Origin of the sequence: Leptothrix sp. (in: b-proteobacteria) (assembly GCF_965250675.1) — a bacterium.
Lineage (GTDB): Bacteria > Pseudomonadota > Gammaproteobacteria > Burkholderiales > Burkholderiaceae_C > Sphaerotilus.
Map to the genome: position 1 here is coordinate 1 of NZ_CBDFPH010000009.1, position 113,611 is coordinate 113,611.

Genomic DNA, 113,611 nt, shown 5'->3' on the forward strand with positions numbered 1-113,611 from the left:
AAGCCGCCCTGAAAGGGTGCCGCCGATCATGTCCTGCGGTTTGATGAGGGCATGGCTGCGGCTGCGGCCTGTTCGGTGACGCCAAAACCGGTCAGCGCTGAGCGCCGCCAGTCTTCGGCCCAGGCCAGGAAGCGCTCGGCGGGCATGGGCCGCGCAATGCCGTAGCCCTGGCCGAAGCGGCAGCCCAGTTCGCGCAGGCGCGCCACGTGCTCCAGGGTTTCGACGCCTTCGGCGATCACCTGCCGGTTGAAGGCGCTGGCCAGGCGGATGACACCTTCGACGATGCCCAGATCGTCCGGGTCGGTGAGCATGTCGCGCACGAAGCTCTGGTCGATCTTGAGGGTGTCGACCGGCAGCTTGCGCAGGTAGGTCAGCGACGAGTAGCCGGTGCCGAAGTCATCAAGCGCAAACCGCACCCCGAGCCGGCGGCAGCGCTGCAGCACGGCCACGGCCTGCGCCATGTCGGCGATGGCGGCGGTTTCCAGCACCTCCAGCTCGAACCGGGCGGCCGGCACCGCCGGGTGGCGGGCCAGTGCGCGCTCCAGGCGTGCATGGAAATCGGGCTTGAGCAGGTGGTTGGCGCTGATGTTGGCGCTGACCGTGAGGCCCAGGCCGGCGTGGTGCCAGGACTCGGTCTGCGCCAGCGCGGTGGCGATGACCCATTCGCCCAGCGGCTGCTCCAGATCGCTGCCGTCGATGTGCGGCAGGAACTCGGCGGGCGACAGCAGTCCCTTGTTCGGGTGCTGCCAGCGGATCAGGGCCTCGGCGCCGATGATCTCGCCGCTGGTCAGGTCGACCTTGGGTTGGTAGTACAGGACGAATTCGTCGGCCTCCAGCGCGTGACGCAATTCAGCCAGCGCGCGACGGTGCACCTGCGCCTTGCGGTCGGTCTCGGAGTCGAACAGCTGATAGCGGTTCTTGCCGGCGTCCTTGGCGCGGTACATCGCCTGGTCGGCGTGGCGCAGCAGGGTGTCGGCGTCGACGTTGTCGTCCGGGAACAGGCTCACGCCCAGGCTGGCGGAGATGATGAGGCACAGGTTGTCGATCTGGACCGGCACGCTGACTGCCGCCAGCACGCGGTCGAGGATGGCGGTGCATTCTTCCGCCGAGGCCAGGTCCGACAGCAGCAAGACGAACTCGTCGCCACCCATGCGCGCCAGCGTGTCGTCGGCGCGCAGCACCTGGGTCAGGTTGGCCGTGACGCCCACCAGCAGCCGGTCGCCGACCGAATGGCCGTGCAGGTCGTTGATTGTCTTGAAGCCGTCGAGGTCCAGAAAGCACACGCCCATCGACTTGCCGCTGCGGCCTGCCCGGATGATGGCCTGACCGAGCCGGTCGGCCAGCAGGCGCCGGTTGGGCAGGTCGGTGAGCGGGTCGTAGTTGGCGATGCGGTCGAGTTCGGCCTCGTGCGCCTTGATCTGGCTGATGTCGGAGAACACGCCGACGTAATGCTGAAGCAGCCCCGAGGCGTCGCGCACCACCGAAATCGACAGCAGCTCGACGTAGATCTCGCCGTTCTTGCGCTGGTTCCAGATCTCGCCACGCCAGAAGTCATTCCTGGCCAGCGAGTCCCACATCTCGGCATAAAACGCCGGTTCATGGCGGCCCGACGAGAGGATCTTGGGTGTCTGGCCGATGACTTCTGCAGCGCTGTAGCCGGTGATGCGCGTGAAGGCCGGGTTGATCTTGGTGAGCTTTCGATCCGGGCTCACCACCATGATGCCTTCGTAGCTGCTCTCGAAGACGGTCGTGGCCTCGCGCTGCGCCAGTTCGTGGTTCTTGCGCTCGGTGATGTCGGTGTGGGTGCCCGACATGCGCAGGGGCTGGCCGTGGGCGTCCCACTCGACGATGCGGCCGCGCGTCAGGATCCAGCGCCAGGCGCCGGACTTCATGCGGCAGCGCATTTCCAGCTCGTGGCTGGCCGACAGGCCGCTCAGATGCCGCTCGATCGACACCTGCGCGCGCGCCAGGTCGTCGGGATGAACGTGGTTGGCCCAGTGCGCCACGGTGACGTCCATCTCACCCGGCTCGTAGCCCAGCATCGTTTCCCAGCGCGGGCTGACGTGCAGGGCCTGGGTCTGCAGGTTCCAGTCCCAGTAGCCCAGGTCGGAGCCGTCCAGCACGCGGGCGAGTTGCTGTTCGCGGTCGCGCAGCGTGGCCTCGGCCAGTTTCTTTTCAGTGACGTCGCGCGAGATGCCGAACAGGCCCTGAATCTGGCCGTGCGCATTGAAGACCGGTCCCTTGGTGACCAGAAACACGCGTGACGTGCCGTCGTTCGTGGTCAGGTGCTCCTCATGGGTCTGGGTCTGCCCGCGGCTGAGGATTTCCCGGTCGCGCTCCATCACCACCTGGGCCGAGGCATAGGGGAACATCTTCCGGTCATCCTGGCCGATGATGGCCGACGCCGGCTGGCCGATGAATCCGGCGGCCGCCTGGTTGACCAGCACGTAGCGGCCCTGCAGGTCCTTGACGAAGATGGCATCCGGCGTGCCCGAGATGACCACGTCCAGCAGGCGGCGCTTGGTCTCCAGCCGGCTCAGCGAGCGCCGCAGCAACTCGCTGAGCACGCTCACCGCCACGCCGTTGACCAGCAGGAAGGCCAGCTGCAGCCGGTCGTAGTGGGTCGCCAGCGTGCTGTCGCGCAGCGACGGCGTGATCAGGTACGCGACGCCGGCCATGGCCATCAGCGTCGACACGAGCCCCGGCCCCAGGCCGCCGAGCAGCGCGCTCAGGATCACCGGCAGCATGAAGATGATCAGCATCGGCTGATCGGCGATCGTGCCCGACATGCGCTGGCGCACGACCAGCATGACCCCGGTGATCAGCACCGCGAAGGTGTAGAGCAGCCAGCGTGGCCGCTGTCCCGGTGCCATGGCGGTGGTGAGCGAGCCGAACAGGCTGCCCTGGCCCGCCGGCGCCTCAGGCGGAACCGCCCGCAGCGACAGGAAGAACATGGCCGCCGACGCCAGCACGAAAAGCACCCCTTTGGCGGTCGACAGCCAGACCACGGCCTGCATGTCGACCAGGGCGGAGAGCAACTGATCGGAGAGAAAAATCCAGGTCAACGCCAGCAGCGTGTAACTCGCTGTGGCGATCAGGATGAACCGGTCTCGCGCAGACATCTTCATGAAGGTCGGGGGGCAGGTTTCGCTCGTGAGCAAGGTGGATTCATGCGTTTTCTCGGGGGGCCGCGCCCCGTGCGGCCGGGGTGGGTCCATGACAGTTTGCCGCATTCCCTGCAGGTGGATGCCGCACGCGCCGAATCGGTTGAAAACCTGCAGCGCATCAGGCGCAAGCCTGTGCCCGCTCCACCAGGTGGTCGACCAGGCGCCGCGCCGCCGGCTGCAGCGCCTCGAAGTCCTGCACGCAGACGGCAAAGCGGCGCTGGGCCCAGACGTCGGTCAGCGGAATGAGCCGCACGCCCAGCAGGGCCGCCAGCGGGCCGCCGACCTCGACCGGAATCACGCTCACGCCCAGGTTGGCGGCCACGACCCGAAACGCGGCATCGAAGTTCGACACCACCACCCGGTACGACATCGTGCGGCCGGCGCGGGCGGCGGCACGCTGCAGCATGGCGTAGACCGCCGTCGATGGTGGCAGCCCGACGTGTTCATGCGCCAGCGTCTGCTCGAAGCGCAGCGACTTGCGCTCGGCCAGCGGGTGCGCCGCGTGCACCGCCAGCGCCAGTCGATCCGTGCGGTAAGGCCGGTGCTGCAGCCCTTCCAGATCGACGCTGTCCCAGCACACGCCCACCGATGCCATGCCCTCGCGCAGCTGCCGCACCACGTCGCGCGAGATCCGCTCCTCGACGTCGACCTTGATGTTGCGGTTGGCGGGTTCGCGCATGAAGGAGGCCAGGTCGTCGAACAGCGATTCGGCAATCGCCGAGGCGGTGGCCACCAGCCGCACATGGCCCTTGACGCCGCTGCTGAAGCTCGCGGCGTCGTTCAGCATCCGGTCCATCGTGAACAGCACGGTGCGTGCGTGTTCGAGCACCATTTCCCCCGCCGCCGTCGGCAGCACGCCCCGGCGCGAGCGCAGCAGCAGCGGCGTGCCGAGGTCGGCCTCCAGCTGCGCGATGCGCTTGCTGATGGCCGAGGGTTCGATGTGCTCCTGCTCGGCGGCACGCGCCATGTTCTGGTGGTCGCACACCGCCACCAGCAGGCGCAGGGTCTTGAGATCGATGTCGCGCATGGCCGATTAAAACATTCCGGAACGGAACGGCTGAGCTTCCAAATCACCACTGGCGAGTTTTGCAGGAATCCCTAAAGTCGCGCTGTTTCGCCATCCCTTGCTGGAGACAAGCCGTGCCACGGTTCCCATCGAAAGTCGTCGTTCGCGAGGTCGGCCTGCGCGACGGCCTGCAGAGCATTGCCGCCGTGCTGCCCACCGAGCGCAAGCTCGAATGGATTGCCGAGGCCTACGCCGCCGGCCAGCGCGAGATCGAGGTCGGCTCCTTCGTGCCGCCCAGGCTGCTGCCGCAACTGGCCGATACCGCCGAGCTGGTGCGCTTCGCCAAGACGCTGCCCGGCCTGTTCGTGTCGGTGCTGGTGCCCAACCTGAAGGGCGCCGAGCGGGCGATCGAGTCCGGCGCCGACCTGCTGCTGCTGCCCTTGTCGGCCAGCCACGCCCACAGCCTGGCCAACCTGCGCAAGACGCCGGACGAGGTGGTGGCCGAGCTGGGCCGCATCCGCGCAGCGCGCGATGCGGCTGGCTCGCCGTGCCTGATCGAAGGCGGTGTCGGCACCGCCTTCGGCTGCACGCTGCAGGGCGAGGTGGCGCCGGCCGAGGTGCTGCGCTGCCTGCAGGCGCTGCTGGACGCCGGGGCCGACCGCGTCAGCCTGGCCGACACAGTCGGCTACGCCAACCCGGCGGCGGTGCGCCGCCTGTTCGAGCAGGCGCGCCACCTGGCCGGCGAGCGTTTCTGGTGCGGCCACTTCCACGACACCCGCGGCCTGGCATTGGCCAACGTCTGCGCCGCGATGGAAACCGGCGTGGCGCGCTTCGATGCCACGCTGGCCGGCATCGGCGGCTGCCCGCATGCGCCGGGCGCCAGCGGCAACGCGGCCAGCGAAGACCTGGCCTTCATGCTGGCGGGCATGGGCCTCGACACCGGCATCGACCTTGACCGCCTGCTGGCCCTGCGCGCCAGGGTCGCCGGCTGGCTGGCGGGCGAAACGCTGCACGGCACGCTGTGGCGCGCCGGCCTGCCCCGGACGATGCGCGCTGCGTCGGTTGCTGTCCCGGCAGAGGCGGCCGAGCCGCCGGCGCAGCGCGCCCCGAGCGTGCCCGCGCTGCCGCTGGCCGGCATCCGCGTCGTCGAGTTCAGCCACATGGTGATGGGCCCGGCCTGCGGCATGATCCTGGCCGATCTGGGCGCCGAGGTCATCAAGATCGAGCCGCCCGCGGGCGACAAGACCCGCAAGATGAGCGGCGTCGGCATCGGCTTCTTCCGCACCTTCAACCGCAACAAGAAGAGTGTGGTGCTGGACATCCAGACGCCCGAGGGCCTGGCCAGCGCGCAGGCGCTGATCGCGCAGAGCGACGTGCTGATCGAGAACTTCCGCCCCGGCCTGATGGCCCGGCTCGGGCTGGACCATGCCACGCTGTCCCGCACCCAGCCGGGGTTGATCTGCGTTTCGCACAAGGGTTTTCTGCCGGGCCCGTACGAGAAGCGCCTGGCGCTCGACGAGGTGGTGCAGATGATGGGCGGCCTGTCCTACATGACCGGCCCTGAAGGCCGGCCGATCCGCGCCGGTGCGTCGGTCAACGACATCATGGGCGGCATGTTCGGTGCCATCGGCGTGCTGGCGGCACTGTGGGAGCGCCAGCGCACCGGGCGCGGCCAGGAGATCCAGAGCGCGCTGTTCGAGAACTGCACCTTCCTGGTCGCCTCGCACCTGCAGCAGTTCCTGATGACGGGCGAGGCGCCCAAGCCGATGCCGTCGCGCTCGTCGCCGTGGTCGGTCTATGACGTCTTCACGCTGGCCGACGGGCAGCTGTTCATCGCCGCCGTCAGCGACAAGAACTGGAACCTGCTTTGCCAGGTGCTGGAGCGCCCGGACCTGCTGGCCGATCCAGCGCTGGCCACCAACGACCTGCGCGTGGCGATCCGCCCGCAGCTGCTGGTGCGCCTTGGCGAGATCCTCAAGACGCATACGGTGGCGGCGCTGTCGGCCAGTCTCGAAGCCGCCGGCCTGCCCTACGCCCCGATCACCCGGCCCGACCAGCTGGTCAACGATCCGCACCTGCTGCAGAGCGGCGGCCTGGTGCCTTTCCAGGCCGACGACGGCAGCATCACCCAGACCGTGCTGATGCCGCTGCTGATGGGCGGCCGCCGGCCCGGCGTGCGCAGCCCGCTGCCACGGGTGGGCGAGCACACCGACGAGATCCTCGCCCGCCTCCGTTCCTGACTCCATTCCCAAAACAGGAGACAAACCATGAAACAGCCTTCTTCCACCCGTCGCCAGCTGCTCGCGCTTTCGCTGCCGCCTGGACCCTGAGCGGCGCCAGCGTGAGCGCCCTGGCCCAGTCCCAGGCGCCGCTGCGCGTGATCCTGCCGGTGGGGCCGGGGTCGGGCGTCGACGTCATTGCCCGGGCGGCGCAGGGCGCGCTGTCCAGGGCGCTCGGCGGCCAGCCGGTCGTGATCGAGAACCTGCCTGGCGCGGGCGGCATCACCGGCACGCAGGCGATCGTCAAGGCCGCGGCCGATGGCAACACCGTCGGCATCGTCTCCAACAACCACGCCGTCAACCCGAGCGTGTTCAAGAAGATGCCGTATGACGGCATCACCGACCTGACGCCGATCTCGGTCGTCGGCGGTTCGCACTTCGTGCTGGTGGTCAACGCGGCCAAGGTGCCGGCGAAGAACGCCCGGGAGCTGCAGGCCTTCCTGAAGGCCAGGCCCGACGCCTACAACTACGGCTCGTCAGGCAACGGCACCATCATTCACCTGGCCGGCGAGATGTTCGTCGACGCCGCCGGCGTGCAGATCAAGCACATCCCCTACAAGGGCATGGGGCCGATGATTTCCGACGTCATCGGCGGGCAGATCGAGCTGGGCGTGGCCGCGGTGCAGGCGGTGCAAGGCCACCTCAAGAGTGGCAACCTGCGTGCCATCGGCGTGATGGGCAAGCAGCCTGCGGCGTCGCTGCCGGACGTGCCGACGCTGGCCGAGCAGGGCTTCCCCGACGTCGACGTGGCCGGCTGGTTTGCCGTGGTCGCGCCCAAGGGCCTGCCGCCCGCGCAGGTCAAGCGCCTGCATGACGCCGTGGTGGCCGCATTCAACGACCCCGAGGTCAAGGCGGCCATGGCCAAGCAGGACAATTTCATCAACCCGACCTCGCCCGAGGCCGCGCTGCAGTTCTTCAAGACCGAGCAGGAACGTTACGCCCGCCTGGTCAAGAAGGCCGGCATCGCGCTGGAGTGAAATCCAATTTTCTGGAGCACCGCCATGGCTGACCTGTTTGAAAACCCGATGGGCCTGATGGGCTTCGAGTTCGTCGAATTCGCCTCGCCCACGCCCAACGTCCTGGAGCCGCTGTTCGAGCAGCTCGGCTTCACCCTCGTGGCCCGGCACCGCTCGAAGGACGTGCTGCTGTACCGCCAGGGCGACATCAACTTCATCGTCAACCGCGACCCCAAGAGCCCGGCGGCCTACTTCGCCGCCGAGCACGGGCCGTGCGCCTGCGGCATGGCGTTCCGGGTGCGCGACTCGCACCACGCCTACAACCGCGCGCTCGCGCTCGGCGCCCAGCCCATCGAGATGCCCACCGGCCCGATGGAGCTGCGCCTGCCCGCGATCAAGGGCATCGGCGGCGCGCCGCTGTACCTGATCGACCGTTTCAAGGACGGCGAATCGGTCTACGACATCGACTTCGCCTTCATCGAGGGTGTCGACCGCCATCCGGCCGGCCACGGCCTCAAGCGGATCGACCACCTGACGCACAACGTCTACCGCGGCCGCATGGCGTTCTGGGGTGGGTTCTACGAGAAGTTGTTCAACTTCCGCGAGATCCGCTACTTCGACATCCAGGGCGAATACACCGGCCTGACCTCGCGCGCCATGACCGCGCCCGACGGCCTGATCCGCATCCCGCTCAACGAGGAGTCGAGCAAGGGCAGCGGCCAGATCGAAGAGTTCCTGATGAAGTTCAACGGCGAGGGCATCCAGCACGTGGCCTTGATCTGCGACGACCTGCTCGCCACCGTCGACCGGCTCGCGCTGGCCGGCGTGCCGCTGATGACGGCGCCGAGCGACAGCTACTACGAGATGCTCGATGGCCGCCTGCCCGGCCACGGCCAGCCGGTCGGCGAATTGCAGACGCGCGGCATCCTGCTCGACGGTTCGACCGAAGGCGGCAAGCCGCGACTGCTGCTGCAGATCTTCTCCGGCACGGTGCTCGGGCCGGTGTTCTTCGAGTTCATCCAGCGCCAGGGCGACGAGGGCTTCGGCGAAGGCAACTTCAAGGCGCTGTTCGAGTCGCTGGAGCGCGATCAGATCCAGCGCGGCGTGCTGGCAGCCTCGGCGTAGCGCCGGCGGCGCTGTTCGTGGTCGATCCGCAGCGCATCGGCTACTCGCTGATCGGCGCGGTGGCCCTCAACCTGACGCTGGCCGTCAACCACCGGCCGGGGCGCTACATCGTGATGTGACGGCCTGCCATCAGGCCTGGTGTGCAGCCTGGTGTCAGGCCTTTGGGACCGGCAGCGGCAGCGACAGCGTGAACCGCGAGCCCACGCCCACGGTCGACGCGACCCGCAGCGTGCCGCCCATCAGCTCGGCCAGCGCACGCGACAGGGCCAGCCCGAGGCCGGTGCCGCCGTGGTCGTGGGCGACCTGGGCGTTGGCCTGGCGGAACTGCTCGAAGATCAGCTCGTGCAGCGGCTCGGGGATGCCCGGGCCGGTGTCGCTCACCTGGATGTGCAGGTGGGTCGCGTCCCGCGTCACTTGAATGGCGACGTGGCCCTGCTGGGTGAACTTCAGCGCGTTGGACAGCAGGTTGTTGAGCACCTGGCGCAGGCGCAGTTCATCGCCGAGCAGGGTTTCGGGCACGTCGTCGGCAATCGTGCTGCGCAACTCCAGCGATTTGTCGGCGGCGCTCAGGGCGAAGAAGTCGGTCGTTCCGGCGATCAGCGGGCGGATGGCCACGTCGGTGGCGCGCACGCGCATGGCACCGGCCTCGATCTTGGCGAAGTCCAGGATCTCGGTCAGCAGGGCGTTGAGGTATTCGGCGGCGCGGCGGATCATGCCGGCCTGGTCGCGGAACTTGGGCTGGTCGAGGCGCCGCTCCATCAACTCGGCAAAGCCGCGGATGCTGGTCAGCGGCGTGCGCAGTTCATGCGAGATCGCGGCCAGGAAATCGGTCTTGGCCTGGTTGGCCGATTGCGCCCGCGCCTCGCTGGCCGCCAGGGCGGTGTTGCTGGCTTCGAGCCGGCGCACGTTGGCCAGAAACGCCCAGGTCGCGCCGGCCATCACGGCGCTCAGCAGCACGGTCAGCAGCAGCACGGTGCTGCGCATGGCGCGCCACGCGGCGAGGGCTTCTTCGGTCGACGAGGTCACCAGCACGTAGAGCGGGTAGTCGTCGATGCGCCGGAAGCCGACCACGCGCTCGATGCCATCGACCGGGCTGATGTTCACGTAGTCGCCCGAGCGTTGCCAGGCGCCCGTGACCAGCGGACTGGTCGGCGAAATCTTGGCGCCCATGCCGATGTGTTTGTCGCCGACCACGCGCGCCCGGATCACCAGATCGGTGCCGACCAGCGTCACGCCGCCTTGCCGGCCCAGCTCGACGCTGCGGTAGAGGTTCTCGAAGTACGACGGGTCCAGCGAGGCGACCACCACGCCCAGCACCTGGCCGTCGGGCCCGTCGATGCGGCGCGTCAGCTGGATCGTCCAGCGCCCGGACACCTTGCCCAGCACCGGCGGGCCGATGAACAGGCCGTGGGTCAGGCGCGCCTGGGTGGCCGCTGTGGCGGCATCCTCCCCCAGATGCACCCGGATGTGTTCACGCGCAGACAGGTCGACATGGCCGGTCTTGCGGCCGTCCGGGTCGAGGTTGCTGCCCATGAAGTGGCCATCCGGGCCGACCAGCGACAGCTGCACCAGGATGGCGGGCGCCAGGCCGGTCTCGTTGGCGAACTGGGCCAGATCGGCGAGCTCGTAGTGGCCGGCGCGCACGGCATCACGCATGCGGATGGTGGCCTGATCGACGGTGGCGATCACGCGCACGGTCTGCTCCTGCAGCGCCCGCGCCAGATTGGTGTTGTGGCGCGCCTGCGTGGCCAGCGACTGCTGGTATTGCATCCGCATCACGACCAGCACGGCCACCCAGGCCACCAGCAGCACGGTCAGCATGACCCACGTGATGCGTCGGCTGAGCGTGCCAGGTTTTTTCAGAAAGTCCGCAGCCATGTTGCCGGAGGAAGAAAGGGGTTCGTCAATGACAGGCGGCATTATCTGGACGCGCTCGGTCCCCTGGTCGCCGGACAAGATGCCCTTACGCCGGCCTTCTCGGCCCACTGCCGCCGGCCTCCCGGCTTGCGCCGCCTCAATGCGCGCCCACCGCTGCGGCCTAGGCTCAGGCCCAACGTGAGGTCCAAACGCGATGAACACCCTGACCAAACTCGCTCTCGGCCTGATGGGCCAGATCAAGCCGCATCCGCCCAGCGGCACGGCCGGCGCCACGCTGACGCTGCCGGCGCCGCGCAAGGAGGGCGGTGTGCCGCTGCTGCAGGCGCTGGCGCAACGCCAGTCGCAGCGTGAGTTCCGGTCTGATCCGCTGCCCGCGGACATCCTGTCCGACCTGCTGTGGGCCGCCGCAGGCGTCAACCGCCCCGCGCTGGGTGGCCGCACCGTGCCCAGCGCCATGAACGCGCAGGAGGTGCAGCTCTATGCCGCCATGCCCCAAGGGCTGTTTCACTATGAACCCACGACGCATGAACTGCAGTTGACGGTGGCCAGCGATGTGCGCCGCGTCACCGGCCACCAGGATTTCGTCGACAACGCCGCGCTGGACCTGGTCTATGTGGCGGACCATGCCCGCATGTCCCTGGTGCCCGCCGCGCAGCGCGAGGCCTACGCCTTTGCCGCCGCCGGCGCGATGGCGCAGAACGTCTACCTCTACTGCGCTTCTGCGGGACTGGCCACCGTGGTGCGCGCCTGGTTCGACCGCAGCGCGCTGACGCAGGCCATGGGCCTGGGGACCGATCAGCAGTTGCTGCTGGCCCAGACCGTCGGGTATCCGACAGGCGGTGGCCCATGAGCGCCGGTTATGCTTTGACGCATGGCTCTCAATGTTCTGGGCGATGAACTCGTCCCCTGCTCCTTCGACCCGCTGACCGGCTACTTCCGGGACGGCTGTTGCAACACCCGCGCCGACGATCTGGGCACCCACGTGGTGTGCGCCCGGGTCACGGCCGAGTTCCTGGCGTTCTCGCTGTCGCGCGGCAACGACCTGAGCACACCGCGGCCCGAGTACCGCTTTCGCGGCCTGCGCCCCGGCGACCGCTGGTGCCTGTGCGTGCTGCGCTGGAAAGAGGCTTATCTGGCCGGCGTGGCACCGCCCGTCGTGCTGGCCTGCACGCACGAGATCACGCTGGAGCACGTGTCGCTGGATGTCCTGCGCGCGTTTGAATACGTGGCGTCCTGAACTGGCGGCGCTTACGGCACGTCCAGATTCTGGGCTTGTGCCCAGGCGCGCAGCCGGGCCAGCGCCGTCTCGAAATCGAGTTCCATGATGGGCTTGGCGACAGCCTCGTAACCAGCTTGCAGCGGTGTCCCGGCGAGTTGCGCGCTGAGCGCTGCGCTCGCCTTGCGCGCCTTGCTTTGCCCTCCCGCCAGCAGGCGGGCCAGCGCCTGCAGTTCGGGCAGCAAGGCGGACAACACGTCCGGGCTTCCCACGTTGCCGGGCGCGCAAGCCTCCGGCTCAGGTCTTTGTGGTTCGATCGCCGCCAGCACACCCTCCAGCGCGGCATTGAACGCCTGCAGTGACGTGGCCTCCCGGCGCTGCAACTGCGAGGCCAGTGCATCGGCCTGCGTCTGCAGCGCATCGGCCCCGATCGTGAAGCCCAGGCCCTTGATGACGTGCACCAGCTTGGCGGCCTGATCGAAGCGGCCTTGTGCCACGGCCTCGGTCAGCTGCTGCGGCAGGTCATGAAAATCGGCATGAAAGCTCAGCAGGATGCGCTCCAGCACGCCCCGGTCATTGCCGGTGGCCTGCAGCGCCCGGGCCAGATCCAGCGGTGGCGTGGCCGCTTGTGCCGGTATCCAGCGCGCCAGGACGCGGGCCAGCCGGGCCGGGTCGACGGGCTTGGCGACGTGGTCGTTCATGCCGGCGGCGACGCTGTCGAGCCGGTCCTGGTCCAGCGCTGCAGCAGTCATGGCGATGATGGGCAGCGTCAGGCCGGCGGCGCGGATGGCGCGGGTGGCGGTCAGGCCGTCCATGACGGGCATCTGCAGGTCCATCAGGATGGCGTCGAACGTGCTGCCAAGGGCTTTTTCGACGGCCACCTGGCCGTTCCCGGCCGTCTCCACCGTCAGCCCGAGGCGACTCAGGTACTCGCGCGCCACCAGCTGGTTGGTCGGGTTGTCCTCCACCAGCAGCACGCGGGCGCCCTGGATCAACGCGCTGCCGGGCTGATCGGCGAGGTCGGTCAAGGCGCCCGGACAGGTATCGACGGCCGGCAGTGCCGCCAGCGTGCCGGTGGCCTGGCCCAGCCGGGCGGTGAACCAGAAGGTGCTGCCTTTGCCCAGCGTGCTGCTGACGTCGATCTCGCCGTCCATCAGGCCCACCAGCCGCTTGCAGATGCTCAGGCCCAGCCCGGTGCCGCCGTAGCGGCGCGTGGTGGAGCTGTCGCCCTGCTGGAACGGCGTGAACAGCTTGCGCCGGGTGGCGGCATTCATGCCGATGCCGGTGTCGCGCACGGCCACCCGCAGCAGGGCGGTCGTGCTGTCTTGTTCAAGGCAGTCGACCATGACCTCGACCGAGCCGCGTTCGGTGAACTTCAGCGCATTGCCCACCAAGTTGTTGATGACCTGGGTCAGCCGCAGCGGGTCGCCCAGCAGCAGGCGCGGCACGTCCGGGGCCACCTCCAGCTGCAGCGTCAGGTGGCTGGCCTCGGCCAGCGCCGCGTACAGCGCCTGGGTGGTGGCCAGCAGGGCGTCGATGCGCAGCGGCACCGACTCCATGTGCAGTTGGCCGGCCTCGATCTTGGAGTAGTCCAGGATGTCGTTGAGCACGCCCAGCAGCGCGCCCGCCGACAGGTGGATCTTGCCCAGGTAGTCGCGCTGCTGCGGCAGCAGTTCGGTGTCGAGCAGCAGCTTGGACAGACCGATGACTGCATTCATGGGCGTGCGGATTTCGTGGCTCATGTTGGCCAGGAAGTCGCTCTTGGCCTGGTTGGCCGCGTCGGCCATGTGCTTGGCCACCAGCAGCTTCTGCTCGGCCAGCTTGTAGGCGCTGATGTCGGTGTAGTTCAGCAGCGTCCAGCCGTCGGGCAGCGGCCGGCCGCGGATTTCGAGCGTGGTGCCGTTGGTCTGCTGGCGCTCGAAACGCACCGGTTCACGGCGGGCCATCATCTGGACGAAGCGGGCCAGCACCTCGTCGAAAGGCTGTTTGCCGTGGTCACCACGCGCCACCTGGTATTTCACGAAGTCGTCGAAGTGGATGCGGTCCGGCTCGAACAGCTCGGCCGGAAAGTCCAGCAGCGAACGGAACAGCTGGTTGTGCAGCATCAGCTGGCGGTGCTGGTCGTAGACCGCCAGCCCGAAGGGCAGGCTGTCGATCACGCCGTTGAGCAGCAGCGTCTGCCGCGACAGCTCCTGGTTGCCCTGCTTGGCCCGCATGGCGGAGTCGCGCAGGCTCAGCTCCAGCTGGCGTTGCGCCGTGACGTCGTAGTTGATGCCGACCATGCGCAGCGGCTGGCCCTGCGCATCACGCTCCAGCACCGAGGCCGAGCGCAGGTGGCGCACCTGGCCGCTCGTGCCGACGATGCGGAACTCGGCGTCGTAGGGCACATCGTCCTGAAGCGCCAGGGCCAGCAGGGACTCGGCCTGCGGCAGATCGTCCGGATGCACGCGCGAGCGCCAGGCGTCGTAGAACAGGGTGCTCTCGCGCTCGGCCAGGGGCACTTCATACCAGTCGCACATGCGTGCGTCCCAGTCCAGCCGGTTGTCGGGGATGCTCCAGCTCCAGATGCCGATATCGGCGGCGTCGGTGGCCAGTTGCAGGCGCTGCAGGGCCTCGCTCACCTCTCGATCGGCCTGGCGGCGAGCGCTGATGTCGATGACGGTGGCAATCACCAGATGGCGCCCGCCCACGTCCACCGACGCCAGCCCGACCTCGACCGGAATCTCCACCCCGTCGCAACACAGCGCAAAGGCTTCGGTGCCCTCGCGGCGGCGGGTGTACGGCGGCTGGTCGAAGTCGGCGCGGTGCTGGGCATGCCGATCGCGGAACGAGGCCGGCATCAGCGACTCGACCTCGCGGCCCACCAGCGTTTCGCCCGCAGGGCAGCGCAGCACGGCGTGGGCCTTGTCGTTGGCCGATTCGACGCAGCCTGCGTCGTTGATCAGCAGCATCGCCACCGGGCTGCTGGCCAGCACCTGACGGGTGTGCAGCTCGCTCAGGCTCAGTTCCCGGTTGGCGCGCTCCAGTTCGGCCGTGCGCGTGGCCACCTCTTCGGCCAGTCGGCTGTTGCTCTGGCTCAGCTGCTCTTTCTTGGCGATCAGCCGGGCGGCCATGGCGTGCAGTGAATCGCTCAGATGGCGCAGTTCGGCGGTGCTGGTGTCGACGCTCAGTTGCGTGCTTTCGTCACCGGCATCGATCTGCCGGGCGAGCTGCGCCAGCTGCGTCAGCGGGCGGCTCAGGCGCGCCGCGCTCCACCAGGCCAGCACCAGAAACAAGGCCACGCAAGAGGCGCCGAGCAGGCCCAGCACCTGCTGCAGCGCTTCCACCTGGGCCAGCGCCTGGGCTTGCGGTTGGCGCACCACCACCCGCCAGTCCAGGTTCTGCGCTGCGTCCAGTGCGTGCAGCGGGGCCAGCGCCGACAGGTAGGGCATGGTGCCGCCCCAGTGGTCGACGGTGCTCGGGTGTTCGGGCGTCAGCGCGGCGGGCACCTTGAGCGCGCTGTCGGTCGACGGCGGGTGGATGATCTGGTTGTGCCGGTTGACGATGAAGAATTCCAGTCCCGGCATGTCCTGGGGGGTCACGACCTTGAGCACCTCGCCGGCCCACTTCCAGTAGGCGTGCGCGGCCAGCACGCCGCGCAGGGTGCCGCGTTCGTCGCGCACCGGCACCGAAAAATCGATGAAGCGGGTCGGCCCGATATCGCCTTGCTGCGCGGGCAGCAGCCGGCTCAGCAGCACGGCCTCATGCACGTCGCCGGTGTAGCTGCCCTTCAGCCCGGCGCTGAACCAGGGGCGCTGGCTGACGTTGACGCCCAGCAGGAGCTGGCCGGTGGAAGCGCGCACGGTGCCGGTGGTGTCGGCCAAACCCATCCATGAATACTGGGGATAGGACTGCTGGATGCGCTCCAGCGTCTGCGTCAGATCAGGGCTGTCGAGCGCGGCACGTTGAAACAGGGACGATTGCGCCAGCAGCGAGACCTCGCGCTGGCGTTCATGCAGGTTCTCCGACAGGACGGTGGCGGCGCTGGTGGCCAGATGGCGCAAGGCCTCGCTGCGGTCGATCACCAACTGCGCGTTGTAGACGTGGTGGGCGTAGAACGCCGCCGGCAAGCCGAACAGCAGGGCCAGCCCGCCCAGCAGCAGCGCCAGGCGGTTCTTGAAGCTCGTGGGCAGAAATTTCATGCGCCACTCACGCGGTTGCGGCCGTCTGCCTTGGCGGCGTAGAGCCAGGCATCGGCCTGCTGCACGGCTTCGTTTTCATCGGCTTGCTCGCCATGCGCCATGGCCATGCCGATGCTCACGGTCACGGCGGTCGAGCCCAGGCCGGCCCAGGGCGCCCGGGAGATCGTGCGCCGGATCTTCTCGGCCACCTGGCGCGCATCGGCCGCGCTGGTGGCCGGCAGCAGCGCGATGAACTCCTCGCCGCCGAAGCGGGCCACGAAATCGCTCTCCCGCACCGAGGCCTGCAGCAGCTGGGCGATCTGCTGCAGCACCACGTCGCCCGCCGCGTGGCCCAGGGTGTCGTTGATGCGCTTGAAGTGGTCGACGTCCAGCATCAGTACGGCGTAGTGCGACCCCAGGCGCCGGGCGCGGACGAACTCGTCGTGCAGGCGCTCGTCGGCGGCGCGGCGGTTGGGCAGGCCGGTCAGCGCGTCGCGCCGTGCCAGCTCAATGAGCTGCTGGTTGGCCCGCTCCAGTGCGGCATTGGCCTGGGCCAGATCCTGGGTGCGGCGTTCGAGCTCAAGGTGCAGGCGCACCCGGGCACGTACCACTTCATCGTGGATGGGCTTGTGGATGAAATCCACCGCGCCGGCGTGCAGCGCCTGCACCTCGCTGGCGGCATCGGTCTTGGCGGTGATGAAGATGACCGGAATGTCGCGCGTGCGCTCGTCGCGCTTGAGGGCAGCGCAGACCGCGTAGCCGTCCATGCCCGGCATCATCACGTCGAGCAGGATCAGCGCGGGCCGAGGCTGCGATTCCTGCGCCAGCAGCGCGAGGGCCTGGCGCCCCGAGGTGGCAATGCACACCTCATGCTCTTCCTCCAACGCACCCAGCAGGACTTCGAGGTTGGTGGGCGTGTCATCGACGATCAGGAGGCTGGGGCGGTGGGCGGCAGCGAGGGTCACGAGCTCTCCGGTTTCAGCTGGAGAGCTGTGCCGCAATGCGGCGCAGCGCCGCCGCGTCCAGCGTCTTGCCCGGCTGGGCTTCGCAGATCACGGCCAGGCGCTTGACGAGGCCGGCGGCAAAGCGGTGCGCTGCAGCCAGCGTTTCCTCGTCGCTGTCGTAGGTGTCGTAGGCCTCGACGGCCACGCCGCTGTCGGAAGCGATGGCCTTGACGTCAATGCGCGTGGCGGGGTTGGAGGCAGATGAAGTGGCCATGGTGGATTGCTTTCATTTCAGGCCGGCAGAGCGGCCAAGGTGCGCGCGTGGTGGCGCAGGTGGTCTTCGACGAAGGTCGAGATGAAGTAGTAGCCGTGGTCGTAGCCGGCATGCCGGCGCAGCGTCAGCGGCTGGCCGGCGGCGGCGCAGGCGGCCTCGAACACATCAGGGTGCAACTGGTCGGGCAGGAACTTGTCGCCCAGGCCCTGGTCGATCAGCAGTGGCGGCACGCGTGCGCCGGCCTGGATGAGTGCGGTGGCGTCGTGGCGCATCCAGGCGGCGCGGTCGTCGCCGAGGTAGCCGCTGAACGCCTTGATGCCCCACGGGCATTGCATGGGCGCTGCGATCGGCGCGAAGGCCGACACGCTCTGGAACAGGCCCGGATTGCGTAACGCCAGCGTCAGCGCGCCGTGCCCGCCCATCGAGTGGCCGAACAGGCCGATGCGGTCATCGCGCGCCTCGAAGTGCTGCAGCACCAGGGTGCGCAACTCGCGCGTCACGTAGCTGCCCATGCGCCAGTGCTTGTGCCACGGTGCCTGCGTCGCATCCAGGTAGAAACCGGCGCCGGTGCCGAAGTCCCAGGCCGCATCTGCCCCTTCCACGCCCGTGCCGCGCGGGCTGGTGTCGGGCGTGACCAGCATCAGGCCCAGTTCGGCCGCCACGCGCTGCGCGCCCGCCTTGATGGCGAAGGTTTCCTCGGTGCAGGTCAGGCCGGCCAGGTAGAACAGCACCGGCACCGGGCCCTGCTGCGCTTGCGGCGGCACGAACACGCCGAATTTCATCGGCGTGCCGGTCTCGACCGAATCGTGTTGATAGAAGCCCTGCACGCCGCCGAAGCAGGCGTGCTCGCTGAGGGTAGTGAGGCTGCGTTCGCCTTGCATGTGTGGGTTCAGCTCAGAACTCGACCACGGAGCGGATCGACTCGCCCGACTTCATCAACTCGAAGCCCTTGTTGATGTCTTCGAGCTTGAGCTTGTGCGTGATCAGGTCGTCGATGTTGAGCTTGCCGTCCATGTACCAGTCGACGATCTTGGGCACGTCGGTGCGGCCGCGCGCGCCGCCGAAGGCCGAGCCCTCCCACTTGCGACCCGTCACCAGCTGGAACGGCCGGGTGCTGATCTCGGCGCCGGCCTCGGCCACGCCGATGATGATGCTGCGGCCCCAGCCCTTGTGGGTGCACTCCAGCGCCTGGCGCATCACCTTGGTGTTGCCGATGCACTCGAAGCTGTAGTCGGCACCGCCGTCGGTCAGCTGCACGATGGCATCGACGATATTGCCGCCGGCGGCCTCGATGTCCTTGGGGTTGAGGAAGTGCGTCATGCCGAATTGGCGCGCCATCGCCTCGCGCGCCGGGTTCAGGTCGACGCCGATGATCTTGTCGGCCCCCACCATCTTGGCGCCCTGGATCACGTTGAGGCCGATGCCGCCGAGGCCGAAGACCACCACGTTCGCACCCGCCTCGACCTTGGCGGTGAACAGCACCGCGCCCACGCCGGTGGTGACGCCGCAGCCGATGTAGCAGACCTTGTCGAACGGCGCGTCGGAGCGGATCTTGGCCAGCGCGATCTCGGGCACGACGATGTAGTTGCTGAAGGTGCTGGTGCCCATGTAATGCAGGATCGGCTTGCCATCGAGGCTGAAGCGCGACGTCGCGTCAGGCATCAGGCCCTTGCCCTGCGTGCCACGGATCAGCTGGCAGAGGTTGGTCTTGCGGCTCAGGCAGAACTTGCACTGGCGGCACTCGGGCGTGTAGAGCGGGATGACGTGGTCGTCGCGCTTCAGACTGGTGACGCCAGGGCCGACGTCCACCACCACGCCGGCGCCTTCATGGCCGAGGATGGCGGGGAACAGGCCCTCAGGGTCGGCACCGCTGAGGGTGTAGTAATCGGTATGGCAGATGCCGGTGGCCTTGATCTCCACCAGCACTTCGCCGAATTTCGGCCCTTCCAGGTCGACGGTCTCGATCGTCAGGGGTTGGCCGGCTTTCCAGGCTACGGCTGCGCGTGTCTTCATGGGAGGTGTCTCGGGTTGTGTTCTGGGGTGCGCCTGCATCTGGCGCATCGGCGATGATTTTGCACGGCTTCGGCGCGTGCGGAGTGGTCCCGCTGCGGCATTCAGGCAAACCGCAGGCTCATCACGCCGGCGACGATCACCAGCGTGCGCTGTATGCTGCGCCGCCCTTGGCATCGGGAGTCCCGCCTTGAGTTCCTCGGAAGATCTTTCACCGGCCATGGCGCCTGCCGAGGTCCGCTTTGCCGAGGCGCTGCGCTTCTGGCTCAAGCTCGGTTTCATCAGCTTCGGCGGGCCGGCGGGCCAGATTGCGCTCATGCACACCGAACTGGTCGAGCGGCGACGCTGGATCAGTGAGCGGCGTTTCCTGCACGCGCTCAACTACTGCATGGTGCTGCCCGGCCCCGAGGCGCAGCAGCTGGCCACCTACATCGGCTGGCTCATGCACCGCACCTGGGGCGGCATCGTCGCCGGTGCGCTGTTCGTGCTGCCGTCGCTGTTGGTGCTGATCGCGCTGTCGTGGATCTACATGCGCTGGGGCCATGTGCCGGTCGTGGCCGGCATCTTCTTCGGGCTCAAGCCGGCGGTGACCGCGTTGGTGCTGCATGCGGCGTACCGCATCGGCACCCGGGCGCTCAGGAACCGCTGGATGTGGGGCATGGCGGCGGCGGCCTTCACGGCGATCCTGGCGTTTGATACGCCGTTTCCGGCCATCGTCGCGGCCGCCGCGCTGATCGGCCACCTGGGCGCGCGCTGGGCGCCGCAGGTGTTTGCGCTGGGCGGCGGGCATGGTGCATCCCGGCAGGGCTACGGGCCGGCGCTGATCGACGATGACACGCCCACGCCGCCGCACGCGCGTTTCTCGCGCCGCCATCTGGCCCGGGTGCTGGGCGTCGGCGTGGGGCTGTGGGCGCTGGCCATGGCGGCGCTGGTGTTCACACAAGGCTGGCAGGGCACGCTGACGGCCATGGGCTGGTTCTTCACCAAGGCCGCGCTGCTGACCTTCGGTGGGGCTTATGCCGTGCTGCCCTACGTCTACCAGGGCGCGGTCGAGCAGCACCAGTGGCTCAGCGGCGCGCAGATGATCGACGGCCTGGCGCTGGGCGAAACCACGCCCGGCCCGCTCATCATGGTGGTGGCGTTCGTCGGCTTCGTCGGGGGCTGGCTGCAGCAGGTCTTCGGCCCCGATGCGCTGCTGCTGGGCGGGGTGGTGGCGGCCACGGTGGTGACGTTCTTCACCTTCCTGCCGTCGTTCGTCTTCATCCTGGCAGGCGGGCCGCTGGTGGAGGCCACGCACGGCAAGCTCGGTTTCACCGCGCCGCTGAGCGCCATCACGGCGGCGGTGGTCGGGGTGATTCTCAACCTGGCGCTGTTCTTTGCCCGCCACGTGCTGTGGCCGCAGGGCCGGGGCGGGCCGTTTGACGCGGTCTCGGCGGCCATTGCGCTGGCCGCTGCCGTGGCGCTGTTCCGCTTCAAGATGGGCGTGATGCCCTTGCTGGGCGCGTGCGCGGCGGTCGGGCTGGCGATCAGCCTGCTGGCCTAGTGGCGTGCATCAGGCGCTGATCCGGCATTCACCAGACGCCGACGTTGGGCATGGACGCCCACGGCTCGGCGCGCGGCAGGGCCGGGCCGGCCTGCAGCAACTCGATCGAGATGTCGTCGGGTGAACGCACGAAAGCCATGGCGCCGTCGCGCGGCGGGCGGTTGAGGGTGACGCCATGCGCCATCAGGCGCTCGCAGGCGGCGTAGATGTCATCGACCGCGTAGGCCAGGTGGCCAAAGTTGCGCCCGCCGGTGTAGACCTCCGGGTCCCAGTTGAAGGTCAGCTCGACCTGGGCGTCCGGGTGGCCGGGCGCGGCCAGAAAGACCAGCGTGAAGCGGCCGGCCGGAACTTCGTGCGTGCGCACGACTTCCAGGCCGAGCGCGTCGCGGTAGAAACGCAGCGAGGCTTCCAGGTCGGTCACGCGGACCATGGTGTGCAGGTATTTCATCGGCAGTGCTCGGTGTGGGGTCAGTAGTGCGGTGGCAACTCGTCGCGCAGGTTGCGCGCCGTGCCGGCACCGGCCTCGGCGCTGTGCTGGCGCAGCTGGCTGATTTCGCGCAGCAGCGCGTCGATCTGCTGCTGCTGGCGCACCACCACGGCGTTGAGGTGGTCGACCAGATCCTCGGTGAAGCTGGCCTTGACCTCCAGATCGGTCAGGCGGTCGTCGATGTCTTGGGGGCTTGTCATGCCCCGTATTGGACGCGAGTTCCGATCAACCGCACCGCCCTCACACCTGCTTGATCTGGTGCAGCGCTGCGGGTGCAGGCCAGCCGGCTTCCTTGCAGACGCGCACGATGGCCTCGTTGGTGTCGAAATAGACCTGCCAGTAGTGGTCGGTGTGGGTGTAGGGCCGCACCGAAATCTGCGGGCCTTCAAGCCGGATGTCGAGCAGGTTGACCTCCGGCGGCATGTCCGTGGAGACATTCGGGATCAGCGCCACGGCAGCCTTGAGGCGGGCGATGGCGTCCAGCGCATCGACGCCGTTGGCGAGTTGCGCCACGCGGTCGACCCGGCGCACCGGCAGGACCGAGAAGTTCTGGATCGTGTCGCCGAAGATCTTGCCGTTGCCGACGATGGTCATCACGTTGTCGGGCGTGGTGATGGCGGTGCCGAACAGGCCGAGTTCACGCACCGTGCCCACCACGCCGCCGATGCTGACGAAGTCGCCCACCTTGAACGGCCGCAGGATCAGCATGAAGGCGCCGGCCGCGAAGTTGCCCAGCAGCCCGCTCCAGGCCGCACCGATCGCCACGCCCGCGCCAGCCAGCATGGCTGCGAATGAGGTGGTCTGGATGCCGAAGTAGCCCAGGATGCCCAGCACCAGGGTGATGTTGAGCGCGATGGCAACGATCGAGCCGAGGTACTTGGTCAGCGTCGGGTCGACGTGATTGCGGTTCATGCCCGCCTGGATCAGCGAGATCACCCGCCCGATCAGCCAGCGCCCGACGATCCAGAAGGCGATCGCCGCCAGGACCTTGATCGCCAGTTCACTGGCCGTGGTGCTGAGAAAGTTCTCTATGGAGGACACGTCCATGCTGGCCTGCTTTCGGGGTTGGTAAATGGCAATATCGGCAATATCTCACAAAATATTGCGACTTTGAGGCGATATTTATCAACCAGACGGCGAGCAGATCGGGCGTTCTGCTCAGGTCTCGATCAAGCCGGCCAGGGCCAGCATCCACAGCGCGGCAAACACGAACGGCAGGGCCAGCGAGGCCCAGTTGCCGCGCTGGCTGGTGGGGCTGGCCGGCGTCAGGCTGCACAGGCGGTTGAGGCCCGCTTCCTCGTACTGGCGCTTGATGGTGCGGGTGGCGTCCAGCGCCGCAAAGATGCTCACGCCGATGACCGCCGCCACCGCCATGCCGAACAGCGGGAAGCCGATCACCAGCCAACGGTGCTGCGCGGTCGACAGCGTGCCGAAGGCGGTGAACAGCAGGCCCTGCGACAGGATCAGCCACATCAGCCGGTGGTTGACGAGGTTGTCCTCGTGCGTCCACTGCTCGCGCAGCGCGCGGTAGAGGTCCCAGTCGGGCAAGGCTTGGGGTGGCTGGGGTGAGGTCATCGCGCGGGTTGGCTGAAGTTCTGGGGCGGAACGTGAGTTTGCCAAACAGAAGCCCTTCCAAGCCACCGGCGGCACCATTGCCGGCGCGGCCCATGTGCGCGGTGGCGACTTTCAACACGGGCTGGATGCGTCGCAACTGGCCGCCCTGGCGCTGACCCAGACCAGCGACCCGAAGGAAATCCAGCGCATCTTCTGGCAGTACTGATCCCTGATCGTTAATCGGTGTCCTGATCGGCGCCCTGATCGACGCGTACTGCCTCGGCCACGCGCGCCGTCAGCATCGAGTTACGCAGCGGCATGGGCGTGCGGGCGATCTTCACCAGCTCGCGGCCGTCGGCGTAGACCTGCAGCCGGCTGCGGGCGCGGCTGAAGGCGGTGTAGATCGTGTTGCGGTTGATGAAGGTCGGCGCGCCGGGCGTGATGACGGCGATCACGTCCTTGTACTCGCTGCCCTGCGCGGCATGCACCGTCAGCGCGTAGCCGAGTTGCAGGGCGGCCAGGTGCTCGCCAGGCAGATCGATGCTGCGGCCGTCGTCCAGCTCGATCGTCACATGCTCGGCACCGGCGTTCTTCGGGTCGACCGAGCGCTTGAACGACTGGATGCGGCCGGTGTCGCCGTTGACCACCCGCACCTCCCGTCCACCGTCCTGTTGGCCGAGCTTCAGGTTGGCCTTGATGATGATGCGGTCGCCCACCTGCAGGGTCGAGCCGGCCACGCGCGGTGCGTTCGGGTTGCAGACCTCGCGCAGCACGGCATTCGCATAAGTGGTGTTCCAGCCGGGCTGGTCGACCTCGCCCTTGCGGCGGCTCATCAGCAGCGCGACGCCGGCATAGCCCGAGCGCCCCACGGCGTCAATGTACTGCGCCACGATGCGCGGAAAGCCCGCTTCCGCCGGCGGCAGCGACGTCACGAACGTGACCTCCCCTCTGCTTTCCGGCACGAAATCCCCCGCCTTGACGGCGCGCACGGTATCCAGAATGGCGCCGGCGTTGCGGTGCGTGGTCTCCAGCCGGTGGTGATCGATTTGCGGCACGGCCAGCAGATCGGCCAGCACCCGGCCCGGCGCAATCGACGGCAGCTGGTCGGCGTCGCCCAGCAGCACGACGTGCGTGCTCGGCCCCACGCGCGACAGCAGGGCGTCGGCCAGGCGCAGATCGGGCATCGAGCCTTCGTCGATGATGAGCACGTCGGCATCGATCTGGTCGGCTGAGAAACCGCCGTCGACGTCACCCTTCAAGAGCGAGTTGATCGTCTGCGCCACATGCCCCAGGCTGGCGACCCGGTTGCTGAGCACCTTGGCGCCCTTGCCGGTCGGCGCACAGAAGACAAAGCGCCGGCCAGCCAGGAACGCCGCCAGGATTTCCACCACCGAAGTCTTGCCGCAGCCCGGTGCGGCGGTGATGGTGTGCAGCCGCACCTTGGTGGTCAGGATGCCGGCCACGGCGGCCAGTTGCGATGGGTCCAGCCCGTGCTGGAAGTCACCGCCGCGCACCTTGGCCAGCGCCTGGATCTCGTCGCGCAGCGCGTCCGGCTGGCGCTCGGCCAGCAGCGGCGCGCTCCACTGGCACAGCGCGGCCACGCTGCGCGCCAGCGAACGTTCGGCCTGCAGCAGCCGGCCCGGGTAGATGCGGTCGCCGTCCTCGTCCAGCTGGATGGTCCTGGCGCGCAGCGCGCATTCCAGTGCCTCGTCGACATCAACCAGCGGATCGATCCGGGCGACGGCGGCCTTGACGGCGTTGAAGAGCAGGAAGACGTGGCCTTCGGTCTCGCAGCGCTGCACCACCGCATGCGCCACCAGCGCGGCCAGCCGGGCCGGCTCGGCCCGTGCAATGCCGGCCTGCTGGCCGATCGAGTCGGCCAGCAGGAAACCGTAGCCGGGAATGAGCGGAATCACCTGGTACGGGTCCTGGGCCAGCAGGCGCCAGGCGCGTGCGACCAGGTCGGTGGGCACGTTCGACGCCGCCAGCAGCGTGCCGGCCAGATGCACCGCCAGCGCGCTCAGCACCCGATTCGGCAGGCCGCTCAGGCGCAGCGCCAGATCGCGCTGGATATAGGCGGCGGCGGTTTTGGCGAGTTCTTCATCGCCGGTCTCGAAGGTGCCCTGCCGCTTGATGGATGAGAAATCCACGCCCCAAGGCTCATGCAGCAGTTGATTGCGCAAGGCCTTCAGGCCGGGCACGCCCTGGGTGTCGTCGATGCCCTGGATGAATTTCCGGGCTGATTTGTCACCGATGCCTTTGTAGTTTTCGGCAATGAAGCGCACCAGCGAATCGACATTGAGCGGAATATGTCGCTCAAAATGGCTGACCTCCAGGCTGGCGCCGTATTTGGCGTGCTGTCTGGCTTGGCCGATGATTTTGATCTCGGCGCTCTCCGGCATGTTGACGACGACGTTGCCGGTTATCTTGTGGATCTTGAATTTATCGTCGATGAATTCAGCAATACCCCAGTCACCGAATATTTTTATGTGATGGGCCGTACCGATTAATTCAAAGTCTTTTGCGCTCATCACCCTTATTTTAAGCTGGGGCAAAGCTTGCGATAGCGCAACAGGACCCGCTTCACTGTCAGCCGCCCCACGGCACCGGCGTCAGGCCCAGCCCCCTGAAGAGCCGATAGGCCGACGCATGCGTGTCAGCGTCCGGCGCCGCGCCCAGCCACTCGACGCCACGCAGCGCCGACAGCCCAAGCCGATGCCGCAGCAGCGCCGCCACCCAGCCTGCACGCCCCGATGCCACGGCTCGCGCCAAGGAGCGGCGCACCAGCCAGCCGGCCAGACTCTTCTCGCGCGGCAGCAAGGCCTCGATCTGCCGCGCTGCTGCAGCAATCTGGGGGCCTGAAGCGATCCAGCGCGCCGGCTGCAGTTCGCGCCGGTCTCGTGTGGTGGCGGCTGCACCTTCCGGGAAAGCCAGCGTATCGCCATCGGTCAGCCAGGTGGCCATGAGTTGATCGAAGCCGGCCAGCCAGTGGGTGGTCTCCTCGATCCAGATCGTGGCGTGGCGGCGGTGAAGGTCGGTGTTTGCCGGCACGGTCATGCCAGCCGCAGCCGCTCTCGGCAAGGTCGGCCCGGCCTTGCGCAACACCCCCAACCGCCGCAACGCGCCGAAGCTCGTGACCGAGGCATGCGAGACGGGCTGGTCGGCCGGGTCGTGATCGAACACCAGGCGCACCGGCTGCCGCGTCGTGCCGATCCGCCGCAGCCAGCGCATCAGACCCGCCCGGCTCTGCGCGACCACCACCGCCACGGGATGCGCGTCGAGCAGTACCGGCGACGCATCGCCCTCGTCCGCCGCCGCGACCATCACCACCTTGGCGCCCAGCGTTCGCGCCGCCAGCGTGATGAGCAGCAGCCTGGGCTCGATCGCGCCGCCCACCACCATCGTCGTGCCGGCGTGCAGTCCGAGCGAACGCAGCCCGGCGGCCAGGCGCTCCACTTCATTGAGCACGGCCGCCCGTCGCCACAGGCGCCATTGGCCGCGATCCTTGTGGCGCAAGGCCACGGCACGCGGCTCGGCAGCGGCCCAGATGCGCAGTTGCTCCGTCAGCAGTGCCTGAGCGTCGGGTAGGGCGGGGGACGTGCTCGAACTCATCGGTGAACTCCTCGATGCGACGGCGTCCCCGATCGTGGGAGACGCCCTGTGATGGACATTTTGGTTAAAAAATGTGACGTATCACCGTGTTCGCAAGCCGCATGCCAAACGCGTCACACCAGCGTCATGAGTGGCGTTTGTGGCGCATGACCTTGACAGAAGTCCTGAACCCATCTTGGGATATACGCATTTAACAAGTCACGATAAGCCCCACAAACCGAGCAAGGCGCTTGAAACCGCAGTCAACAAAGGGAGTAAATTCACCTGTCAATGCGTATATCCGGAGGAGCTTCCATGCACGTCGATCCCATCGCACCGCCGCCACGCGACAGCGACCCCGCCCTGGCGTGGCGAAAACAGCCGCGCGAAGCCTTTCAGCAGTGGCTGGCCTCGCAGCCGAGGCGCACCGAGTACGCGCAGCACTCCGTCGAGCAGTACGTTGCCATGGTCGGTGCCGTGGCGGACTGGTGGCGCACCGAGCGCGGCGTGACACTGATCGACGCGCAGGCGGCTGACCTTGAAGCGTTTCTGGCCAGCCTGCCCGGGCGCAGTGGCAAGGGCGCCGCGCCGACCACGGTGCGGCGCTACCTCAACCGGCTGGATTCCCTCTTTGTGCATCTGATCGAGCAGGGCCTGCGGCACAGCAACCCGGCCGCGCAATTGATGCGACTGCAGCAATACACCGGCCAGGAGCGCGCCGCGCCGCGGTCGCTGACGCTCGGGCAGTCCGAGGCCTATATCGAACTCGTGCTGGCGCAGCCCGAGCGCCACTGGGTCGACCTGCGCAACAAGGCGCTGCAGGCCTTGTTCCTGGCCACGGGCATGACGGTCGAAGAAGTGCAGCGGCTGGAGTTGCCGGATTTCCAGCTCGATGACCTCGTGCCCGGCATCGAGGTGCGGGCGCACGGACCGATCCCGAGCCGGCGCGTGCCCGTGCCGGCCTGGGCGATCGCCCCGATCACCGCCTGGCTCACGCGGCGAGCCCAGTTTCATCTGGGCGAAGGTGACGGCACGCAACTGCTCTTCATCACGCGGCGGCGCGCGCCGCAGGTGGCCGAGGACGACAGCGACCCCGTGCCCCTGCCGCTGAGCGACAGCGAAATCTACGAGGTGGTGCGGCCCGCTGTCGAAGCGACCGGCTATCAGGACGAGCAGATGGGCCCGCAGACGCTGCGCAACACCTTCGCGATCCGGCAGATCCACGCGGGGACTTCCGACGATCAGCTCAAGCGCTGGCTGGGCCTCAAGACGGCGTTCACGCTGGCGGCGCTGCGCCGGCAGATGCCGCTGATGCAGAGTTAAAGCAGGGCTGAAGCATGGTTTGATGGCGATCAATTTATGTGCGCCATCGCACCGACGCCAGCCCTCCGGCGCCGCTATAACCAGGGTTTTCTGACCTGAAAAAACCACCCGTCCACCGGCACTCATCGACATGCCCCTGCCCCCCTTGATCCTCAAACACCGCTGGAAATGGCTGGCCGTGCTGGTCGCTGCCAGCCTTCTTGGCTTCTTGGGACTGCGGTGGTGGCAGGGGCCGCAGGTGGCGGTGGAGACGGTGATGCAGCGCGACTTCGTGCAGACGGTGGTCGCCAGCGGCCATGTCGAGACGCCGCACCGCGTCGATGTGGGCGCGCAGATCACCGGCACCGTGGTGCGGATTCCGGTCGCGGCGGGCCAGACAGTGGCGGCGGGCGATGTGCTGATCGAGCTGGACTCGGCCGAGTCGCGCGCCATCGAGCGCCAGGCCGACGTCGCCATCGCCCAGGCGCAGGGCCGCCTGCGGCAGTTGCGCGAAGTGCAGGCGCCGGTGGCCGAGCAGAGCTTGCGCCAGGCGCGGGCCAACCTCGACAACGCCCAGTCGACGCTGCGGCGCAACCAGGATCTGTTCACGCAGGGCTTCATCGGCGCGGCGGCGCTGGACGAATCGCGCAAGGCGGTGGAACTCGCCGACGCGCAGTGGCACACCGCCCAGAAACAGCTCGACAGCGCCCGCGCCGGCGGCAGTGACGAAGTGCTGGCCCAGACCGCCGTGACCCTGGCCCAGGCCAGCGCCGAAGCGGCCCGCGCACGCAGCCGCTACACCCGCATCAGCGCGCCGGTGGGCGGGGTGCTGATCGGCCGCAACGTCGAGGTGGGCGATGTCGTGCAGGCCGGCAAGGTGCTGATGACGCTGTCGCCGGCCGGGCGCTCGCAGCTGATCGTCGCCATCGACGAAAAGAACCTGCGCCTGCTGGCGCTCGGCCAGTCGGCGCTGGCGTCGGCGGACGCCTATCCGCAGCAGCGCTTCGCGGCCGAACTGGCCTACATCAACCCCGGCGTGAATGCGCTGACTGGCTCGGTCGAGGTCAAGCTCGACGTGCCCGCGCCGCCCGCCACGCTGCGGCAGGACATGACGGTGTCGGTCGACATCGAGGTGGCGCGGCGCCCGCAGGCGCTGCTGCTGCCGATCAACGCCGTGCGCGATGCGGACAGCGCTGCGCCCTGGGTGCTGCGGGTAGAACAAGAACACGCCCGGCGCAGGCCCGTGCGCCTGGGCCTGCGCAGCGGCGGCTTCGGCGAGGTGCTCGAAGGCCTGAGCGCCGGCGACACCGTGCTGGCCGCCAACGCCGCTGCGGTGGCCGATGGCAGCCGGGTGCGGGCTGAAAACGCCTCTGCGGCGTCCCCGGCGCACTGAAACCATGTTCGCGCCCTGGCTGCCTTTCGAGTGGATCGTGGCGATCCGCTTCCTGCGCGAGGGCCGGCTGCAGACCGGCTTCATCATCGTCGGCGTGGCCATCGGTGTCGGCGTGATCGTGTTCATGTCGGCGCTGCTGGCCGGGCTGCAGAGCAATTTCATCCGCCGGGTGCTGTCGGCGCAGGCGCACATCCAGCTGCTGCCGCCGCAGGAAGTCACTCGGCCGTTGCGGGGCGGCGGCCAGGCGGTGGAAGGCGCCATCATCCAGCCGCCGCTGCAGCGCATCAAGTCGATCGACCAGTGGCAGGCCATGGCCGTGCAGATCGGGGCGATGCCCGAGGTGCTGGTGGTGTCGCCCGTGGCCGGCGGCTCGGCGCTGGTGGTGCGCGGCAGCGCCAGCCGGGCGATCTCGGTGGCCGGGATCGAGCCGGCGCTGTACTACCGCATCGTCGACCTGAACGACAAGATCGTGCGCGGCACCGCCCGGCTGAGCGGCACCGACATCCTGATCGGCACCGACCTGGCCACCGACCTGGGCGTGGACGTGGGCGACAAGCTGCGGCTGACCACGGCGGCCGGCGCGGGCGCCGTCAGCGCCTTGACGGTGGCGGGCGTGTTCGACCTGGGCAACAAGGGCGCCAACGCGCGCAACACCTTCGTGGCGCTGCGCACCGCGCAAAGCCTGCTGGGCCTGCCCGGCGGCGTCAGCAGCCTGGAGGTCACGGTGCGCGACGTCTACACCGCCGAGGCGGTCGCGCAGCGCATCACCGCCGCCACCGGCGTGCAGGCCGACAGCTGGATCAAGTCGAGCGCGCAATTCTTCGCCGCCATCAGCGCCCAGACCACCGCCAACACCGCGATCCGCTTCTTCGTCGGCCTGTCGGTGGCGTTCGGCATTGCCAGCGTGCTGGTGGTGGTGGTGGTGCAGAAGTCGCGCGAGATCGGCATCCTGCGGGCCATGGGCATCTCGCAGGGCCAGATCCTGCGGGTGTTCCTGCTGCAGGGCGGGCTGCTGGGCCTGGGCGGATCGGTGGTGGGCTGCGCGGTGGGCGCCCTGGCGCTGGTGCTCTGGCAGCGGTTTGCGCGCAATGCCGACGGCACGCCGCTGTTTCCGCTCGTGTTCGATCCGGTGCTGTTCGGCCTGGCGCTGCTGCTGGCCACGCTCACCGGGCTGTTGTCGGCTTTTGCGCCCGCGCTGCGGGCGGCGCGCCTGGATCCGGTGGTGGCCATCCGTGGGTGATGTCGTGAATGTCGTGGATGTCCCGGCCGTCGAGCGCCCGGTCGTCGTCCAGCTGAGCGGCGTGCGCAAGGCCTACAACGCCGGCACGCCGATCGAGACCGAGGTGCTGCACGGCATCGACCTCACGCTGCGCCAGGGCGAGTTCTGCGCGGTGATGGGGCCGTCGGGCTCGGGCAAGAGCACGCTGCTCAATCTGGTCGGACTGCTCGACCGGCCCAACGCCGGCACGCTGGCCATCTGCGGCGAGGAAACCACCCGGCTCGACGACCGGGCGCTGACCCGGCTGCGTGGCCACAACATCGGTTTCGTCTTCCAGTACCACCACCTGATCACGGCCTTCAGCGCGCTGGAAAACGTCATGATGCCGATGCTCGGTGACGCCGGTTTTCCGAACGCCGCCATGCGCACGCGTGCCGCCGAGCTGATCGCCAGCGTCGGCCTGACCGCCTGGCAGAACAACCTGGCGGGCAACCTGAGCGGCGGCCAGCAGCAGCGCGTGGCGGTGGCGCGCGCGCTGGCCATGAACCCGGCCCTGGTGCTGGCCGATGAGCCGACCGGCAACCTCGACACCAGAAGCGCCGACGAGGTGTTTGCGCTGCTGCGCCGCTTCAACCGCGAGCAAGGCACGACCGTGCTGTTCGTGACCCACAACCCGGCGCTGGCCGAGCGCTGCGACCGGACCATTCAGGTGATTGACGGACAGGTGACCGGATGACACGCCGCCGCAGTCACTTTCTGACCCAGTGGTTCAGCCACGTGCTGCACCGCCGCCGGGCGCTGCGGCACTTCGGCCGCCGGCCGATGCTGGGCACGCTGGTGGGACGTGGGCCGGCTCCGGCCGCCCCGGCGCCGCTGACGCGCCAGCTGCTGCAGTTCGCCAGCGACGCGCCCGCTGCGGCGCTGGCCCGCCTTCACAGCCGCGCCGACGGCCTGGATGCGCCCGACGCCGCCCGGCGCCTGCGCCGCCACGGCCCGAACGAGGTGGCGCACGAGCCGCCGCTGCCCGCCTGGCTGCACCTGTGGCACTGCTACAAGAACCCGTTCAACCTGCTGCTGACCGTGCTGGCGGTGCTGTCGTGGCTGAGCGCGGACGTGCGTGCGACCACTGTCATCGGCGCGATGGTGGCCCTGAGCACTGCCATCCGCTTCGTGCAGGAAGGCCGCTCGCACCGCGCGGCCGAAGGCCTCAAGGCCCTGGTAGGCAACACCGCCACGGTGATCCGGCGCGATGGCGGCAAAAAGGGCGAGCCCGGCCCGCCGGACGCCACGCACCGCGACATCCCGATCCGCCAGCTGGTGCCGGGCGACGTGGTGGTGCTGTCGGCGGGCGACATGATTCCGGCCGATTGCCGCGTGCTCGGCGCGCGCGACCTGTTCATCGCGCAGGCGGCCCTGACGGGCGAGTCGCTGCCGGTGGAGAAGTTTGCCGATCAGCACCTCGCGCCGGGCAGCCCCGCCGAGGCCAGCCCGCTGGAGCAGCGCAACCTGGTCTTCATGGGCACCAACGTGGTCTCGGGCACCGCCACCGCGCTGGTGGTGGCCACCGGCGGGCGCACCTACTTCGGCACGCTGGCGGCCCAGGCGGGCGCCACCGACCCGGCGCCCAACGCCTTCCAGGCCGGCGTCAACAGCGTGAGCTGGCTGCTGATCCGATTCGCCGGCGTGATGGTGCCGATCGTGCTGCTGGTCAACGGCTACACCAAGGGCGACTGGATGGAGGCCTTCCTGTTCGCGCTGTCGGTGGCGGTGGGGCTGACGCCCGAGATGCTGCCGATGATCGTGACCTCGACGCTGGCCAAGGGCGCGGTCCTGCTCGCGCGCAAGCAGGTGGTGGTCAAGCGGCTGGACGCGATCCAGAACTTCGGCGCGATGGACGTGCTGTGCACCGACAAGACCGGCACGCTCACGCAGGACCGGATCGCGCTGGCGCGCCACGCCGACGTGCTGGGCCGCACGTCCGAGGAGGTGCTGAACCTCGCCTTCCTCAACAGCTACTACCAGACCGGGCTGAAGAACCTGCTGGACCACGCGGTGCTAGAGCACGTCGAACTGGCCACCGAACTCCAGCTCAAGCAGGACTACCGCAAGATCGACGAGATTCCGTTCGACTTCGAGCGCCGGCGCATGTCGGTGGTGGTGGGCGTGAAGGGCACGGCCGGTGAAGAACGCCACCAGCTGATCTGCAAGGGCGCGGTCGAGGAGGTGCTGGCCGTCTGCACCCGCGTGCGCAGCCAAGGCAGTGATGGAGGCAGTGGTGGCAGCACCGGTGCGCAGGATGAGGCGCTCAACGCTGCCATGCTGCTGCGCGTGCAGCAGGTCACGCGCGAGCTCAACGAGCTGGGCCTGCGCGTGGTGGCGGTGGCCCTGAAGGAATTGCCGCCCGGCCAGAGCGCCTACACCGTGGCCGACGAGACCGCGCTGACCCTGGTCGGCTACATCGCCTTCCTGGACCCGCCCAAGGACTCGGCCGCCCCGGCGCTCAAGGCGCTGGCCGCGCACGGCATCCGCGTCAAGGTGCTGACGGGCGACAACGAGCTGGTGACGGCGCGCGTCTGCCGCCAGGTCGGCCTGAGCCTGGCGCAGCCGGTGCTGCTGGGCGCGCAGGTCGAGGCCCTGGACGCCGCCGCGCTGGCCCAGGCGGTGGAGCAGCACGACCTGTTCGCCAAGCTCGCGCCGCTGCACAAGGAGCGCATCGTGCACGCGCTGCGCGCCAACGGCCACGTGGTCGGCTTCATGGGCGACGGCATCAACGACGCGCCGGCGCTGCGGGCAGCCGACATCGGCATCTCGGTCGACAGCGCGGTCGACATTGCCAAGGAGGCCGCCGACATCATCCTGCTGGAGAAGAGCCTGCTGGTGCTCGACGACGGCGTGGTCGAGGGCCGCACCACCTTCTGCAACATGCTCAAGTACATCCGCATGACGGCCAGCAGCAACTTCGGCAACGTGCTGAGCGTGCTGGTGGCGAGCGCCTTCCTGCCCTTCCTGCCGATGCTGCCGCTGCAGTTGCTGGTGCAGAACCTGCTGTACGACATCAGCCAGACCGGCATTCCGTTCGACCACGTCGACCCCGAGCTGGTGACCCAGCCGCTGAAGTGGATGCCGGCCGACATCGGCCGCTTCATGCTGTTCTTCGGGCCGATCAGCTCGGTGTTCGACCTCAGCACCTTCGCGCTGATGTGGTGGGTGTTCGGCGCCGACACGGTGGGCCGGCAGGCGCTGTTCCAGTCCGGCTGGTTCGTGGTCGGCCTGCTGACGCAGACGCTGGTGGTGCACATGATCCGCAGCCCTAGGCTGCCTTTCATCGAGAGCCGCGCGGCCACGCCGCTGATCCTGATGTCGCTGGCCATCATGGCCGTGGGGCTGTGGCTGCCGATGGGGCCGCTGGCGGCCTACTTCAAGCTGCAGGCGCTGCCGGCGGCGTACTTCGCCTGGCTGGCGGCGATCTTGCTTGGTTATGCTGTCCTGACGACCCTGATGAAGCGGTTCTACATCCGGCATTTCGGTTGGCAGTGACACTCTCACCCTATGGCATTGAAAAATCATTACTCCACCCTGGGCGTCGAGCGCACCGCCTCGCCCGATGAAATCAAGCAGGCCTATCGCAAGATGGCGCGCAAATACCACCCCGACGTCAGCAAGGAGCCGGACGCCGAGGCGCGCTTCAAGGAAGTCGCGCACGCCTACGAGGTGCTCAGCGACCCCGAGCAACGCGCCCACTACGACGACATGGGCCAGCAGGAATCCCGCCGCCCGCCGTTCTCGCAGCCGTTCTCGTCCCCGTTCGGCCGCCAGGCGCGCGGTGACGGCATGGACGACGCCGATTTCTTCGAGTCGCTGTTCGGCGGCCGCTCGCGCAACCGCCGCGTCGCCGGCAGCGACCAGCACACCAGGATCAACATCGACCTGGAAGACGCCTTTCACGGCGCGCGCCGCACCGTCACGCTGCGCCTGCCGGGCGTCGACGCGCTGGGCACGCAGACCCTGCAGGAACGCCAGCTGGAGGTGCAGATTCCCAAGGGCGTGCGCACCGGCCAGCGCCTGCGGCTGGCGGGTCAGGGCAGCCCGGGCCAGGGCGGCGCGCCGGCGGGCGACCTGTATCTGGAGATCGCCCTCAAGCCGCACCCGAAGTTCCGGGTCGAGGACCAGGACCTCTACACCGACTTGCTGATCGCGCCGTGGGAGGCTGCCCTGGGCGCCACCGTGGCCGTGGCAACTCCCGAGGGCGAGGTGCACCTGAGCGTGCCGCCGGGCTCGTCGGCCGGGCGCAAGATGCGGCTCAAGGGCCGGGGCCTGCCCGGCCAGCGGCCGCAGGAGCCGGCCGGCAACCTGTACGCGGTGCTCACCATCGCGCTGCCACCCGCCGACACCCCTGAAGCCAAGGAAGCCTATTCCACGCTGGCGCAAGCCTTTCCGCGCTTCAATCCCCGCAGCTGATCCGCAGCACGAAAGAGCCACCCCATGATCGAATCCCTGCTGCTGACCACCACCCGTGTATCGACCTTCGACGGCGACCGGGCGCTCACGGGCGCAAGCGGCTTCTTCTTCGAGCGCGACGGGCGGCTGTTCCTGGTGACGAGCCGGCATGTCGTGATCGACAAGCCGAGCAAGCACTTCCCCAACCGCATCGAGATCGACCTGCACACCGACGAGGTCAACCTGACCCAATCCAGCGTGCTGTCGGTGATGCTCTACCAAGATGGCAAGAGCGTCTGGCGCCAGGGGCGTGATGCCGGCGGCGAGATCGACGTGGCGGTGATCGAGCTCGACCGCGCCGCGCTGCCGCCCACGGTGCTGCTGCGCAGTTTCACGCCGGCGCACCTGCAGCGCTCGCTGCAGGAGGTCGAGGTGGGCAGCTCGCTGCTGGTGGTCGGTTTTCCGCTCGGCTTCCACGACACGGTGCACCACCTGCCGGTGGTGCGGCAGGCGGTGATCGCGTCGTCGTTCGGCATCCGCTTCCAGGGCCAGGGCTATTTCCTGACCGATGCGCGCACCCACCGCGGCGCCAGCGGCGCGCCGGTGGTGATGCGCAACACCAGCGTCGGCGCGCTGCTGCCGTGGAAGCTGCTGGGCGTGCACTCGTCGCGCGTGGACATGGGCAGCCGCGACCTGGTGCTGGATGAGTCGCTCGGCCTCAATTGCGCCTGGTACGCCGACATCCTCATGACGCTCACGGCGCAGGATGCCAGCGTCGAGGCGGTGGCGCAGACGGAGATCGGCGCCTCGGAAACCTGATCGAGCCCGACGCAGGCCATAGCACCGGCCACATCTGCACAGGTGTTGCGCTACCGCAGGAATCCGCTGCCGGACAGGGCGAGGTGGACCCCTGTTCTGACAAGGACAGTGGCCGCCTTCGCGCGCTTAATGACGGCGTGAAGGCTGCAGATCGCGGATGACGCCCCGGCGGTTCTGCCCTTCCGTTGTTCATACGGAGCGCACCATGAACCCCAGAACCCCTGCACATCCCAGTTGGAGCACCGCCTCATTTGGCGACAGCACCCAGCCCTCGCCGCTGGAGTTGATGGACCTCGGGGATCACCTCGGGCTGTGCAAACGCCTGAACAGCCGACGGGCAGCCTTGCAATCAGGCGCGCAGACGATGCAGCGCTTCGTGGTGGCCCACTTCATGACGACGCTGGTGGGCGTGACGCTGGCGGGCAGCGTCGTCTGGCTGGTGTTGTAGGGCATGGTTCGATCTGCCCTGCCGAGCCTGATTCCTGACGCCTCGCCGGCCCTGCTGGAGATCCTGGGCGCGGAGGATGGGCCGCTGCAGGCGCCGATCCGCGCCGAAATCTTCGGCCTGCAACGCTTTGCCGAACACGGCCGCAGCCTGGGCGAGACGCACCGGGGCGCGCTGTCGCGCCGCACCACCGGCGCGGGTGCAGCCAGCTTCTTTCCGCGCCTGCAGAGCAACATCCGCACGCTGCGCGAGGCGCACCGCTACATCGGCCACCAGGCCGCCACCGGCTACGACGTCAGTCCGGCCGCCGAGTGGCTGCTCGACAACTTCCACCTGATCGAGGCGCAGCTGCAGGCCATCCACGTCGGCCTGCCGCGCAGCTATTTCCGCGACCTGCCCGTGCTGCAGCACGAGCCGCTGGCCGGCCTGCCGCGCATCTACGGTGTGGCCTGGGCGTTCGTGGCACACACCGATGGCGCGTTCGACGAAGCGCTGCTGGTGCAGTTCCTGCGCGCCTACCAGGAGACCTGCGAACTCAGCCTGAGCGAGATCTGGGCGCTGCCCACCACCCTGCGCGTGGTGCTGATCGAAAACCTGCGCCGGCTGGCCGAGCGCGTGGCCGCCAACAAGGCCGCCCGCGAGGCCGCCAACCTGTGCTGCGACCGCCTGGCGCCGTGCAATGGAGGCACGCTGGCGACGCTCAAGCCGCTGCTCGACGCCCTGAACCAGCGCGGCGTCGGCACCGTCTTTCTGGCGCAGATGGCGCAACGCCTGCAGGACCGGGGGTCCGGCAGCGCCACCCGCGCCGACGCCGCCACCCACATCGCCTGGCGGGCCTGGGTGCAGCAGACCCTGCCCGACCTGGCGGCCGCCCAGACCCAGCAAGGCGCCGACCAGGCCGCCGACAACCTGAGCGTGAGCAACGCCGTGCGCTCGCTGCGCGCGGTGGGCGACGCCGACTGGCCCGACATCGTCGCCCGCACCAGCCCGCTGATGCAGCTGATGCTGACCGAACCGCTGTTCGAAGCCGAAGACACCGCCAGCCGCGACCAGACGCTGCACGGCATCGAGCGCTGGGCGCGGCGCAGTGGGCGCGGCGAAGTGGCGGTGGCGCAGGCCCTGCTGGGCCTGATGCACGGCGGCGGCGCGGCGGACAGCGCGCAGGCCGGCTACTGGCTCAACGGCGCCGGCCGGGCAGAGCTGGCGCGTGCACTGGGGCTGGACGAGCGTTCGCTGCTGCACCTGGGCCTGTACGCCCTGGCGCTGGCGCGGCGGCTGGCCTTGCCGGCCTATCTGGGCGCGCTCGGGCTGGGCACGCTCGGAGGGGTGGCCTGGCTGCTGCGCCACGGCACGGGCGGCGCCCACTTGTCAGACACCCTGATGAACCTCGGCGGGCCCGGCATCGCCGCTGCGGTGCTGATGCTGTGGCCTGCATCCGAGGCGGTGGTGGCGGTCATCAACCGCCTGATCAGTGAATCCGCCGCGCCCCAGCACCTGCCGCGCCTGGCGCTGCTGCAGGGCATTCCGCCCGCGCACCGCGTGATGGTGGTGATTCCGGCGATGCTGACCGACAGCGCCTCGACCCGCGCGCTGGCGCACCGCCTGCAGCTGCACCAGTTGGCCAACCCCGAGCCGGAAGCCCAGTTCGCACTGCTGACCGACTGGGCCGATGCCGACACGCCCGTGCTGCCCGGCGACGCCGCCCTGCTGGCCGAGGCCGTGCGGCAGATCGAGGCCCTCAACACCCGACACGCCGCCCGAGGCGCCCTGCCCGCCGGCATGGCGCCGCGCTTTCTGCTGCTGCACCGCGAGCGGCAGTTCAGTGCCAGCGAGCAGCGCTGGATCGGCTGGGAGCGCAAGCGCGGCAAGCTCGAACAGCTGGTCGCCGCGCTGGCCGAGGGCCAGTCGACCGCCTTCCTCGACCTGGGCGACCTCTCGCGCAGGGCCGCCGACACGCGCTACATCGTCACGCTCGACAGCGACACCCAGCTACCACCCGGCCGGCTGCGCGAGTTGGTCGGCGTGACCGCCCACCCCGACAACCGCCCGCGCCTGGCCGCCGACGGCCGCAGCGTGGTGGCCGGCTACGGCATCCTGCAGCCGCGCATCGTCACGCCGCTGACGGCGCTGCACGACCCGGAACACCCCACGCCCGCCACCCCCTCGCCCAACCCATCGCACTTCTACTGGCTGTTTGCCGGCCAGGCCGGCATCGACCCCTACAGCACCATCAGCTCCGAGGTCTACCAGGACCTCTTCGGCGAGGGCACCTTCTGCGGCAAGGGCCTGCTCGACGTGCAGGCGATGCACGCCGTGCTGTCAGGCCGCCTGCCCGAGGGCCAGGTGCTGAGCCATGACCTGCTCGAAGGCGCACTGGTGCGCTGCGCCGCGCTGTCGGACGTGACGCTGATCGAGCCGGCACCGTCCCACGCCGACGTGGCCGCCTCGCGCCTGCACCGCTGGATGCGCGGCGACTGGCAGCTGCTGCCCATCCTGCTCGGTCCGCTGCGCCGCCCCCTGCGCGGGGTGCAGCGCTGGAAGATGCTCGACAACCTGCGCCGCTCGCTGGTCGCGCCTCTGTCGTTGGCCCTGTTGGTGCTGACGCTGGCCACGGACGCGGTCTCGCCCTGGGCCGCGCTGGCCGTGGTGCTGGCGGCCTACTCGGCCGGGCCGCTGATCGGCGCGCTGGCCGGGCTGGTGCCCAGCCGCACCGACCTGGCGCTGGGCTACTTCTTCCGCCAGGCCGGCATCGACCTGGCCCGCGCCGGCTGGACCGGGCTGTGGCATCTGGCGCAGCTGCAGCAGCAGGCGCTGCGGGCGGCCGACGCGGTGATGCGGGCGCTCTACCGCACGCTGGTCAGCCGGCGCCACCTGCTGGAATGGACCACCGCCGCCGCCGCGCAGGCCGCCGCGCAGACCCGCCTGCCGGCGCTGCTGAGCCGCCACCGGCGCGAGCCGGCGCTGGCCCTGCTGCTGCTCGTGGCGCTGTGGCTGGCCGGTGCGCCATGGCCGGGACTGGCCTTGCTGCTGTGCGCGCTGTGGGCGGCCTCGCCGGTGTGGACGTGGTGGGCGAGCCGGCCGGGTCCGGTCGCAGCCGACGCGGCGCTCGCGCCCGCCGACCGGCTCTACCTGGAGACGCTGGCGCGCGACACCTGGCGGCTGTTCGAGCGCTGCGTCGGTGGCCGACGAGCAACCACCTGCCGCCCGACAACCTGCAGGTGTTGCCGCACGACATGGTGGCGCACCGCACCTCGCCCACCAACATCGGCCTCTACCTGCTGAGCGTGGCATGCGCGCGTGAGTTTGGCTGGATCGGCACGCCCGAGCTGCTGCGCCGCATGGAAGCCACCCTGGCCACCCTGCAGACCCTGCCCCGCCACCGCGGCCACTTCCTCAACTGGTACGACACCCAGCGCTGCGCGCCGCTGTTGCCCATGTATGTGTCCACCGTCGACAGCGGCAACCTCAGCGGCCATTTGCTGGCGGCGAGTGCGCAGGCCTGCCTGGCGCTGGTGGAAGAACCAGTTGGCCGGCCCGGAACCCACGCCGCAGGACACGCGCACCGCCACCGTGGCACCCGACCAGGCACCGCGCCTGCGCGCCCTGGCCGAGGCCTTCGAGCAGCCTGGCGTGGCAGGCCGATTTCAGCTTCCTGTACCACCCCAAGCGCCACCTGTTTCACATCGGCTACCGGGTGGCCGAGCAGCAGCTCGACGCCGGCTTCTACGACCTGCTGGCGTCCGAGTCGCGCCTGACCAGCCTGCTGGCCATCGCCAAGGGCGACGTGCCGGTGCGGCACTGGGCCTCGCTGGGCCGGCCGTTCTATGCCGTGGGGCCACACGCCGGGCTGCGGTCATGGTCGGGCTCGATGTTCGAGTATCTGATGCCCACGCTGGTGCTCGACGAGCCGCAGGGCAGCGTGCTGCGCGAAGCCTGCCTGGCCGCGCTGGCCGAGCAGATCGCCTTTGCGCAGACCCAGGCCGTGCCATGGGGCATTTCGGAATGCGCCCACGCCGGGCGCGACCACACCCTGGCCTACCAGTACGCGCCGCAGGGCGTGCCGCGCCTGGCGCTGCGGCGCACGCCACCCGACGAACTGGTGATCGCGCCCTACGCCACGGCGCTGGCCGCGCAGCTGGCGCCGCACCGCGCCTGCCTGAACTTCAACGCGCTGGAGGCGCTGGCCACCCGCGAGCGCTACGGCTTCATCGAGGCGCTCGACTTCACCCCGGCACGGCAAAGCGGCGGCGAGGCGTTCGTGCCGGTGGGCACCTTCATGGCGCATCACCAGGGCATGAGCCTCGTGGCACTGGCCAATGTGCTGCGGGACGGCGTGGCGCAGCGCTGGGGCATGGCCAACCCGCACCTGGAGGCGGTGGCCTCGCTGCTGCACGAGCGCGTGCCGCGCGAGGTGTCGATGCTGTTCGCGCCGCCGGCGGGCGGGCCGTCGCAGACGCGCGACCGGCGCGCACCCGGCCTGCTGCGCGAGGTGCTGCCCGGCGCGACCGCCCTGCAGCCGACCCATCTGCTGGGCAACGGCCGCTACAGCGTCACGCTGCGCGCCAACGGCGCCGGCTGGAGCCGCTGGGGCGCCGCCGGCATCACCCGCTGGCGCGACGATGCGCTGCGCGACGCGCACGGCAGCTTCTTCTACCTGCGCCGGCTGGGTCCGGTCGCCGGCACGGCGCTGCCACCGTTGAGGCCCTGGGTGCCGCCGCTGGTCTCGCTGACCCAGCATCCCGCACCCGACCCCGCCGCGCAGTACCAGAGCGTCTTCCACTCCGACCGGGTCTGCTTCGACACCACCTGGGCCGACCTGCAGGCCGTCACCACCGTCTGGGTCAGTCCCGAGGACGACATCGAATTCCGCCAGGTCGAGCTTCGCAACCCGGGCGACAGCGCGCTGGAGATCGAGCTGGTCTCGGCCTTCGAGGCCACGCTGGCCGACGCCCGCGCCGACGAAGCCCATCCCGCCTTCAGCAACCTGTTCGTGCGCGCGGAATGGCAGGCCCAGCAACAGGCGCTGGTGTTCGAGCGCCAGCCGCGCCTGGCCGGCGAGCGCGGCCTGCTGGCGGCGCATTTCCTGGTCGACAGCCGCCCGCTGCGCCTGTCGCTGCGGGTGCAGACCGACCGGCAGCGCTGGCTCGGCCGCAACCACGATGTCAGCGGCCCGCAGGCGGTGTTCGACGCCCTGCCGATCAACGGCAACGGCCCGCGCGTGCCGCTCGAGACCGGGCTGGACCCGATGTGCGCGCTGGCGGTGCGGCTGCGCATCGCGCCGCACGCCAAGGTGCGCCTGACCTTCGCCACCGCCGCGTCCGACAACGGCGCCACGCTGAACGCGGTGATCGACAAATACCGCCAGCCCAGCCATGTGCAGCGCGCCGCGCTGATGTCGGCCACCCTGAGCGGCATCCGCCTGCGTACCCTGCGCATCGGCGCCGAGCCGCTGGCGGGCATCCAGAGCCTGACCACCGCGCTGGTCCTGAGCCTGACCCGGCCGGATGCGGTGCAGATCAACCCGCCCGGGTCGGCGGACCCGGTCTGCGACCGGCGGCTGCTGTGGCGCCTGGGCATCTCTGGCGACCGGCCGCTGATCCTGGTCACCGCGGGCGTGATGGAGGGCGTGGGCCTGCTGCGCTCGCTGGCACAGGCACTGCGCCTGTGGCTGTGGGGCGGCATCGCGTGCGACCTGGTGGTGGTCAACACCGAAGCCGCGTCCTACGAGATGCCGCTGCAGCGCGAGATCTCGGCCCTGGGCGAGCGCCACGCCGCCGACTGCGCCACCCGCACCAGCAGCGGCCTGTCCGTGCAGACCCAGTTGCACCTGCTGCGCGCCGACGCCTTGAGCGCCGACGAACTCAGCACCCTGCACGCGCTGGCCCGCCTGCGCCTGCAGGCTGACGGCCGCCCGCTGCTGTACCACCTGCAGACCTGGCAGGCGCTGCACGAGCAGGCCCTCGACGAGCGGCTGTCGACCTCGACCACCGCCCTGGGCGTCAACCCCGCCACCCGCGTGGAGGTACCGGTGCCGACCGGCCGCTTCGACGCGGTCACGGGTGACTTCCGCTTCAAGGTCAGCGCGCGGCAGCGGCCGGTGCGGCCCTGGATCAACGTGCTGGCCAACCCGGACTTCGGCGCACTGCTGACCGAGGCCGGCGGCGGCTACAGCTGGGCGCTCAACAGCCGCATGAACCAGCTCACCGCCTGGTCGAACGACGCCGTGGCCGACCCGCCTTCGGAGTGGTTCCTGCTGCAGGACCGCCGCACCCGTGCGGCCTGGAGCGTGGCGCCGTCGGCCTGGGGCGATGCGGACGTCAACTACCACGTTGCCCACGGCCAGGGCTGCAGCCGCATCAGCCACCGGCGGGGCGACGTGGCCGTCACCGTCACCTGGTGCGTGGACGCCGACACAGCCGTCAAGCAGGTGCGGATTCATCTGGTCAACCACGGTCCGCGCGCACAGCAGCTGCGCCTGATCGGCATCGCCGAATGGCTGATGGGCGCGCAGCGCAGCGACCGCAGCACGGTGCAGACCGTGCTGCACCGCCAGCGCCTGCCCACCCAGAAACTCACCGCGCTGCTGTGCACCCAGCGCGACCGCGCCGCCGGTTTTGGCGACGGCACCGCCTTCCTGGGCCTGGCCGACGAGAGCGGCGCCGCCGAAGACTGGACCTGCGACCGGCGCGAGCTGTTCGACGCCCGCGGCCGCCTGGTGCTGCCCGACCATTTCGACCCGCGCAGCGGCCACGGGCTCGACCCGTGCGCGGCGCTGGCCAGCTCGCTCAACCTGGCGCCAGGCGAGGTGGCCGAGCGGGTCTTTCTGCTCGGCTACGCCGCCAGCCCGGGCGCGGCGCGGCAGCTGGTGGCCGAGGCGGCGGTGGTCGCCTCGCAACAGCGCATCGACCACGCGCGCCAGCGCTGGGACGCGCTGCTGGGCGCCACCACCGTGCACACGCCCGACCCGCTGTTCGACGCGCTGGTCAACCGCTGGCTGCTCTACCAGGCCGTGTCGTGCCGGCTGTGGGCCAAGGCCGGCTTCTACCAGGCGGGTGGCGCCACCGGCTTCCGCGATCAGCTGCAGGACACGCTGGCCCTGACCTGGGCCGCGCCCGGCCTGCTGCGCGAGCAGATCCTGCGCTGCGCCGCACGCCAGTTCGCCGAGGGCGACGTGCAGCACTGGTGGCACGCCCCCACCGGCGCAGGCGTGCGCACGCACTTCTCCGACGACCTGCTGTGGCTGCCGCTGGCCTGCGTGCGCTACCTGCGTGCCACCGGCGACCTGGCGCTGCTGGATCAGCCGGTGCCCTTCCTGGAAGGCGCGGTGATTCCGGAAGGCGCCGAAGACATCTACGACACACCACACCCGAGCGCCATCACCGTGTCGGTCTACGAGCACGCCGCCCGCACGCTCGACCGCAGCCTGCGCGTGGGCACCCACGGCCTGCCGCTGATGGGCAGCGGCGACTGGAACGACGGCATGAACCGCGTCGGCCACGAGGGGCGCGGCGAATCGGTCTGGCTCGGCTGGTTCCTGTGCAAGCTGGTGGCCGACTTCGCGCCGCTGGCCCACGCCCGAGGCGACAACGAACGCGCGCTGCGCTGGGAGAGCGCCGCACGCGGCTGGCAAGAGGCGCTGCTGGGGCCGGCGTGGGACGGCGCGTGGTTCAAGCGCGCCTTCTTCGACAACGGCGAGCCGCTGGGCTCGCAGGCCAACGCCGAGGCCCGCATCGACCTGATCGCCCAAGCCTGGGCCGTGCTGTCGCGCACGGCCCCCGCCCACCTGCAGCAGCAGGCCATGGCTGCGGCGGAGACGCACCTGATCGACGCGCAGGCCGGGCTGATCCGCCTGCTCGACCCGCCGCTGGCGCACGCCAGCCCGAGCGCGGGCTACATCCAGGCCTACCCGCCGGGCGTGCGCGAGAACGGCGGCCAGTACAGCCATGCCGGCGTCTGGGCGCTGATGGCGCAGGCCGAGCTGGCCCGGCAGGCCGCGCCCGGCAGCGCCGAATTCGACGCCGCCGCCGACCGCACCTACCGCGACTTCACCTGGCTCAGCCCCGCCCACCGCAGCAGCGACGCACTGCAGGGCGCGGCCTACGGCATCGAGCCTTACGTGATGGCCGGCGACGTCTACAGCCAGCCGCCCTACGTGGGCCGTGGCGGCTGGAGCTGGTACACCGGCGCAGCCGCCTGGCTGCACCGCGCGGCGGTCGAGTCGATGTTCGGCCTGCAGCTGGAGGCGCTGGAGCTGTGCTTCACACCCTGCCTGCCGTCGCACTGGCCGCAGGCGGCGCTGACACTGCGGCGCGAGGGCCGCACGATGCACTTCACGCTGATCCGCGCCACGGCCCAGGAAGCGCGCGATGCGATCGAGCACGCGGGCAGCCGCTCAGGCGGCACCGCAGAAGACGCCTGGCATTTGCCGGCCACCACCCTGCTGCTGCGACCAGGCGAGCGCCTGTTCTGGCCCGAATTGACAGGCGACAACCATTTCGTGATTCCGCTGCTGGAGCCTCGTTTCGGCGCGGTCTGACCTGCTCGGTCGGTGCGCCAACGCACCGACCGAGCGCGCCATTGCGCCTACTGTTGACGCATCGGGGGGATTCATGAGGTTCGCCCGACCCAAGCTCTTTTTCTCACTCAACACCGACAGGAAATCCACATGCAAAACGACCGAACCAACTTCAAGAACCTTGCCGCCGCCATGATCGCCCTGACCCTGATGGCCGCCTCCGGCTGCGCCGTGCAGCGCGGCCAGGAGACCATGGGGGCTTATGTCGATGACACGGCCATCACCACCTCGGTCAAGGCGCGCTTCATCGACAACAAGGAAGTCGACGCGTCGAGCATCAAGGTCGAGACCCTCAACGGCGTCGTGATGCTGTCGGGATTCGCCAAGAGCAGCACCGAGAAGTCCACCGCCGAGAGCATTGCCGCCAAGGTCAGCGGCGTGAAGTCGGTCAAGAACGAGATCACGGTCCGGCCGTAAAGCGCCCTTGCTGCGCCTCAGCTCGGGTCCGGTTTCTGCGCCGGGCCTGAGCGCTCGGTGATGTGGATGTGCCACACGGCCATGAACATGGCCGCAATCGCCGGCCCGATCACGAAGCCGTTGATGCCGAAGACCGCCATGCCGCCCAGCGTGGTGATCATCACCACATAGTCCGGCATGCGGGTGTCCTTGCCCACCAGCACCGGCCGCAGCAGGTTGTCGACCAGCCCGATCACCAGCACGCCGTAAGCGGCCAGCGCCACGCCCTGCCAGACGGCGCCGGTGACGAAGAAATAGGCCGCCACCGGCAGCCACACCAGCCCGGCACCCACCGCCGGCAGCAGGGACAGAAACGCCATCAGCACCGCCCACAGCAGCGCGCCGCCGACGTCGAGCCACCAGAACGCCACCCCCCCGAGCGCCCCCTGGATCACCGCCACCAGCAGGTTGCCCTTGACGGTGGCGCGGATCACGGTGGCGAACTTCTCGCGCAGCTCCTGCATGTGCGGCGGCGCCAGCGGAATGGCGCGCTGCAGGGTGCGCGCCACGCCCTCGCCGTCGCGGATCAGGAAGAACGCCAGGTAGAGCGTGATGAACAGGCTGGCGACAAACTCGAACGTGTTCTGGCCGATGCTCAGCGCCTGGGTGGCGATGAACTGGCTGCCCTGGGCCAGCAGGGCGATCAGGCGGCGCTGCAGGGCGTCGAAGTTGATCAGCCCGAAGCGGTCGAGCAGCGTCGTCAGGCTTGACGGCAGGGCCTCGAACACGCCACGAAAGTACTGCGCCGGGTTGAGCTCACCCGACTGCAGCCGCTGGTAGACGCCGGCCGCCTCGTGCGCCAGCGAGGCCGTCACGAAGGCTAGCGGCAGGATCACGATCACCAGCACGGCCAGCAGCGTCAGCAGTGCCGCCGGCGTGCGCCGCCGGCGCAGCCGGGGCAGCAGCCAGCGGTAGAGCGGCTCGAACAGCAGCGCAATGATCACCCCCCACAGGATCGGGCCGTAGAACGGCAGCAGCACCCAGCCCAGCGCCAGGGTCACCACCATCAGCAGCAGCGCCAGGGCTCTTTTCTCCAGGTAAGCGGATGCGGTTTCATCAGTGCGGTTCATCAGTTCAGCCTCGGGGCAGGCCGGAAGCGGCCCAGCGTGGATCGTATCGGTGCGCTGACGACATGAGCTGCTCCACCGCATCCGGAACGACCTTTGACCTGGGCGCTGACTTGGAGGCTAAAAGTATTGAAATCAATACTTTTAAAATAAATTGTTCTAATATCAATACATGAACATCCTGATCCAATTAGGCACGGCGCTACGCCAAGCGCGCAGCGAACGGGGGCTGAGCCAGGCCGCCCTGGCCGAACAAGCGGGCATTCCTCGGCTGAAGGTCATCCAGGTCGAGGCCGGTGACGAGCGCGTGGCCAGCCGCTATTACGCGCGGATCGCTGCTGCCCTGGGTCAGCGCCTGAGCCTGCAGCCCGCACGTCGCCCGACGCTGGAAGAGCTGCAGCGCGAGCATTCGACGTGAACGCGCTGCACGTCGCCACCCCGACCGGCCTGGCCGGCACGCTGGCCCGCGAGGCGGGCCACTACCAGTTTTCCTATGCAGCGCAGGCAGACGTGCGCAGCGCGGTGTCGTTGACGATGCCGGTGCGCAGGCTGGCTTTCATCAGCCCGTCGCTGCCTCCGATCTTCCAGATGAACCAGCCCGAAGGCTTTCTGCGCGAGCGGCTGCAGCACCTGCTGGCCAAGTCCACCTTGGACGATCCGGCGCTGACGCTGGCCCTGCTGCCCGGGGATGCCGCCATCGGCCGGGTCTTCCTGTCGCGCGAAGGGGAGGCGCCGGCAGCCACAGCCCCTGGCACAGGGGAATCGCTGCAGCACATCCTGCGCTACCGTGGCGCTGAAGGGCTGTTCGACACGCTGCTGGAGCGCTACCTGCTGCGTTCGGGCGTCAGCGGCGTGCAACCCAAGGTGCTGGTGCCTGAACGGGCCGAGCCGGGCGCCGAAGCGACGCCACCCACACCGCCCACGCGGGCCACGGCCGTCACACACGACCTGATCGTCAAGTCCGGGCTGGACGAGTTTCCGGGGCTGGCGATCAACGAGTACGTCTGCATGCAGGCCGTGCGTCGCGCGGGGATCCCGTGCCCGCCGTTCTACCTGTCCGACAACACCCGCCTGTTCGTGATGCGCCGCTTCGACCGGACCGACACGGGTCAGGCGCTGGGCTTCGAGGACATGGCCGTGCTCTGCGCCCTCGACGCCGAGCGCAAGTACAGCGGCTCCTACGAACGCGTGGCCCGGGTGATCGAGGACAACTGCGCCCCGGACCGCATCACGCCCAGCCTGCACCAGCTGTTCGACATGGTGGCCATCTCGTGCATCCTGGGCAACGGCGACGCACACCTGAAGAACTTCGGCCTGCTCTACAGCGACCCGGCAGCAGACGATGCCACCCTGGCGCCCGCCTTCGACATCGTCAACACCACCTGCTACCTGCCCGGTGACGCGCTCGCCTTGACCCTGGAGGGCAACAAATCGCTCTTTGCCGCACGGCTCGGGCTGCTGTCGTTCGGCCGGACCTGCCGCCTCACGCCGCCGCAGATCCGCCGCCGCATCCCCGAGTTGACCGCTGCGGTCCAGGACACGCTGACCGAGCACCGCGACCTGGCCGACGCCGTGCCGGGGCTGGTGGAGAGCCTGTCGCACGGTATCGAGGCCTTCCGGAAGGCGTTTCCCAGCACGGCGAGTTGACGGGCGCGCGGCATCGGCGGCTGACTCTCCCGTGTCATCAAGCCGCCCTATCTTCATGGCGTTTGCACTCCGCAGGAAAACGCCATGAAGATTGCCATCGTCACCGACGCCTGGATGCCGCAGGTCAACGGCGTGGTCCGCACGCTCAAGATGACCTGCCGCGAGCTCGAAGCCCTGGGCCATGAAGTGGCCGTGATCTCGCCGGACGGGTTTCGCAACTTCCCCTGCCCGACCTACCCCGACATCCGCCTGGCGCTGGTGACGCCGGCCATGATGGCGCGCCGGCTGGATGCAATTGCGCCGGACGGCCTGCACATCGCCACCGAAGGCCCGCTCGGCTGGGCCGCGCGCTCGGTGGCGGTGCGCCGGGGCTGGCCCTTCACGACCGCGTATCACAGCCGCTTCCCGGAATACCTGCAGCTGCGCACGCGCCTGCCGGTGGACTGGAGCTACGCGGTGCTGAGGCGCTTCCACAACGCCGGCGGCGCCACGCTGGTGCCCACGCCCAGCATGGCCGACGACCTGCGCGCGCAGGGCTTCACGGTGCCGGCAATGTGGAGCCGGGGCGTCAACCTCGATGTCTTTCACCCGCAGGCGCCGCAGCTCGAACGCAAGGAAGGGCCGGTCTTCCTGTACGTCGGCCGCCTGGCGGTCGAGAAGGACGTGGATGCCTTTCTGCGGTTCGATCTGCCGGGCGAGAAGTGGGTGGCCGGCACCGGCCCGGAAGAGGCACGCCTCAAGCGCAGCTATCCCGGCGTGCGCTGGTTCGGCGTGCTCGACGGCCCGCAGCTGGCCGGCGTCTACCGCAGCGCCGATGTGAAGGTCTTCCCCAGCCGCACCGACACCTTCGGCCTGGTGCTGATCGAGGCCATGGCCTGCGGCACACCGGTGGCCGCGCTGCCGGTGACCGGGCCGATCGATGTGGTGGGCACCTCGCGCCAGGGTGGCGTGCTCGATGACGACCTGCGCGCCGCCTGCCTGGCCGCCCTGCAGCTGGACCGCCGGGGCGTGCGCGAATTCGCCGAGCAGTATTCCTGGGCAGCGGCCACGCGCCAGTTTGCCGAGGCGTTGCAGCCGATCCGGCGTGATGCGTCGGCGGGTTGGGCCGTCGCTTGAATCAGGGGGGCGGAGACAGCCCCCCTTCACGCCCCCTCATGTCCTCTCACGCGGCTTGTGTCACCTCGGCCGCATCGTGACTCAGCAGTGGCACCGTCCGCCGGCTGCGGTTGCGCAGTTCGGCAGCCCAGTCGATGATCTCCAGCCGGCCATCGGCGTGCTCGACCAGCGCGGTCAGGCTCTCGACCCAGTCGCCGTCGTTGGCGTAGGTGATGCCGTCGATCTGGCGCAGCTCGGCGTGGTGGATGTGGCCGCAGATCACGCCGTCCATGCCGCGCTTGCGGGCCTCGCGGGCCACGGCCGCCTCGAAGTCGCCGATGAAGTTGACCGCGCGCTTGACCTTGAGCTTGAGGTAGCGCGACAGCGACCAGTACGGCAGCCCGAGCCGCGCCCGCAGCGAATTCAGGTGGCGGTTGAGCTTGAGCGTGAACTCGTAGGCGTGGTCGCCCAGGTGCGCCAGCCACTTGGCGCACTGCACCACGCCGTCGAACAGGTCGCCGTGCATGACCCAGAACTGGCGGCCGTCGGCGGTGCGGTGAATGCAGTCCTCCACCACCTCGATGCCGCCGAACTGATGGCCCAGGTAGCGGCGCACGAACTCGTCGTGGTTGCCCGGCACGAACACCACGCGCGTGCCCTTGCGGGCGGTGCGCAGCAGCTTCTGCACCACGTCGTTGTGCGCCTGCGGCCAGTACCAGCGCCGGCGCAGCTGCCAGCCGTCGACGATGTCGCCCACCAGATACAGCTGCTCGCACTGCACATGGCGCAGGAAGTCCAGCAGCGCGTCGGCCCGGCAGCCGGGCGTGCCCAGGTGCACATCGGAGATGAACACGCTGCGCACCGACAGGTGAGGAGGGACAGCGGCAATCGGATCGGACACAGGCACATTCATGCGCCCGATCCTGCGTGCCACGCGTGACGTGCGTTTGATGGCCGCGTGACAGTTGCGTGAACGACGCGCGCCTTGGCTTGGGGCAGACTAGGCGACTCCTCCAAACCGGCTTTGCACCTTGAGCAGTTCGATTTCCGACATCCTCGACCCACGCCGCCAGGACACCAAAACCACCGCCACCTATGGCAGCGACGCCGCCGGGCTGATCTGCGGCTACCTGTTCACGCCCGCCACGGGCACGAGTTCAGGCGCCGAGGCCCTGCAGACCACCGCCATCGACACCGTCCGCGCCGCTGCGTGGCTGCAGAACCCGTCGCCAGCCGAGCAAGGCGGCTTCATCTGGCTGCACTTCAACCTGGCGCACAACGCCTCGGAGCGCTGGCTGATCGAGCACGCCGCGCTGCCCGACGCCTTTTTCGACACGCTGCGCGGCGGGCTGCACTCGACCCGCGTCGAGCGGGTCGAGCAGGCGCTGCTGGCGGTGGTCAACGACCTGCAGTTCGACTTCGCCTTCGAGCCGACCGACACCGCCACGCTCTGGATCTGCCTGAACGAACGGCTGGTCGTCACCGGCCGGCGCAAGCCGCTGCGCTCGATCGACCAGCTGCGCATCGCCCTGCGCGAAGGCGAGCCGGTGCGCTCCACCGCCGATCTGCTGGCTCAGCTGCTGCGCCACCAGGCCGATGTGCTGGTGGACCTGGTGCGCCAGGCGACCACGCGGGTCGACGAGGTCGAGGACCGGCTGCTGGCCGAGCGCCTCGACCACAAGCGCGCCCGCCTGGGCGCCATGCGCCGCCTGCTGGTGCGGCTGCAGCGGCTGCTGCTGCCGGAGCCGGCGGCGCTGTTCCGGCTGCTGCAGCACCCACCCGCCTGGATGGATGAGCTGGACGTGCAGGACCTGCGCGACGCGACCGAGGAGTTCTCGGTGGTGCTGCGCGACATGGTGGCGCTGCAGGAACGCATCAAGCTGCTGCAGGAGGAGGTCGCCGCGCAGGTCAACGAGCAGAACGGCCGCAGCCTGTTCGTGCTGACGATCGTGACCGTGCTGGCCCTGCCCATCAACATCATCGCCGGCCTGCTGGGCATGAATGTGGGCGGGATTCCGCTGGCCGAGCACCCGCACGGGTTTCTGGTCATCGTGGGCATCGTGATCAGCTTCACCGTGATCGCCGGCTGGTGGGCCTTCCGCAAGCGCGGCGATGACTGATCACGCGCTGATCACGCGGTCTCCCTGTACCGGGTTCGGCTGGCCCAGGCCCAGCAGGCGGCGCCCGAGGTCATCAGGACCGCCGCACCGGCGGCCAGCTTGAAGGCGCTGTCCATCAGCAGCGGCGCGACGAACGCCGAGATCAGCGCAAAGACCAGCATCTGCACGAAGTTCTGCAGCGAAGACGCCAGGCCGCGCAGGGTCGGGAACAGGCCCATGGTCATCACCGTCATGCCGGGCAACGCAATCGCCAGGCCGAAGGAGTACAGCATGATCGGCAGCACGGCCCAGGGCACCGCTGCAACGAAGTGGGTGGTGTAGGCCAGGTTGAACGCCATGGCGATGGCCGCGATCAGCAAGCCCAGCCACACCGACGACTCGGCCTTGATGCGGTGGGCGAGCCTGGAACTCGCCATCGAACCGGCGACCAGGCCACCGATCAAAGGCATGAACAGCCAGGAAAACGAGGTCTCGGTGAGGTGCAGCACCTGCAGCACAAAACTCGCGGCCGACGCGATGTAGAGCCCGAAACCACCGAAGGCCAGCCCGATGGCCAGGCTGCGCAGCAGGAACTGCGGATGCCGGATCACCGCCAGGTAGTTGCGGGTGATGACCTTGAACTGAAACGGCTGCCGGCCGGCAGGCTCCAGCGTCTCGGTCAGGGAGCGTGCGCACGCCAGCAGCAGCAGCAAGCCGAAACCCGCCATGAAGGCGAAGTTGGCACGCCAGCCGACCAGGACGTGAAGGTAGCCGCCCACGATGGGCGCAATCGCCGGGGCCAGGCCGAAGACCATCATGATGCTGGCCAGCATCTTCTGGGCGGCCGCGCCACCCAGGCGGTCACGGACAACGGCCTGGCTGATGACCCGACCTGCACCGGCCGACAGCCCCTGCAGGCCCCGAAAGGCCAGCAGCCAGCCGAAACTGGGTGCCAGCATCGCCCCGATCGAAGCGCCGGTGAACAGCATCAAGGCCACCAGCATCACCGGCCGGCGCCCGAATGAGTCCGACAGCGTGCCGTAGAACAAGGTCATCACGGCATAGCCGACCAGATAGATGCTCAGCGTCTGCTGCACCAGCGCCTGGCTCACGTCAAATTGCTGGGCCAGGGCGGGGAAGGACGGCAGGTAGGTGTCGGTCGCAAAAGGGCCGATCATGCTCAGGCCGGCCAGCAGCCAGGTCATGGTTCTTGTATTCATGAAAGAGGGCGTCAGCCCAAATAGATGACAATATCTTCCATCATGCGCAAATCAAAAGACAATGTCAATCATTCTCTTGCCTCCAGGGACGAGAACCCGCTGGAGCTGATCCACAAGGTCATGCACCTCTACCGCGCGCAGCAATTCCAGGTGCTGCGCCACGGCCCGCACGACGTCACGCACATGGAAAGCAAGGTGATGGGCTACCTGGGCCACCACCCCGGCGCGACGCAAAGCGATCTGGCGCGCGAGAGTGGCCGCGACAAGGCGCAACTCGCGCGCCTGATCAAGGGCCTGCGGGACCGGGGCCTGCTGGAGGGCGCCGCCGACGAGGCCGACCGCCGCAACGTCCGGCTGAGGCTGACCGCCAGCGGGCAGGCGGTGCTGCAGGTGCTGCAGCAGCAGTCCGCGCACCTGGCCACCCAGGCGGTGGCCGGATTGAAGGCCGCCGAGCAGCAGCAGCTGATCGCGCTGCTGCTGCAGGTGCAGCAGAACCTGACGGCGGCCAAAACGGCGGCGGGTGCCTCAGAACCCGGCGTCGGGCAGGCCGCAGAAGGCGTCGACCGGGCTGACGCCGACAAAGGCCTCGTCGCCGACTAGCTTGCGCACCACCGCCTGCTGCACCGGCGTGGCGGCGGTGTAGGCGTTGATGACGCAAGGCATGCGCGGTGCGTCGTACAGGTAGTAGGGGTGGCCGAACGACACCAGCACGCAAGGCAGTTCGTGCCAGAAGCGCTTCATGGCCACGCGCCAGTCGCCGTGCACGCGCTCCCAGTCGATGTAGATGTGCGAGCGCACCAGCAGCGACTCCTGCGCCAGCAGGTAGAGCACCAGATCGGTGTCGGCCGGGGTGGGCGGCTGCGCCGCGTCGAAGGCGCGCACCTCGAAGCCCTGTGCGGCCAGCAGGCGCGGCACCTCCAGCTCCAGCGGCGCCTGACCGGCAAAGCCCGCCCGCGCCGGATCGGTGACAACGACGATGCGGCGGTGCCGGGCCACGCTGAGCGGCAGCGTCGCGTTGACGTCCTTCACGAGCGTGACGCTGGCACGGGCAACGCGCTGCTCCACGTCCAGATGGGCGGGGCGGCGCACCACCGCGCGGGCCTGCTCCAGCGGCGGCAGGCGCTCGTCGAGCGTCTTGCGGTGCAGGCCCAGCGCGGCCTTGAGGCCGAGCACGCGGGTGACGGCATCCTCGATGCGCGCCTCGGTCAGGCGGCCATCCGACAGCGCGCGCATGACGTGGCCAAAATCGGTCTCGAACGGGCTGGGAAACAGCAGCACGTCGCAGCCGTTGGCAATCACCTCCGGCACGCAGGTGGCGCGGTCCGCCCAGCTCGACAAGCCCGCCATGCCGGTGGCATCCGACACGATCAGGCCGTTGAAGCCCAGTTCACCGCGCAGCAAGTCCAGGTTGAGCAGGCTCGACACACAGGCCGGCCGGCACGCTTCCAGGCCGCTCGCGCCGCGCTGGCGCGCGTAGGCCGGCAAAGCGATGTGGGCGGACATCACCGACATCACGCCCGCGTCGATCAGGCCCTGGTAGAGACGGCCGAAGCGTGCGCGCCAGGCATCCATGTCGAGCGGATTGAGGGTGGTGACCAGATGCTGGTCGCGGTCGTCGAAGCCCTCGCCCGGCCAGTGCTTGGCGGTGGCGGCAATGCCGTGGCGCTGGAAGGTGCGCACGTTGACCAGGGCCTGCGCCAGGATGGCGTCGACGTCGGACCCGTACGAGCGGGTGGCGACGATGGCGCTGCGGAACGCCGCGTTGATGTCGACCACCGGCGTGAAGGTCCAGTTGTAGCCCAGCGCCCGAGCCTCCGCCGCCAGCACCGCCACAGCCTCTTCCGCCAGCGCGGTGGAGCCGGTGGCGGCCAGGCCGAGCTGGTTGGGCAGCTGCGTGCCGAAGGGCAGGCCGATGGCGCCGCCCTCGATGTCGCCGCTGATGAGCAGCGGGATCTCGCTGCGTTCCATCAGGCTGCGCGTGGCGCGCCAGCTGGTGGCCAGGTCGGTGCCGCCAAAGCGCGTCACGCCACCGACGCCGTGCGCGGCCAGCGCCGCCACGGCGGCCTCGTCGTCGCCATGTGCGGGCAGGTTGAACAGCTGCCGCACCTTCTGCTCGGTCGACAGTGTGTTCAGCCAGCCCTCGACCCAGGCGACAGCCTCGTCGTCAAGATGGAACGGCGCCAGTCGCAGGGCGCTGAGTGCAGAGGTGGAAGCCATGGGACAGATCTTTCTGTAGATTGAAGTCACATCAAAACAAATATACTATTTATACGATTTCAAAGGAAAACCATGTCCAAGACCTCTGCCACGCCCGTTGAAACCATCGCCACTGTAGCGGTCACTCCGGTCGCCGTGACGCCCACTCCGGCCGCTCTGCCCAAGGCCAAGGCCGCGCCCGCCGCTCGCAAGCCGCGCAAACCCGCCCCGGCCCAGGTCGCGCCGGTAGCGGCCGTCGCAGCGACGCCGTTGGATGCGCCCAAGGCCAAGCTCGTGCGCGACAGCTTCACGATCCCCGAGCCGGAATACGCGCAGCTGGACGCCCTGAAACGCCGGGCGCTCGGCCTGGCGCATCACGTCAAGAAGAGCGAGTTGCTGCGCGCCGGCATCGCCACCCTGGCCGCCATGAACAACACCGCGCTGCTGGCTGCGCTGCAGGCAGTGCCGTCGATCAAGACCGGCCGCCCCAAGGCTGAAAAGACCGACAAGGTCGAAAAAGCCGCCAAGGCCAAACCGGGCAGCAAGAAGGGCTGAGGTCCTTGGCCGGATGGGTCGGCTTTGATGCGCGACACGTCCGGCCGAAATGGCCATGGGCCTTTGGGGAAATCCTTCCGATCGTTGCGGATCGCCAAGCGGGCCGCAGGTGGGCTGACTAGCCTGTGCGTTGACGAACCGACGGTGTCGGGCGGCGTCGCTACAACCTGAAATCAACCCCGCCGTACAAGGAAATTCCCATGAAAAAGATCCTTTTGATTGCAGCCCTCGTCATCGGTGGAAGCTCGCTGTCCATCGGCACCGCCGGTGCCCAGGTCGCAGGCTCCACCGTCGTGGGCACCGACGCCAGCACACCCGCCCATCTGGCCATGGGCTGGAGCGTCAAGAAGAGCCTCCTCGGCAAGACGGTCTACAACGAGGCCGACCAGAAAGTCGGCAAGGTCGATGACCTGATCATTGCGCCGGACAAGAGCGTGTCCTACGTGATCGTCGGCGCGGGTGGATTCGTGGGCATCGGCCGGCACGACGTGGCCATCCCGGTCAAGCAGATCCAGGAACAGGGCGGCAAGCTGGTCATGGCCGGCGCGACCAGGGAATCCATCAAGTCGATGCCGCGCTTCAACTACGCCAACGACACCCGCATCGGCGACAAGTTCGTGGCCGGCGCCGAACAGGACATTGCCCGGGGCAAGGTCAAGCTCGCCGAACTGGAGCGCAAAGCGGCCGCAGCCGGCAGCGACGCCAAGGCGCGGCTCGACGCGCAGATCGCCACGCTGCAAGCCGACCTGAAAACGGCCGAGGACAAGGTCGCCGCCATGAAGCGCGCCGGCGTCTATCGCTGGAAAGAGTTCGAAGCCGATGTGAGCGCTGCGATGGCGGAGTTGCGCGCCTCAATCGAGAAGGCCACGGGCTGAGCCTCAGGAATCCGCCAGACCGGATGGCCCCTCCAGGCTGACGCACCAGCGCTTCAACTCGGCCAGCACCCACTCCGGCGCATCCAGCGGCAGGTCGTGACCGGCGTCAGGATGCATCGCCAGAGAGGCGCCCCAGCGCCGGGCCAGGTTGAGCGAGCAGGCCGGAGCCACCAGCCGGTCTCCCCGGCTGTTCAGGACCAGCAGTGGCACGGGGGGCGCCTCAGGCGGCGCGCAATAACGCGCAGCGGCCAGCAGCTGGCGCAGCACGTTCAGGCGGCTCACGGGCTGGGCCTGGCGCAACACGGTCCAGCGTCGCACGGTGGCCTCGCGCCGTTCAGGCCGCTGGCTGGTGAGGCGGTAGACCGTGTCTTCCCAGACCGCATCGCGCACCGGCAGCAGCATCAACCGCAGCAGCGCCGGATAGACCGCAGGCCGCAGGCGCTGATGCCACGGGCTGAGCCCGCGCAGGCTGCTGTTGACCAGCACGGCGCTGCGCACTTCTTGCGGCCAGGCGGTGGCCCAGTGGCACGCCACCATGCCGCCCAGCGAGAGCGCGAGCAGGTGCACCGGCCCGGCGAGGCCCGCCGCGCGCAGTTGCCGGCGGGCGTACCGCGCCATGGCGGCCACATCGGTCGGGCTGGGCGTGCCGGCGGCCGTGCCGTTGCCCGGCAGGTCGATGCACAGCACGCGGCGGCCGGTGGCGTGGGCGAGTTGCTGCGGAAAATCCCCCCAGTGCACCGCCGCCCGGCTGAGGCCGCGCAGCAAGACCCAGGGCGCCTTGGGCGCAGCGACGTCCGCCATCACCGCGCACTCCCGGCATACCAGCGCGCCAGCGCCTGTTCGCGGTGCTGCTGGCGGGCCGCGTCACGCGGTACCCAGTGGGTCCAGCTGGCCGCCGCGCGGGTGATGAAGTCCAGCCCGCTCAGGTGGCGGCGCAGCACGCGCTGCTGGCGGTGTGATTGCACCGGGTTGAAGATGCCGCACCGGCTCAACAGCTGGCGCGGGTTTTTCTTGACCCACAGCCACGAGCCCATCTCCAGCGTCAGCGGCAGGAAGGTGCCGGTGCCGCGCTCGCCGGCGCGCTGGTAGAGGTGATCCCACAGGTCGCCGTGCGTCAGGTACTGGCGGCACTGCGGCTCCAGCAGATAGCGGTGATGCAGCAGGCTGCTGTCGAGGATCTGGCCCAGCGCGTGCACCTCCGGCAGATGTTCGATCGGCTGACGGCTGCCAGCCCAGGGAAACCAGAGCCGGTCATTCAGGCCGAAGCCGGAATGGCAGTCGAGCGCCAGCGCGAACGGGCGGCCAAGCAGCTCGCGCTCGACCACCTCGCACAGCGCAGCGCATTCCACCTCCGGCGCCGCGCCGCGCTTGCCGCGGTACCAGGGCAAGGCTGAGCTGATGCGGTGTCCGCCGACCAGCGGCGCGACCCTTTCGCGCGCATCGACCGGCGCGTTGCGCATCAGGTCGACCCCGTTGGGATTGGCGCGCGTGCCCAGCCACATGCCGCCGGGGTTGACCACCGGCACGAACACCAGCCGCACGGCCTCCAGCTGCCGGTGCAGGCTCTCGTCCCACGCCAGCCGCATCACCAGGCTGCGCAAGTACGCCAGCACCACCTGGCTGCCGATGCGCTCCAGCCCGTGCACACCGCCGAAGAACGCCGCCACCGGCGCATCGGGCCGCTCGCTGCCCAGGGTCAGCACCGGCACCGGCAGCTGATGGCCGCCCACCGCCACCTCGCAGAGGGTGCGCGTGCGCAGCCAGGGCTGGCCGAGTTGCGCGAGTTGCCACAGCTCCGTCAACTCCGGCAGGTCGGGCGGTGCGGGGACATCCAGGCCCGCCGGCAGTGCCGCACCCCATTGCCATCGTTTTGTCATATGCGCCGCCTACGCTGTCGGGTTGCTTGCCTCATCCCGTCCTCCCGGATGGGGACGCTGCGCCCTGGCGCATGAAGATCAATTCAATAAACAGTATAAATCGTATTCAATGAACATGAGATTGACGGATGACGCGTGGACCGAGGCCGCCCAGTCCTCGCACGGCGTGCAGTGGCGCGGGGTGCTGGGTGCCATCGACATCGGCTCCAACAGCTTCCGGCTGGAGCTGGCCCAGATCCGCAACGGCCAGTACCAGCGCATTGCCTACCTGAAGGAAACGGTGCGACTGGGCTCGGGCCTGGACACCGCCGGCGTGCTGACCGCCGCCGCCACCGAGCGCGGCCTGGCCTGCCTGCGGCGCTTCCGCCAGCGCCTGGGCGGCCTGCCGGCCGGGCAGCTGCGCGCCGTGGCCACCCAGACGCTGCGCGAGGCCCACAACCGCGACGAGTTCCTGGCGCAGGCCGAGGCCGCGCTCGGCTACCCGATCGAGGTCATCTCGGGGCGCGAGGAAGCGCGGCTGATCTACGCCGGCGTGTCGCAGCTGGAGCCGGCCGACCCGACGCGGCTGGTGATCGACATCGGCGGGCGCTCGACCGAGCTGATCGTCGGCCAGGGCCAGACGCCCCGGCTGGCCGAGTCGTTCCGCATCGGCAGCGTCAGCCTGTCGGAGCGTTATTTCCCTGATGGCGTCTGCACCGAAAAAGCATTCCGCCACGCCCAGATCGCCGCCGAGGCCGAGCTGGAAGAAGCCCTGCAGGCCTTCGGCCGCGAACGCTGGGCCGAGGCGCTCGGCTCGTCGGGCACGGCCGGCGCCGTCAGCCAGCTGCTGGCGGCCAACGGCCGCAGCGACGGCACCATCACCGCCGACGGCCTGCGCTGGTGCGTGCGCCAGTGCCTCAGCGCCGGATCGGTCAAGACGCTGGACCTGCCCGGCCTGCGCGACGAGCGCCGCGCCGTGCTGCCCGGCGGGCTGGCGATCCTGGCCGCGCTGCTGCACCAGTTCAACATCACCGAAATCCGGCCCACCCGCGCCGCGCTGCGCCAGGGCGTGATCTTCGACCTGGCCCAGCGCATTGCCGCCCTGCGTGCCCCCGAGGGCCACGGCTGGCGCGACGAGACCGTGGCCGACCTGCAGCAGCGCTTTCAGGTCGACCTGCTGCAGGCGCAGCGGGTCCAGGCCCTGGCGCTGGCCCTGTTCGACCAGATGGTGCCGCAGCCAGCGCTGGAAGTACGACAGGAACTCGGCTGGGCGGCCGCGCTGCACGAGGTGGGCATGAGCATTTCGCACCACGACCACCACCGCCACAGCGCCTACCTGCTGGCGCACACCGATGCGCCGGGCTTCTCGCAAAGCCAGCAGCGCCGCCTCGCCGATCTGGTGCTGGGCCAGCGCGGCGGGCTGCGCAAGATCGAGCCGCTGCTGGCCGACAGCCAACGCGCCGCCCAGGTGCTTGCGCTGCGCCTGACGGTGCTGTTCTATCACCCGCGCTGCGAGTTGCTGCGCTCCATTCCGCAACTGTCGCTGGACGCCGACCGCGCCCGCCTCCGGCTGGACGCCACCTGGGCCGACGCCAACCCGCGCACCCTGCACCTGCTGCGCGAAGAGGTGCAGGCCTGGGCGCGGGTGGGCGACCTGACGTTGACGCTGGAGTGCTGAGCCCCGCGGGTCTGGGGTTACGGCATGCCCGCCTGCGGCTGGGCCGCGCGCCCGGCCCAGCGCTGCGCCAACACACCACCCACGGCCAGCTGCAGCGGGTGGTAGAGCATCAGCGGCATCAGGATCAGGCCGATCGCCGGGTGGGCACCGAAGATCAGGTGCGCCATCGGCACGCCGGCGGCCAGGGTCTTCTTGGAGCCGCAGAACACGGCGGCCACCCGGTCTTCCACCGACAGGTTCATCAGCCGGGCCGCCATGCGCACGGCCATCAGCACCACGGCAAACAGCAGCACCGCGCCCACCAGCGACTCGACCACTGGCAACACCCCGTAGCGTGACCAGATGCCCTGCTGGACCGAGTCGGCAAACGAGGTGTAGATCAGCAGCAGGATGGTGAGCCGGTCGACGATCTGGATGCCGCTGCGGTGCGCCCGCGCCCAGCCGCCCAGCCGGCCACGCGCCAGCTGACCCACCACCAGCGGCAGCACCACCCACAGCAGCAGGTCGACGATCACCGGCCCGACCGGAAACTGCACGCCGGTGCGGCCCAGCAGCCAGGCCATCCAGGCCGGCGTGATCAGCACGCCGATCAGGCTCGACAGCGTCGCGTTGAACACCGCCACCGGCACGTTGCCACGCGCGGCCACCGTCAGCGCCACCGAAGACGACACGGTCGACGGCAGCGCGCAGAGGTAGAAGAAGCCCAGCTGCAGCTCGGGGCTCATCCAGCCGCGCGTGCCCCACAGGATCAGCACGCCCAGCAGCGGAAACAGCACGAAGGTGCTGAGCTGCACCAGCAGGTGCACGCGCCAGCGCAGCGCGCCATCGCGCATGGCCGCCAGGCTCAGGCCCAGGCCGTTGAGGAAGAACACCAGCGCCACGCCGATCTTGTTGAGCCACTCGGGCTGCAGCACGCCGCCGTGCGCGCCGGGCGCCGGCCAGATGAAGGCCAGCGCCACTACCCCCAGCATGCCGCGCATGAACCAGTCGAACTTGAAGTGCTTCACGGGCCGCGCCTCACCAGGCCGCAACGCAGCCGTCGCTGCGCGGGTCTTCGCCGCCTTCGATCCAGCCGCCCGGGTGCAGCAGCAGCGCGCCGGCGTGGCCCATGCGCTCATCCAGGTCCGACACCACCTCGACCGGGTGGCCCAGCGCACGCAGCTGCTCGATCAGCGCGGGCGCATAGCGCGCTTCGATCTTCAGCGTCGTACTCTGCTCGGCCCAGGTGCGGCCCAGCAGCCAGCGCGGCGCGGCCACCGCCGAGCGCACGTCGTGGCCGCCCCAGACGATGCGCGCGAACACCGCCGCCTGGGTCTGCGGCTGGCCCTCGCCGCCCATCGTACCGTAGACCAGCAGCCGGCCGTCGGCGAGTTCGGCCATCGCGGGGTTCAGCGTGTGGAAGGGCTTGCGGCCCGGCCCGAGGCTGCGCAGGCGGCCCGGGGCGAGGTCGAACGAGCAGCCGCGGTTCTGCCACCAGATGCCGGTGTGGGGCAGCACCACGCCGCTGCCGAACTCGAAGTAGATGCTCTGGATCATGCTGACGGCGCGGCCGGCGGCGTCGATCACGCCCATCCAGGTGGTGTCGCCGTCGCTCACCGGTGCCGGCCACGGGCTGGCGGCGCCCAGCGGCACCGCGTCGGCCATGCGCTGCAGGCGCTCGGCGCTGAGCAACTCGGTGGCGTCGAGCGCCATCTGCGCCGGATCGGCGACATGGCGGTCGCGCACGATGAAGGCCTGCTTGGTGGCCTCGACCAGTGCGTGGATGCCGGCCGCGTTGTCGGGGCTCCAGCCGGCCTGGTGCAGGCGCTCGTAGACGCCCAGGATCATCAGCGAGGCCACGCCCTGCGTCGGCGGCGCCTGGTTGTAGAGCCGCCCGGCCTGCAGCTGCAGGGCCAGCGGCGCCTGCAGCGTGGCGTGCTGTGCGGCCAGGTCGGCGGCGGTGATGGGGCTGCCGACGGCGGCCAGGTCCTGCGCGATCTGGCGCGCCAGATCGCCGCGGTAGTAGTCGTCGGGGCCGGCGTCGGCGATCTGCTGCAGCGTGGCCGCCAGCGTCGGGAAGCGGTGGCGGCTGCCGTAGCGCGGCACGTCGCCGTCGGGCATGAAGCTGGCCGCGAAGCCCGGCAGCGCTTCCAGCTCGGCGCGCTTGGCGCGGGTGTTCTGCTCCTGGCTGTGCGTGACCGGAAAGCCGTCGCGGGCGTAGCCGATGGCCGATTCGAGCAGGCGCGCGAACGGCAGCCGGCCGCCCCAGGCGTCGCGGCTGTGGCGCCACGCAGTGGCCCAGCCTGAGACGGTGCCGGCCACGGTGTTGGCCGCCAGCGGGCCGCGCCAGGGAATGGTGGCGGCGTCACCGTACAGCCCGGCGTGCACGCCCGCGCCGGTGCGGCCGCAGGCGTCGATCGAGCGCACCGGCTGGCCGGGCTCGCGCAGCAGCCAGAAGCCGTCGCCGCCGATGCCGGTCATGTGCGGGTAGACGACGGCCAGCGTCGAGGCCACCGCAATCGTCGCCTCGATCGCATTGCCGCCCTCGCGCAGGATGTCGAGGCCGGCCTGCGAGGCCAGCGAGTGCGGCGCAACGACAGCGCCCCGGGTGCCGAGGATGGGTTTCATCAGGGTGCTCAAGGTGATGCTCACGGTGAAATAGCGGCTTCAGGCACCGCCGTCGAGGTCCAGGCCGGTGCGAGCCGGCCGGCCGCGCCCCGCGCCGACAGCAGGTGATGGCGCATTTCGCGGTGCGCCGCCACGGCGTCGTGGGCCAGGATGGCCTCGATGATGGCCGAATGCTCGGCGAACGATTCGCCGATGCGCTCCAACTGGCGGAACTGGGTCCGCCGGAACGGCGCGACGCGGTGGCGCAGCGCGATGGCGGTGTCGCTCAGCACCGGGTTGTGCGCGCCGTGGATGATGACCAAGTGCAGCTCCAGATTGAGCGCGTCGTAGCGGTCGATGTCGCTCGCCTGCATGGCCTGCCGGCTCTGGGCGTGCAGGCTGCGCAGCGTGGCGAGTTCGGGCTCGCTCATGCGCAGCGCGGCGTGGCGGGCGCAGGCGGCTTCGAGCTCGCCGATGGCCTCGAACAGGTCATCAAGCTGCTCGGGGTCAAGCCCCGCCACCACCGAACCCCGGTTCGGCCGCACCACCACCAGCCCGGTGGTGGCAAGTTGCTTGAGCGCCTCGCGCACCGGCGTGCGCGACACGCCGAAGCGTTGCGCCAGCATGACCTCGTCGAGCCGCGTGCCAGGCGCGAACTGACCCAGCACGATGGCCTCGGCGAGCTGCTGGCAGACGTCGTCGGCCAGGCGGCCCCGCACGCGCGGGGCGGCAGCAGCTTCGGCGTTCATGCCGCCACCGCCGTCGGCAACGATGCCTCAGCCACCGGATGCCAGCAGGCCAGCGCCTGACCGGGCTGCCGCCGCAGTGCCGGCTGCGCGCTGCGGCACTGTGCGCTGGCTGCCGCGCAGCGCGGCGCGAAGGCGCAGCCCGGCGGCAGGGCCGACAGGTCGGGCGGCGCGCCCGGAATGGTCGGCAGCACCTGGCCGCGCTGGTCGGCGCCGACGGTGGAACGCAGCAGCCCGGCGGTGTAGGGGTGGCGCGGCGCCTGCACGATGCCGGCCACGCGGTTCTCCTCGACGATGCGGCCGGCATACATCACCGCGATGCGGTCGGCCACCTCGACCGCCGCGCCGATGTCGTGGGTGACGAAGATCACCGCCATGCCGGTCTCGCGCTGCAGTTCGCGCAGCAGCAGCAGGATCTGGATCTGCACCGTGGCGTCGAGCGCCGTGGTCGGCTCGTCGGCCAGCAGCAGTTTCGGCCCGCAGGCCAGGGCCAGCGCGATCATGGCGCGCTGGCGCATGCCGCCCGAGAGTTCGTGCGGGTAGGCGTCGAGCCGGCGCTTCGCCTGCGGGATCTGCACCCGGTCGAGCATCTGCAGCGCGCGTTCGCGCGCCGCGCTGCGGCTGATGCCTTCGTGCGGCGCGCACCGACTCGGCGATCTGGTCGCCAATCGTGTAGACCGGGTCGAACGCCAGCCCCGGCTCCTGGAACACCATCGACACCACGCCGCCGCGGTACCGCTGCAGCGCGCGGCCCTGCAGGGCGAGCACGTCCTGGCCGTCGACCGTGATCTGGCCGCTGATGCGGGTGGTGCGCGGCGCGTGCAGGCGCAGCAGGGTGCGCAGCGTCACGCTCTTGCCCGAACCGGACTCGCCCAGCAGGCCTAGCACCTCGCCAGCAGCCAGATCGAAGCTCAGGTCGTTGAGCGCGCTGGCGGTGCGCTCGCCGGTGAACTGCACGCCGAGGTTGCGTACCGACAACAGCGGGGAAAGCGGAGGTGAAAGCAGGGGCGCATTCATGCGTTCATCTCCAGAGGCGCTGTCACGGGGGCGTGGGGATGACCCGAGGCCGGATCGTCCAGGTGGCAGGCCGACCAGTGGCCGGCGCTCGTTTCACGCAGCTGCGGCGCGGTGGCCGCACAGACCGGCTGCGCGTGCGGGCAGCGATCGCGGAAGCGGCAGCCGCTGGGCGGGTTGATCGGGTTGGGCGGGTCGCCGGCCAGCGGCGAACGCTCGGTGCGGTGGGCCGGGTCCATGCTGGGCACCGCCGACAGCAGCGCGCGGGTGTAGGGGTGGCGTGGCGCACCGTAGAGCGCCTCGACCGGGCCGATCTCGACCACCTGGCCGAGGTACATCACCATCACCCGGTCGGCGAGGTAATGCACCACGTGCAGGTCGTGCGAGATGAACAGGTAGGTCAGGCCGCGCTCGGCTTTCAGCTCCTGCAGCAGGTTCAGCACCTGGGCCTGTACCGACTTGTCGAGTGCAGCCACCGCCTCGTCGAGGATCAGCAGCCGCGGCTCGAAGGCCAGCGCACGGGCGATGTTGGCGCGCTGGCGTTGGCCGCCGGAGAGTTCGTGCGGGTAGCGCGAGCCGAACATCTCGGCGGCCAGGCCGACCCGGTCGAGCAGGGCGCGGGCCCGCGCCAGCGCCGCCGCCTTCGACAGGCCGTGCACCTGCGGGCCGTAAGCGACCGCCTCCAGGATCGTCAGGCGCGGGTTCAGCGAGGCGAACGAGTCCTGGAACACCATCTGCAGGTTGCGGCGGAAGTCCTTCAGCGCCAGGCCGCCGTACTGGCCGACGCCTTCGCCGTCGAACACCAGCTCGCCGCTGTCGGGATCCATCAACCGCGCGATCAACCGCGCGGTGGTCGACTTGCCGCAGCCGGACTCGCCGACCACGCCCAGCGTCTCGCCCTTGGCGACCTCGAAGCTGACGCCGTCGACGGCGCGCACGGTCTTGCGCTCGCGCTCGAACAGGCCGCCGCGCACGGCAAAGTGCTTGCGCAGCTGGCTCACGCGCAGCAGCGGTTGGGCGGGGCCGCCACGGTCTTCTTGAGGATTCATCGGCGCAGGTCCATCGCCGAGCGCACACCGTCGGCCAGCAGGTTGAAGGCAATCGAGGTGATGAAGATCATCACGCCGGGCAGCGCCGCGATCCACGGGTTGACGTAGATGGCCGAGCGCAGGGTGTTGAGCATCAGGCCCCATTCGGGCTCGGGCGGCTTGACGCCCAGGCCCAGGAACGACAGGCCCGAGGCCAGGATCATGCTCACGCTGATCAGCCCGGTGGCGTAGACGAACACCGGGCCGAGCACGTTGCCGAGCACGTGCACGCGGATGATCGACAGCGCGCCGGCGCCGCTCATGCGCGCGGCGTCGATGTAGTCGAGCCCGCGCACCTGCGTGGTGACACTCTCGGCCACGCGCACCACCTGAGGCACGAATACCAGCGTCAGCGCAATCAGGCTGTTGCTCATGCCGGGGCCGAGCGCGCCCGAGATCGCCACCGCCAGCAGCACCGACGGGAAGGCGTAGAACACGTCGAGCGTGCGCATGATCAGCATGTTGACGCGCCCGCCGACGTAGCCGGCGAACAGCCCGATCGAAGTACCGATGCCGAAGGCGAACAGCACCGGCAGCACGCCCATCAGCAGCGACAGGCGGCCGCCGTAGAGGAGGCGCGAGACCATGTCGCGCCCCAGCTCGTCGGTGCCCAGCAGGAAGCCGGGGCTGTTGATCGGCAGCAGCCGGCGCAGCATGCTGGCCTTGTACGGGTCGGCCGGCGCCACCCAGGGCGCCAGCAGCGCACCGCCGACGATCAGCAACAGCAGCAGTGCGCTCAGCACGGTGACCGGGTCGCGCCGCAACTGGCGCAGCACGCCGGCCCAGTAGCTGCGCCGGGGCGCGGGGCGCGCGGGCGGCAACGCGTCGCCGCTCGCGGCAGGGACAGTCAAGACGGGGGCAGAAGACATGGCGACGCTTTCAAGCCCGACCCATGCGCGGGTCGACGAGCGGCTGGACGATGTCGACCAGCAGATTGAGCGCCACGAAGAACAGGCACAGCACCAGGATCGTGCCCTGCAGCAGCGGAATGTCGCGCTGGAAGATGGCGGTGTTGAGCAGGAAGCCGGTGCCCGGCCAGGCGAACACGGTCTCGACCAGGATCGAGCCGCCCATCAGGTAGCCGACCTGCAGGCCGGCCACCGCCAGCACCGTCGGCGCGGCGTTCTTGGCCACGTGGCGAAACACCGCCACGTCGCTCAGGCCGCGCGCGCGCAGCGCGACGACGAACTCCTGGTGGAGCGTCTCGGCCACCAGCGCCCGCACCGTGCGCGTGATGATGCCCATCGGGATCACGCACAGCGTCGCCGCCGGCAGCACCAGGTGGCGCAGGTGCGCCAGGTCCCAGGCCCAGCGGCCGGCGCCGTCGCCCCCGCTCGGCCCGGCCCCCATCGCCGGCAGCCAGCCGAGCACGACCGAGAACACGATCGTCAGCACCAGGCCCAACCAGTAATGCGGCACGCTCACGCCGATCACCGAAATCAGGCTGGCCACCCGATCGACCCAACTGCCGACGCGGTAGCCAGCCAGCGCCCCGAGCACGCAGCCCAGGCCGACGCCGACCGCCGCGGCCACGCCTGCCAGCAGCAGCGTGTTGCTGGTGGCCGCCAGCACCTCGTCCACCACGGCCCGGCCGCTGGCGATCGACACGCCCAGGTCGCCCTGCACCGCCCGCGCCAGCCACAGGCCGTAGCGCACCGGCAGCGGCTGGTCAAGGCCGTAGGTGACGCGCAGCGCCTCGATCACCTCGGCCGGGGCATCGGCCGGGGCGATCGCGTTGAGCGGATCGCCCGGCGCGATGTAGACCAGCATGAACGAGACCAGGGTCACGCCGAGCGCGATCGGCAGCGCGTACAGCAGGCGCTTGAGCAGGTAGGTCAGCATCGTGCCGTCACATGCCGAGGGTGGTCAGGTCCTGGAACCAGTGCTGCGCCTGCACGAAGCTCTTGACCTTGGGCGACAGCGCGTGTGGGTTGGTGTCGTGCACGACCCAGAGCATCAGCGCGTCGTCGACCATGGTCTGGTGCACCTGGGCCAGCAGCTTGTCCTGCACCTTGGTGTCGAAGCTGGCGCGGATCTGGTCGATGGCGGTGTTGACCGCCGGGTTGTCGTAGCCGCCCCAGTTGACGCCGTTGGGCGCCACGTACTTGCCGTAGGCGAAGCGCGTCAGCGCATAGAACGGGTCGGCGGTGACGTAGCCCAGGTTGATGGCCGTGATGCCCTTGCCGGCGTTCATGTCCGACTTGGCACCGCTGCGCCAGTGCAGGTAGAGGTTCTCCAGCTCGACCACCTGGAACTCGACCTGGATGTTGACCTCGGCCAGGCTCTGCTGGATGAACTCGTTCATCGGCAGCGACAGCATCTGGCCGGTGCCGCCCTGGGCGATGATGACCTTGGCCTTGAGCGGCTTGGCCTGGCTGTAGCCGGCCTGCGCCATCAGCGCGCGTGCGGCGGGCAGGTCGTACTTGATGTCGAAGGTCGGCTTGCCGAACCAGGGGCTGGTGGCGTCAAGCTGGCCCTTGGCGGCCGTGGCCTGGCCGTTGAGCAACTGCACGATGGCAGCGCGGTCGATCGCAAGGTTGGCGGCCTTGCGCACGCGGATGTCGGTCCAGGGCGAGCCCGACTGGGTGCTGAAGTGGTAGGGCCAGACGTGCGGCGTGACGTTCTGCACCAGCTTGAAGCCCTTGGCCTTGAGCTGCGGCAGGATGTCCGGCGGCGGCGTCTCGATCAGGTCGACCTGGCCGTTGAGCAGCGCGTTGGCGCGCGTCACCGCATCGGGGATCGGCACCAGCACGATGCGGTCGGTCTTGGCGGTGCGGGTCTTGTCCCAGTAGCCGGCGTTCTTGACCAGGTCGGCGCGCTCGCGCGGCACCAGCTTGTCGAGCTTGAACGGGCCGGTGCCCGAGGGCTGCAGCGCGACCTTGGCCCAGTCCTTGCCCATTTTTTCCCACTGCGCCGGGCTGCCGATCAGGAACCAGGGCAGCTGATAGGGGAACAGCGCGTCGACGTCCTTGGTCGTGATCTCGAACGTGTAGTCGCCGACCTTCTTGTACGACGCGATCGACGGGATGCGCGACTTGACCTGCGCCGCCTGCTTGGCGTCGAACTGCGGCGACTTGTCGTTGAGGACCTTGTCGAGGTTCCACAGCACCGCATCGGCCTTGAACTCGCTGCCGTCATGGAACTTGACGCCACGGCGCAATGTGAAGCGCCAGACCTTGTTGTCCTTGGCGTCGACCTTCCACTCGGTGGCCAGGCCGGGCACGAGCTTGCCCGGGCGGGTGCCGATGTTGGCTTCCCACGCGATCAGCGGGTCATAGAGGGTGTGGCCGGTGAACTGGTAGGCGCCGGCGCCGCGGTCAGGCTGGCCGGTGGTCAGCGGGATGTCGGCCATCGAGATGCCGTAGCGCGCCACCGTTTCGGCCTGCGCCACATTCATGGCCAGCGCCAGGGGCAGGGCCATCAACATCGCCGGCAAGCCGCGCGACCATGACTTGGAGAGGTGAATCATTGCAAGAACTCCAGCGGGGGGAATGGAGTTCAAATTGCATGCAATGTGCCAGTTCAGCGCTTTGATCGCATGTATTTGCTATCTGTCTAACAGCATTGAGATTTTTGGGAAATGCATGCAGACAAGCCTGTTTTCAGTTGCATGCAAAGGCACCGAACCCAGGCATGAAGACGGGTCTTGCATGCAAGTTGGTGCGACAGGGATGAACATGCCCCGAACAGGCCCACGAACCGCCCGCTGATTGAGCGCCCGGAGGCCCTTTTGTGTCTGCGTCGACACAAGTCCGACACGTCCGGGTGACGCACCGATTCAAGAATCAGGTCTTTCTTGAAAGGAGGCCCCGATGAGTTCGATCAGCAGCGTGAGCGGCGCCAACAGCGCCTGGTCCACCCTGGCGAGCAACCGCGCGAGCCAGATGCGCGAGAAGATGTTCGCCAAGGCAGACGCCGACAGCAGCGGCAGCGTCGATTCGTCCGAGCTGCAGGGCATGCTCGACAAGTTCAGCGAGAAGACCGGCACCTCGCTGGGCACGGCCGACGACCTGATGTCCAAGATGGACACCAGCGGCGACGGCAGCCTGAGCCAGGACGAGCTGGCCGACGGCATGCAGAGCGTGATGCCGCCGCCACCCTCGACGATGGCCTTCGCCCAGCAGCGCACCGGCCATGCCGGCGGCGATGGTGATGGCGACCACGATGGTCCGCCGCCCGCCGGAGGTCCGGGCGGCCCACCGCCTGCAGGCGCCACTTCAGGCGCGTCGTCCAGCACCTCGGCCAGCAGCACGGACAGCAGCACCCTCGATCCGCTCGACACCAACCAGGACGGCACCGTCTCGGCGGAGGAGCGGCTGGTGGGCGCGCTCAAGGACATCCTGGCGCAAGCCGACGGCAACGGTGACAAGAAGCTGAGCGGCAGCGAGGCCAGCAGTTTCAAGGACCAGCTCAGCGCCGCCATCGACAACGCCATCAAGCAGTACACGCAGACCTCCGGCACCGCTGCCTCAGCCAGCAGCGACAGCACGGTCAGCCTGACCGCGTGAGGCGGCATCAAAGCGGCTTCAGGCCCGCCGGCCACAATGCGGCGCCCTGCCCGCCCCTGAACCCGAGACGCCATGACCCGCTGCCTGCTCGTTGACGACGACCCCGAGATCTGCGCCTCGGTCACCGATTACCTGCAGCGCTTCGGCATCCAGGTGAGCGCGGTGGGCAGCGGTGCCGAGATGCGGCGCATGCTGGGCGGGGCGTCCTTCGACGTGGTGCTGCTCGATGTGATGCTGCCCGACGACCACGGCTTCGACCTGTGCCGCTGGCTGCGCCAGAAGCACAGGCTGCCGATCATCATGCTGACCGCGCAGGGCGACCCACTCAGCCGGATCGTAGGGCTGGAGATCGGCGCGGACGACTACCTCGGCAAGCCTTTCGAGCCGCGCGAGCTGGTCGCCCGCATCAACGCGGTCTTGCGGCGGGTGGCCCAGGGCGAGCCTTCGCCGTCGCGCCACAGCTTGCGCGCAGCGCGTTTCGAGGGCTGGACGCTGGACCGCGCGCAGCGCCTGCTGCTGTCACCGCAGCAGGTGGTGGTGGCGCTGTCGAATGCCGAGTACCGGCTGCTGGTGGCCTTCATCGACCACCCGATGCGCGTGCTCAGCCGCGATCAGCTGGTGGACCTGACGGTGGCCGACGGCGTGGAGGTCAACCACCGCAGCGTCGACCTGGCGGTGTCGCGCCTGCGCCAGAAGCTGGGCGATTCACCGCGCAGCCCGACGCTGATCCAGACCGTGCGCGGCGAGGGCTATCTGTTCAACAGCCGCGCCACGACATGAAGCTCAACTGGTGGGCCGACACGCTGTTCAAGCGCCTGTTCGTGCTGATGTGGCTGAGCCTGGTGTTGAGCAGCGTCGTGGCCTTCAATGTGGTCACGCAAGGGCCATGGGGCGGACCACCGCCGGGACCCGGCCACAACACCGGACTGACACTGTCGACCGGCCCGGTGCTGCCCTCGCTGCCGCCCACGCCGGGGCTGCCGGGTGGCCCGCCACCCGAGCCATCACAAGGACAAGGCGCGCCGCATGGCCTGCCCACGCCGCTGCTGCTGCTCGACTACGGCATCCGCCTGCTGATCATCGGCGCGGCGTCGTGGTGGGGCGCGCGCTGGCTGTCGGCACCGATGCAGCGGCTGGTGGAGGCGTCGCAGTCGCTGGCCTCGGCCATTGGCCGTGACGGCGCCTTGCCCGAACTCGACCAGACGCGCGGCACCGCCGAAGTGCGCGAGGCCGCCCAGGTCTTCAACGCCATGGCTCAGCAGCTGGGCCAGCAGTACCGCAGCCGTGCGCTGATGGTGGCCGCGCTGTCGCACGATCTGCGCACGCCGCTGACGCGGGTGCGCCTGCGGCTGGAGTCGCTGCAGGCCGAGCCGGCAGCGCAGCGCTGCATTGCCGACATCCGCGAGATGGACGCGCTGATCGACGCCGTGCTGGAGGTCTTCCGCGAATCCAGCCTGTCCGAGCCCTCACAGGTCACGCACGTGCTGGCGATGGTGCAGTCGCTCGGTGACGATCTGGTCGAGCAGGGCCACACGGTCACGACCGACGGCGACGCGGCCGTCATCGAGACGCAGCCGGTCGCGCTGCGGCGCGTGCTCAGCAACCTGATCAACAACGCGGTGCGCTACGGCGGGCTGGCGCGGGTGAGCGTGGTCGAGGCCGAAGACGGCCTCCGCGTGACGGTGGACGACGACGGACCGGGCATCGCGCCCGAGCACCTCGAAGCGGTCTTCCAGCCCTTCTACCGGCTGGAGACCTCCCGCAACCGCCAGACCGGCGGCACCGGGCTCGGCCTCTACATTGCGCGCGATCTGGTGCAGCGGCAGCGCGGCTCGCTGCGGCTGAGCAACCGCCCGGAAGGCGGCCTGCGCGCCACGGTTTTCCTGCCGCGCTCCCCGCCTTGACGCCCAGGCAGGCGCAACCGAAAACACTGACGCGCATTCACACTGGCCTCAGGCAGAGCGGGTAGGCTGTGCGCTTCCCCACTGGTCCACAGAGCTGCAATGCCCTTCACCGAATTCCCTGACGATCCCGAAGACACCGAACACAGTGCCGCCGAGCGGGCCAGCGCCGGCTCGCGCAGCACCTGGGTCAGCGTCGGGGTCAATCTGGTGCTGACCGTGATCCAGATCGGCGTCGGCCTCGCCGCCAAGTCCCAGGCGCTGGTGGCCGACGGCATCCATTCGCTGTCGGACCTGGTCGCCGACTTCGTCGTGCTGTTTGCCAGCCATCACAGCAAGAAGGACGCCGACGAGGGCCACCCCTACGGGCATCACCGCTTCGAGACCGCCGCCTCGCTGGTGCTCGGGCTGCTGCTGCTGGCGGTGGGCGTGGGCATGCTGTGGTCGGCAGCCCACAAACTGCAGGACCCCGGCACGGTGCAGCCCGTGGCTGTGCTGGCCTTGTGGGTGGCCGGTGGCGCGCTGGTCGCCAAGGAGCTGCTGTTTCGCTACATGCTGGCGGTGGCCAAGCGGGTCAAGTCGAGCATGCTGGTGGCCAACGCCTGGCACGCGCGCTCGGACGCGGCATCTTCGCTGGTGGTGGGCATCGGCATCATCGGCAACCTGGCGGGCTACCCGATCCTGGACCCGATTGCCGCACTCATCGTCGGCTTCATGGTCGCCAGGATGGGCTGGGAATTCGGCTGGGACGCGCTGCATGACCTGATGGACCGCGCGGTGGACGAGCAGGAGGTCGAGGCCATCCGCCAGACGCTGCTCGACACCCCGGGCGTGAGCGACGTGCACGACGTGCGCACGCGCAAGATGGGCGACATGATCGTGGTGGACGCGCACCTGGAGATCGACGGCTCGATCACCGTCGAGGCCGGTCACGACATCGCGGTGCTGGCGCGCCAGCGGGTGCTGCAGCGCCACCGCGTGCTCAACCTGATGGCGCACGTCGACCCATGGCGGCGGCCCGATCTGGACCACGCCGCGTCCCGCCTGACGGCACCGTCATGAACCATGCTTCGCTCAGCCCCGTGGAACCCTCACCGGTTGCCGGCCTGAGCGAAGCCCAGGCGCAGCAGCGCCTGAACCAGGACGGCCCGAACGAGTTGCCGCACTCGCGCCCGCGCAGCGTGCTGCGCCTGCTGCGCGAGGTGGTGACCGAGCCGATGCTGCTGTTGCTGGTGGCCTGCGGCGCGCTGTACATGGTGCTGGGCGATCGCCAGGAAGCGCTGATGCTGCTCGGCTTCGTCTTTGTCGTGATGGGCATCAGCTTCGTGCAGCAACGCCGCGCCGAGCGCTCGCTGGAGGCGCTGCGCGACCTCTCCAGCCCGCGCGCCCTGGTGCGGCGCGACGGCCGGACCCGCCGCATCGCCGCACGCGCGCTGGTCTGCGGCGACACCGTGCTGCTGGCCGAAGGCGACCGCATCCCGGCCGACATGGCGCTGCGGGAAGCGGCCAACCTGGCGGTCGACGAGTCGCTGCTGACGGGTGAATCCGCGCCGGTTCTCAAGCAGCCGGCTGAACCGGTCTACGCCGGCACGCTCGTCACGCGCGGCACCGCGCAAGGCTGCGTCACCGCCACCGGGGCGCGCAGTGCGCTGGGCCGCATTGGCGTGTCGCTGGCCGGCATCGCGGTCGAGAGCACGCCGATCCAGCGCGAGACCCAGCACATCGTCAAACGCATCGCCGTCATCGGCCTGGCCTTGGCCGCCACGCTGGCCCTGGCGTGGTGGCAACTGCTGGGCAACGGCCTGCACGGCCTGCTGGCCGGCCTGACGCTGGCGATGGCCGTCCTGCCCGAGGAACTGCCGGTGGTGCTGACGCTGTTCCTGGGCCTGGGCGCCTGGCGGCTGGCGCGCGAGAAGGTGCTGGCGCGCAGCATTCCTGCAGTCGAACTGCTGGGCGCGACCACGGTGCTGTGCGTCGACAAGACCGGCACGCTGACCACCAACCGCATGGTCGTGCGGCGCCTGTGGTCCGAGCAGGCCCTGCACGAAACCCGGCCGCATCCAATACCCGGTGACACCTCGCCCGGGGTGTTGCCCGAAACCCTGCAAGAAGAGTTGCACGACGTGCTGGAGTACGCCGTGCTGGCCAGCCACCGCCGCACCTTTGACCCGATGGAGGCCGCCATCGTCGACGCCGGCCAGCGGCTGCTGGCGGGCACCGAGCACCTGCACGCCGACTGGACGCTGGTCGATGACTACCCGCTATCGGCCGAGATGCTGGCGATGTCGCGCGTCTGGCAGTCGCCCGACCGGCGCGAGCGCCTGATTGCCGCCAAGGGCGCACCCGAGGCCATCGTCGACCTCTGCCACCTCGACCCTGCGCGCAGCGAGCGCATCGCCGCGCAGGTGCTGGCCCTGGCCGGCGACGGGCTGCGCCTGCTCGGCGTGGCGCGCGCCACCTTCGCGGCCAAGACCTTGCCGGGCCAGCAGCATGATTTCGAGTTCGAGTTCCTGGGCCTGGTCGCGCTCGAAGACCCGGTGCGCCCGGACGTTCCGCAGGCCATCGCCGAATGCCAGGCTGCCGGCATCCGGGTCGTGATGATGACGGGCGATCACCCGGCCACGGCCGTGTCGGTGGCGCACCAGGCCGGGCTGAACGTGGCTGCGCCCGTCATCACCGGCACCGAACTGGCAGAACTTGGCGACGCCGAACTGCGGGCGCGCCTCGCCCACACCAGCATCTTCTGCCGCGTCCAGCCTGAGCAGAAACTGCGGCTGGTGCAGGCGTTCCGGGCCGGCTGTGACGTGGTCGCGATGACGGGCGACGGCGTCAACGACGCCCCGGCGCTGAAGGCCGCCGACATCGGCGTCGCCATGGGCGCGCGCGGCAGCGACGTGGCGCGCGAGGCCGCTGCCCTGGTGCTGCTCAACGACGATTTCTCGTCGCTGGTGACAGCGGTGCGCTACGGCCGCCGCGTGTTTGCCAACCTGCGCAAGGCGATCGTCTTCGTGGTGGCGGTGCACGTGCCCATCGTCGGCCTGTCGATACTGCCGGTGCTGCTGGGCTGGCCGATGCTGCTGATGCCGGTGCACATCCTGTTCCTGCAGCTGATCATCGACCCGGCCTGCTCGGTGGTGTTCGAGGCCGAGCCGCTGGAAGCCGACGCCATGAAAACCCCGCCGCGCCGCGCCGACCAGCGTCTGTTCGACAGCGCCGTGATGGTGCGCGGCCTGTGGCAAGGCGCCGGCTTGCTGCTGCTGCTGCTGGCGGTCCATGCCGGCGTGCGGTGGACCGCACCGCTCGGTGATCTCTCGGGCCGGGATCTGGACGACACGGCACGCGCGCTGACCTTCATGGTGCTGGTGCTCGCCAACCTCGGGCTCATCCACGTCAACCGCACCTGGGGGCCGACCCGCTGGCGCAGCACCGGCAGCGTGAACCCGCAGTTCGGCTGGATCGCACTGGCCACGCTGGCCCTGCTCGGTGGCGTGCTGGGCGTGCCGGCGCTCCGGGCGCTGTTTTCCTTCGTGCTGCCCTCACCCGCCCTGCTGCTGGCCGGACTGGGCGCGGTGCTGCTGGGCCTGCTGTGGTTCGAGACGGTCAAGGCGCGACTCGGCGCCCGCGCCACGCTCAAGCCAGAATCCCAGCCATGAGATTTCACCTCCTCCAACGCTTGCAGTTGCAGCCCGGCGTTGCGGCCGCCCTGGGCGCCGCCCTGCTCTTTGGCACGGCCACACCGCTGGCCAAGCATCTGCTGCAGAGCGTCAGCCCGTGGATGCTGGCGGGGCTGCTCTATCTGGGCTCGGGCCTGGGTCTGACCCTGTATCGACAGCTCGTGCGGGCGCCGGCCGTGCACTTGCCGCGCCAGGAGCGCCGTTGGCTCGCCGGCGCGGTTCTGGCCGGCGGCGTGATCGGACCGGTGCTGCTGATGATCGGCCTGACAGCCCTGCCCGCCTCTGCGGCATCGTTGCTGCTCAACGCCGAGTCGGTCTTCACCGCCTTGCTGGCCTGGTTCGTCTTCAAGGAAAACGTCGACCGGCGCATTGCGCTGGGCATGTTGGCGATCACGCTGGGCGCTGTGGCGCTCAGCTGGCCCGATCAGAGCCAAAGCGCAGCCCTCTGGCCGGCACTGACGGTGCTGGGCGCCTGCCTGGCCTGGGGCGTCGACAACAACCTGACCCGTAAAGTGTCCTTGTCCGACGCCACCTGGATCGCCGCCGTCAAGGGACTGGCCGCAGGCAGCGTCAACCTGACGCTGGCCTTCGTCCTGCAGGAGCGCCTGCCGGCCTGGCCGGATGTCGCCAGCGCCATGCTGCTGGGCCTGCTGGCTTACGGCGTGAGCCTGTCGCTGTTCGTGGTGGGCCTGCGCCATCTCGGCACGGCACGCACTGGCGCGTATTTTTCGATTGCACCGTTTTTCGGCACCGTCATCGCGCTGGTAGGTGGCGAGCCGGCCACGCCCGCCTTGCTGATCGGGGGCACCCTCATGGCCGTCGGGGTCGTGCTGCACCTGACCGAGCGTCATGAGCACCTGCACATGCATGAGGTGCTGGAACATGCGCATCCTCACCGGCACGATGAACATCATCAACACGTGCACGACACGGGACACCCGGTGGACGCGCGGACCCAACACACCCACTGGCACCGGCATGAGCCCTTGCGTCATGCCCACGCGCACTTCCCCGATGCCCACCATCGGCACAGCCACTGAGGCTGTCGACCTGCGCACATGAATGACCTGGCCACGTTGCAGCAACTGGGAATGGGGCTGGGGCTGGAACTGCCCGGCCCGGCCTACCTGCTGGGCGCGATCCTGTTCGGCCTGATCGGCTGGGCCGCCTACCGCCACGGCCGCAAGAACGAACGGCCCCGCACCTGGTGGCTGGGCATCGCGTTGATGCTCTATCCCTACGTCGTCTCGCGCACCTGGCTGCTTTATGCGGTGGGCGCAGCGCTCTGTGGCGCGCTCTTGCTGGACCGCGATTGACGTTGTGGCGTCAGGACCTCACACCAGCGCCGCCCGCCACGCTCGCCAACCGCCGTACGCGGTGATGTCGGTGGCTCCTGCCAAGCCCGAGGCCTCGCAGATAAAGCCGCTGACCTCGCTGCCATCAGCCAGCAGCGTGCGGCCGATACCCAGCGGCGCGGGGATCGCGGCGACGAAGCTGCCGAACTCGCTGGCGGGCAGCTCCCACACCTCGACCTCGATGGCAGCGCCGCCCGCGTCGCCTTCGGCCACCCGCATCAGGCCCGGGCGCTTGCCATCGGTGAGCGCATGCAGGCGGTAGACCGGCGCGGTGCGCGTGGTGGACACCAGCCGTGCGCCGCGGTGAGTAAGCTGCGGGTTCAGCGGCATGCCGCTGAGGTGGGCGCCGCACACGGCCACACGCACCTGACCGCTCACGCTGGCGATCTCGGCAGCGGTGGGCAACGGTACCCCGGTGGCGCCCAGCGTGGCAGCCGAGCCGCTGAGGCCGGCCTGCCAGCGCGCGGCCAGGTGCAGCAGCGGCACGTCCTGGTGCGCGGGTGCGAACAGCGTGACGCCGAAGGGGTTGGCGCCCGGGCCCAGCGTGCCGTCCACGCGCGCGGCCGGCACGGCTACCGCGCTGTAGTCGAGCAGGTTCATGAAGTTGGTGTACCAGCCGAGTTCGCTGTTGCGCAGGATGGGCTCGGCCAGCATGGCTTCGATGCTCGGGTGACCGGGAGCGGTGGGCGCCAGCACGGCATCGACGTTCGGCCACAGCGCGTCATCGCAGCGGCGCTTGAGCGCCTTCAGACGGTACATCGCGGCAAAGGCATCGGCTGCCAGCGGCGTGGCACCACCGAGCGTGATCTCGCGCGTGACCGGGAACAGCGCTTGCGGCTGGGCATCGATGAAGCCGCGGATCGCCTGATAGCGCTCGGCCACCCACGGGCCTTCGTAGAGCAGGCGCGCGGTTTCGAGCAGCGGCTCGAAGTCGATCTCCACCAGCTCGGCGCCCAGGCTCACGGCATGGGCCACAGCGGCCTCGAAGCCCGCCGCCCAGGCCGGGTCGGTAAAACGGCGCTGCGCGGGCAGCGGCACACCCAGGCGCAGCGTGGCGCTGCGGCCGAAGTCGAAGCCGTGCGGCTCGGGCGCGCGGCTGTAGGGGTCTTGCGCGTCGAAGCCTTCGGCGGCGGCCAGCACGCGCTCGGCGTCGCTGGCCGTGAGCGCAAAGATCGACACCACGTCGAGCGATCGGCAGGCCGGCACCACGCCGTGGGTGGACAGCCGGCCGAGGCTGGGCTTGAGGCCCACCAGCTGGTTGAAGGCCGCGGGAACGCGGCCGGATCCTGCCGTATCGGTGCCCAGCGAGAAGCTCACCTGCCCGAGCGCCACGCTCACTGACGAGCCTGCGCTCGATCCACCCGACACCAGGGCCGGATCAAAGGCATTGCGGCAGGCGCCGTACGGCGAGCGCGTGCCGTTGAGCCCGGTGGCGAACTGGTCCAGGTTGGTCTTGCCGATGGCGATGGCACCGGCGTCGATCAGGCGCTGCACCACGGTGGCACTCGCCTCGGGCGTGTACGCAAACGCCGGGCAGGCGGCGGTGGTCGGCACACCGGCGAGGTCGATGTTGTCCTTGATGGCAAACGGCACGCCGTACAGCGGCAGGCGAGCTGCATCGGGCCGAGCCATCAACGCACGGGCTTCAGCGCGCAGCGCGTCGGCATCGCGGCGGTGGATCCAGGCGTGGTGCGGGTCGCTGGCGGTGGCGGCGATCACCTGCTCAATGACGTCGAGCGGCGTGTAGGTACCGGCGGCGTAGGCGGCTTGCAGGGTGCCGAGGTCGAGGGAGATGGGCGTCATGGTGGAGGTTGGGCTCAGGGTTTCGGGGGCGGGGTCCGGTGTGCAGGCGACGACGTCACAGGCCCTCGCTCAACACGACCACGTTCTGGCCCGCGCTCACCGCTGCACCTTCTCGGCAGCCCACGCTGAGCACGCGCCCGGCGATCGGCGCCACGACGGCGAATTCGGTCTTCATCGACTCGACCACCAGCAGCGTGTCGCCCGGCTGCACCGCCTGGCCAGGCTCGACCAGCACGCGCCAGACGCTGCCGGGCACCTGCGTGGCCACGGCGCGGGCGCCGTCGGGCACGGCGTCGTCGGCCGGTGCGGGCGGCGCATCGGCCTCGCCCACGTACTCGGCCTGGCCGGCCTCGCGCCAGCGCTCACGTTCCTCGGCAAAGGCCAGTCGCTGGGTGGCGCGAAAGGCGGCGATGCCTTCGGCTTCCGTGTCGAGAAACTGCTGGTAGGCCTGCAGCGAGAAGCGGCCCGCCTCGGTGCGCAGCCTGTGGCGGCCAGCGGGGAAGTCGCGGCGGATCTGCGCGAGTTCTTCGGGGCTGACGGGGTAGAAGCGGATCTGATCGAAGAAGCGCAGCAGCCAGGGCTTGCCGGGCTCGAAGTCCCCGGCGTCGCGCCAGCGGTTCCACATCTGCAGCGTGCGGCCGACGAACTGATAGCCGCCCGGGCCTTCCATGCCGTAGACGCACAGGTAGGCGCCGCCGATGCCCACCGCGTTCTCGGGCGTCCAGGTGCGCGCCGGGTTGTACTTGGTGGTGACGAGGCGATGACGCGGGTCCAGCGGCGTGGCCACCGGCGCGCCCAGGTAGACATCGCCCAGGCCCATCACCAGGTAGCGGGCGTCGAACACGGTGCGGTAGACCTCGTCGATGTGGGTCAGCCCGTTGATGCGGCGGATGAACTCGATGTTGCTCGGGCACCAGGGTGCGTCGGGCCGCACCGATTGCATGTACTTCTCGATCGCCAGCCGCGTGCTCGCGTCGTCCCACGACAGCGGCAGCCAGACGGTGCGCGAGGGCACGCTGAGCTGCTCGGTGGGGCCGAGCGCTTCATCGGCGGCGGTGAGCGCGGCCAGCAGCGCCTCGCGGCTGACCTGCGCCGGGTCGTAGTGCAACTGCAGCGAGCGGATGCCGGGTGTCAGATCGACGATGCCCGGCAGCGTGCCGGCCGCCTGCGCGGCCTGCAGCGACTGCATCAGCGCGTGCACGCGCAGGCGCAGCGCGATGTCGAGCACCAGCTCGCCCAGCTCCACCAGCAGGTAGCGATCGCCGGCCTGGCGCACCACCATCGCCGGGCGGCCCGGGGCGGCCGGGCGCTGCAGCAGGCGCGGATCGGTCAGCACGGGAGCGGTGGGCCAAGCGGGCTCGGACAGCGCTTGCAGCGCGCTCACTTGCGCCTCTTGCGCGGCCTGCAAGGCCAGCGCCTCGCTGTGGGCGATGGCGTGGAAGCGCACCGTGTCGCCGGGCTTCAGCTGGCCGAGCTTCCAGCGCTCCGCGGCCACCACCACGGCCGGGCAGACGAAGCCGCCCAGGCTCGGGCCGTCGGGGCCGAGGATCACGGGCATGTCGCCGGTGAAGTCGATGGCGCCGATGGCGTAGGCGTTGTCGTGGATGTTGGACGGGTGCAGGCCGGCCTCGCCGCCATCGTGGCGCGCCCACTGCGGCTTGGGGCCGATCAGGCGCACGCCGGTGCGGCTGGAGTTGTAGTGCACCTGCCAGTCGGTGGCGAAGAAGGTCGCCGACGTCGGGGTCGGTGAAGAAGTCGGGCGCGCCGTGCGGGCCGTAGAGCACGCCGATATCCCAGGCCGTCTGCAGCACCGGCGTCACACCCGCCGGCAGCGGCGCCGCCTCGGGCTCGGCCACTGCCTGCGCGCCCACGTGCAGCAGGTCGCCGGCGCGCAGCGTGCGCCCGCCGTGGCCGCCGAACTGGCCGAGCGTGAAGGTGGCCGCGCTGCCCAGGTACAGCGGGCACATCCAACCCACCGCGCACCGCCAGCGTGGCGCGCAAGCCAGCGCCCTGCACCTGGCCCAGGCGCAGCACCGCGCCCGCAGGCACGTGCCACGGCCTGGTTCAAGCGCAGCGGCGTCACCGTGCCATCGGCCAGCTCCAGCGTCGCCGTTCAACGCCGCACCGACCAGTGCCACCACCGTGGCGGCATGGGCGCGCAGCGTGGGGCCGCCGAGGGTGATCTCCAGCGCGGGCGCCGCACTCGCATTGCCCACCAGGCGGTTGGCCAGGCGGTGACTGAGGTCGTCCATCGGGCCGCTGGGCGGCACGCCCACGTCCCAGTGGTGCAGTGCGGCCGGGCCAGTCCTGCACGCTGGTCTGCACGCCCGGCTCCAGCACCTCCAGCGCCTGCGGTGCGTAGGCCAGCTCGCCCAGCGCTGCGCGTGACCAGCCGGCCCGCGATGACACGTGGCGTCGTTCGCCAGCGCCCGCAAATAGCGCAGATTGGTCTCGATGCCGGCCAGCCGCGTGTCGGCCAGCGCCTGCTGCAGCCGGGCCACCGCGTCGGCGCGGTCGCGGCCGGTGACGATCAGCTTGGCGATCATCGGGTCGTAGTGCGGCGGCACCTCGCTGCCGCGGCCGACCCAGGTCTCGATGCGCGCATCGGCCGGGAACACCACCTCGGTCAGCAGGCCCGCGCAGGGCTGGAACTGCCGCGCCGGGTCTTCGGCATAGAGGCGCACCTGGATCGACGCGCCTTGCGGCTCGGGCACCTGCAGCGCGAACACATCGCCACGCGCGAGCTGCACCATCCACGCCACCAGGTCGATGCCGGTCACCTGCTCGGTCACGCCGTGCTCGACCTGCAGCCGCGTGTTGACCTCGAGGAAGTAGAAGGCGCCGGTGTCGGCGTCGAGCACGTACTCCACCGTGCCGGCCGAGCGGTAGCTCACGGCTCGGCCCAGGCGCAGGGCAGAGTCGATCAGCAGCGACACGCGTCTCGGCGCTCAGGTGCGGCGCCGGGGTTTCTTCCACCACCTTCTGGTTGCGGCGCTGGGCTGAGCAGTCGCGCTCGCCCAGCGCGACGACCTCGCCGCGGCCGTCGCCGAACAGCTGCACCTCGATGTGGCGCGCGCGCTCGACGAACTTCTCCAGGAACAGGCCCGCGTCCTTGAAGTTGGCGCGCGCCAGCCGGGCCACGGCGGCAAACGCCGGCGCCATCTCGGCGGCGCTGCGGATCAGCCGCATGCCGATGCCGCCACCGCCGGCCGTGCTCTTGAGCATCACCGGGTAGCCGATGCGCTGCGCCTCGCGCTCTGCTTCAGCCACATCCGCCAGCAGGCCGCTGCCAGGCAGCAGCGGCACGCCGTGCGCCACCGCCAGCTCACGCGCGGTGTGCTTCAGGCCGAAGGCGCGCATCTGCGCGGGCGTGGGGCCGATGAACGCGATGCCGGCGGCCTCGCAGGCTTCGGCAAAACCGGGGTTCTCGGACAGGAAGCCGTAGCCGGGGTGGATGGCGCCCGCGCCGGTCTGCCGGGCTGCGGCCAGAATGGCCTCGGTGTCGAGGTAGCTCTGCGCGGCCGGGGCCGGGCCGATGCAGACGGCCACGTCGGCCTGCGCCACATGGGCCGAATCGGCATCGGCCTCGGAGTAGACCGCCACCGACTTGAGGCCCAGGGCCTTCAGGCTGCGGATGACGCGGCAGGCGATGGCGCCGCGGTTGGCGATCAGGACGGTGTCGAAAGAAGACATGGCGGAGTGACCTCGGGCCCATGAGCGGGTCGTCCCGCCGAATGAAGAATCGCTGCGCGAGTCGTCCCGCGCGCCAGCCCAAAGTGGGCTCAATCCCAGATCAGAAATTCGACCGGCGTGGGCTCGTAGGCGTTGCACGGGTTGTTGAGCTGCGGGCAGTTCGACACCAGCATGTAGACGTCCATCTCGGCGCGCAGCTCGACGTACTTGCCGGGGCCGCTGACCCCGTCGGCAAAGGTGAGCTGGCCGTCGGCGGTGACGGGCACGTTCATGAAGAAGTTGATGTTGGGCACCAGGTCGCGCTGGCCCAGGCCCACGTCGGCCTGCTGCAATGCGAGCAGGTAGTTGTCGCGGCAGCTGTGCATGAACTTCTTCTGCAGCGCGTAGCGCACGGTGTTGCTCTCGGCCGCGCAGGCGCCGCCCAGCGTGTCGTGGCGGCCGCAGGTGTCGGCCACGATCTCCAGCATCGGCCGGCCCAGGTTGCTCATCAGCACCGAGCCGGTGGTCAGGTAGATGCCGCCCTGGCGCAGCAGCGTATCGGTGGCGCTGTAGTGCTCGCTGGCGTCGTGGCGGGCGTAGAAGATGATGTCGACGGCCTGGTTGCCTTCGAGGTCGACGATGCGCAGGGTCTGGCCCTGCTTGATCTCGGTGAACCAGGGCTCGCCCGCGGGCTGGCGGTGGCGCCGTGTGGCGTCTTCGGGGCGCAGGGGGCTCTCTTGCAGGCGGATGGCGGTGGCGGTGCTCATGGCGTGTTCACTCCGGGGTGCTCAGCTGAGCGCAAAGGTGTCGCTGTTGTGCAGCGCGCGGGCGCACTCGGGGCGGAAGCGGCGGCACACATCGTCGGCCGGCGCCGGGCCGCAGCGCCAGGCGGCCACGCCCACCTTGCCGGGCGCATAACCGGGGCGCGGGTCCAGCGGGTGCGGCGCGGTGCTGAGGGCGACGATCACGTCCATGTCCATGCGCAGCTCCACCATCGCGCCCTTCACGGTGCGCTCGGCGTCGAACTGGAAGCGCCCTTCGGCGTCCACGCTGACCTTGCTGAACAGGTTGACCGGCGCAATCTGGTCGCGCGCGGTCAGGCCGTGCTTGCCGGTCTCGATCAGCAGGCCGTCGCGGCCGCTGCGCTGCATCGCGTTGCGGTGGGCCTCGTAGCGGCGCTCGCCGTACTTGGCCTCCATCGTGGGTGTGTCGAGCAGCGCGCCCAGCGGGTCGTGCCAGCCCAGCGTGTCCTGCGTGAACGAGGCCATGCTGCGGCCGTTCTCGCTCATCAGCACATGGCCGGCGCGGTAGTGCGCGGTGTGCTGGGCCTTGAGGCTGTCGGGCATGTTGTAGCGCTCCAACGTGCTGTGCGCGGCGTAGAGCACCAGCGAGACATTGGCGCGCTCATCCAGCGCCACGAAGCGCAGCGCGGTGCCGCGCGACAGGCGCCAGCTCCAGTGCGCGCCGCCGGGCAGGGTCTCGCTCCAGACCACGCGGTCGGCGGGCAGCTCGGGGGCAAAACGCCGCCAGTGCGCGATGGCGTCTACCGGCTGCTGGGCGGGCGGGTTGTCGAGGGTGTGTTCGGGGTGGTGCAGGCTCATGGCGAAACAGCTCACTCGGTGACGATTCAGGTGTCGAGTTGGGTATCGAGGGTGCCCTGCGACAGCTTGCGCAGCAGCTCGAAATCGGTCTTCATGCCGGAGGTCTCGCGGATGCGGTCGAGGATCTCGCGCTTGAGCGCGACGAACTCGGGGGCGAGCTTCATCTCCTGCGTGCGCTCGGCCGGCAGCGGCACCTCGTAGATCGTGTCGATGCGGCCCGGGCGGGGCGCCATCAGCACGATGCGCTGGCCGAGGTAGATGGCTTCCTCCACGTCGTGGGTGACGAAGACGATGGTGCTGCGCTCCAGCCGGTGCACGTGCAGGATCAGGTCGTGCATGACCTCGCGCGTCTGTGCGTCGAGCGCGCCGAAGGGCTCGTCCATCAGCAGCATCTGAGGCTGGCCCATCAGCGCACGGGCGATCGCCACGCGCTGCTGCATGCCGCCAGAGAGCTGGTTGGGATAGGCCTTGGCCGAAGCAGTCAGGCCCATCAGCCGCAGCAGCGCATCGGCACGGCCCGAGGCGGCTTCCACATCACTCAGGCTGCGATCGCGGGTGTGGGCGCTGAGCTGGCGGCAGAAGCGGATGTTGTCGATCACGTTCAGCCAGGGGTAGAGGCTGTAGTGCTGGAAGACCATCGCGCGGTCCTGGCCCGGCCCGGTGATGGGCACGCCATCGACCTTGACCGCGCCGCGGCTGTGCGATTCCAGCCCGGCGATGGTGCGCAGCAGCGTCGACTTGCCGCAGCCCGAGGCGCCCACGAAGGTGACGAACTCGTTGGGCCGGATGGCGAGGTTCACGTCCTGCAAGGCGGTGACGGCCTTGGCGCCCTCGCCAAAGAATTTCCAGACGCCTTCACAGGCGATCTTCGCGGCAGTATCAAAAGGTGAGCTCATGGCATCAGCTGCGCAGGTAAAGCCAGGGGAAGGCCTTGCGGTGGGCGAGGCGGAACAGCTGGTCAATGGCCAGGCCGATGAAGCCGATCAGCAGGATGCCGGCGAAGATCTTGTCGGTCTGCAGGAAGCGTTGCGCCTTCAGGATCGAGAAGCCCAGGCCCGAGTTGGCAGCCACCAGCTCGGCCACCACGAGGTAGGTCCAGGCCCAGCCCATGGTGACGCGCAGGGTGTCGAGCAGCGCCGGCTTGGCCGAGGGCAGGATCACCTTCTCGACCACCTCGCGGGTGGTCGCGCCCATCGTGTGTGCCGCCTCGATCTGCGCCATCGGCACGCGGCGCACGTCCTCGGCCACCATCAGCACCATCTGGAAGAAGGTGCCGATGAAGATGATGGCCACCTTGGCGCCTTCATCGATGCCCACCCACAGCATCACCAGCGGAATGAAGGCCACCGCCGGCATGTAGCGGATGAAGTCGGTCAGCGGCTCCAGCAGCGCCTGCACCGCGCGCCAGCTGCCGATGCACAGGCCCAGCGGCAGGGCGATTACCGCCGACAGGGCCCAGCCCGCCACCACGCGCCAAGTGCTGATGGCCATGTCACTGAGCAGGCCGTCAGCGCTGAACCAGGTGCCGATACGGGCCAGCACCTTGGCCGGACCCGGCAGGAACACCGGGTCCACGGCTTCGGACGCAGACAACAGCACCCAGCCCAGCAAGGGCAAGAGCAGGCCCAACGCCGCCAGCACCCAATACGCGCTGGTGGGAATGGCCTGGCGGGGAGAGGTCCAGCTCATGGGCGTGGGCTTTCAGGGCTTACTTCAGGGCGTCGGCCAGCAGCGAGGCGTCGATGCCCTTCGCCGCATCGGGTACGCCCTCGATCAGCTTGTGCTCCTTCAGGAAACCGAGCACCTTGGGCGTCACGCCCACCAGCGAGGTGGGCTGCGCCGGGTCGAGCGCGGCCTTGTTGGCGGCAGCGTCGAAGAACTTGGTGCCGGGCATGAAGACCTGGTATTCATCGGGCTTCATGCTGACCACCTTGGCCATGATCTTGGCGGCTTCGGCGGGTTGTTCCTTGATGAACTTCTCGGTGTCGAACCAGGCCTTGATCATGCCGACTAGGTCTTTGCGCTTGGCAGCAATGGCTTTCTCCTGCGCCACCAGCAGGTCTGGCACCAGACCGGGCATGTCCTTCGACGTGAACAGCGCGCGGCCCTTGCCGCTGCGGGTGATCTGGTCGATCCAGGGGTTCCACACCACGGCGGCGTCCACCTTGCCACCCAGGAAGGCGGCTGCCGCATCACCGGCGGCCAGGTTGACGATCTTCACGTCGCTGGGCTTCAGGCCGTTGGCTGCCAAGGCATTGGCCAGCACAAAGTGCGAGATGCTGAACTGCTCCAGCGCCACCTGTTTGCCCTTGAGTTCGGCAAAGGACTTGATCTTGGGCGAGACCAGCAATGCGTCGTTGCCGGCCGAGTTGTCGTTGACCAGGATGGTCTTCAACTTGATGCCCTTGGCGAGCGGGCCCAGGGTGTCGGACCAGGTCTGCGAGTTGGCATCAAGCTGGCCGGCCGACAGCGCCGAGACCGAGTCGGTGTAGTTGGCGAACCAGACCAGCTTGACGTCGGCGCCGTGCTTCTTGAAGTAGCCCTTCTGCTCGGCCACGTACCAGGCCACCCAGCCCGGCCAGTCGGAGACACCGACCTTCACTTCGGCCGCCGCAGGAGCGCTGGCGCCCAGCGCAGCGGCGAATACGGCGACCGCCCCGAGGTGTGCCGCCAGGCGAGCACGCCAGCTCGTGCCGGACGAAGAACGGGAAGCAGACTTGCGCGTGGTGAATTGTTCAGGCATCAAAAGCTCCATCAGGTCGGTTGACAAGAAACGCAGCGGGAGACGGCACCTCACAACGAAGTGTTTCTCCCGGGCTTTTGTCCCGCCGTGGAGCCTGACCACCATCAGCACCCTGATCAGCCGATCAAGAAGCACAGGGTGATTGAGGCCGGTTGCTCTCGGACCAGCACGCGCTGAATGACTGTTTGCAGCCAGACAGGCGCCGGAACCCTAGCGACCCTTCGGTGAGCGATGCGACATCGCTTTCCGTTCAAGACTCAGCAAATGCTGTGCCAATTCCTCCAGCACTACGCAGGCCCAGTGCAGCTGAGCCCACTGCACCATTCACAGGCGAAATGAGCGACCGTTGCCCGTCAACAGTGCACTCTGACGCGCACTGCGCACCAATCGACGTGCGTCACTGCCATCTCTGAAACACTCGGCGCTGCGATCTCAAGACTGCATGCGCAGTTGACGCGCGGCTTCCTCATCGCGGGCGTCATCGATCTCGCGCAGCACGCCGCGCAGGTCGACTGAACCGGTCTGGCGCTCGAAGCGGCCAGTCAGCGCGACTTCGGTCGACAGCATGCCGCGCTCGTAGAGGCTCCAGATTTCCGGGCCATAGGCAGTGGGCAGCAGGTCGGGCGCGAAGCGGCCGAAGAAGTCCCGCAGGTTGTCGACGTCGCGCAGCAGCATGCGTGGCGCATGGTTGTTGCCGGCGGCGTCCACCGCCTGGGGCAGGTCGATGATGACCGGACCGTCGGCGGCCAGCAGGATGTTGAACTCCGACAGGTCGCCGTGCACGACACCGGCGCACAGCATGCGCACCACTTCTGTCAACAGCGTGGCGTGGTGCTGGCGGGCCTGCTCGGGCGTGAACTGGACGTCGTTGAGGCGCGGTGCGGCGTCGCCATGTTCGTCGGTCACCAACTCCATCAACAGCACGCCGTCATGGAAGTTGTAGGGCCGGGGCACGCGCACGCCGGCGGCGGCCAGGCGGTAGAGCGCATCGACCTCGGCGTTCTGCCAGGCTTCCTCCTGTTTTTCGCGGCCGTAACGTGTGCCCTTGGCCATGGCGCGCGCCTGGCGGGTGTTCTTGACCTTGCGGTTTTCGGTGTAGTCCACCGCCTGGCGGAAGCTGCGCTGGGTGGCTTCCTTGTAGACCTTGGCGCAGCGGGTGTCGTCGCCGCAGCGCACCACGTAGACCATGGCTTCCTTGCCGCTCATGAGCTGGCGCACCACCGTGTCGATAAAGCCTTCTTCAACCAGGGACTGCAATCTTTGGGGTGGTTTCATGGCCGCGATTTTGCGCCCTGCCCCTGCGCCGACCGACTAGAGCGCATCCCCCAGCTCGGCGGCAATGCCCAACAGCTGCTGCGGCGTGGGCTTGTCCCACTGATCGCCGAGCGTGCCGACCGCGTAATAGCGCACCATTTCGTGCAGCACCATCGGATGCTGCCAGCCGCTGGTCTGCAGGCGCTTGCGGATCGAGGGATGCACGTGGCGCGCATCCATGTCCGCCAGCAGGTCCTCGACCAAGGTGGTCTGGGCCTCGACCGACAGGCTTGCGATGTCGTCCACCACCTGTTCACGGCGGCGGCGTATCCACTCCTCGGCCCAGCGGGCCTGACGCCGGGTCTGAATCTCGCGGCTCTCGGGGCTCTTCGGATCAGACTTGGCCTGCACCTCAGCCGCCTTGACATTGGCACGCTTGACTTCCGCAGGCATCAGGCTGCGCAGGTAGCGATACGGATCGCGCACCGGGGCCGGAAACGCGGTCGCAGCCCGCGTGGCCAGCAGGTCCAGGCCCGATTGCACCGCAGGGGCGCCGTACTCGCCGATCAGTTCCTCGGCCTTGTCATCCTCCACCCCCAGCTTGCCCGCCTCGGCGACCAGGGTCAGGTCCACCGGCTCAGGCGACTGGCTCAGTGGCTGAGACGACACCTTCTTCGGTTGGATCAGGAACTGGATCTCGCTGATGAAGCGCCCTTCCTTGTACTCCTGCAACTCCACGTCCAGATCCGTCACAGCACTGACTTCGGCGATGGCCAGTTTCAGGGTGTCGCGCTTGAAGATGCGGTACTCCAGCCGCGCCGTCCGCTCGGTCTCGGGCTGACCGGTCAGCACCGGACGCCACCACCGCCAGTGCTGGCGTGACGTTCGACCGATATCCTTGTAGCGCGTGCAGATCTCGTAGAGCGCAATCCCCGCGTGTGAGCGCAGCTGGCTGATCACTTCCAGCTTCAGGCGCGCAAAGACCGTCGGCGCCAGCAACTCCTGCTTCAAGTTCACCGCATACGACCACTCGACCCAGACCTGGCCGCGCTCCTTGGTCAGCTTGGCATGTGCCAGCAGACCCGAGACATTCCAGGCACTGCCTTCCCCGGTGGTGGGCGACTGCCACTCCACCGTGGTGGACACCATCGCCCGCAGGTGCTTCTTGATCAGCGCATGGTCGTTGGAGTCGAAGTCGACCCCCCGCACGACCCGCTCCAGCGGGGTGCGAAAGACGTCCTTGTCAAAGCCCTGTTCCTGCGCTTCATACAAGAGCACGTTGTAGCTTTTGCGTCCGAGCGAGGTGATGCGCGTCGACTTGGGCACGATCGCCAGCGTATTGACCGGCTTGCGCAGCGTGTCTGGTGGCGGCGATTCGACGGTCTGGTTCGTCTTGGCAGCCGCCTTCCTGCGGGAAACCCGTCGTGCAGTTGCGACGGACGCGGGTGAACGAGCCGCATCAGCGGCGTCAGTCACATCAGCGAGTGAGTGAAAAGTGTCTGGGCTGTCAGCCATGTCAAGCACTTTACCTCACAGGTGAATCAGCATTTCACATGAGCAGCGTCTGAGCCGCCACACCGAGGTGACCCACTCATCCCGAATATGCTCACATGAACGACTCAAGTCCACTGCCCTTCAGCGGTTTCATCCCGCCGTTCTGGTCCCGAATAGCCTCACTTCACAGGGAGCGACATGGCAGTTGTCATGCTCACAGAGGGGGATGAATCTGGACCCGAAAAACCTCACATCAAGCGTGTGACGCATCACACAAACGCCCGAACACAGTCCGCACTTTCTTCCTGAAAAGCCTCACGTGAGCGATGCACAGGTTCCGCGCAGCAGACAGCTGGCGCATCAGAAGGTCCTCGCACATCTCCTCCTGTTTCCATGCATGTTTCAGCCTGAAAACTCTCCACTGACTCCTGTTTGCACTCACGCCTGAACCTGAAAACACTCCGATCGATCCCGAATCTACTCACTCAAATCAACGTAAGCTGTTGATTTTCAAAACAAATATTGAGGTTAAAGGTATTAAAGGGATTCAAAGAGTTCAGATTTTTTTAAACCCAGAGGTGATCAGAAAAGAGTCACAACAGCTGCAGAAACATCCTTCAGACCTCCACGAGGCCGGACTTACTTTCCAAGCAGCCCATCTGTTGACACAATGCAATTCATGCAACGTGCAGCCGTCAAATGCGCGTTGATCAACGCATAAGGAACTTTCCTGTGGACAGATTGACTTTCAAACCACCCAAGCCAATCACGTTGGGGGACATTGCCGATCAGGCGGAACGCGCTGTGGCCATGATGGAGCAAATCCGTGCGGCCATGCTGGCGCCGACAGCCCGCAAGGCCTCACCGGTGTTCAACCTCAGCCAACTTGCCGCCATGTGCGGCATCGAAAAAGGCTCGTTGAGCCATCGACAAGGCAAAGGTGATTTGCCCGCAGGCAAGTTGAACGAATCAGGCACGCGCAGAGAGTTCAGCTTGACGGAAGCGCGTACATGGATCCGCGAGTACCGCAAAGATTACCTGAGGCCCACAGGCGCTGAAGCCATCACCATCAGCATCGGCAACTTCAAGGGGGGTGTCAGCAAGACCACAACGGCCATGACCCTGGCTCAGGGACTGTCGCTTCTGGGGCATCGCGTGTTGGTGATCGACACCGACCCGCAAGGATCGCTCACGACATTGTTCGGAATTCTTCCAGACACTGAAGTTGAGGAAGAGGAGACCATCCTCCCGCTGGCCATGGGGACCGAGACATCGATCCGCTATGCGATTCGGTCAACTTACTGGGATGGCATCGACCTGGTTGCTGCGGCTCCTGTGCTGTTCGGTGCAGAGTTCGCGTTGCCTGCGCGGCAGACTCAGGAACCGGGGTTCGAGTTCTGGCGTGTTCTGGATCTCGGCATCGATGACGTGCGTAGCGACTATGACGTGATCGTGATAGACACGCCACCTGCCCTGTCCTACACCACCATCAATGCCTTCATGGCCTCCAACGGCATCATCATGCCGCTTCCGCCCAATGCACTGGACTTTGCCTCCGCATCGCAGTTCTGGAGTCTTTTTTCGGACCTGACCTCTGAGCTTCTGACCAAGCGCGGACTGACCAAGGACTTCGACTTCATTCACGTGCTGTTGGCGCGGGTGGATTCGACCGACTCTGCGAGCAACATCGTTCGTCAATGGATCGGCCAGACCTATGCAGAAAAAGTGCTGCCGGTGGAGATTCCGAAGACAGCCGTCACCGGTGTGACAGCCGCCGAGTTCGGGACTGTCTACGACGTTGCTCGCTACGACGGTTCGGCCAAGACATTCAAGCGCGCACGCGACGCCTATGACTCGTTTGTCGGCCACATTGAGGGCTCCATTCGGTCCGTCTGGTCCAAGCAGGTGGATCAGTCCGCAGCGCAAAAAGGCACTAAGGCAGGGGTGTTGAACGGTTCAACACCCTCGATCAAGCCCACCATCACACCACGTCATGGAGTCAAGCGATGAGCAAGAAACTGGCTGCGAAGGCCGGGATGATCATGGGGTTGCCGCGGGCGGTCGAGGTCTCTCATCGCTCCGATGTCGATCTGATGCGGCCCAAGACGGCACCGGGCTCGATGTTGCAATTCATGTCGACCCAATCTGCTGCCATCAAGGAGGCCGACGAACTGCGTGAGCAATTGAAGGAGTTCGAGGGCACCACGCCGGTCAAACTGCTGGATGCACGCGAGGTGCGCCCGTCGAGGTGGGCCAACCGTCACCAGTCATCGTTTGAGAGTGCAGATTTTGCGCAACTGATGATCGACATCGAGGCCGCTGGTGGCAACGTCCAACCCATCCGGGTCCGGCCTTTGGCACAGGTGTTGAACGGTTCAACACCCGAGGCTGGACTGAGCCCCGAGGTGCGTTATGAGGTGGTATACGGCCATCGGCGGCACCGGGCCTGTCTGGAACTTGGCATTCCAGTGCGTGCGTTGATTGAGGATGCGACGGATCAGGAGCTGTTCGAAGCCATGGAGCAGGAGAACCGGGGACGCAAGAACCTGAGTGCCTGGGAGCAGGGCTGCATGTACCGCAAGGCTTTGGATGAAGGCCTGTATCCTTCGCTGCGCAAGCTGGCCGAGGCGGTTCACGTCGATGTCTCTATGGTCTCCAAGAGCCTGGCCTTGGCACGGCTCCCCATGGCGGTCATCGATGCGTTCCCTTCACCGATCGACATCCAGTTCAGGTGGGCCCAGCCCTTGGGCGAGGCGCTGCAGAAGGACCCCGAGGCGGTGATGGAACGGGCGCGTCAACTGACGGCCGCTGGCGAAAACCTGGCTGCAGCGCAAATTTTTGATGCGCTGACCAAGCTGAAGACAAAAGTGTTGAACCGTTCAACACCCGAGATCCACGAGATAGGCAAGGGCGCCAAGTCGATGGCCACGATGACCACCGATGCCAAAGGTGGGCTGCAGCTGAAGTTTGCACCTGGCGTCGTGCCTGATGCCAAGCGCAAGGAATTGATCAAGTTGATCGAGAACTTCCTGAAGGGCTGAAGCAGATCCAGCCCTGCAGAAGGTGAAGGTCGGGCTGCCGTTACTCCGGCAGTCCCCCAAAAGCTGCGTTCATCAACTCCTGCACTCTTTCGAGCTGTGCACTGCTGTAACGCGCGGTGGTGCGTGGGTCTGCATGCCCGAACTGCTGTTGCACGACATCCAGGGGTGTGCCTCGTTCAACCGCCCGGGTCCCGCAGGTATGGCGTAGCCAGTGGGGTGAGGCGCGCTGGGCTTCTGTGCGCGCCAGCAAGTCCAGATCGGCAAAACGGATCGCCCGCAGCATCCATGTCTTCATGGTTTGGTACAGCGTGGCGTAGGTGATGGGGAGAGCCGCATCGCGAGTGCTGGCCAGGACAGGTAGTGTTGAAGAGGCTTGCCCCAGTGGTGGCAGTTGCCGTGACACCAGATACGACTCCAGCGCCTGGATGGCCTGATGGGGCACGGCAATGACACGGTTCCTGGCGCCCTTGCCATGAACCTGCATGGACCAGTGGCCCTTGTGACGACGGAAAGCGCCCAGTGTGGACTGCACCAACTCGGTCGATCGCAGGCCTGTCGCTTCGACGAACGAGAGAATGAAACGCATGCGCTGAAGCGATGCAGGGGCGTGGGCCTGCGAGGCCTGGTCGTCCAGATAAGCCAGGATGGAGGCCCATGCCTCGGGCGTGAAGGCGCGCGACTCGTGCATGCTGCGGTCGCGCTCATCCCCCAGACGCTTGTTGACCAGCAGCCAGGGGTTGCGGCCACTCAGATAGCCTGTCGCAGTCAGCCACTCGAAAAAACTGCCCAGAACGATGAGGGCCTGCCGACGGCTGTTTGTGCTGAGGGGGCCCCGAAATGGCGCCCATCCTTGCGCCAGTGGCGACGACTGACGCCGAGAAATCCATGCACTGGGAATCGTTGCCAGGAAGGTCATGTAATCGATGCAATCTTCGACCTGCAGGTCACCCAGGCTCTTGCCACGCTCATGGTGAAGCCATAGCAGCAGGCGCCGGCATTCGCGTCGATAGCTCAGTACCGTGGCTTGGCTTCCTGACTTTGCCGTGATCCAGGTTTCAATCACCTGCGCATCTGTGCGTGCCTGCGTCAGGCGTGCGGCGACTTGAACTTCAACGCCGAGGGGCGAACTCTCAAGACGCGGAGCTGCAAAAAAACGAAACTCACGCGAGGTGGTGGACTGCTGAACTTCCGTGGCCGGCATTTCAAATGGCGGACGTCCGCTGGAGCGAGGCATGGGGAGCAACACGGCAAGATGGGCCCGCAGCCCGGCCGCCTTGACAGCGCCAACGGCGGGAATCCCTGTCCACCAGCGGCCGCCTTGGTCGATGCGCTCCTGCAGATCTTGAAGCAGCAGCATGCCGCACCGCTGCAAGCGATCTGACATGGCCGGATCAAACCAGGCTGCGATCGGATCGCTCGGTCGTGCGGCTTGTGCGGCGACCGTTTCAAGCTCGCGCAGCAGGACGAGTTGTCGCTCCCGCAATCGTTGTCGCCGTTCAGTTTTGGCATCGAGTGGCCAAGCTTCCCGATACAACTCAAGGACTTCGGATTCGCTCCAGCCTTCAAGGTCGCGCTCGATGACGAAGTCATCCAGTGAGGGCCGCATGGGTGCGTCACGCAGCCGAATCGTCAGGCCAACCAGACGCCATGCCTTGTCGCCGCGACGTCGCGCCAGCGAGCGCAAATGCTCGACGATGGCCCGGTGGAGCGGGCGAGCGGCATGTCCATGCTCGACGCCCAGATAGCGCGCTGCCGCCTCGGCAATCGTCGTCCCTTCGGCGACGGCGCGCAGATGGGCGAAATGATGCAGCCCCAGTCGTTGGAGCGTTGTCTTCATGGGGCGTGGACCTAAAGCTTTGATTTCAAAGGCCGAGGTCTCCCGGAAAATGGAGGGGTCTCTTTTTGACGGCTTTTTTTAACATCAAGATTATTGCGCTTATCTTGGTGTTTTATTGAATGAAAGGGCCGTGCAACTGATACGCGTGATTCAGTTCACCTCAACACAGCAGGCCTTGGGCGATGCGGCTGCCATGGCCAGCCAGCGCGCCTCGATCTGCTCTGCCAGGAAGAGCGCGTCGCGCGCCACGCCCGAGAACCGGCCCGAGCCCCAGGTGTGCAGCCACGGCAGGCCGATGAAGTACAGCCCCGGCACGGCAGTGACGCCGCGCTGGTGGATGGGGTGGCTGCGGCCGTTGAACACGGGGGCGTCCAGCCAGCGGAAGTCGGGCTGGAAGCCGATGCACCAGATCACGCTGGTGATGCCGGCCGTCGCCAGATCGAGTTCGGTGCGCTCGCCCTCGGGCGTCCACAGGGGCGTATAGACGCTGGGCGTTGGGGCGTCGAGCCCCTGGGCGGCGATGTGGCGGTCGATGGCGGCGTTGATGCCGTTGTAGATCCGGTCGGCGTGGTCGAGCGCCTCGCCCAGGTTGGGCTTGAACCGGAGCACCGAGCCGTCCAGCCCGTCGAGCAGGCCGTAGAGCTGCATGCCCTCGGTGGCGAAGCGGCGCAGGTCGATGTCGCGCCCGCCGTCGCGGCCGGTGACGTAGTGGTTGGTGTTGTCGCGCACGCCTTCGCGCAGCGGGTGGGCCTCGACCGGCATGTCGTAGTAGTTCATGTCGGCCAGCCAGTCGACCACGTCGCGGCCGCGGTAGAAGCGGGCGCAGCGCGGCGCGTCGCCCACGGCCAGCACGACCTCGCGGCCGGCCAGGTGCAGGTCCTCGGCGATCTGCGCGCCCGACTGGCCCGAGCCGACCACCAGCACGCGGCCCGCCGGCAACTGCGCGGCGTTGCGGTACTGCTCGGAGTGGATCTGCGCGATGCCCGCTGGCAGCCGCTCGGCCAGGCGCGGAATGATGGGCAGGTGGTAACCGCCCGAGGCCACCACGATCTGGTCGGCGGTGCAATGGCCGCTGGACGCTTCGACCAGAAAGCCGCCACCGGCCCGGGCGCTGACGCGCTCGACCGTCACGCCCTCGATCAGCGGCGCGTCGACATGCCGCTTGAAGCCGTCCAGGTAATCCAGGATCTCGGCTTTCTTCATGAAGCCGTGCGGGTCGCTGCCGCGGTACTCGTGGCCGGGCAGCTTGCACTGCCAGTTGGGCGTGACGAGGCTGAAGTTGTCCCAGCGCGCATCGCGCCAGACGTGCATGGCCTGGTGCTTCTCCAGCACCTGATGGTCGATGCTGCGCTGCTGCAGGTAGTGGCTGACGGACAGCCCGGCCTGGCCCCCGCCGACGACGATGACGCTGTGGTGGGGCAATGGGGCGGTGGTGGTGGCGTTCATGGCGGGAAAACCTTTCAGGCGTTCAGATCAAAGGCGACAACGGTGACCTGGGCCCCGGGCTGTCCGGCCAGCGTGGCGGCGCGGGCCTCGATGCGGTCGAGCGTGTCGCTGGCGCGTGAGCAGGCGAAGCCGAACTTGGCGCGCACCCGCTCGTTGGCGATGCCGGTGGCCTCGCGCAGGCGCTGCAGGAAGTCGTCCAGCGGGTAGGTGGCGCCGGGCTGGAAGTAGTCCTGGATGATCAGCGAGGGCGAATAGCAGGTGCTCTCGCTCTGGTCGGGCCAGCGGAGGCGGTAGTGCATGGCGGGCATGGGGCGGACTCCTGAAGGTGAGGGTATTCGGGGCCTTGGTGCGCATCCCGCAGTCGCTGTGCGGTGCAGTCGAGCCGGTACCAGGCCAGATGCGACTCGGCGCTGCGCGACCAGGAAAAGCGCTCGCAGACCGCCGGCACCGGGCGGCGGCCGGATTGCGCGGCCGCCTGCATGGCCTGGGCGATGCTGTCGGCATTCAGCGGGTCGCACCAGCACACCTCATCTTGGGCCAGATAGTCGGTGAAGGGCGCGATGCGCGAGACCACCGCCGGCGTGCCGCTGGCGAGCGCCTCCAGCACCACCAGCCCGAAGCCTTCATTGAGCGACGGCAGCAGCAGCGCGTCGGCCAGCCGGAACAGCGCCGGCATGTCGGCGTCGGCCAGCGGCCCGGTGCACAGCACGGCGCCGCCCGGACCCTGGCTCAGGGCGTGGGCCTCCAGCACGGCATCGAAGCGCGCCTGCTCCTCGCCATGTTCGAGCAGCGAGGCGCCGCCGGCCATCACCAGCTGACCGGTGCCGGTGTGCTCGCGCAGCTGCGCGAACGCCTGCAGGATGCGGTGACTGTTCTTGCGCGCTTCCACGCCGCCCACGGCCAGCCAGATCGGCCCGGCGTCGAGCCGCAGGCCCAGGCGCTGCGCCAGCGCATGTTCCGCGTCGGACCGCTGCGCGCCCAGGCGTGGCTGGAAGCGCTGCAGGTTGACGCCGTTGGGCACCAGCCGGGCGTGCACGCGGTAGTCGCGCCGCAGGCGGTCGCGCCAGAGTTCGCTGACGACATAGACCTGGCTGGCCACCGCAAAACCGCGCAGCTGCCAGCGGTTCAGGCGCGGTTGCCGGAAGCTGTCGAGGTGATGCACCGTGCGCAGCCACGGCCCGATCACGCCACGCTCCTGCAGCGTGGCCAGCGCGTTGGCGGTGATGCTGTCCTGCGCGTGCAGCACGTCGAAGCGGTCACCTTGTGATGAGCCCGGCGCGTTGGGTGCCAGCCACTGCGGCAGGCGCTCTACCAGCGCGCTGATGCGCTGCTCGACCAGCGCCTCCAGCCCGCCGCTGAACGACATGGCTTCCGGCACCGGCACCAGCACATGGTCGCAGCGCAGGTCACGAAACAGGCGCTGGCCGGCGGTGGCGGGCGCGAACACCGTGACGTGGTGGCCGGCGGCATGCAGCGCCTCGGCCAGTTCCAGTGTGTGCACCACGCCGCCGCGCGGGTTGACCGAGTGGGTGAACAGCGCAATCCGCAGCGGCTGCTCGATCACGTGGCCTGAGGTGTGGATGGTCGTGTGGGCGAGCGGGTGGGTGACGGCCTGACGAAGCTCAGCCATGGGTGGCCTCCGGGCGCGGTGACGCAGTGATGAAAGGCCGCTCGGCAAAGTCCCAGAAGCGGGCCGACTCATCGCGCCAGGACAGCCCGACGTGGCTGGCAGCCGTCACGCGGCCCAGCGGTGCACAGGCCAGTTCGCGCGCGGCAAACTCCGCCTGCACGGCGACAGCGTGTTCGGGCCGCACGCTCAGCACGAAGCCGAAGCTCGGGAAGGCGCAGAGCCAGCGCAGCCAGCCGGCCGCGTCGTCGTCCCGCAAACCGGCCGGCCGGGGCAGCGCGTCCAGGCTCAGTTCGGCGCCGACGCCCGAGCATTCCAGCAGCATCAGCGCCGTGCCCAGCACGCCCGCCATGCTGATGTCCTTGGCGGCATCGCACCGACCGGACTCAGCCAGTTCGGGCAGCAGTTCGAGGTCGGCGCGCAGCCGCTCGGCGGGCGCGGCGGTCGATGCGTTCCAGAACGGATAGGGCTCCTGATACGCGCCGCGCAGGTCGACCGCTGCCAGCAGCACATCGCCCGGCCGGGCGTTGAAGCTGCTGAGCAGCTGGCGGGCGCGGCCCAGGATCGCCACGGCCAGCTGGCTGCCTTCGGCGCGCAGGTTGCTGTGGCCGCCGACGATGGGCACGCCGTAGCGCTCGGCGGCGGCGGCCATGCCGGCCAGCACCTCGGCGGCCTGGGCGTCGTCGCCGCTCCAGAGCGCGTCGACCACCGCAATCGGCCGCCCACCCATGGCGTAGACGTCGCTGACGTTGACCATCACGCTGCTGTAGCCGGCAAACCAGGGCATGGCGGCGACGAAGTCAGCCACCAGGCCTTCGATGGCCAGCAGCAGGTGGCCGTCCCGGTCGGCGATGGCCGCGCAGTCGTCGCCCACCGCGACCGACTGTGTCATCGCCGCCAGCCCGCCGGGCAGGCGGCTTTTCAGCGCGCCCAGCACGGTCGAGATGTCGTGCTTGTGCGCAAAGCCACGGCTGGCGTGCAGGGCGGGGATGAGGTCGTGCAGCATGTCGGGCGTCTCCGTCTTGTGTCAGGTCTTGCGCCGTGCGGGCGGCACGGCGTAACCCCAGTACGGGTCGAAGCACGGCGGGTAGCGCGTCAGGTCGGCCTGCATCAGCATGTGCGGGCGGCCGTGCAGGGTTTCGGCGCGCAGCGTGGTCCAGCCCAGGCGCTGGAACAGGCCCTCGTTCTGCGCCTGCACGTGGGCCAGAAACAGCTGGCAGCCGCGCGCATGCGCGCTGCTGACGGCCAGCCGGATCAGGCTGCTGCCCAGGCCGCTGTGGGTGCGGAACCGCGCATCGACCGCCAGTCGCGAGCCCCACCACAGCCCGTCTTCGTGCGGGTGGATGCGCACCGTGCCGACCACCTGATCGTCCAGGCCGGCCACGCAGCCGCTGGCGACCAGGGTCTGTGTGCCGGGCTGGCGGTCGATGGCGTCGAGGTCGTTGCCGCTGAAGACGCCTTGCTCCTCGCAGAACACCGCACGCCGCAGCCGCTGCGCCTGCGCCAGGTCCCACGGGCAGTTCGACCAGTGCACGCGGAACTCGGCCGGGGTGTAGGGCGCCTCGCTGTCCTGCCAGGGCGAGCCGTCGATGGAGAAAGCGGTGGCGTTCTGCGGGGCGAAGGTCGTGTTCATGGCGCCAGCTCCGGTCAAGCCAGGACGGCGGGGGCTGCGCTTTCGAGCGCGGCCTCATACGACGACAGCGACGAGCACGCCGCGCACTTGCCGCAGCCGGCCTTGATGTCGGTGGCGCGCAGGTCGCCGTCGATCACGATGCGGGCCAGCGGCGCCAGCAGGTCGCGCATGAATTCGGCGCTCGGCGCGGGGTGGTCTTCCAGCGGCGTGCCACTGATCGGCACGAAGGGCACGACGAAGGGGTAGACGCCCAGCGCGACCAGTTGCTGGCTGATCTCCAGAATCGCTTCCTTCGTGTCGCCCAGCCCGGCCAGGATGTAGGTGCTGACCTGCCCGCGGCCGAACACGGCCACCGCAGCCTTGAACGCTTCCATGTAGCGGCTGATCGGCACCGTGGCCTTGCCCGGCATGAGCTGCTCGCGCAGCGCGGGCGTGACCACCTCCAGGTGCATGCCGAGCGTGTCGATGCCGGCGTCCTTCATGCGCTGGAACCAGGCGTCGTCGTCGGGTGGCTCGCACTGCGCCTGCAGCGGCAGGTCGACGGCGGCGCGGATGGCGCGGGCGCTCTCGACCAGCACCGCCGCGCCACGATCCGGCGTGGCCGGCGTGCCGGTGGTCATGACCATGTGCTTGATGCCGTCCAGCGCCACAGCCGCCTTGGCGACCTCGGCCAGCTGCGCTGGCGTCTTGTGCGCGACGGTGCGGCCTGCGGCCAGCGACTGGCCGATCGAGCAGAACTTGCAGGTCTTCTTGCGGCTCTCGTAGCGGATGCAGGTCTGCAGCACCGTGGTGGCCAGCACGTCGCTGCCGTGCAGCGTGGCGATGTGCGAGTAGGGCACGCCGTCGGCGGTGCTCAGGCCGTAGAAGCGCGGCTGCCTGGGGAAGCTGATGCGGGCAATCGGGATGCTGTGCTTGCGGATGACGCTGAGGCCGTCCGGCCCGGGCGCATCGGCCACGTAGGGTGAACTCCACGCGCTGCTGGTGTGCACCGGCACCATGATGGTGGTGCCGTCGACCGTGACCGCCTTGTGGTCTGACGGCCCCGCGCCGCCGCGCCGGCTGGCGGCACCCGCGCTCGGGTCGAGCAGCCGCAGGCCGTGCGACTGCAACTCGGTCATCAGGTGGGTGCTTGACGGCAGCGGGCTGGTTTCGGTGTTCATGACGGGCTCCCGACGGCAGGAAATGACAGGGCACCAGCGGGTGTGGGCGCGGGTGCCGGCTCGGGCTGCAGCGGCTCGGCGCCGCCCGAGGGCATGCGGAAGACGGTTTGCGCCGGCCGGTCGTTGAGGGCCAGGCTCAGCAGTTCGGGCCGGGCGTAGTGGCCGACCGAATCCATCATGCGTTTGCGCTTGGCGATCAGCGCCATGTCGAGATCGGCGATCACCATGCCTTCGCCCTCGGTCAGCGGCTCGGCCAGCAGCTTGCCCTCTGGCGAGACGATGGCGGTGTGGCAGCCGCCGCGCAGCGCACCCTGCAAGCCGGTGTCGGGGGTGATGGACTGGATCTGCGCGTCGCTCAACCAGCCGGTGGCGTTGATGACGAAGCAGCCCGATTCGAGCGCGTGGTGGCGGAGGGTCACGGCCATCTGGTCGGCGAAGATCTGCCCGACCATGCTGCCGGGGAACTGGGCGCAGTGGATCTCTTCATGCTGCGTCATCAGCGCATAGCGGGCCAGCGGGTTGTAGTGCTCCCAGCAGGCGAGCGCGCCGAGGCGGCCCACGGCGCTGTCGACCACCTTGAGGCCGGAGGCGTCGCCCTGGCCCCAGACCATGCGCTCGTGATAGGTCGGCGTGATCTTGCGGCGCTTGAGGATCAGCGTGCCGTCGGCGTCGAAGACGAGTTGCGTGTTGTAGAGGCTGCCGTGGTCGCGCTCGTTGACGCCCAGCACCACGACGATGCCGCGGGCGCGGGCGCGCTCGGCCACCGCTTGCGTCACCGGGCCAGGCACGACCACGGCCTGATCCATCAGCCGCAGGTGCGGCGCCCCCTGCTGGCAGGGCGGCAGCACGAAGGAGAAATACGGGTAGTAGGGCACGAAGGTCTCGGGGAAGACCACGATCTGCGCGCCCTGGGCGGCGGCTTCGTCGATGGCGCTGCAGACCCGGTCCAGCGTGCCGTTGGCGCTGTCGAGGTCGGGTGCGATCTGCACCGCAGCGGCTCGGATCACGGAGGGGCGGGTCATGCAGCGCTCCTCAGCTCACAGCGTCCAGGTGTCGAGGATGACGGCGCCGGCCTTCTTGTGCAGCAGCACGATGTCGAGCACATCGAGCGGGCTGATCGGCTTGATGCCCTCGATCAGCGAGCCCTCGCCGTGGCCGTACAGCGCCTGCAGCGCGAAGCGGCAGGCGTAGACCTTGCCGCCTTCGGCCATGAACTTGGTGATCTGGTTGTTGAAGTTCTGGTGGCCGGGGAAGGCCTCGTCGCCGAGCTTGGGGAAGCCGCGCTTGACGCCCAGCGTGACGCCAGGGCCGTAGAGCAGCACCGAGGTCTCGTAGCCCTTGCGCAGCAGGCGGGTGGCCTGCAGCAGGTTGACGAAGCCGATCGAGCCCTCGAAGGCGACAGTGTGGAAGGTGACCAGCGCTTTCTCGCCCGGCTCGGCCTTGACGTCCTCGAAGACCTTTTCTTCGTAGTCGACCAGGAAGTCGCCGTTGTGGGCTGCGGGGTGCGTGACTTTGGGCATGGGAGGCTCCGTGGGGTGTGGGGGATAGCCTTCTCTTAGCGACCGCCGTGCCACGCCTGCCCGCCGGGCGGCGGTGGCGTGCGATCAACAGGCAATCAATGGCTTGTGTGCTGCGTTGCCGCTGTCCAGGGTCGTCCGGTGCCGCCGTGAGGTGTGTGACGCGGCGCAGCGCACCCGCACCAGCTTGATCGGGCCGAGATGCAATCAATGCACCCGATCAGCTTCATCAGGCGATCGAACCAGGCACCGCCAGAGGGCGTCGCCGTGTGATGACGGCTTGCTGTGTCAAGGTATGGAAGCTGCATGACTCCGCGCAATCAGACTCCGCCACCCGATGCAATCAGCCATGCCTTTCACCCATTGGGTCCACCGCCTGCAAGCCAGCACGCAACCGGCGTATTTGCTCATTCCCGAGCTGATTGCCGAGGACATGCGCAGCGGCCGCCTCGCGCCGCGCGAGCGCCTGCCCAACCTGCGCGACCTGGCACCGCTGCTGCAGCTCAACTACACGACCGTGGTGCGCGGCTTCGCCGAGGCGCGCCAGCGCGGGCTGATCGCCTCGCGGCCCGGGCTGGGCTCGTTCGTGCGGGGATCCTTCATCGGTCTGCCGCTGCGCGCCGGCACCGGCGCCGAGATGACGATGAACATGCCGCCCGAGGTCGATGACCCCATCCTGCTGGCGCGCCTGCAGCTGTCGGCGCAAGAGGCGCTGGCTGCCGGTGCGCTCAACGATTTGCTGCGCTACCAGGACTTCGGCGGCACGCTGCGCGACCGCCAGGCCGGCGCGCTGTGGCTGGGCCGCTGGCTGCCGCAGGTGCGTGCCGAGCGGGTGCTGGTGGCGCCGGGCATCCACAGCGCGCTGGCGGCGCTGGTGTCGCTGCTGGTCAAGCCGGGGCAGAGCCTGGCGGTGGAGTCGCTGGTGTATCCGGGCATGAAGGCCATCGCCGCGCAACTGGGCGTGCAACTGCACCCGCTGCCGATGGACGAGGACGGCCTGCTGCCGCTGCCCTTCGAGGAAGCCTGCAAGACCTTGCCGATCGGCGCGCTCTACCTCTGCCCGACGCTGCACAACCCGACCACCGCGACGCTGCCGATCCGCCGGCGCGAATGGCTGGCCGACATCGCCCAGCGCTACAGCGTGCCCCTGATCGAAGACGACGCCTACGGCATGCTGCCGGCCGCCACACCGCCGACGCTGGCGGAATACGCGCCCGAGCTGACGTACCTCATCAGCGGCCTGTCCAAATGCCTGGGCGCCGGGCTGCGCGTGGCCTACATCTACGCGCCCAGCGTGCGCGCCACCGAGCGGCTGGCCGGCGCGTTGCGGGCCACCACCGTGATGGCCTCGCCGCTGACCAACGTCATCGCGACGGCGTGGCTCGAACAGGGCCTGGCGCAGGAGGTGCTGGACGCGATCCGGCGTGAATGCGCCTGGCGCAGCCACCGCGCCCAGCAGACGCTGGGCGCACACGGTGTGCGCTGCCAGCCGCAAGGTTTCCACGTCTGGCAGCCCCTGCCGGACGAATGCAATGCCGCCGACCTGGCGCTGCAACTGCGCGGCCTGGGTGTGGCGGCGGTCGCGGCATCGGCCTTCAGCACCGACCGCAACCCGCCACAAGCCCTGCGCCTGTGCCTGGGCGGACCGCTCGACCGGGAAGACTGCGCGCGGGCACTGGCGGCGGTGGCGGCGGTGGCGGAGCGGCTGCAGGCCGCTTCGCCGCATTGAGCCGCTGTATTTAAATGGCCCTGCCGTGGGGTCGGGCCCCAGTATGTGGGTCGTATCCAGGTGATGTGCAGATAATCAATGCGGCTGTTGCCCTTGAATTGAGCGGCTGGCGTGCCTATATGATCGGCACATCTTTTTTCGGATATGTCCCATGACCACTCTCCAAGAACTCCGCCAACAACAAGAAGCACTGGCTGCGCAGCAAGCCGCCCTGTCAAAAGCCATTGCGGAATTGAGAAATGAAGAGCGCAAGGCCGCCATGGCCAAGATCAAGGAATTGATGGCTGTTCATGGATTGAGCGCTGTCGACCTGGTCGATGCGCCGAGCGGTAAATCCAAGGCCCCCAAGGCGGACGGTTCGGGCGTCAAGCATGTCGCGGCCAAGTACCGTGATCCGAATACCGGCCGGGGATGGTCGGGCCGGGGCTTGAAGCCGCGCTGGATGACGGCCGCGCTCGCGGCAGGTGCGAGTTTGGAGAGCCTCCTGATCACGTCCCAGGAATCTCAATCGACCGATTCAGCCGCCTGACGCACTGCCGTTTTCACGACGCTTCATTCTCATGACGCAAGAAATGCAACGCCCCGCACTGCCTGATCATCTGTCGATTGATCCGCGCAGCCCGCACCACAATAAGGCTGTGTTCGAGCACGATATCGGCATCCGGTTCAACGACAAGGATCGGGTTGATGTCGAGGAATACTGCATCAGCGAAGGCTGGGTCAAGGTGCCCGCCGGCAAGACGGTGGGCCGCAACGGCCGGCCGCTGCAGATCAAACTCAAAGGCAAGGTCGAAGTTTTCTACCGCTGAGCGCGTGACTTGAAAACCCGGGGGGCTTGCAGTTATTGACGGTGCGCCGCCCCGGTTTTTTTCAGATGTTGTGCCGACCTTGGGAATAAGGCAGCAGCGCCTTGGCGGCGTCGATGCGCAGGTGCAACGCCACAGCAGGGTCGTTCATGACCGACCGCAAAAAACGCGTGGGATCCAGATCCCCTGGCGCGGCCTCCGCAGCGCCTGATGCGGGCGGCGGCGCTGTTGTCCTGGCAGCGGGCTGGAGCCGTTCCAGCGCCCTTGACCAGTCAGCCGCCGACGTGCTCTTGAAGCGCGACAGCAGATCGGCCTGCGCATCCGGGCTGGGGGGAAGATCCAGCCAGGGCTCGTCCGCGAACATCGGCGCCAGGCCCGGCACCACGAAGGCTGACCAGTGGCCGCTGCCTTGCTGCTCCTGCCCCGGTGCAGAGGCTTCCACGGCGGGCTGCATGTCCACACGTTCCGGCGCGATGTCGCCCAGGTAGCGCGCGCGCAAGGCTTCGAGAAACGCCATGGCTTGAGCGACGGGCACCGACTCGGCCAGCGAGAACCAGAGTTGGTGCCCATCGATGCCCGAGACCGCAATCGCGGGCGCCGGCAGTTCCAGATCGGCCTGAACGCCTTGCCAGACGGCGGAGAGCCGGTCCCATTGAGCGGGCCGGGCCAGCGCCAGGACCATGGCGCGCACCGGTGCGTCGGGGTCGGTCAGGCCCGGTTCTTCTGCGTTCAGGGAAAAGTAGAGGCGCCGCAATTCAGCTTGCAGTCGGTTCATGGCGAGGGCCTTGTTTTTGGGGTGGGTCGACGCGCGCTGTCCGGTCGATAGCTGGCGCGGAACTCCCGCGGAGTCCGGCCTTTTCTGGCCAGAAACTGCCGGTTGAAGTGCGCCAGCGTACCGTAGCCGGCCTCCATGGCGACCACGCTGACGGGCCGGTCGGTGCTGATGAGCAGCTGGCACGCCAGGCCGATGCGAAGCTGGCTGAGGTAGTCCAGCACCGTCAGGCCGGTGTGGCGCTTGAAGAAACGATGGAAGGCGCCGACCGACAGCGCTGCCTCATCGGCCAGCACCTGGACCGAGGGCGTGGCCGTGGGGTCGACGTGCAGCCGGTGCAGCACGCGCGCCATGCGGCCCTGCGCCTTGTCGCCCGCCGGTGAATACGCGTGCGTCGCCAGCAGGTCGACGTGCGCGTCACGGGCGAGCTGAATCAGCACCTGCAGCAGCGTGGGCAGGCGTTGTGCCGGGTCCATGTCCCGCAGCGACAGCAGCAGGTCGCGGACCCGTTGCTGCGTGTCGCCGGAAAAGCGCATGCCGCGCCCGGCATATTTCGAGAGCTTGCCGAGCACGGCCAGCTCGGGCCAGTGTTCCATCCACCGGGCCAGCCAGTCGGCCGTGAACCAGACCACCACGGCCAGCATCGGCTCCGCGGCATTCGTCCGCTCCGTGGCGGCCCAGGTGTGCGGCTGGTTCGGCCCGACCAGCACCAGATCGCCAGACGCGAAATCCTCCAGGCTGTCGCCGACGTAGCGCTGGCCCCGGGCGTTCAGGGTCAGCGTCAACTCGAATTCCGGGTGGTAGTGCCAGAGGAAGGGCAGCTCGGGCAGCTCGCGCCAGAGCAGGGTCCAGGATTCACCCGGTGCGATCGTGACCTGCTCGAACTGCGGTTTCATGACGTGCTATCAATATGAATTGATCAGAATCGTATCAGTCAGGATCATTTCCTGAGCATCACGCGGGTGCGCTCGTGCCGAGAATTGTCTGCACCAACATGAATGGACTGGAGACTGAAATGAACGATCGATACCAATACGGCGACCAACGGCCTGGCAACCCGACCCTGGCCTACACCGAGATGGCGCAGCTGCGCGACATCCAGAAGCAGCTGCCGCTGCGGGTGCTGAGCGACGCCGACTTTGCGCACTGGCAGACCTACGGCTACGTGGTCGTCAAGCAGGCGGTGCCTGCGGCGCAGGTCCAGCGCACCGTCGATTTCCTGTGGGAGTTCCAGGAACTGGACCCCGGCCAGCCGGCGACCTGGGACCAGTCCGAGCGCCGCGGCCACGAGATGCGCGAACTCAACGGCTCGGGCATGGTCGAGGCCTATCAGCACCAGAGGCTGTGGGACAACCGGCAGTGCCCGCGCGTCTATGACGCGTTCGTCGACATCTGGGACCGGCAGGATCTGTGGGTCAGCATCGACCGCGCCAACCTGAACACGCCCAACCGGGGGGCGCGCCAGTTCGGCGGCTTCATCCACTGGGATGCCGACACCACGCTGGAGCCGCTGCCGGTCAACGTTCAGGGCGTCCTGGCCTTGTCGGACACCAGCGAGGACGGCGGCGGCTTCCAGTGCATTCCGGAACTCTTCGAGCACTTTGCCGAATGGCGCCAGTCGGCGCCCGCCGACCGCAATCCGTGGCGGCCCGACGTGGACAGCCTGCCCTGGCCGGTCAAGTTCATCCCGATGCAGGCGGGCGACCTGCTGATCTTCAACAGCCTGCTGGCCCACGGTATTCGGCCCAACACCTCGACGGACAAGGTGCGCCTGGCGCAGTACATCGCCTTCACGCCTGCCAACGAGGCCGACGCGGCGCTGCGTGCCGCACGGGTCGCCTCCTGGCGCGACCGCACCGCCCCGAAGGGTTTCGCCTTCCCCGGCGACCCGCGCGAATGGGAGCAGACGCGCTACGAGACCGCCACGCTCACCCCGCTGGGTGAGCGCATCCTGGGCTTGGCGGACTGGGCTGCTCCAGAGGGCACGACAGCGATGGGCTGATCGCATGTCCTGAGCGCCGGGGCTCAGCCTTCCAGGTTCTCGTGGTGCCCGACGGCCCCGCGCTTCCAGTAGGCTGCGACCCGCATCGCATGGCGGTCGAGGCCCTTGTCATCGACCAGCAGGCGACGCAGGCGGGCCATGGCGCTGGCCTCGCCGGCGCACCAGGCATAGCCCTCGCCGGTGGGCAGATCGAGGGCCTGCACGGACTCCAGCAGCGCGTCGGCGGTGGCGACCCACTGCACGCTGAGGTCGGCGGCGCTGTGCAGTTCGCGGCGGTCGGCGGCATCGGCCACCTGCACCACCACGATCGCGCAGGTGCCTGCGGGCAGTTCTTCCAGGCGGCGGTGAATGGCCGGCAAGGCGGTTTCGTCGCCCACCAGCAGGTGCCAAGCGTAGTCGGTCGGGATGATGAAGGAGCCGCGCGGCCCGCCGATCGTGGCCGTCTGGCCGGGCGCGGCCTGCGCGGCCCATTGCGCCGCAGCGCCTTCGCCGTGTAGCGCAAATTCGATCGTCAGTTCGCGGGCCTGCGCGTCGTGGTGGCGCGGCGTGTAGTCGCGCCGCACGGGCTCGGCGCCATCGGCGTCGAGCATGAACTTGATGTGGTCGTCGAAGGACGCGCTGACGAAATCGCCCAGCGCCTCACCCGCGAAGGTGATGCTGCGGAAATGCGGGCTGAGGGCCTCGACCCGCACGACCTGCAGGTCACGGCGCTTGAGTTCGTGGCGCACGCGTTGCACGCGGCTGACAGGGATTGCTGTGCTCATGATGGCGAATGAATTGAATGACAATGTCACTCATCATGCGCACATCAATTGATACTGTCAACTAATAAATGCAGGGCCGCTGACTCCGGCGGCTGACTTGGGCCGATCAAGCCGCCGTGACGCGCCAGATCGCGTTGCCCACGTCGTCGGCCACCAGCAGCGAGCCATCGGGGCCGATCGCCACGCCCACCGGCCGGCCGTAGGACGCGCTTTCGTCCGGCGCGAGGAAGCCGCTCAGGATGTCGCGCGCCGGGCCGGAAGGACGGCCGTTCACGAACGGAATGAAGATGACCTTGTAGCCGCTGAGCGTGCTGCGGTTCCACGAGCCGTGCTGGCCGATCACCATGCCGTCCGGGTAGCTCGGCAGCGTGCCGGCGGGCATCCAGCACAGGCCGAGCGACGCGGTGTGGCCGCCCAGCGCGAAATCGGGCGCGATGGCGCGCGCCACCAGCGCGGTGTCCTGCGGCTGCACCCGGTCGTCGACCGTGCCGCCCCAGTAGCTGTAGGGCCAGCCGTAGAAACCGCCCTCGCGCACCGAGGTCAGGTAGTCGGGCGGGGTTTCGTCGCCCAGGCCGTCGCGCTCGTTGACCACGGTCCAGAGCGCGCCGGTGACGGGCTCCCAGGCCATGCCGACCGGGTTGCGCAGGCCGCCGGCAAAGATGCGGCTGGTGCCCGTGGCCAGGTCAACCTCGTAGACGCAGGCGCGGCCTTTTTCGACCTCGAAGCCGTCTTCGGCGATGTTGCTGAGCGAGCCGACGCCCATGTAGAGCTTGCGCCCGTCCGCGCTCGGCAGGATGCTGCGCGTCCAGTGGCCGCCGGGCTTGAACGCCGTCACCGGCCGGCCGGCGGCGGTGATGCGGGTGGCGCCCGGGGTGTAGGGAAACGCCACCAGCCCGTCGGTGTTGCCAACGTAGAAGGTCTCGCCCAGCAGCGTCATGCCGAAGGGCTGGCTGAGGTTCTCCAGGAAGGTCTCGCGGGTCTCGGCCACGCCGTCGCCGTCAGTGTCGCGCAGCAGCGTGATGCGGTTGGGGCTGATGCCGGTGGCGGCGGCGCGCTTCATGGTGCTGACCATGGCGTAGTCGAACAGCGAGTTGATGCTGCCGGGCAGGAAGCAGGCCTCGGCGACGGTGACGTCACCATTGGGCAGCACGTGCATCCAGCGCGGATGGTCGAGCCCGGTGGCGAACGCATTCACCTGCAGGCCGGCAGCGGCCACCGGTTTCTGCCCCGGCGCCCAGCCGCGGGCCGTCGGCATCTTGAGCGTGGGCAGGCGACCTTGCGGCCGGGCGGCGGGAATGGTGGGTGCGGCGCCCACCGCCTGCGGGTGCACGCTGCCCTGCAGCCGCCGCCACTGGATCGCCATGTTGCCGGCCAGCGCGACCACGTTCGCAAACACCTGCGTGAAAACACCTGACGAACCCATTGCCATCCTCCATGTCGTCGTGCACCTGTGGAGCGGAAATTCGCTGGGCACGAAGCGTCGGCATTGTGATGCCTGTGGTTGATGAGGCCCGCACCCTGTTGCCACGACGGTCGACGATCATGACGACATGTCCGAACCATGAAGGAGACTCAAGTGCAGAGCCATAAAAATCATTGGGAATCCGTCTACACGACCAAGGCCTCCGATGCAGTGAGCTGGTATGCGCAGCATCTGGTCCAGTCCCTCAAGTTCATCCATGCGGCCGCGCCGGACAAGAGCGCCGCCATCGTGGATGTCGGCGGTGGTGAGTCCACCTTGGTCGATGATTTGCTCGCAGAGGGCTACACCAATGTCTCGGTGCTCGACCTGTCCGCCACGGCGCTGGACGTCACACAGCGCCGACTCGGCGTGCTGTCCGGCAAGGTCACCTGGAGGGTTGGCGACATCCTCGACATGGACTTGGCCGCCCACACCTACGACGTCTGGCACGACCGGGCTGTCTTTCATTTCCTCACGACCGACGAGCAGCGGCAGCGCTACATCCGCCAAGTCACCCGGGCGCTGAAGCCGGGTGGCTTTGCGATCGTGGGCACCTTCGGGCCGGAGGGGCCGACGCAGTGCAGCGGCCTGCCGGTTGCCCGCTACTCGCCGGATGAATTGCACGGCAGCTTTGGCGAGTCGTTCCAGCTTGTCGACAGCAGCGTGGAAACGCACATGACCCCGTGGGGCTCACCGCAGCAGTTTGTCTATTGCTTTTGCCGCCGGCAGGAGCCGTGACGGCGCACGGCGGCCTCGTTTGATCACGATCAACCACGCCGCGCGGCAGCCCTGCATCCTGCCGACGGTGTGTGTTTTCAATGAGGTCGTCGTCATGGGTGTCCAAGTCCTGGGCTTTCTGAGCCAAGCGACGCGCTATCTGTTCTTCACCGGCAAGGGCGGGGTCGGCAAGACCTCGCTGTCGACGGCGGCGGCCCTGAGGCTGGCCGACGCCGGCCAGAAGGTGCTGCTGGTCAGCACCGATGCGGCGTCCAACCTGGACGAGATGCTGGGCATCGAGTTGCGCAACAGCCCCACGCCCGTGCCCGGCGCGCCGGGGTTGTCGGTGCTGAACATCGACCCGGACAACGCCGCCGAGTCCTATCGGCAGCGCGTCCTGGCACAGATGGGCGCCGGTGCCAGCGACGCCGAACGTTCGACCGTGCGCGAGCAGCTGTCCGGCGCGTGCACCACCGAGATCGCCGCCTTCGACGAGTTCTCGGCGCTGTTGTCCGGTGAGGCTGACGCTTTCGACCACATCGTCTTCGACACGGCGCCCACCGGCCACACCCTGCGCCTGCTCAGCCTGCCCAAGGCCTGGAGTGGCTTCCTGGAAGGCAACGACCGGGGTGCCTCCTGCCTGGGGCCGCATTCGGGTCTGAAGATGCAGGAAGCGCGCTTCAATGCCGCGCTGAACGCCCTGAGCGACCCGGCCCGCACCACCGTGATCCTGGTGACTCGGCCCGACGCCGGCGCCGTGGCAGAAGCCGCGCGCACGTCGCAGGAGCTGCATGAGTTGGGCCTGAACAACCAGCGTCTGGTGGTCAACGGCGTGTTTCACGCCAGCGATCCGACCGACGCCGTGGCCTGCGCCATCGCGGCGCTGGGCGAGCAAGCCCTGGCGGGCATGCCGCCGTCGTTGCGCGCCCTGCCACAGGACCGGGTGCCGCTGCGGGCGTTCGACATGGTCGGCCTGCCTGCCTTGCGGGCGCTGCTCACGTCAGGTGAAGCGCCGGCTGATCCAGGCCAGGCCCAAGAGGCGGAGCGGGTCGAGACCCCTCAAGGCCTGGCCGCCTTGGCCGACGAACTGGCCGCCGCCGGACACGGGCTGATCATGGTGATGGGCAAGGGCGGGGTTGGCAAGACGACCGTGGCTGCGGCGCTGGCTCTGGGGCTGATCCAGCGCGGCCACACCGTGCATCTCAGCACCACCGATCCGGCTGCGCACCTGGCGCAAACGCTGGATGGGGCGGTTGCCGGCCTGCAGGTCAGCCGCATCGACCCGAAGGTCGAGACGCAGCGCTACGTCGACAAGATCATGGCGGCCAGGTCGCTCCAGCTCGATGCCCAGGAACAGGCGATGCTGCGGGAAGACCTGCGCTCGCCGTGCACCGAGGAGGTCGCGGTCTTCCACGCCTTTTCGCGCATCGTCAGCGAGGGGCGCAGCGCCTTCGTCGTGCTGGACACCGCACCCACCGGACATTCCCTGCTGCTGATGGACGCCACCGGCGCCTACCACCGCCAGATGATGCGGGAGTTCGAGGGCCACGGCGCCGGGCGCGTCGTCACGCCCTTGATGCGGCTGCAGGACGCGGCCTACACCAGGATCATTCTGGTGACGCTGCCCGAGGTGACGCCGGTCTCGCAGGCGGCTGCCTTGCAGGACGACCTGCGCCGCGCCCGCATCGAGCCCTATGCCTGGGTGCTCAACAAAAGTGTTCTGGCCGCTGGCACCCACGACCCGCTGCTGCTGGCGCGCTTGGCCGGTGAACGCCGGCAGGTGGCGCGCATGTCCGCCGGCCTGGCCCGGCGGGTCTTCGTGCTGCCCTGGCTGACCCGTCCGCCGATTGGCTGGGCAGAGTTGTCCCGGCTGGCCTGAACCAAAGGGCTACGCTGTGCCCGTGACGGCCGGGGTGGTGGCGCGGCAGGGGGCGTTCGACACGGCGTAGCGGTTGCGCCCGGCGCGCTTGGCGCTGTATAGAGCCTCGTCCGCCTTGGCCATCACGGCGGCGGGCGTGTCGTCGGACTCGTCCACCAGGGCGATGCCGATGCTCGATGTCACGACCAGCGCGCAGCCCTCAATTTGCATCGGCGCCTGCAGCCGGGCGCGGATCCGGTCGGCCACCAGCATCACTTCAGATGCCTCGTTCAGGCCTTCGACCAGGATCACGAACTCGTCACCGCCCAGCCGCGCGACGGTGTCGGTCTCGCGCATGCAGGATTTCAGGCGCGCGGCAAATTCGACCAGCACGGCGTCGCCGGCGGCGTGGCCGTGCGTGTCGTTGATGGGCTTGAAGTGGTCGATGTCCATGAACATCAGCGCCATGTCCCGGCCGTTGCGGCGTGCGCGGGCCAGTGCCTCGGCCAGCTTCTCGTCGAACTGGCGCCGGTTCGACAGCTGCGTCAGGGCGTCGATGCGGGCGAGCTGGTGCAGCTGGCGCTCCACCGTCCGCATCGGCGTCACGTCGGTGACCAGCACGAAGATGCCGGCCACCGTGCCGTCGGGCCGGAAATCCGGGATGTAGGTGGTGTTGAGGTCGCGCTCGCCCGCCGCCGTCCCGGAGCGCAGCTCGAACGAGAACTGCTCGCCGGCAAAGCCGCGCGTCAGGAAGCCCAGGCGCTGCTGGTACATCGCCTCGCCGATCAGCTCGACCAGAGGCCGGCCCACCATCAGGGCCGGGTCCGAGCCGAGCCAGGTCTTGAAAGTGGCGTTGGCGAAGGTCACCACCCGGTCGGTGTTGACGTAGGTAATCAGCGCCGGCATGTTGTCGGTGATCGATTTCAGGTGGCGCTCGCCTTCGGCCCGTGCCGCTTCCATCGCCCGGGTGTCGGTCATGTCGACCACCCGGATGCAGAAGCCTTGCACCGTGCCGCTGTCGTCGAAATCCGGGATGAGGTGGGTGGTCTGGTGTGACGCGCCGCCGTGCGGCGCGGCCGTCTCATACGCCACGCGCTCGCCGGCCTTGACGGCGGCCCAGTACGGCGCGTGCTGGGCGTATTCGTCCGCGCCGACGGCCGAGCGCAGGGTGCGCGGTTTGTCCCCTGCTGGATCGGGGCCGAAGCGCCGTTTGGCAGCCTCGTTGGCGAACAGGCAGTTTTCAGCCACATCGAAGTAGCTGATCGCGATCGGCATGTCGTCCGTCACATGCTGCCAGTGTTGCCACTGCGATGAGGCGGGCGCCAGGCCCTCGTCCGGGTCGGTGTTTGCGGATTCGGTGACCGCCGAGCGCGTACTTCGCGCCAGAGCCACGACCAAGGCGAGCGCGAGCAACCCGGCCACCGCTGCGCCCGAAAGCAGCTCAGTGCGCGTCGCGACCTCCATTGCGCGTCCGACGCAGACGCTGGCGATGGTCCATGCCACCAGTGCGAGGACAGGAAACAGAACGGTGCGGAGGGAGTGGCGTCGGGTCAACGCATGGGAAGAAAGCATGGTGGGTTATCGGCACCTGCTGCCTTTTCATGAAACGCTCCGTGAGGGGGGATGCCTCAGGGGGCTTCCGTTCATGGCCGACTGCGACAATCCACCCCATGTCAGACGAAAGCCAGATTACCGTTCCGCCCTCGTTCATGGCCTTGTTCATCGAGCCGGGGCGCACCAGACCCAACGCCTCGCGCGAGGTGATCACCGCGCGCTACGAGTTCTGCGAAGACCTGGCCTGCCTGCTGACCGAGCATGCCAAGGCCATGCACGCGGACTTGCGCATCACCGAGCTCGACGTGCTGGAGCGGGTCCACCGGGGGCTGGCGGATGCCGCCTCGGGCGTCAACGCGGCGGAAGCGGACTGGGTGGCGCGGCGGTTGGCCGAGCTGCTCGAATGGGACTGAGAACCGATGCCGCATGCCGGCACCTGAAAGCACATGAATATTCCTGAGATCTACCGCCACAACGTCGACGGCCTTGTGGCCCAGGCCCGCATCCTGGTGGAGCGCGGCGACCCGCTGGCGGCGCGCGCCTTCATCGCCCACATCGGCCGGGGCGAGATCGTGCCCGTGCGGCTCGACGACAGCAGCGACGAGTCCAAGGTCGACAGCGCACGCGCCATCCAGGTGCGTGCGGCGCTGCTGGGCGCGGACTTCATCTTCATCATTCGCGAAGCGTGGCGGCTGCCCGAGAAGTACCTGCCGCGCTACGACGAGATCATCGACAAGTACGGCTCGATCGGCGCGTCGCCGCACGCCGAGGACATCGTGATGTTTTCGCTGGAGACGCCCGAAGGCATCTGGATGGCGATGCTGCCGCTCAAGGCCAAACCGCCGTCCAAGCAGCGGCGCACATTCGGCCCGGTGGTGTTCAAGCACATTCCGAACGTGCATGGCCAGTTCGTGGGTCTGCTGCCCTCCGCTGCAAGCTGAACACGGCCCGCTAAACTCCGGCCCCGACGGCGCCTCATGGCGCCGTCAGCGTTCTCAGGGCGGGGCGGAATTCCCCACCGGCGGTGATGTGCAGGAGTCTGGTCCCAGGCTCTCGCGATGAGCCCGCGAGCGCCCGACGGCCCAAGGCCGTCGGGGTCAGCAGACCCGGTGGGACTCCGGGG

The 113,611-nt window shown here is 68.7% G+C and carries 95 protein-coding genes, 4 pseudogenes and 2 riboswitches (1 of these 101 cut by a window edge); of the genes and pseudogenes, 45 read left to right on the plus strand and 54 right to left on the minus strand.

What is annotated here, in order from left to right; genetic code table 11:
- Positions 1-26: 26 nt before the first annotated feature.
- Together AC5IG3_RS13385 and AC5IG3_RS13390 are read right to left on the minus strand one after the other, a co-directional pair.
- Entirely contained in the window at positions 27-3,128 is a 3,102-nt protein-coding gene (locus AC5IG3_RS13385) for an EAL domain-containing protein (protein ID WP_491906799.1), read from the minus strand.
- A gap of 157 nt (positions 3,129-3,285) precedes the next feature.
- Positions 3,286-4,194: a LysR family transcriptional regulator gene (locus tag AC5IG3_RS13390; RefSeq protein ID WP_491906800.1), complete on the minus strand. Its 909-nt coding sequence runs from the start codon at positions 4,192-4,194 to the stop codon at positions 3,286-3,288.
- Positions 4,195-4,307: 113 nt separating this feature from the next.
- Here AC5IG3_RS13390 and AC5IG3_RS13395 point away from each other — a divergent pair.
- From AC5IG3_RS13395 to hppD, 4 genes and pseudogenes are all read left to right on the plus strand, one after another.
- A pseudogene (locus tag AC5IG3_RS13395) lies at positions 4,308-5,249 on the plus strand (hydroxymethylglutaryl-CoA lyase); the annotation flags it as partial.
- An 84-nt stretch (positions 5,250-5,333) separates the two neighbouring features.
- Positions 5,334-6,413: a CaiB/BaiF CoA transferase family protein gene (locus AC5IG3_RS13400; RefSeq protein WP_491906933.1), complete on the plus strand. Its 1,080-nt coding sequence runs from the start codon at positions 5,334-5,336 to the stop codon at positions 6,411-6,413.
- A 101-nt stretch (positions 6,414-6,514) separates the two neighbouring features.
- Positions 6,515-7,429 carry a Bug family tripartite tricarboxylate transporter substrate binding protein gene (locus tag AC5IG3_RS13405; RefSeq protein WP_491906801.1) on the plus strand — a complete coding sequence of 305 codons (915 nt, stop codon included), beginning with the start codon at positions 6,515-6,517 and terminating at the stop codon, positions 7,427-7,429.
- 24 nt (positions 7,430-7,453) lie between these two features.
- A complete protein-coding gene (hppD, locus tag AC5IG3_RS13410; protein WP_491906802.1) occupies positions 7,454-8,533 on the plus strand; it encodes a 4-hydroxyphenylpyruvate dioxygenase in 1,080 nt (359 codons plus the stop codon).
- A 153-nt stretch (positions 8,534-8,686) separates the two neighbouring features.
- Here hppD and AC5IG3_RS13415 read toward each other — a convergent pair whose 3' ends face one another.
- Entirely contained in the window at positions 8,687-10,354 is a 1,668-nt protein-coding gene (locus AC5IG3_RS13415; protein WP_491906803.1) for a sensor histidine kinase, read from the minus strand.
- A 250-nt stretch (positions 10,355-10,604) separates the two neighbouring features.
- On the opposite strand from AC5IG3_RS13415, the gene AC5IG3_RS13420 reads away from it, so the two are divergent.
- Together AC5IG3_RS13420 and AC5IG3_RS13425 are read left to right on the plus strand one after the other, a co-directional pair.
- On the plus strand, positions 10,605-11,261 hold the full coding sequence (locus AC5IG3_RS13420) for a nitroreductase family protein (RefSeq protein ID WP_491906804.1): 657 nt from the start codon (positions 10,605-10,607) through the stop codon (positions 11,259-11,261).
- Positions 11,262-11,282: 21 nt separating this feature from the next.
- Entirely contained in the window at positions 11,283-11,648 is a 366-nt protein-coding gene (locus tag AC5IG3_RS13425; RefSeq protein ID WP_491906805.1) for a DUF2237 family protein, read from the plus strand.
- Positions 11,649-11,659: 11 nt separating this feature from the next.
- Here AC5IG3_RS13425 and AC5IG3_RS13430 read toward each other — a convergent pair whose 3' ends face one another.
- From AC5IG3_RS13430 to AC5IG3_RS13450, 5 genes are read right to left on the minus strand one after another with little or no spacing between them, the layout of a single operon-like run.
- Complete coding sequence (locus tag AC5IG3_RS13430) at positions 11,660-15,808, minus strand: ATP-binding protein (protein WP_491906806.1); 4,149 nt, start codon at positions 15,806-15,808, stop codon at positions 11,660-11,662.
- A complete protein-coding gene (locus tag AC5IG3_RS13435; RefSeq protein ID WP_491906807.1) occupies positions 15,805-16,752 on the minus strand; it encodes a diguanylate cyclase in 948 nt (315 codons plus the stop codon). The genes AC5IG3_RS13430 and AC5IG3_RS13435 overlap by 4 nt, the downstream gene beginning before the upstream one ends.
- Positions 16,753-16,765: 13 nt before the next feature.
- The gene (locus tag AC5IG3_RS13440; protein WP_491906808.1) at positions 16,766-17,005 is read right to left on the minus strand and encodes a hypothetical protein; all 240 of its coding nucleotides are present in this window, start codon (positions 17,003-17,005) and stop codon (positions 16,766-16,768) included.
- A 17-nt stretch (positions 17,006-17,022) separates the two neighbouring features.
- Positions 17,023-17,886 (minus strand): S-formylglutathione hydrolase, encoded by an 864-nt coding sequence (gene fghA / locus AC5IG3_RS13445; RefSeq protein WP_491906809.1) that lies wholly within the window; start codon positions 17,884-17,886, stop codon positions 17,023-17,025.
- 13 nt (positions 17,887-17,899) lie between these two features.
- Positions 17,900-19,018, minus strand: coding sequence for an S-(hydroxymethyl)glutathione dehydrogenase/class III alcohol dehydrogenase (locus AC5IG3_RS13450; protein ID WP_491906810.1), 1,119 nt, complete (start codon positions 19,016-19,018; stop codon positions 17,900-17,902).
- A 217-nt stretch (positions 19,019-19,235) separates the two neighbouring features.
- On the opposite strand from AC5IG3_RS13450, the gene chrA reads away from it, so the two are divergent.
- Complete coding sequence (gene chrA / locus AC5IG3_RS13455) at positions 19,236-20,558, plus strand: chromate efflux transporter (RefSeq protein ID WP_491906934.1); 1,323 nt, start codon at positions 19,236-19,238, stop codon at positions 20,556-20,558.
- Positions 20,559-20,586: 28 nt separating this feature from the next.
- On the opposite strand, the gene AC5IG3_RS13460 is transcribed toward chrA, so the two are convergent.
- The 5 genes from AC5IG3_RS13460 to AC5IG3_RS13480 form a co-directional block, all read right to left on the minus strand.
- Entirely contained in the window at positions 20,587-21,006 is a 420-nt protein-coding gene (locus AC5IG3_RS13460) for a VOC family protein (RefSeq protein ID WP_491906811.1), read from the minus strand.
- 20 nt (positions 21,007-21,026) lie between these two features.
- On the minus strand, positions 21,027-21,245 hold the full coding sequence (locus AC5IG3_RS13465; RefSeq protein WP_491906812.1) for a SlyX family protein: 219 nt from the start codon (positions 21,243-21,245) through the stop codon (positions 21,027-21,029).
- 40 nt (positions 21,246-21,285) lie between these two features.
- Positions 21,286-22,092 (minus strand): mechanosensitive ion channel family protein, encoded by an 807-nt coding sequence (locus AC5IG3_RS13470; protein WP_491906813.1) that lies wholly within the window; start codon positions 22,090-22,092, stop codon positions 21,286-21,288.
- Positions 22,093-22,203: 111 nt separating this feature from the next.
- Positions 22,204-22,620 (minus strand): hypothetical protein, encoded by a 417-nt coding sequence (locus AC5IG3_RS13475; RefSeq protein WP_491906814.1) that lies wholly within the window; start codon positions 22,618-22,620, stop codon positions 22,204-22,206.
- 215 nt (positions 22,621-22,835) lie between these two features.
- Positions 22,836-24,884, minus strand: a complete 2,049-nt coding sequence (locus tag AC5IG3_RS13480; RefSeq protein ID WP_491906815.1) for an AAA family ATPase — start codon at positions 24,882-24,884, stop codon at positions 22,836-22,838.
- Between the two features lie 24 nt (positions 24,885-24,908).
- Between AC5IG3_RS13480 and AC5IG3_RS13485 the strand changes: the two genes are divergently transcribed.
- A complete protein-coding gene (locus tag AC5IG3_RS13485; protein WP_491906816.1) occupies positions 24,909-25,109 on the plus strand; it encodes a hypothetical protein in 201 nt (66 codons plus the stop codon).
- 79 nt (positions 25,110-25,188) lie between these two features.
- Here the strand turns inward: AC5IG3_RS13485 and AC5IG3_RS13490 are convergent, their stop codons facing one another.
- On the minus strand, positions 25,189-26,211 hold the full coding sequence (locus AC5IG3_RS13490; protein WP_491906817.1) for a hypothetical protein: 1,023 nt from the start codon (positions 26,209-26,211) through the stop codon (positions 25,189-25,191).
- Between the two features lie 294 nt (positions 26,212-26,505).
- Between AC5IG3_RS13490 and AC5IG3_RS13495 the strand changes: the two genes are divergently transcribed.
- From AC5IG3_RS13495 to AC5IG3_RS13550, 12 genes are all read left to right on the plus strand, one after another.
- On the plus strand, positions 26,506-27,513 hold the full coding sequence (locus AC5IG3_RS13495) for a tyrosine-type recombinase/integrase (protein ID WP_491906818.1): 1,008 nt from the start codon (positions 26,506-26,508) through the stop codon (positions 27,511-27,513).
- Positions 27,514-27,643: 130 nt separating this feature from the next.
- The gene (locus AC5IG3_RS13500; protein WP_491906819.1) at positions 27,644-28,885 is read left to right on the plus strand and encodes an efflux RND transporter periplasmic adaptor subunit; all 1,242 of its coding nucleotides are present in this window, start codon (positions 27,644-27,646) and stop codon (positions 28,883-28,885) included.
- 4 nt (positions 28,886-28,889) lie between these two features.
- Positions 28,890-30,125: an ABC transporter permease gene (locus AC5IG3_RS13505; RefSeq protein WP_491906820.1), complete on the plus strand. Its 1,236-nt coding sequence runs from the start codon at positions 28,890-28,892 to the stop codon at positions 30,123-30,125.
- Positions 30,126-30,129: 4 nt separating this feature from the next.
- Entirely contained in the window at positions 30,130-30,840 is a 711-nt protein-coding gene (locus AC5IG3_RS13510) for an ABC transporter ATP-binding protein (protein ID WP_491906821.1), read from the plus strand.
- On the plus strand, positions 30,837-33,641 hold the full coding sequence (mgtA, locus tag AC5IG3_RS13515; RefSeq protein WP_491906822.1) for a magnesium-translocating P-type ATPase: 2,805 nt from the start codon (positions 30,837-30,839) through the stop codon (positions 33,639-33,641). Before AC5IG3_RS13510 ends, mgtA begins: the two co-directional genes overlap by 4 nt.
- 12 nt (positions 33,642-33,653) lie before the next feature.
- The gene (locus AC5IG3_RS13520; RefSeq protein ID WP_491906823.1) at positions 33,654-34,562 is read left to right on the plus strand and encodes a DnaJ C-terminal domain-containing protein; all 909 of its coding nucleotides are present in this window, start codon (positions 33,654-33,656) and stop codon (positions 34,560-34,562) included.
- A 24-nt stretch (positions 34,563-34,586) separates the two neighbouring features.
- A complete protein-coding gene (locus AC5IG3_RS13525) occupies positions 34,587-35,360 on the plus strand; it encodes a S1 family peptidase (RefSeq protein WP_491906824.1) in 774 nt (257 codons plus the stop codon).
- A 205-nt stretch (positions 35,361-35,565) separates the two neighbouring features.
- Positions 35,566-35,808: a hypothetical protein gene (locus AC5IG3_RS13530; RefSeq protein WP_491906825.1), complete on the plus strand. Its 243-nt coding sequence runs from the start codon at positions 35,566-35,568 to the stop codon at positions 35,806-35,808.
- A 3-nt stretch (positions 35,809-35,811) separates the two neighbouring features.
- Positions 35,812-39,087: a hypothetical protein gene (locus tag AC5IG3_RS13535; RefSeq protein ID WP_491906826.1), complete on the plus strand. Its 3,276-nt coding sequence runs from the start codon at positions 35,812-35,814 to the stop codon at positions 39,085-39,087.
- Positions 39,024-39,560, plus strand: coding sequence for a hypothetical protein (locus AC5IG3_RS13540; protein WP_491906827.1), 537 nt, complete (start codon positions 39,024-39,026; stop codon positions 39,558-39,560). Before AC5IG3_RS13535 ends, AC5IG3_RS13540 begins: the two co-directional genes overlap by 64 nt.
- Positions 39,500-44,341 (plus strand): glycoside hydrolase family 94 protein, encoded by a 4,842-nt coding sequence (locus tag AC5IG3_RS13545; protein ID WP_491906828.1) that lies wholly within the window; start codon positions 39,500-39,502, stop codon positions 44,339-44,341. The genes AC5IG3_RS13540 and AC5IG3_RS13545 overlap by 61 nt, the downstream gene beginning before the upstream one ends.
- 129 nt (positions 44,342-44,470) lie before the next feature.
- A complete protein-coding gene (locus AC5IG3_RS13550) occupies positions 44,471-44,797 on the plus strand; it encodes a BON domain-containing protein (protein WP_491906829.1) in 327 nt (108 codons plus the stop codon).
- Between the two features lie 17 nt (positions 44,798-44,814).
- On the opposite strand, the gene AC5IG3_RS13555 is transcribed toward AC5IG3_RS13550, so the two are convergent.
- On the minus strand, positions 44,815-45,906 hold the full coding sequence (locus AC5IG3_RS13555; protein WP_491906830.1) for an AI-2E family transporter: 1,092 nt from the start codon (positions 45,904-45,906) through the stop codon (positions 44,815-44,817).
- Positions 45,907-46,075: 169 nt separating this feature from the next.
- On the opposite strand from AC5IG3_RS13555, the gene AC5IG3_RS13560 reads away from it, so the two are divergent.
- From AC5IG3_RS13560 to AC5IG3_RS13570, 3 genes are all read left to right on the plus strand, one after another.
- Positions 46,076-46,321 carry a helix-turn-helix transcriptional regulator gene (locus AC5IG3_RS13560; RefSeq protein WP_491906831.1) on the plus strand — a complete coding sequence of 82 codons (246 nt, stop codon included), beginning with the start codon at positions 46,076-46,078 and terminating at the stop codon, positions 46,319-46,321.
- On the plus strand, positions 46,318-47,550 hold the full coding sequence (locus tag AC5IG3_RS13565; RefSeq protein WP_491906832.1) for a type II toxin-antitoxin system HipA family toxin: 1,233 nt from the start codon (positions 46,318-46,320) through the stop codon (positions 47,548-47,550). Before AC5IG3_RS13560 ends, AC5IG3_RS13565 begins: the two co-directional genes overlap by 4 nt.
- Before the next feature lie 84 nt (positions 47,551-47,634).
- Positions 47,635-48,666 carry a glycosyltransferase family 4 protein gene (locus AC5IG3_RS13570; protein WP_491906833.1) on the plus strand — a complete coding sequence of 344 codons (1,032 nt, stop codon included), beginning with the start codon at positions 47,635-47,637 and terminating at the stop codon, positions 48,664-48,666.
- Between the two features lie 46 nt (positions 48,667-48,712).
- Here the strand turns inward: AC5IG3_RS13570 and AC5IG3_RS13575 are convergent, their stop codons facing one another.
- Positions 48,713-49,558 carry a UDP-2,3-diacylglucosamine diphosphatase gene (locus AC5IG3_RS13575; protein ID WP_491906834.1) on the minus strand — a complete coding sequence of 282 codons (846 nt, stop codon included), beginning with the start codon at positions 49,556-49,558 and terminating at the stop codon, positions 48,713-48,715.
- Positions 49,559-49,676: 118 nt separating this feature from the next.
- On the opposite strand from AC5IG3_RS13575, the gene AC5IG3_RS13580 reads away from it, so the two are divergent.
- Positions 49,677-50,765, plus strand: a complete 1,089-nt coding sequence (locus AC5IG3_RS13580) for a transporter (protein ID WP_491906835.1) — start codon at positions 49,677-49,679, stop codon at positions 50,763-50,765.
- 11 nt (positions 50,766-50,776) lie between these two features.
- Here AC5IG3_RS13580 and AC5IG3_RS13585 read toward each other — a convergent pair whose 3' ends face one another.
- Entirely contained in the window at positions 50,777-51,964 is a 1,188-nt protein-coding gene (locus AC5IG3_RS13585) for a multidrug effflux MFS transporter (protein ID WP_491906836.1), read from the minus strand.
- 42 nt (positions 51,965-52,006) lie between these two features.
- On the opposite strand from AC5IG3_RS13585, the gene AC5IG3_RS13590 reads away from it, so the two are divergent.
- Entirely contained in the window at positions 52,007-52,564 is a 558-nt protein-coding gene (locus tag AC5IG3_RS13590; protein WP_491906837.1) for a MarR family winged helix-turn-helix transcriptional regulator, read from the plus strand.
- Here AC5IG3_RS13590 and AC5IG3_RS13595 read toward each other — a convergent pair.
- On the minus strand, positions 52,490-54,181 hold the full coding sequence (locus AC5IG3_RS13595; protein ID WP_491906838.1) for a glycoside hydrolase family 3 protein: 1,692 nt from the start codon (positions 54,179-54,181) through the stop codon (positions 52,490-52,492). The genes AC5IG3_RS13590 and AC5IG3_RS13595 overlap by 75 nt on opposite strands.
- A gap of 72 nt (positions 54,182-54,253) precedes the next feature.
- Between AC5IG3_RS13595 and AC5IG3_RS13600 the strand changes: the two genes are divergently transcribed.
- Positions 54,254-54,715 carry a hypothetical protein gene (locus AC5IG3_RS13600; protein WP_491906839.1) on the plus strand — a complete coding sequence of 154 codons (462 nt, stop codon included), beginning with the start codon at positions 54,254-54,256 and terminating at the stop codon, positions 54,713-54,715.
- Between the two features lie 200 nt (positions 54,716-54,915).
- Positions 54,916-55,590, plus strand: a complete 675-nt coding sequence (locus AC5IG3_RS13605) for a PRC-barrel domain-containing protein (RefSeq protein WP_491906840.1) — start codon at positions 54,916-54,918, stop codon at positions 55,588-55,590.
- Between the two features lie 3 nt (positions 55,591-55,593).
- On the opposite strand, the gene AC5IG3_RS13610 is transcribed toward AC5IG3_RS13605, so the two are convergent.
- A complete protein-coding gene (locus tag AC5IG3_RS13610) occupies positions 55,594-56,391 on the minus strand; it encodes an alpha/beta fold hydrolase (RefSeq protein WP_491906841.1) in 798 nt (265 codons plus the stop codon).
- Positions 56,391-57,467, minus strand: a complete 1,077-nt coding sequence (locus tag AC5IG3_RS13615; protein WP_491906842.1) for a M14 family zinc carboxypeptidase — start codon at positions 57,465-57,467, stop codon at positions 56,391-56,393. Before AC5IG3_RS13615 ends, AC5IG3_RS13610 begins: the two co-directional genes overlap by 1 nt.
- A gap of 115 nt (positions 57,468-57,582) precedes the next feature.
- Here AC5IG3_RS13615 and ppx point away from each other — a divergent pair, with 115 nt between their 5' ends.
- Positions 57,583-59,124 (plus strand): exopolyphosphatase, encoded by a 1,542-nt coding sequence (ppx, locus tag AC5IG3_RS13620; protein ID WP_491906935.1) that lies wholly within the window; start codon positions 57,583-57,585, stop codon positions 59,122-59,124.
- Positions 59,125-59,141: 17 nt separating this feature from the next.
- Here ppx and AC5IG3_RS13625 read toward each other — a convergent pair whose 3' ends face one another.
- From AC5IG3_RS13625 to AC5IG3_RS13660, 8 genes and pseudogenes are all read right to left on the minus strand, one after another.
- Positions 59,142-60,131 (minus strand): bile acid:sodium symporter family protein, encoded by a 990-nt coding sequence (locus AC5IG3_RS13625; RefSeq protein WP_491906843.1) that lies wholly within the window; start codon positions 60,129-60,131, stop codon positions 59,142-59,144.
- A 10-nt stretch (positions 60,132-60,141) separates the two neighbouring features.
- A complete protein-coding gene (locus tag AC5IG3_RS13630) occupies positions 60,142-61,731 on the minus strand; it encodes a gamma-glutamyltransferase family protein (protein WP_491906844.1) in 1,590 nt (529 codons plus the stop codon).
- A 20-nt stretch (positions 61,732-61,751) separates the two neighbouring features.
- The gene (locus tag AC5IG3_RS13635) at positions 61,752-62,459 is read right to left on the minus strand and encodes a GntR family transcriptional regulator (RefSeq protein WP_491906845.1); all 708 of its coding nucleotides are present in this window, start codon (positions 62,457-62,459) and stop codon (positions 61,752-61,754) included.
- Positions 62,456-63,473: pseudogene (locus tag AC5IG3_RS13640) on the minus strand (ABC transporter ATP-binding protein). Before AC5IG3_RS13640 ends, AC5IG3_RS13635 begins: the two are co-directional and overlap by 4 nt.
- The gene (locus AC5IG3_RS13645) at positions 63,470-64,519 is read right to left on the minus strand and encodes an ABC transporter ATP-binding protein (RefSeq protein WP_491906846.1); all 1,050 of its coding nucleotides are present in this window, start codon (positions 64,517-64,519) and stop codon (positions 63,470-63,472) included. The pseudogene AC5IG3_RS13640 and the gene AC5IG3_RS13645 overlap by 4 nt, the downstream one beginning before the upstream one ends.
- The gene (locus AC5IG3_RS13650) at positions 64,516-65,427 is read right to left on the minus strand and encodes an ABC transporter permease (protein ID WP_491906847.1); all 912 of its coding nucleotides are present in this window, start codon (positions 65,425-65,427) and stop codon (positions 64,516-64,518) included. Before AC5IG3_RS13650 ends, AC5IG3_RS13645 begins: the two co-directional genes overlap by 4 nt.
- A 10-nt stretch (positions 65,428-65,437) precedes the next feature.
- Entirely contained in the window at positions 65,438-66,400 is a 963-nt protein-coding gene (locus AC5IG3_RS13655) for an ABC transporter permease (RefSeq protein ID WP_491906848.1), read from the minus strand.
- Positions 66,401-66,407: 7 nt separating this feature from the next.
- Entirely contained in the window at positions 66,408-68,027 is a 1,620-nt protein-coding gene (locus AC5IG3_RS13660) for an ABC transporter substrate-binding protein (RefSeq protein ID WP_491906849.1), read from the minus strand.
- A gap of 343 nt (positions 68,028-68,370) precedes the next feature.
- Between AC5IG3_RS13660 and AC5IG3_RS13665 the strand changes: the two genes are divergently transcribed.
- From AC5IG3_RS13665 to AC5IG3_RS13695, 7 genes are all read left to right on the plus strand, one after another.
- A complete protein-coding gene (locus AC5IG3_RS13665; protein WP_491906850.1) occupies positions 68,371-69,066 on the plus strand; it encodes an EF-hand domain-containing protein in 696 nt (231 codons plus the stop codon).
- Positions 69,067-69,138: 72 nt separating this feature from the next.
- The gene (locus AC5IG3_RS13670; protein ID WP_491906851.1) at positions 69,139-69,846 is read left to right on the plus strand and encodes a response regulator; all 708 of its coding nucleotides are present in this window, start codon (positions 69,139-69,141) and stop codon (positions 69,844-69,846) included.
- Entirely contained in the window at positions 69,843-70,970 is a 1,128-nt protein-coding gene (locus tag AC5IG3_RS13675) for an ATP-binding protein (RefSeq protein ID WP_491906852.1), read from the plus strand. Before AC5IG3_RS13670 ends, AC5IG3_RS13675 begins: the two co-directional genes overlap by 4 nt.
- Before the next feature lie 99 nt (positions 70,971-71,069).
- The gene (locus tag AC5IG3_RS13680; protein WP_491906853.1) at positions 71,070-72,029 is read left to right on the plus strand and encodes a cation diffusion facilitator family transporter; all 960 of its coding nucleotides are present in this window, start codon (positions 71,070-71,072) and stop codon (positions 72,027-72,029) included.
- Positions 72,026-74,620, plus strand: coding sequence for a cation-translocating P-type ATPase (locus AC5IG3_RS13685; RefSeq protein ID WP_491906854.1), 2,595 nt, complete (start codon positions 72,026-72,028; stop codon positions 74,618-74,620). Before AC5IG3_RS13680 ends, AC5IG3_RS13685 begins: the two co-directional genes overlap by 4 nt.
- Positions 74,617-75,681, plus strand: coding sequence for a DMT family transporter (locus AC5IG3_RS13690; protein ID WP_491906855.1), 1,065 nt, complete (start codon positions 74,617-74,619; stop codon positions 75,679-75,681). Before AC5IG3_RS13685 ends, AC5IG3_RS13690 begins: the two co-directional genes overlap by 4 nt.
- Positions 75,682-75,699: 18 nt before the next feature.
- Positions 75,700-75,957 (plus strand): hypothetical protein, encoded by a 258-nt coding sequence (locus AC5IG3_RS13695; protein ID WP_491906856.1) that lies wholly within the window; start codon positions 75,700-75,702, stop codon positions 75,955-75,957.
- An 18-nt stretch (positions 75,958-75,975) separates the two neighbouring features.
- Here AC5IG3_RS13695 and atzF read toward each other — a convergent pair whose 3' ends face one another.
- The 12 genes and pseudogenes from atzF to AC5IG3_RS13755 all read right to left on the minus strand — a co-directional run bounded on the left by atzF (position 75,976) and on the right by AC5IG3_RS13755 (position 88,545).
- On the minus strand, positions 75,976-77,799 hold the full coding sequence (gene atzF / locus AC5IG3_RS13700) for an allophanate hydrolase (RefSeq protein ID WP_491906857.1): 1,824 nt from the start codon (positions 77,797-77,799) through the stop codon (positions 75,976-75,978).
- Positions 77,800-77,854: 55 nt separating this feature from the next.
- Positions 77,855-79,504: a carboxyltransferase domain-containing protein gene (locus AC5IG3_RS13705; protein ID WP_491906858.1), complete on the minus strand. Its 1,650-nt coding sequence runs from the start codon at positions 79,502-79,504 to the stop codon at positions 77,855-77,857.
- Entirely contained in the window at positions 79,468-79,848 is a 381-nt protein-coding gene (locus tag AC5IG3_RS13710) for a hypothetical protein (RefSeq protein ID WP_491906859.1), read from the minus strand. The genes AC5IG3_RS13705 and AC5IG3_RS13710 overlap by 37 nt, the downstream gene beginning before the upstream one ends.
- A 410-nt stretch (positions 79,849-80,258) precedes the next feature.
- Positions 80,259-80,735: pseudogene (locus AC5IG3_RS13715) on the minus strand (ATP-binding protein); the annotation flags it as partial.
- Between the two features lie 55 nt (positions 80,736-80,790).
- A pseudogene (locus AC5IG3_RS13720) lies at positions 80,791-81,492 on the minus strand (biotin carboxylase N-terminal domain-containing protein); the annotation flags it as partial.
- Between the two features lie 89 nt (positions 81,493-81,581).
- Entirely contained in the window at positions 81,582-82,238 is a 657-nt protein-coding gene (locus tag AC5IG3_RS13725; protein WP_491906860.1) for an urea amidolyase associated protein UAAP2, read from the minus strand.
- Between the two features lie 21 nt (positions 82,239-82,259).
- Entirely contained in the window at positions 82,260-83,072 is an 813-nt protein-coding gene (locus AC5IG3_RS13730; RefSeq protein ID WP_491906861.1) for an urea amidolyase associated protein UAAP1, read from the minus strand.
- A 26-nt stretch (positions 83,073-83,098) separates the two neighbouring features.
- Positions 83,099-83,968 (minus strand): ABC transporter ATP-binding protein, encoded by an 870-nt coding sequence (locus AC5IG3_RS13735; RefSeq protein WP_491906862.1) that lies wholly within the window; start codon positions 83,966-83,968, stop codon positions 83,099-83,101.
- A gap of 4 nt (positions 83,969-83,972) precedes the next feature.
- Complete coding sequence (locus tag AC5IG3_RS13740; RefSeq protein WP_491906863.1) at positions 83,973-84,761, minus strand: ABC transporter permease; 789 nt, start codon at positions 84,759-84,761, stop codon at positions 83,973-83,975.
- 19 nt (positions 84,762-84,780) lie between these two features.
- The gene (locus tag AC5IG3_RS13745; protein ID WP_491906864.1) at positions 84,781-85,815 is read right to left on the minus strand and encodes an ABC transporter substrate-binding protein; all 1,035 of its coding nucleotides are present in this window, start codon (positions 85,813-85,815) and stop codon (positions 84,781-84,783) included.
- Between the two features lie 64 nt (positions 85,816-85,879).
- Positions 85,880-86,040: riboswitch (guanidine-I (ykkC/yxkD leader) on the minus strand.
- Positions 86,041-86,247: 207 nt separating this feature from the next.
- The gene (locus AC5IG3_RS13750; RefSeq protein WP_491906865.1) at positions 86,248-87,090 is read right to left on the minus strand and encodes a PA4780 family RIO1-like protein kinase; all 843 of its coding nucleotides are present in this window, start codon (positions 87,088-87,090) and stop codon (positions 86,248-86,250) included.
- A 36-nt stretch (positions 87,091-87,126) separates the two neighbouring features.
- Positions 87,127-88,545 (minus strand): replication initiation protein, encoded by a 1,419-nt coding sequence (locus AC5IG3_RS13755; RefSeq protein ID WP_491906866.1) that lies wholly within the window; start codon positions 88,543-88,545, stop codon positions 87,127-87,129.
- 789 nt (positions 88,546-89,334) lie between these two features.
- On the opposite strand from AC5IG3_RS13755, the gene AC5IG3_RS13760 reads away from it, so the two are divergent.
- Together AC5IG3_RS13760 and AC5IG3_RS13765 are read left to right on the plus strand one after the other, a co-directional pair.
- Entirely contained in the window at positions 89,335-90,573 is a 1,239-nt protein-coding gene (locus tag AC5IG3_RS13760) for an AAA family ATPase (RefSeq protein ID WP_491906867.1), read from the plus strand.
- Positions 90,570-91,604, plus strand: a complete 1,035-nt coding sequence (locus AC5IG3_RS13765) for a ParB/RepB/Spo0J family partition protein (protein WP_491906868.1) — start codon at positions 90,570-90,572, stop codon at positions 91,602-91,604. The genes AC5IG3_RS13760 and AC5IG3_RS13765 overlap by 4 nt, the downstream gene beginning before the upstream one ends.
- 40 nt (positions 91,605-91,644) lie before the next feature.
- Here AC5IG3_RS13765 and AC5IG3_RS13770 read toward each other — a convergent pair whose 3' ends face one another.
- The 9 genes from AC5IG3_RS13770 to AC5IG3_RS13810 form a co-directional block, all read right to left on the minus strand.
- Complete coding sequence (locus tag AC5IG3_RS13770) at positions 91,645-93,441, minus strand: site-specific integrase (RefSeq protein WP_491906869.1); 1,797 nt, start codon at positions 93,439-93,441, stop codon at positions 91,645-91,647.
- A gap of 150 nt (positions 93,442-93,591) precedes the next feature.
- On the minus strand, positions 93,592-94,887 hold the full coding sequence (locus AC5IG3_RS13775; protein WP_491906870.1) for an MSMEG_0569 family flavin-dependent oxidoreductase: 1,296 nt from the start codon (positions 94,885-94,887) through the stop codon (positions 93,592-93,594).
- Positions 94,888-94,901: 14 nt separating this feature from the next.
- The gene (locus AC5IG3_RS13780) at positions 94,902-95,195 is read right to left on the minus strand and encodes an MSMEG_0570 family nitrogen starvation response protein (RefSeq protein ID WP_491906871.1); all 294 of its coding nucleotides are present in this window, start codon (positions 95,193-95,195) and stop codon (positions 94,902-94,904) included.
- Positions 95,126-96,517 (minus strand): MSMEG_0565 family glycosyltransferase, encoded by a 1,392-nt coding sequence (locus AC5IG3_RS13785; RefSeq protein WP_491906872.1) that lies wholly within the window; start codon positions 96,515-96,517, stop codon positions 95,126-95,128. Before AC5IG3_RS13785 ends, AC5IG3_RS13780 begins: the two co-directional genes overlap by 70 nt.
- Positions 96,510-97,520: a sll0787 family AIR synthase-like protein gene (locus AC5IG3_RS13790; protein WP_491906873.1), complete on the minus strand. Its 1,011-nt coding sequence runs from the start codon at positions 97,518-97,520 to the stop codon at positions 96,510-96,512. The genes AC5IG3_RS13785 and AC5IG3_RS13790 overlap by 8 nt, the downstream gene beginning before the upstream one ends.
- A 21-nt stretch (positions 97,521-97,541) precedes the next feature.
- On the minus strand, positions 97,542-98,147 hold the full coding sequence (locus tag AC5IG3_RS13795) for an MSMEG_0567/Sll0786 family nitrogen starvation N-acetyltransferase (protein WP_491906874.1): 606 nt from the start codon (positions 98,145-98,147) through the stop codon (positions 97,542-97,544).
- A 14-nt stretch (positions 98,148-98,161) separates the two neighbouring features.
- The gene (locus AC5IG3_RS13800; protein WP_491906936.1) at positions 98,162-99,265 is read right to left on the minus strand and encodes an MSMEG_0568 family radical SAM protein; all 1,104 of its coding nucleotides are present in this window, start codon (positions 99,263-99,265) and stop codon (positions 98,162-98,164) included.
- A gap of 38 nt (positions 99,266-99,303) precedes the next feature.
- Positions 99,304-100,329: a Nit6803 family nitrilase gene (locus AC5IG3_RS13805; protein WP_491906875.1), complete on the minus strand. Its 1,026-nt coding sequence runs from the start codon at positions 100,327-100,329 to the stop codon at positions 99,304-99,306.
- A 15-nt stretch (positions 100,330-100,344) separates the two neighbouring features.
- Positions 100,345-100,827 carry an MSMEG_0572/Sll0783 family nitrogen starvation response protein gene (locus AC5IG3_RS13810; RefSeq protein ID WP_491906876.1) on the minus strand — a complete coding sequence of 161 codons (483 nt, stop codon included), beginning with the start codon at positions 100,825-100,827 and terminating at the stop codon, positions 100,345-100,347.
- 346 nt (positions 100,828-101,173) lie between these two features.
- Between AC5IG3_RS13810 and AC5IG3_RS13815 the strand changes: the two genes are divergently transcribed.
- The 3 genes from AC5IG3_RS13815 to AC5IG3_RS13825 all read left to right on the plus strand — a co-directional run bounded on the left by AC5IG3_RS13815 (position 101,174) and on the right by AC5IG3_RS13825 (position 103,362).
- Positions 101,174-102,553 carry an aminotransferase-like domain-containing protein gene (locus tag AC5IG3_RS13815; RefSeq protein ID WP_491906877.1) on the plus strand — a complete coding sequence of 460 codons (1,380 nt, stop codon included), beginning with the start codon at positions 101,174-101,176 and terminating at the stop codon, positions 102,551-102,553.
- A gap of 151 nt (positions 102,554-102,704) precedes the next feature.
- Complete coding sequence (locus AC5IG3_RS13820; protein WP_491906878.1) at positions 102,705-103,082, plus strand: H-NS histone family protein; 378 nt, start codon at positions 102,705-102,707, stop codon at positions 103,080-103,082.
- A 43-nt stretch (positions 103,083-103,125) separates the two neighbouring features.
- Positions 103,126-103,362 (plus strand): DUF3297 family protein, encoded by a 237-nt coding sequence (locus tag AC5IG3_RS13825; RefSeq protein WP_491906879.1) that lies wholly within the window; start codon positions 103,126-103,128, stop codon positions 103,360-103,362.
- 61 nt (positions 103,363-103,423) lie between these two features.
- On the opposite strand, the gene AC5IG3_RS13830 is transcribed toward AC5IG3_RS13825, so the two are convergent.
- Positions 103,424-104,134 carry a hypothetical protein gene (locus tag AC5IG3_RS13830; protein WP_491906880.1) on the minus strand — a complete coding sequence of 237 codons (711 nt, stop codon included), beginning with the start codon at positions 104,132-104,134 and terminating at the stop codon, positions 103,424-103,426.
- The gene (locus AC5IG3_RS13835; RefSeq protein WP_491906881.1) at positions 104,131-105,027 is read right to left on the minus strand and encodes a cupin domain-containing protein; all 897 of its coding nucleotides are present in this window, start codon (positions 105,025-105,027) and stop codon (positions 104,131-104,133) included. Before AC5IG3_RS13835 ends, AC5IG3_RS13830 begins: the two co-directional genes overlap by 4 nt.
- Before the next feature lie 119 nt (positions 105,028-105,146).
- On the opposite strand from AC5IG3_RS13835, the gene AC5IG3_RS13840 reads away from it, so the two are divergent.
- Positions 105,147-106,133 (plus strand): phytanoyl-CoA dioxygenase family protein, encoded by a 987-nt coding sequence (locus AC5IG3_RS13840; RefSeq protein WP_491906882.1) that lies wholly within the window; start codon positions 105,147-105,149, stop codon positions 106,131-106,133.
- A gap of 23 nt (positions 106,134-106,156) precedes the next feature.
- On the opposite strand, the gene AC5IG3_RS13845 is transcribed toward AC5IG3_RS13840, so the two are convergent.
- Together AC5IG3_RS13845 and AC5IG3_RS13850 are read right to left on the minus strand one after the other, a co-directional pair.
- Positions 106,157-106,897: a siderophore-interacting protein gene (locus AC5IG3_RS13845; RefSeq protein WP_491906883.1), complete on the minus strand. Its 741-nt coding sequence runs from the start codon at positions 106,895-106,897 to the stop codon at positions 106,157-106,159.
- A 106-nt stretch (positions 106,898-107,003) separates the two neighbouring features.
- The gene (locus AC5IG3_RS13850) at positions 107,004-108,320 is read right to left on the minus strand and encodes a PQQ-dependent sugar dehydrogenase (RefSeq protein WP_491906884.1); all 1,317 of its coding nucleotides are present in this window, start codon (positions 108,318-108,320) and stop codon (positions 107,004-107,006) included.
- A 138-nt stretch (positions 108,321-108,458) separates the two neighbouring features.
- Between AC5IG3_RS13850 and AC5IG3_RS13855 the strand changes: the two genes are divergently transcribed.
- Both AC5IG3_RS13855 and arsA read left to right on the plus strand, forming a co-directional pair.
- The gene (locus tag AC5IG3_RS13855) at positions 108,459-109,097 is read left to right on the plus strand and encodes a class I SAM-dependent methyltransferase (protein WP_491906885.1); all 639 of its coding nucleotides are present in this window, start codon (positions 108,459-108,461) and stop codon (positions 109,095-109,097) included.
- 94 nt (positions 109,098-109,191) lie between these two features.
- Positions 109,192-110,955 (plus strand): arsenical pump-driving ATPase, encoded by a 1,764-nt coding sequence (arsA, locus tag AC5IG3_RS13860; RefSeq protein ID WP_491906886.1) that lies wholly within the window; start codon positions 109,192-109,194, stop codon positions 110,953-110,955.
- 9 nt (positions 110,956-110,964) lie between these two features.
- On the opposite strand, the gene AC5IG3_RS13865 is transcribed toward arsA, so the two are convergent.
- On the minus strand, positions 110,965-112,437 hold the full coding sequence (locus AC5IG3_RS13865) for a diguanylate cyclase domain-containing protein (RefSeq protein WP_491906887.1): 1,473 nt from the start codon (positions 112,435-112,437) through the stop codon (positions 110,965-110,967).
- A 167-nt stretch (positions 112,438-112,604) separates the two neighbouring features.
- Between AC5IG3_RS13865 and AC5IG3_RS13870 the strand changes: the two genes are divergently transcribed.
- Both AC5IG3_RS13870 and AC5IG3_RS13875 read left to right on the plus strand, forming a co-directional pair.
- The gene (locus AC5IG3_RS13870) at positions 112,605-112,901 is read left to right on the plus strand and encodes an ATPase with chaperone activity (RefSeq protein ID WP_491906888.1); all 297 of its coding nucleotides are present in this window, start codon (positions 112,605-112,607) and stop codon (positions 112,899-112,901) included.
- Positions 112,902-112,934: 33 nt separating this feature from the next.
- Positions 112,935-113,429, plus strand: a complete 495-nt coding sequence (locus tag AC5IG3_RS13875; protein ID WP_491906889.1) for a hypothetical protein — start codon at positions 112,935-112,937, stop codon at positions 113,427-113,429.
- Between the two features lie 46 nt (positions 113,430-113,475).
- Positions 113,476-113,611: riboswitch (FMN riboswitch) on the plus strand; it runs 34 nt beyond the window's last position.

Bases quoted from the DNA above. Each gene is read 5' to 3' on its own strand.
- AC5IG3_RS13385 (WP_491906799.1), bottom strand. From the start codon at position 3,128: ATGAAGATGTCTGCGCGAGACCGGTTCATCCTGATCGCCACAGCGAGT.
- AC5IG3_RS13390 (WP_491906800.1), bottom strand. From the start codon at position 4,194: ATGCGCGACATCGATCTCAAGACCCTGCGCCTGCTGGTGGCGGTGTGC.
- AC5IG3_RS13400 (WP_491906933.1), top strand. From the start codon at position 5,334: ATGGTGATGGGCCCGGCCTGCGGCATGATCCTGGCCGATCTGGGCGCC.
- hppD (WP_491906802.1), top strand. From the start codon at position 7,454: ATGGCTGACCTGTTTGAAAACCCGATGGGCCTGATGGGCTTCGAGTTC.
- AC5IG3_RS13415 (WP_491906803.1), bottom strand. From the start codon at position 10,354: ATGCTGACCGTGCTGCTGGTGGCCTGGGTGGCCGTGCTGGTCGTGATG.
- AC5IG3_RS13420 (WP_491906804.1), top strand. From the start codon at position 10,605: ATGAACACCCTGACCAAACTCGCTCTCGGCCTGATGGGCCAGATCAAG.
- AC5IG3_RS13425 (WP_491906805.1), top strand. From the start codon at position 11,283: ATGGCTCTCAATGTTCTGGGCGATGAACTCGTCCCCTGCTCCTTCGAC.
- AC5IG3_RS13430 (WP_491906806.1), bottom strand. From the start codon at position 15,808: ATGAAATTTCTGCCCACGAGCTTCAAGAACCGCCTGGCGCTGCTGCTG.
- AC5IG3_RS13440 (WP_491906808.1), bottom strand. From the start codon at position 17,005: ATGGCCACTTCATCTGCCTCCAACCCCGCCACGCGCATTGACGTCAAG.
- fghA (WP_491906809.1), bottom strand. From the start codon at position 17,886: ATGCAAGGCGAACGCAGCCTCACTACCCTCAGCGAGCACGCCTGCTTC.
- AC5IG3_RS13450 (WP_491906810.1), bottom strand. From the start codon at position 19,018: ATGAAGACACGCGCAGCCGTAGCCTGGAAAGCCGGCCAACCCCTGACG.
- chrA (WP_491906934.1), top strand. From the start codon at position 19,236: ATGGCGCCTGCCGAGGTCCGCTTTGCCGAGGCGCTGCGCTTCTGGCTC.
- AC5IG3_RS13460 (WP_491906811.1), bottom strand. From the start codon at position 21,006: ATGAAATACCTGCACACCATGGTCCGCGTGACCGACCTGGAAGCCTCG.
- AC5IG3_RS13465 (WP_491906812.1), bottom strand. From the start codon at position 21,245: ATGACAAGCCCCCAAGACATCGACGACCGCCTGACCGATCTGGAGGTC.
- AC5IG3_RS13470 (WP_491906813.1), bottom strand. From the start codon at position 22,092: ATGGACGTGTCCTCCATAGAGAACTTTCTCAGCACCACGGCCAGTGAA.
- AC5IG3_RS13475 (WP_491906814.1), bottom strand. From the start codon at position 22,620: ATGACCTCACCCCAGCCACCCCAAGCCTTGCCCGACTGGGACCTCTAC.
- AC5IG3_RS13485 (WP_491906816.1), top strand. From the start codon at position 24,909: ATGTCGCTCAAAATGGCTGACCTCCAGGCTGGCGCCGTATTTGGCGTG.
- AC5IG3_RS13490 (WP_491906817.1), bottom strand. From the start codon at position 26,211: ATGAGTTCGAGCACGTCCCCCGCCCTACCCGACGCTCAGGCACTGCTG.
- AC5IG3_RS13495 (WP_491906818.1), top strand. From the start codon at position 26,506: ATGCACGTCGATCCCATCGCACCGCCGCCACGCGACAGCGACCCCGCC.
- AC5IG3_RS13500 (WP_491906819.1), top strand. From the start codon at position 27,644: ATGCCCCTGCCCCCCTTGATCCTCAAACACCGCTGGAAATGGCTGGCC.
- AC5IG3_RS13505 (WP_491906820.1), top strand. From the start codon at position 28,890: ATGTTCGCGCCCTGGCTGCCTTTCGAGTGGATCGTGGCGATCCGCTTC.
- mgtA (WP_491906822.1), top strand. From the start codon at position 30,837: ATGACACGCCGCCGCAGTCACTTTCTGACCCAGTGGTTCAGCCACGTG.
- AC5IG3_RS13520 (WP_491906823.1), top strand. From the start codon at position 33,654: ATGGCATTGAAAAATCATTACTCCACCCTGGGCGTCGAGCGCACCGCC.
- AC5IG3_RS13525 (WP_491906824.1), top strand. From the start codon at position 34,587: ATGATCGAATCCCTGCTGCTGACCACCACCCGTGTATCGACCTTCGAC.
- AC5IG3_RS13530 (WP_491906825.1), top strand. From the start codon at position 35,566: ATGAACCCCAGAACCCCTGCACATCCCAGTTGGAGCACCGCCTCATTT.
- AC5IG3_RS13535 (WP_491906826.1), top strand. From the start codon at position 35,812: ATGGTTCGATCTGCCCTGCCGAGCCTGATTCCTGACGCCTCGCCGGCC.
- AC5IG3_RS13550 (WP_491906829.1), top strand. From the start codon at position 44,471: ATGCAAAACGACCGAACCAACTTCAAGAACCTTGCCGCCGCCATGATC.
- AC5IG3_RS13555 (WP_491906830.1), bottom strand. From the start codon at position 45,906: ATGAACCGCACTGATGAAACCGCATCCGCTTACCTGGAGAAAAGAGCC.
- AC5IG3_RS13560 (WP_491906831.1), top strand. From the start codon at position 46,076: ATGAACATCCTGATCCAATTAGGCACGGCGCTACGCCAAGCGCGCAGC.
- AC5IG3_RS13570 (WP_491906833.1), top strand. From the start codon at position 47,635: ATGAAGATTGCCATCGTCACCGACGCCTGGATGCCGCAGGTCAACGGC.
- AC5IG3_RS13575 (WP_491906834.1), bottom strand. From the start codon at position 49,558: ATGAATGTGCCTGTGTCCGATCCGATTGCCGCTGTCCCTCCTCACCTG.
- AC5IG3_RS13585 (WP_491906836.1), bottom strand. From the start codon at position 51,964: ATGAATACAAGAACCATGACCTGGCTGCTGGCCGGCCTGAGCATGATC.
- AC5IG3_RS13590 (WP_491906837.1), top strand. From the start codon at position 52,007: ATGCGCAAATCAAAAGACAATGTCAATCATTCTCTTGCCTCCAGGGAC.
- AC5IG3_RS13595 (WP_491906838.1), bottom strand. From the start codon at position 54,181: ATGGCTTCCACCTCTGCACTCAGCGCCCTGCGACTGGCGCCGTTCCAT.
- AC5IG3_RS13600 (WP_491906839.1), top strand. From the start codon at position 54,254: ATGTCCAAGACCTCTGCCACGCCCGTTGAAACCATCGCCACTGTAGCG.
- AC5IG3_RS13605 (WP_491906840.1), top strand. From the start codon at position 54,916: ATGAAAAAGATCCTTTTGATTGCAGCCCTCGTCATCGGTGGAAGCTCG.
- AC5IG3_RS13610 (WP_491906841.1), bottom strand. From the start codon at position 56,391: ATGGCGGACGTCGCTGCGCCCAAGGCGCCCTGGGTCTTGCTGCGCGGC.
- AC5IG3_RS13615 (WP_491906842.1), bottom strand. From the start codon at position 57,467: ATGACAAAACGATGGCAATGGGGTGCGGCACTGCCGGCGGGCCTGGAT.
- ppx (WP_491906935.1), top strand. From the start codon at position 57,583: ATGAGATTGACGGATGACGCGTGGACCGAGGCCGCCCAGTCCTCGCAC.
- AC5IG3_RS13630 (WP_491906844.1), bottom strand. From the start codon at position 61,731: ATGAAACCCATCCTCGGCACCCGGGGCGCTGTCGTTGCGCCGCACTCG.
- AC5IG3_RS13635 (WP_491906845.1), bottom strand. From the start codon at position 62,459: ATGAACGCCGAAGCTGCTGCCGCCCCGCGCGTGCGGGGCCGCCTGGCC.
- AC5IG3_RS13645 (WP_491906846.1), bottom strand. From the start codon at position 64,519: ATGAATCCTCAAGAAGACCGTGGCGGCCCCGCCCAACCGCTGCTGCGC.
- AC5IG3_RS13650 (WP_491906847.1), bottom strand. From the start codon at position 65,427: ATGTCTTCTGCCCCCGTCTTGACTGTCCCTGCCGCGAGCGGCGACGCG.
- AC5IG3_RS13655 (WP_491906848.1), bottom strand. From the start codon at position 66,400: ATGCTGACCTACCTGCTCAAGCGCCTGCTGTACGCGCTGCCGATCGCG.
- AC5IG3_RS13660 (WP_491906849.1), bottom strand. From the start codon at position 68,027: ATGATTCACCTCTCCAAGTCATGGTCGCGCGGCTTGCCGGCGATGTTG.
- AC5IG3_RS13665 (WP_491906850.1), top strand. From the start codon at position 68,371: ATGAGTTCGATCAGCAGCGTGAGCGGCGCCAACAGCGCCTGGTCCACC.
- AC5IG3_RS13670 (WP_491906851.1), top strand. From the start codon at position 69,139: ATGACCCGCTGCCTGCTCGTTGACGACGACCCCGAGATCTGCGCCTCG.
- AC5IG3_RS13675 (WP_491906852.1), top strand. From the start codon at position 69,843: ATGAAGCTCAACTGGTGGGCCGACACGCTGTTCAAGCGCCTGTTCGTG.
- AC5IG3_RS13680 (WP_491906853.1), top strand. From the start codon at position 71,070: ATGCCCTTCACCGAATTCCCTGACGATCCCGAAGACACCGAACACAGT.
- AC5IG3_RS13685 (WP_491906854.1), top strand. From the start codon at position 72,026: ATGAACCATGCTTCGCTCAGCCCCGTGGAACCCTCACCGGTTGCCGGC.
- AC5IG3_RS13690 (WP_491906855.1), top strand. From the start codon at position 74,617: ATGAGATTTCACCTCCTCCAACGCTTGCAGTTGCAGCCCGGCGTTGCG.
- AC5IG3_RS13695 (WP_491906856.1), top strand. From the start codon at position 75,700: ATGAATGACCTGGCCACGTTGCAGCAACTGGGAATGGGGCTGGGGCTG.
- atzF (WP_491906857.1), bottom strand. From the start codon at position 77,799: ATGACGCCCATCTCCCTCGACCTCGGCACCCTGCAAGCCGCCTACGCC.
- AC5IG3_RS13725 (WP_491906860.1), bottom strand. From the start codon at position 82,238: ATGAGCACCGCCACCGCCATCCGCCTGCAAGAGAGCCCCCTGCGCCCC.
- AC5IG3_RS13730 (WP_491906861.1), bottom strand. From the start codon at position 83,072: ATGAGCCTGCACCACCCCGAACACACCCTCGACAACCCGCCCGCCCAG.
- AC5IG3_RS13735 (WP_491906862.1), bottom strand. From the start codon at position 83,968: ATGAGCTCACCTTTTGATACTGCCGCGAAGATCGCCTGTGAAGGCGTC.
- AC5IG3_RS13740 (WP_491906863.1), bottom strand. From the start codon at position 84,761: ATGAGCTGGACCTCTCCCCGCCAGGCCATTCCCACCAGCGCGTATTGG.
- AC5IG3_RS13745 (WP_491906864.1), bottom strand. From the start codon at position 85,815: ATGCCTGAACAATTCACCACGCGCAAGTCTGCTTCCCGTTCTTCGTCC.
- AC5IG3_RS13750 (WP_491906865.1), bottom strand. From the start codon at position 87,090: ATGAAACCACCCCAAAGATTGCAGTCCCTGGTTGAAGAAGGCTTTATC.
- AC5IG3_RS13765 (WP_491906868.1), top strand. From the start codon at position 90,570: ATGAGCAAGAAACTGGCTGCGAAGGCCGGGATGATCATGGGGTTGCCG.
- AC5IG3_RS13770 (WP_491906869.1), bottom strand. From the start codon at position 93,441: ATGAAGACAACGCTCCAACGACTGGGGCTGCATCATTTCGCCCATCTG.
- AC5IG3_RS13775 (WP_491906870.1), bottom strand. From the start codon at position 94,887: ATGAACGCCACCACCACCGCCCCATTGCCCCACCACAGCGTCATCGTC.
- AC5IG3_RS13780 (WP_491906871.1), bottom strand. From the start codon at position 95,195: ATGCCCGCCATGCACTACCGCCTCCGCTGGCCCGACCAGAGCGAGAGC.
- AC5IG3_RS13785 (WP_491906872.1), bottom strand. From the start codon at position 96,517: ATGGCTGAGCTTCGTCAGGCCGTCACCCACCCGCTCGCCCACACGACC.
- AC5IG3_RS13790 (WP_491906873.1), bottom strand. From the start codon at position 97,520: ATGCTGCACGACCTCATCCCCGCCCTGCACGCCAGCCGTGGCTTTGCG.
- AC5IG3_RS13795 (WP_491906874.1), bottom strand. From the start codon at position 98,147: ATGAACACGACCTTCGCCCCGCAGAACGCCACCGCTTTCTCCATCGAC.
- AC5IG3_RS13800 (WP_491906936.1), bottom strand. From the start codon at position 99,265: ATGACCGAGTTGCAGTCGCACGGCCTGCGGCTGCTCGACCCGAGCGCG.
- AC5IG3_RS13805 (WP_491906875.1), bottom strand. From the start codon at position 100,329: ATGACCCGCCCCTCCGTGATCCGAGCCGCTGCGGTGCAGATCGCACCC.
- AC5IG3_RS13810 (WP_491906876.1), bottom strand. From the start codon at position 100,827: ATGCCCAAAGTCACGCACCCCGCAGCCCACAACGGCGACTTCCTGGTC.
- AC5IG3_RS13815 (WP_491906877.1), top strand. From the start codon at position 101,174: ATGCCTTTCACCCATTGGGTCCACCGCCTGCAAGCCAGCACGCAACCG.
- AC5IG3_RS13820 (WP_491906878.1), top strand. From the start codon at position 102,705: ATGACCACTCTCCAAGAACTCCGCCAACAACAAGAAGCACTGGCTGCG.
- AC5IG3_RS13825 (WP_491906879.1), top strand. From the start codon at position 103,126: ATGCAACGCCCCGCACTGCCTGATCATCTGTCGATTGATCCGCGCAGC.
- AC5IG3_RS13830 (WP_491906880.1), bottom strand. From the start codon at position 104,134: ATGAACCGACTGCAAGCTGAATTGCGGCGCCTCTACTTTTCCCTGAAC.
- AC5IG3_RS13835 (WP_491906881.1), bottom strand. From the start codon at position 105,027: ATGAAACCGCAGTTCGAGCAGGTCACGATCGCACCGGGTGAATCCTGG.
- AC5IG3_RS13840 (WP_491906882.1), top strand. From the start codon at position 105,147: ATGAACGATCGATACCAATACGGCGACCAACGGCCTGGCAACCCGACC.
- AC5IG3_RS13845 (WP_491906883.1), bottom strand. From the start codon at position 106,897: ATGAGCACAGCAATCCCTGTCAGCCGCGTGCAACGCGTGCGCCACGAA.
- AC5IG3_RS13850 (WP_491906884.1), bottom strand. From the start codon at position 108,320: ATGGGTTCGTCAGGTGTTTTCACGCAGGTGTTTGCGAACGTGGTCGCG.
- AC5IG3_RS13855 (WP_491906885.1), top strand. From the start codon at position 108,459: ATGAAGGAGACTCAAGTGCAGAGCCATAAAAATCATTGGGAATCCGTC.
- arsA (WP_491906886.1), top strand. From the start codon at position 109,192: ATGGGTGTCCAAGTCCTGGGCTTTCTGAGCCAAGCGACGCGCTATCTG.
- AC5IG3_RS13870 (WP_491906888.1), top strand. From the start codon at position 112,605: ATGTCAGACGAAAGCCAGATTACCGTTCCGCCCTCGTTCATGGCCTTG.
- AC5IG3_RS13875 (WP_491906889.1), top strand. From the start codon at position 112,935: ATGAATATTCCTGAGATCTACCGCCACAACGTCGACGGCCTTGTGGCC.